The following is a 112120-nucleotide window of genomic DNA, read 5'->3' as shown; positions in this document are numbered from 1 at the left end:
GGGCTGCAATACCAAACGTATTGGATGCGATGATCTGCGAAGGGCCGGGCGTGCTTCCGGGCGGTAGCAGTTCGTCGCCGGTTGCAAGGATGGCGATCAGCGGGCGCCGCAGCACCTCGACATCAGGCCGGTTCATGCCGGCAGCGACCGTCAGCCGCGAGAAATCGAGCACGGTGCCGGCCGACAGCACCGCTTCGCCTTCGGCGAAATCCTGGCCGCGGGGCCGCACATGCTGGCCCTGCCGCACAGGGAAATTGGTTCTGATGCCGCCCTCGATCTTCTCCGCATCCTCCTGCAGCAGGACGCTGTCCGCACCTGGCGGAACAGGCGCACCGGTGAAGATGCGGACGGCCTCTCCCTGGCCGACGCTTCCCTCGAAGCCGTGGCCGGCGGAAGACGTGCCGATGACCTTCAGCTCGGCGCCCGGCTCCGGCGCGTCTTCGCGGCGTAGCGCATAGCCATCCATGGCGGAGGCATTGAAGGGCGGCTGGGTGAGGCCGGCGGTCAGATCGGCGGCCAGGACGCGGCCCTCAGCTTCGGCAAGCGGCAGCGTCTCGGACGCCGCGACAGGCCTTGCGCGAGAGAGCAAGCGGTTCAACGCTTCGGCGACCGGGAGAAGGTTCATCTTGCCTCCGGATGACGGAAATCGCCGGATTTTCCGCCTGACTTTTCAAGAAGCCGGATGCCGCCGATTTCCATTGCCTTATCGGCCGCCTTGGCCATGTCGTAGATCGTCAGACAAGCGACCGAGACGGCGGTCAACGCCTCCATCTCCACACCGGTCTTGCCGGTGAGCTTGGCGGTTGCCGTAACGCGCAGACCGGGCAGGGCGGCATCTTCCGCGATCTCGACCGTGACCTTCGTCAGCATCAGCGGATGGCAGAGCGGGATGAGATCGGCGGTGCGTTTTGCCGCCATGATGCCGGCAAGGCGCGCCGTGCCGATGACGTCACCTTTCTTGGCATTGCCTTGGCGGATGAGCGCGAGCGTTTCCGCCGCCATCTTCACATGGCCCTCGGCAATGGCGATGCGCACCGTCTCAGCCTTGTCGGAGACGTCGACCATATGCGCCTCGCCGGAGGCACCGATATGGGTCAGACCGGGCTTTGCGCCGCTCATATCATTCGGCCGCGATGGCGGCTTCGCCAAAGAGCAGAGCGCGGGTGGCGGCGGCGACGTCCTCCTTGCGCATCAGGCTTTCGCCGACAAGGAAGGTATTGATGTCGACGGCCTGCAGGCGCTTGCAATCCGCGTTGGTGAAGATGCCGCTTTCGCCGACCAGCAGCCGGTCGTCAGGCACCATGGGGGCAAGCGCCTCGCTGACGGTGAGGCTGACCTCGAAGGTGCGCAGATTGCGGTTGTTGATGCCGATGAGCGGCGAGGGGAGTTTTAGCGCCCGCTCCATCTCCTCGGCGTCGTGGACTTCGACCAGCACGTCCATGTCGAGGGCGAAGGCCTCGTCCTGCAGGCGTTCGGCCTCGTCGTCCGACAGCGAGGCCATGATCAGCAGGATGCAATCGGCGCCCCAGGCGCGGGCTTCGTGCACCTGATAGGTCTCGAACATGAAATCCTTGCGCAGCGCCGGCAGCGTGCAGGCACCGCGGGCGGCTGTCAGAAATTCCGGTGCGCCCTGGAAGCTCGGCCTGTCGGTCAGTACGGACAGGCAGGCGGCACCGCCGGCCTCATAGGCGCTCGCCAGTGACGGCGGATCGAAATCCGGGCGAATGAGGCCCTTCGAGGGGCTCGCCTTCTTGATCTCGGCGATCAGGCCGAAGCGGCCGGCATCATGCTTGGCAATAAGCGCCTTGTGGAAGCCGCGCGGCGCGGATTGGCCGGCCTGCATTGCCTTGAGATCGGCAAGCGACACTGCCGCCTTGGCAGCGGCGATCTCCTCGCGCTTGTAGAGTTCGATCTTCTTCAGGATATCGGTCATCGAACAATCCTAGTCGATATCGTTGGAAACGGCGATGAGTTTGTCGAGGGCGAGCGCGGTCGCACCGCTATCCAGCGACTGCGTGGCAAGCGCCATGCCGTCGCGGATCGTTTCGACCTTGCCGGCGATGACGAGCGAGGCGGCGGCATTGGCGAGCGAGACATCGCGATACGCATTCTTGGCGCCGCCGAGCACCTCGCGAAGCGCTGCGGCATTGGCAACGCCGTCACCGCCCTTGATGTCGGCGAGCACGCAAGGGCTGACGCTGAAATCGGCGGGCGAGAGCTCGAAGGTGCGGATCTTGCCGTCTTCGAGTGCCGCGACTTGTGTGATGCCGGTGGTGGTGATCTCATCGAGGCCGTCGCCATGGACGACCCAGACGCATTCGGAGCCGAGATCGCGCATGACTTCGGCAAGCGGCACCAGCCATTGCGGCGAGAAGACGCCGAGCAGCTGGCGGCGAACGCCGGCCGGATTGGAGAGCGGTCCGAGCAGGTTGAAGATCGTCCGCGTGCCGAGTTCGACCCTTGAGGGGCCGACATGGCGCATGGCGGAATGATGCATCTGCGCGAACATGAAGCCGACGCCGGCCTCGGCAATGCAGCGGGAGATGATCTCGGGACCGACGTCGAGCTTGACGCCGAGTGCGGCCAGATTGTCGGCTGCGCCCGATTTCGAACTCAGCGCCCGGTTGCCATGCTTGGCGACGGGCACACCGGCGCCGGCGACGATCAGCGCCGCCAGCGTCGAGATATTGTAGGTGCCGCTGGCATCGCCGCCGGTGCCGACGATGTCGATTGCATCGGCCGGCGCCTCGACAGTCAGCATCTTCGAGCGCATCGCGGTGACGGCGCCGACGATCTCGTCGACGGTTTCGCCGCGCACGCGCAGCGCCATCAGGAAGCCACCGATCTGCGAGGGCGTCGCCTGGCCCGACATCAGGATGTCGAAGGCGGCGCGGGCCTCGTCACGCGTCAGCGGCTCGCGGCTTGCGGCCTTGGCCAGGAACGGCTTCAGATCGGTCATAAAGCCTCCTAGCGGACCGTCGCCTGTTCAGCGAGCGTCTGGTTGATCTGAGCGCCGTACTGCGTCTGCAGCAGGTTGACCATCTGATCGAGAATATCGTCGCCGGCGGCATTGGCCATGGCGGTGATCTGGGCATCGCGATTGTTCAGCACTTCGCCGGTCGGCTGGGTGTTGACCTCGGTGACCTTCAGCAGGATCTGCGTCGAGGGATCGGCGCCGACAGCACTCGCGACCGTGTCGACCGGACCCGAGAAGGCGGCTGTGACGCCGGCGCGGCCGAGGACTGCATCATCGGTGGAGCGGGTGACACCGCTCTTGCTTTCGACGGCAATGCCGAGCGGCGTTGCGATATCGGCAAGGGCAGTGCCTTTCTTCGCCTCGGCCTTCAATGCTTCGGCCTTCTTGGCGAGCTCGGCCTTCTGCTGCTCCGCCGTCCAGTCCTCGACGGCCTTTTCGCGCACTTCGGCCACCGGGCGGTCGCGGTCCGGCGTGATTTCGCGGACGTTGAACCAGACATAGCCGTCGTTACCGATCGGCAGCGGCGGCGCATCGACGCCGACCTCGGTCTTGAAGGCTTCGCCGAGCAGCTGCTGCCTGGCTGGGATATCCTTGACCTCTTGGCCATCCTTGTCGGCGCCGGTCATATCGACGGCATCGACAGTCACGGCGGTGAGCTTCAGCTGGCCGGCAATATCCTCGAGCGTCGAACCGCCCGCGCGCAGATCCTCGATGCGATCATGAACGTTGATCACTTCCTGAGAGGCGTTGGAGAGCGCCAGCTGCTTGCGGATATCCTCCTTCACCTCGTCGAAATTCTTCGCCGTTTCCGGCTTGATGTTGGTGACGCGCAGGATGACGGGGCCGAAGGAGCCATCGACGACAGGCGTGGTGCCGCCATCGCGCGAAACCGTAAAGGCCGCATCGGCAACGGCCTGGTCGGGAACCTTGTCCTTGGTGAACTCGCCGAGCAGCACGTCGCTTGCCGTCTTGCCCTGGTCGGAAACCAGCTGGTCGAAGCTGGTGCCGCTCTTCAGCGCCGTTTCGGCAGCGGCGGCGAGATCCTTGCTGGCGAAGGTTAGCTGCTCGATGGTGCGGCTTTCCGGCGTGCGATAGGTATCCTTGCTCTTGTCGAAGGCTTCGTGGATCTGGTCGTCGGTGACGGTCGCGGCATCGGCGATATCGGCAGGCTGCAGCTTGAGATAGACGAGCTTGCGGTATTCGGGCGCCCGGTAGCGCTGCTTGACGCCTTCGAACCACGTCGCCAACACGTCGTCGGCCGGTGCCTTGATCGGCTCGATATTGGCATTGGTGAGCAGCAGGTATTCGATGCTGCGGCTTTCGTCACCATAGAGCTTCAGGGCGTCCACCAGTGTCTTCGGTGCGGTGAAGCCGTTGGAGATGGCATCGACCACCTGGCTGCGGACAGCGACCTTGCTGCGCTCCTTGATGTAATCGTCCTGACGGATGCCGGCATTTTGCAGGCGCGAAATGAAGAGCTCGCGGTCGAACCGGCCATTGACGGCCTTGAAAGCCGGATCGTCAGCGATCAGCTGGGCGAGGCGATCTTCCGAAAGGCCGAGGTTCATGTCTTCGGCGAGCTGGTCGAGCGAGGCGCCGGCGACGAGCTGGGCGAGCACCTGCTGCTCGACGCCGAAGGCGCGGGCCTGCTCGGGGGTGAGGCGCGTGCCGAACTGCTGGCTGAGGCTTGCCACCTGGCGCTGATAGGCGAGGTGGAATTCGTTGACGTCCACATGCTGATCGCCGACGGTCACGACCGTGGTGCTGTTGCCGCCTGACAGCAGCTCATGCGACACGCCCCAGACGCCGAAGGACGCGACGAGCAGAAGCAGGAGGAGCTTGGCAACCCAGGTCTGAGCAGCTCTTCTCAGGATATGGAACATAGAAACGCAAACCTCGCAGTATCATTAACCCGCGCGCGGGCGGACATTCGACGTTCCTTAAAACAAACCCGACAGGAAATGAAGGGTTTGTCGCGCGAAAAGCTGCACAAGGCGGCCGCTCGGCCGCGGCGGCTTTGCGGCGAACAAAAGATCGGTTGCGGCGGAACCTTTCGGGCCGCCATTTCGTTGAAGCGGCATCCCATGAAACAGGAGCAGACCATGGCAGAATTGAAAACCGCTTCCGCCGAATCCACCGCTGCGCGCGTCAAGGCTGATATTGCAGCAGACGATCTGTCGGCGCAGGTCGCAGCCCTTCGCAACGATCTCTCCCGACTGTCGGAAAGCGTGGTCGCGCTGGGGCAGGGGGCGAAGTCGGCGGTGACCGACGAGGCGTCGCTGATGACGGAACGGCTGCGCGACAAGGTGCGCGAAGAGCCGCTCGTGGCACTCGCCGTGACGGCAGGCATTGCCTACGTGTTCGGCCTGCTCAGCCGTCGCTGAACGGGAATTCGGGGTAAGGAAAAGCCGGACGCCATGAACGCCCGGCTTTTAATATTTCCGACCACCGGCAAGGCGCCCGAGGCCAGCTATCGCGACCGAGTCAGCGACGGATGACACGCCCGATCGCGATCAAGATGCAGGCACCGACGAACCCGGTGATCAGATAACCCAGCCAACCGGCGAGCGGCTGGATGTTCAACAGACCCAGGACCCAGTTGGCGACAATAGCGCCGATGATGCCGAGCAATATGTTCATGAGCAGGCTCATGCTGCTGCGCATGGCCTTTTCCGCCAGCCAACCGGCGACACCGCCGATAATGATGGCTGCAATCCAACCCACGCCTGCGTCTTCCATGGTTATCTCCCTCCTGGCAAAACGAGTCACAGAATGCACGAAATGAAAGGAAGTTCCACTCCCAGTTACTGAGATTGCTTGCGGGTTCAGCAACTTATGTGACTCACGGCTGCAGCAGGGTGACCGGAGAGTGCAGTGCGTGGGTGATAATCTGAAACAATAGGCCAGCAATGGCGAGCATGGCGAAGCCCAACGGCATAATCAGGCTCTTGCTAAACATCTTTCCTCTCCCCTTTTGCGTAAAAAGCATAAGCGGAAGCGGAGGGAGCGCAACAATATTGTTAACGGATAGTTAAGCTTGGCAATTAATTAAAATTAAGTACATCGAAGAGAGTAAAAATACTTGCGGATGTTGAATTTTTTGTTTTGCACTTTTCCCGTGTTGTTGACGGATCATCTGCGATCTAGACCCTTCAGACCTTCCATTTTCCGCCTTGCTGTCGAGGCGGAAACTGATGTTGCCATCTCTCCGGATCGCAAATGATGCCGCGGAACGCGGTCAGCACCGGTTTCAGTGATCGCGCGGCTTAGGGCCAATCCGTTTGGCGCGGGGGAATCAGGTCCGGTGGACGATCAGCATGAAGACGAGGAAGGACGCTGTTGCGACCGTCGCGGCGAAGGCAATCTGGTAGTCCATGTTGTTAACCCCGGTTAGATGGCTCCCGTAAACGCCTGTGTCGTCACCGAGTTCCATGTCGCGCGTTGCGCGCTCATCGCCTGCGGATTGATTTTGGCGAAGAATGCGTCATCTTCCCTTGATCACCTTTTCATTCGGGGACAACAATTGATGCCAAGTGCTGCAATCGCCATCGCCTGTATCTGCCTGCTGACACTTTCCGGCTGCGGCAATACCGCATACGGGTTGAAGAAGGATGGCCAGGAAGCGAGCCACGCCATGGACAATGCGACACATCGGGTGCTTTCGGCCGGCGCCAAGAAGTGATGCAGGCGATGGAATAAAAAAGCCCGCCTGGGGTGAGGCGGGCTTAGGACTAACAGGGAGAATGGACGGATAGACTCCGCCTCAACTAATACAGCATTTTCTTAAGCGCATGACTTTACGTCATTCGACGTAACGGCGACCGGCAACGACCGATGCGGCCATGATTCGGAATCGAATCGGAGATATACGGATCGAATCAGAAGTTGCCCCAGTTCTGAGCGCGGGCACGAGCGCGAATAATCCGGTATTCGCGACCGCCATAGAGCGAGCCGATTGTCAGCAGAAGCGTCAGAACGTCCCAGATGATATGCATGTTATCCTCTTAGGTTGGACGGCCCTGCCGTCGATCGGTGAAGATACAATAGCAATCTTTCGAACGTGCTTATATGACAAGAAATCGGGATGAGCGGGAAAGCCGGCAGGGCGCTTCCGCAGAGGAGAGGCGGCATTTCCGCCTTGGAGCAGAAAATTGAACAGATTCGACGGCGGCTTATGACGATTTTCTCCGTCCGCCACATCACGTCCTATCGTTACGTCAGGGACGTCGATTTCGGCGAGCATCGTTTGATGTTCCGGCCGCGCGACAGTTTCGACCAGCGGCTGATGGAGGCGTCGTTGACGATCTATCCTGAGGAAAGTCATGTGCGCTGGATCCATGATGTTTTCGGCAATTGCGTGGCGCTCGTCGATTTTTCGAGGCCGGCGTCTGAACTTCGTTTCGAAACCTGGATCACGCTCGATCATACGCCCCAGGTCGCCCTGGATCTCAAGGTCGACGACGCGGCTCTGACCTATCCATTCTCCTACGACAAGGACGAGATCGCCGATCTGACGCCGGCGATGCAGCGCCATTACCCCGACCCGAACGACGAGGTCGGACGCTGGGCGCGCCAGTTCGTCCGCCAGGGGCGTCCGACGGAGACCGGGCATCTTCTGATGACGCTCTGTTACGCCATCCGCGAAAGCTTCGTTTATGCGCGGCGCCATGAACATGGCACGCAGACGCCGGTGCAGACCCTGCAGCTTCGCTCCGGCACCTGCCGGGACTTTGCGCTTCTGATGATGGAGGCGGCACGCATCCTCGGCCTCGCGGCGCGGTTCGTCACGGGCTATGTCTATGTTCCCGACCGGGACGGTTCGACCGTGCTCGGCGGCGGTTCCACGCACGCATGGTGCCAGATCTATCTTCCAGGCGCCGGCTGGACGGAGTTCGATCCGACCAACGGCATCGTCGGCAACCGCGATCTCATTCGTGTCGCGGTTGCCCGCGATCCGCGCCAGGCAGTTCCGTTGAGCGGCAGCTATGACGGGGATGGGAAGGATTTCGACAGCATGACGGTGCAGGTCAACGTCACCACGAAGTAATCTTGGGTTTCTCGGGTAATCTTGATTACCCCGAACCGGCCGCGCAGTGACAGTCCCGCGGCCACGGAACCGGGTAGCGCGATCAACGTTCCATACTCACCTCCACTTTTGCGGAGACGCGATAAGGAAGCCACCATGAAGATACGCGCCGGGTTTCATCTGGGCTATGAATGCACGCAGCCGACGCCGATGCTGCTCGTCCTCAATATCCATCCCTCCCGTCGCGCCGATCTTCTCAGCGATCAGACCCTGACATTCGACCGGCCGATCGAGGCCTGGAGCTATACTGATGTATTCGGCAATGCCTGCAGCCGGATCGTCGCCCCGCCGGGGCTGACGACGATCTCCACGGAATTCGAGATCTACGACAGCGGCCAGCCCGACATCGTTCCCGACGATGCCGTCCAGCATGCGATCAATGACCTGCCGGACGATGTGTTGGTCTTCCTGCTCGGCAGCCGTTACTGCGACACCGACAGGCTTGCAGATTTCGCCTGGGCCAGGTTCTCGTCGACGCCGCTCGGCTGGCCGCGCGTCCAGGCGATCTGCGATTTCGTCCATGATCACATCACCTTCGACTACTTGAAGGCCGACGTCCTCAGGACTGCGCATGGCGGCTTCACCGACAAGGCGGGCGTCTGCCGCGACTTTGCTCATCTCGCCATCGCGCTTTGCCGATGCATGAATATCCCGGCACGATATTGCACCGGTTATCTCGGCGATATCGGCGTTCCGATCGATCCCAATCCGATGGATTTCAGCGCCTGGTTCGAGGTCTTTCTCGGCGGCCACTGGCATACGGTCGACGCCCGCCACAACACACCGCGCATCGGCCGGATCCTGATGGGAACCGGCCGCGACGCCACCGACGTCGCCATGTCGACAGCCTTCGGTCCGGCAACGCTCTCCCGCTTCGAGGTGATCACCGAGGAAGTGCCGCAGGAGGCGGTGAAAGCCGATTGATTGGGCAGGCCTTACGATGCATCGACAACCAGCATCGCGGGCGAGGCAGATCCTATGCCTTCTTCAAAAACTCGGTTTTCAGCACGAGGCCTTTGACCTGCTTGGTGCTGCACTCGATCTCGCCTGGATTGTCCGTCAGGCGAATGCCCTTGACCAGCGTTCCACGCTTCAGCGTCTCTGAGGTTCCCTTGACCTTGAGGTCCTTGATCAGCGTCACGGAATCGCCGTCGTGAAGCTGGCTTCCGTTGCTGTCCCTTACAATGATGTCGGTCATAATGTCCCCGCTTGGTGATCCCGGACGGGAAATCATGGCGACGCAGGATAGTCAATACGAACGGATCAATCGGCCTGACCTCAGATCCTACACAGCCCTTCAATCAGCTCGCGTGCAGGCGTCCCGAACGCAGCCGCGCAGCCAGCGATGCGCGGGATCGGCATCCATCCTGGGGTGCCAGAGCAATGACACCGTGATCTCAGGCGTCGGGACGGGGAGGGGAAAACTATGCATTCCCGCGCGCAAGGCTTCGGTGTGCCGTTCGGGCACGCTGGCGATCAGATCGGAGTTCCAGGCAAGTTGCAGCGCTGTGGAAAAACCGCTGACGATGGTGGCGATCTGTCGTTCCAGCCCGAGCGCGTTCAAGGCTTCATCGATCGGTCCCTTATCAAGCCCGCGCCGCGAGACGTAGATGTGCTGGCCGGCGGCATAAAGGGAGGGCGTCATCTCGCGCTCGCAAAGCGGATGCCCCAAGCGCACGACGCCGACGAAACGATCGCGGAACAAGGCCTGCGCCCGCACCTCCGGCCCGGTCGTCCCGCCGACGACGCCGGTTTCCAGATCGACGGTCCCATCGCGAAGCGGGGCGCTGTCCTTGTCCGGCTTCTGCATGAAGCGCAGCCGCACACCGGGCGCTTGCCGGCCGAGGCGGGCGATGAGATCAGGCCCGAAGCTCTCGGCAAAACCTTCGCTGGTGCGCAGCGTGAACGTCCGAACCAAGCGTTGAAGGTCAAGCGCCTCAGCAGGACGCAGGACCGCCTGCGCGTCCTCGACAATCCGGCCGACCCGCTCGCGCAGTTCGAGCGCGCGCGGCGTGGGGACGAGGCCGCGGCCGGCGCGCACCAGCAGCGGATCGCCCGTCGTTTCGCGCAATCGCGCTAAGGCCCGGCTCATTGCCGACGGGCTGAGCCGCAGCCTTTCCGCCGCACGCGCAACGCTGCCTTCGGCAAGCAGCACATTGAGGGTGACAAGAAGGTTGAGATCGGGCGTCGACATGCATCAAGTATAACACGCTTTCATCGTGATGTGGCGTCAGACGCATGAATTAAGTGCAAAGCATGCGCCTTCCGCCATATCAAGCAGAGGACTAGGTTTTCACCAGTTCCATTCGGGGAACTAAGAGAAAACGGAGTTCACGGGGTGAAATCGATCATTGCAGAGCGAAGCGAGGCCATCGCCGAACAGGCACCCTCCGTACGATGGGCGCTTGCCAGTCTTTCCCTCTCGATGTTGCTGCCGTCACTCGGCACCAGCATCGCAAATGTCGGCCTGCCGAGCCTGGCGCAGGCGTTCGATGCGGCCTTCCAGGACGTGCAGTGGATCGTTCTCGCCTATCTCCTTGCCATCACCACCCTGATCGTCAGCGTCGGACGGCTCGGCGACATCACCGGCCGCCGCCGGCTGCTGCTCATCGGCATCCTGCTCTTCACGCTGGCCTCGGTCCTCTGCAGCGTCGCGCCGACGTTATGGCTGATGATTGCCGCGCGCGCTGTGCAGGGCCTGGGTGCGGCCATCATGATGGCTCTGACCATGGCCTTTGTCGGTGAAACGGTGCCGAAGGAAAGAACCGGGAGCGCCATGGGGCTGCTCGGAACGATGTCAGCGATCGGCACCGCTCTTGGGCCCTCGCTCGGCGGCCTGCTGATCGCCGGGCCTGGCTGGCCGGCAATCTTTCTCGTCAACGTGCCGCTCGGCGTTCTGACCTTCTTTCTCGCCTATCGCCATCTGCCCGCCGATATCAGTAAGGGGAAGACGGATCGGAAGGGCTTCGACATGGCGGGCACACTGCTGTTTGCGCTGACGCTTTCGGCCTATGCGCTGGCGATGACGATCGGGCACGGTCGCTTTGGGCCGCTGAACATCGCTCTGCTCTCGGCCGCCGTCTTCGGCACCGGTTTGTTCGTCTTCGCCGAGGCGAGAGCGGCATCACCGCTGATCCAGTTGACGGTGTTCCGCAATCGCGTGCTCACCGCCAGCCTGGTGATGAACGCGCTGGTGTCGACTGTGATGATGGCGACGCTGGTGGTGGCGCCGTTCTACCTTTCCCATGCGCTCGGACTCAATCAAGCGCTCGTCGGTATCGTCATGTCGATCGGCCCCGTCATCTCCATCTTGAGCGGGGTCCCGGCCGGTCGCCTGGTCGACCGTCTGGACGCACCATTCGTCGTCGTCGCGGGGCTCCTCGCCATGGCGGCGGGCTCCGTCGCCATGGCCATGCTTCCCGGGATATCAGGCTACATCGCCGCCATTGCCATGCTGACACCCGGCTATCAGCTGTTTCAAGCGGCCAACAACACTGCCGTCATGGCGGACGTCCGACCGGACCAGCGGGGCGTCATCTCGGGCATGCTCAACCTGTCGCGCAATCTCGGGCTGATTACCGGCGCATCCGTGATGGGCGCCGTCTTCGCGTTCTCTTCGGGAACACCCGATATCACAGTGGCGCATCCCGAGGCCGTTGCCTCAGGCATGCGGACGACCTTCGCCGTCGCGGCAGCACTGGTTATCGCCGCGCTCGCCATCGCGGCCGGGTTTTATCGACGCCGAGCGCTCGGGGAGAGTTGAGTCCGGCACTGGTCGCCGCGCGAGCGAAGCTCAGACCAAGGTCCGATTCCATCTCGGACTTCGTGCCCATAGCAACTCTCGGTCAATGCGATAGGTTCTCGCGGCATGTGTGGAGATATTCGGAGTTTTACTGTGACTAAGATCATCGTTGCGGGGATGATACTGACGCCGGTTATCTTCTGGGGTTCTATTGGCGTCCTGATATACTTATACTTCTCGTGAGGGCTGCTCGGTGAATCCTCGACTTCGCCGAGTCCCTATTTCGAAACATTCTGCGCCTTGACGATGCCGGCCGATGGCGCCGAAGAGATTCCGAACTGCCGCCTGGCCGCCGACATATCGGGATCAGATCGCGTGGCCACGGAAGATCGCGACGGCCGCAGTGACCAGCGCGGCATTGTCGTTGGCAATCGTCCCATCCGGGAGGTGCTTGCCATCTTCCAGGCCGATACGGGTGGAGTAGCGCCGCTCGCGCGCCAACCTGACGAAGGGCCAGACGGTGTCGTCGAAACCGTGCAGAAGAATGGGCCGATTGACCCGGCTATCCCTGAGCACCTTGATAATGCCGTCCGCGATGCCGCATGCGCGCTGCAAATCCTGTTCGTCATCGAGCTCGATGAGCACGCGAAAGACCCGCTCATGATCATCGAGGCCGATGTAGCGCTCCGCATCGGCGACCGATGCCAGTCCGACTTCAATGCCGACACCCTTCTGCCGGAGCAGCTGCATGACACCGGGCGCATCGTCTTCCGACAGGTTCACCGAGGCATAATCCGGCAGAACGGACCAGCGGCGGATGGCCTCCCTCGTTTTCTCCCGATTGCCTTCGATCCAGGCGCCGGTGGATACGCCGATCAGCGTTCCCGGACAGACACGGCCGATCGCGCCGACAGTGTCGTCGACGGCGGCAAGGCTTTCCTTGCCATCGGCTCCGCGCGGATGGACGTGGAGCTCCGCAGCGCCGGCTGCGACCGAAGCCGTGGCATCACGCACCATGGCATCGATCGTCAGCGGAAGGAGGGGATGAAAATCGCTCGGCCGCGCGCCGTTGATGCAAGCTTGAACGATCATAAAACGAGCCTCGCGCTTGTTGAGCCGCTTAAGACGCCGGGCATACCAAATTGGAAACCTGAAGACTTAGGGGCGCTGCCGACAAAATCATTTCCCTTGTCGTTGGAGCCCCAATAATATCAAATCAGTCGAGATGGGCGACTGCTGCTCTCATGCAGGGTCAAGCTGCGCGGACGCCGACCAGAGGACGGCCACGTGATCTCGTGGCAGCGACGTGACGTCAATCTGCCGCCCGACCCCATTCTTAAGTTAATGGCAGTCGCGTCCTGTTGCTGCCTGTATATCATCTCATCGTCAACGCAAAGGAGGGGGCGTGAAACTCATCTATTGCCCTCAGGGAAGGCCAACCTTCTCGACGATTGCGATGACGGATGGATCTCGTGCAAATTTTCGGCATATGGCGGAAGAGGTGGGATTCGAACCCACGGTACGGTTTCCCGCACGCCGGTTTTCAAGACCGGTTCCTTAAACCACTCGGACACTCTTCCATCTGATTGAAAAGGTCGAGAAATCCACATTTTGTCGATTTCTGCGAACCGGTCGTTGCTACCGATTTGCGACCCAATCAGTCGATGGCTGGCGTTTTAGCAGCTTTGATAGCAGCGTCAACGTGCCCTGCAGCATTTGCCCGCCTCCTTGGCATGACGTAGAACAAATTCGAGCGTGAGCTGAGGAGGCCCGTTCCGCTCATTGGAAATGACTGGCGTTCTCCCCGGCTTGAGCGTTTACTGTGTTGTTCTGGCGGAGGAAACAAACCATGGCAATGTATCTCACGCGCTTCAGCTACACGCCCGAGACCTGGGCGCGGATGATCGAAAACCCCGAGGATCGCCGAGAGGCGGCACGCAGTTACATTGAATCTGTGGGCGGAAAGCTCCATGGCTTCTGGTACGCCTTCGGCGAGCATGATGGTTGGAATCTGTGGGAGGCGCCTGACAACGTATCGATGGCGGCTGTCGCACTTGCGATCGGCGCAGGAGGCGCGCTCAGCTCTATGGAGACCACCGTCCTCCTCAGCGTCGAGGATACGATCGCGGCCTTGGAAAAGGCGAAGTCGGTTCGGTACCGTCCACCGGCAGGGTAGGTGCGGCACACCACTTCCGATCATGTCGGAGATGAGCGCTTCGCGCGCATCTTTCCGTGAATTGCGGCGGAGGCAACCAGGTGTCCCTATTGGGGCAGCACAGCCGTTTGTAGCCGACGAAGCCGTCTATCTCCGATTTGAATCCCTCAGCCAGTGAAATCAGCGGCTCGCTGTTGCATTATGAGCGGACAATACATCGGAAGCCTAGATGGCAAGTTGCTGTATCGACGGGTTGCGCCATGCGTGCGGCCGGCCGGTAACGGCGGCAATAATTGGGCGCGCAAAGATGTGAGCCGCCCTTCATGACTTTGCGTGGAATGCTGATCTGCGGTTGGCGCGGATCATAGCTGTTGGAGAGTTCAGCGCCGACAGGATTCGAGATCGTGCAGCACGGGCTGTCGATCATGCCATGCTCTTGATACCAGTCGGTCGTCCATTCCCAGACATTGCCGGCCATATCGAACAAACCGTAGCCGTTGGCCGGAAAGCTCCCCACGGGAGATGTGCCCTCGAAACCGTCCTCCCGACTGTTTTGGACGGGAAACTCGCCCTGCCAGGTGTTGGCCATATGCCGACCGCCGGGCAACATTTCCTCTCCCCATACGTAGTCCGCCGCCTCAAGCCCCCCGCGTGCGGCAAACTCCCATTCTGCTTCGGTTGGCAGTTCCTTGCCGGCCCAGGCCGCATAGGCTTGTGCGTCGTCGAAGGTGACATGGACGACCGGGTGCTCCAATAAGCCCTTGATCGTGCTTGCCGGCCCTCGCGGATGCCGCCAGTTTGCTCCGCGCACATATTTCCACCAGTCGTAGTGGTTCGTCAGATCAACGGGCGATTTTGGCTTGATGAAAACGACTGATGATGGTGCCAGCATCTCCATGATGGCACCCGGATAGTCAGCCGGGTTGGCCGGCCGCTCCGCCGTGGTGACATAGCCGGTCGCCTCGACAAAGGCGGAAAAATCCCGGTTCGTCACCGGGCATGTGTCCACCCAGAACCCATCGACACGAACGCTGTGCGCCGGGGCTTCCTCCCGATAGTGGCGATCCGAGCCCATCAGGAAATCGCCGCCGGGGATCCATAACATACGACCGCTCGCACGCGCTTTCACAATCGGTGGTTCCAACATGGCTTCGCCTTGCATTCGACCTTCACTGGTCATTTATTCGCAAAGACCTTCACGCAATTGACCCCGGCTGGTTGCCGTCATCAACGTCTGGAAGAGAACTCGTCTTTGCCGGCCTTCGCCCGCAATTACTGCACCTCGCGATGTGCGAAAAACAGACTCCAAAGCCTTCCTTTGCCGAGTGCCACTCCCAATTCCCTCGATGCCAGGTAAGGGATCAAGATCAACAGCATGATTGCGCTCATGGCCAGGAGCTCGGGCAGCCGACTGGCTATATCGCCGATCACAACCGAGAGTGCCCGGCCATGAAGGAACCCAACGACGCACTCTTCAGCAAGCGACATGACGAGGATCAGCGACAGATAGAGTGCCGCCTTGTAGGCCACGACGCCGACGAGTCTCGAACTGCCGGACCGCTCTCCGAGGCCGATCGTATGACCGAGCAGGATGAACTTTCCGAGAATGAGAGCCTTGATCGCGGGTATGCCGAACACAAGAAATTCCACACCCTGACTACCGAGGACGGCCATTTTGTAGAGGAGGATTGCCGCGAAGCAGACATAGAGATAGGCGCAGAGGAAGGCGTACTCCTTTATCTCGTGCTTGGCTCGCTGGAGGATAGTCGTCGCTTGTCCGTTCTCATTCGCATTCATCGATCTTTTTCCGATCATAGTCGGGATGCCGCCGAACATTAACGGCGCCATCCTGGCCTTCGTCAACGTCTGATCACTGTCCGCCACCCCGCTGGAGTTTCTCAAGCACATGGTCCATCGAGAAGCTGCCCGGCGACTGGCGGGGCGGATATTTTACATAGGTTTGAAGATGTTTGGCCACGTATGCCTGGGCCGGAACCAGCGCGAAGGCATGTTCTACGCGCCATCTTGCATAGTCTCCCGCTGCATGCTGGGCAATTTCGAACGGATCGGCGCGCAGATCAATTAATTTCGGAAATCGCAGTGTGATCAGAGGATCCTGCCACACGTCCAACCCTTCTGCTCGTTGTTCCATGAACACCAGCTTCCAGCGGTCGTAGCGCAATCCTGCCAGGCTTCCGTCATCAGTCCAGTAAAAATACTCCTTGCGCGCGCCAGGCCCTGTGCCGTCAAGCAGTTTGCGTTGATTGTAGCCGTCAAGATGCACGTTGAATGTCTTGCCGGCCGCTTCATAGCCGGTCAGAAGCTTGGCTGCGATGTCAGGCTCGCCGGCTGCCGCAACCAAGGTCGGCAGCCAATCCTCGTGGGAAACAATCTCGTTGATCTCGGTTCCCGGTTTGACAACGCCCGGCCAGCGCACCATCCCAGGCACGCGGTAACCACCTTCCCAATTGGTATTCTTTTCGCCATGAAACGGCGTTGTGCCGCCATCAGGCCAGGAAAACACCTCCGCACCGTTATCGGTCGTCCAGACAACGATGGTGTTTTCGGCGATGCCAAGTTCGTCGAGCTGGTCGAGCAGCTGGCCAACCATACCGTCGAATTCAGCCATGCCGTCGGCAACGATCCCCAGGCCCGTTTTGCCTTTCGACTCCGCTTTAAGATGCGTATAGATATGCATCCGGGTCGAGTTGAACCAGCAAAAGAACGGCTTTTCGGCTTTGGCGCTGCGGTCGATGAAGTCCTTGGCAGCGCCGAGAAATTCCTCGTCAGCCGTTTCCATGCGTTTTCTGGTGAGCGGCCCCGTATCCTCAATCGTCTGCTTGCCTACTCTTCCGAAACGCGGATCCTCGGTCGGATCGTCTGTCTCGCTCGCTTTGCATTTCAACACGCCACGCGGTCCGAATTTTGCGAGAAACTGTGGATCCTTCGGGTAATCAGGGTTCTCCGGTTCTTCTTCGGCATTGAGGTGATAGAGGTTGCCGAAGAACTCATCGAAGCCGTGGACGGTCGGCAAAAATTCGTTGCGATCACCGAGATGATTCTTGCCGAATTGGCCGGTCACGTATCCTTGTGGCTTGAGCAATTCGGCGATCGTCGGATCCTTCTCAGACAGACCCTCCTTGGCTCCGGGAAGCCCGACTTTGAGCAGCCCCGTGCGAAAACAGCTCTGGCCAGTAATGAAGGCCGCTCGCCCCGCCGTGCAGGATTGCTGCGCGTAGAGATCGGTGAAGATCGCACCTTCGTCGGCGATACGGTCAATATTTGGCGTCTGGTATCCCATCTGCCCGCGATTGTAAGCGCTGGTGTTCCACCAGCCGATGTCATCGCCGAAGATCACAAGAATATTCGGCTTCTTTGCTCCTGCCTGGGCAAGCGCCGGAATGCTGGCGACCGGACAGAATGCCGCTAATGCGATTGCCGAGCCGCCGCCCAGCAGGATTTGGCGCCGGGTACTATTGAGTTCCGTCTTTCCCGTTTTATCGCTCATCTCATGCCTCCCTAACTGTCACAGAGATTTTGGCGTCAGAAAGCAACCTAACGCATTCGAATATCCGCGCTATTGCACTTAGGGGCAGTTGCCTTGGCCATGGATATCGTTCGAGGATAATCAGACGCCGGAGGCTGAGCTTGCTGCGCCTGCGTTATGAGCACGATGAAACTAAGTTCCTGGTCCAAAACGGAAGTTTAACGGGGAATTGTCCAACGCAGATCTGCCCCACGCGGCTGCTACTGGAATGCCACGCGCATCTCCCGCGCAGATTATGCGCATTTCGACCGGGGTCACCGCCGTAAGCAAAACCGCTGGCCTCTCAATGGTAGAAGCTCAGCTGGCACTGCAATGATGAGGTGGCCTACAACCGGAGACTTAAGAAACCTGGCTTCCGTCAGATCCAAGGCCCTTCGGGCCGTTGAGCTGGTTCATATCCTCGCCGAGGGATCGAACCGCCTCCATCGTCACGGCGAGGGCCGACATCAGGATTGCGATGTCGTTGTCTTTATCCGGCTGGGAAAGCGCGCGAGATCGAGCGTGCAACTGCTGGCTGATCGTATCGAGCCGCGACAGGGTTTCATGCTTCATGGTGATCCTCCAAAGGTCTAAACCTTCAAAGCCCGCGGCGGACAATTCGTTCCCATACTGAAGGAAGAGCCGCACCGCTGCGGCATATCAAATACGCGCCGGCCGTGTTTCGGTATGGCGCTTTGGGGGCGTCCGGAAGCGCCCGGATGTTCACCATATGCCCCGCATCGGCACGATGATTTCGGGCCTCATTGCGGCGGCGGAAGGGCAGGCGGAAAGGGTTTTCGTTAGTGATTTATAAACCATAATCATTAGAATTGTCGCTATCGCTGCGAAATCGTTCGTAAATTTGCCACGAACTTAGCAAGATTAAAGCCTCGTTAGGCGGGCGGGAATAAGGCGCTATTGCCCCAGGATGGGGCAGGGTTCCTTTAACCATAACGATCTTTGAGCGGCGTGGGGCATATGAAACTGGATTACGGGGCGGCGTCTTTCGCAACGACAGCACGGTGGCTGGCGATCTCGGCGATGTGTGCGACGGTTGCGGCTTGCGGCACGACGCAGGCGGTGCCGAAGAAAAAATCCCACGGCAAAGAATATTTCTCCGAATCCGAATATGGCGTGAAGGCGAGCCCGCGGGTCGCCACCGGCAACAATATCCCGAAGGGCGGCGGCCGCTACATCGTCGGCAACGCTTACGAGGTGAAGGGCAAGTGGTATTATCCGAAGGAAGATTTTGCTTATAACAAGGTCGGCGTCGCCTCCTGGTATGGCTCTGCCTTTCATGGGCGCCTGACGGCGAACGGCGAAGTCTACGACCAGATGCATCTTTCCGCCGCACATCCAACCTTCCCGCTGCCGAGCTATGCGCGCGTCACCAATCTCGAAAGTGGTTCTTCCGTCATCGTACGCGTCAATGATCGCGGTCCCTATCACGAAGGCCGCATCATCGATCTTTCCAACAAGACGGCCGATATGCTGGATCTGCAGCACAGTGGCACCGGCAAGGTGCGCGTGCAATATGTCGGCCGCGCCCGCATGGACGGCCACGACATGCCCTATCTGATGGCCTCCTACGCGCCGAAGGGCAGCCGCATTCCCGGCGTCAACCCAGAAGGCCAGATCGCAACCGGCGTGATGGTCGCCTCCAACAGCCGAAAGATCACCCGCGACCAGTTGCAGAGTTCGGAAGACTACGAGACGCCGGCCAACGTGCCGGTGCCGAGGTCGGCCACCTCTTATGCCGGCTCGACGCCGAGCGCCCACAACAATGCGGCAGGCGCCGCAGCAACCGCTCAGGCACCGGCTGCCCATGTTCTGGTCGCGCCAACAGCGCCGTCCTTCAACAATGGCGCTCAGGCGATGGACCAGATGGTCGTGCTGCCGGAGATCGGTCCGATGCCTTACGAGCGGCCCCAGAATTCGCTGGCGCTCGGCTACCAGAACGAAGAGGTGAAGACGGTGACCGTCGATCTCGCCTTCGACGCGGTGATGGTGCGCAATGACGGGCTGACCCAAGAGTCCATCCTTGCCTCGGCCAAGCGCCAGCAGGCAAAGTTCGCCGCGCGCTGAGCATGGCATTGCATCGGATTCCCCCTCGCTCTAACCTCCCGACATACGCCGCTCCATAAGTGGAAATTGCGATGCTGAAGCCCGCGCTTCGCCTGCTTGCATGCCTGATGCCGTTCGCCACCGGAGCCTTTGCAGCCGATGGCGGTGCCGCCGGTTTCGCCACCAAGGCGGCGCAGGCCTATATGATCGAGGCTACCACCGGCACGGTGCTTCTCGCCAAGAACGAGGATCAGGGCTTTTCGCCGGCTTCGCTCGCCAAGCTGATGACGATGGATCTCGTTTTCGACGCGGTGACCAAGGGCCAGATCACGCTCGACACCGAATATCCCGTTTCCGAATATGCCTGGCGGACAGGCGGCGCGCCGTCGCGGACGGCAACGATGTTTGCCAGCCTGAAATCACGCGTGCGCGTCGAGGACCTGATCAAGGGTGTCGCCATCCAGGGCGCCAATGACAGCTGCATCATCCTCGCCGAGGGCATGGCCGGAAGCGAGCAGCAATTTGCCGGGTCGATGACGCGGCGTGCCCGCGAGCTCGGCATGGAGAAGGCGGAGTTCGGCAATTCCACCGGCCTTCCCGACGGCAAGAGCAAGGTGACGGCACGCGAGATGGTGACGCTCGCCGCCGCCCTTCAGCAATCCTATCCGAACCTTTACCCCTATTTCGCGCAGCCGGATTTCGAGTGGAACAAGATTTTCCAGCGCAACCGCAACCCGCTGCTCGGGCTCGATCTCGGCGCCGATGGGCTTGCGACCGGCTTTACCGAGGGCGAGGGATATTCGATCGTCGCTTCGGTTCAACGCGACGGCAGGCGGCTGTTTCTGGCGCTTGCCGGCATCGCTTCCGACAAGGAGCGGACGGAGGAGGCCAAGCGCGTACTCGAATGGGGGCTGACGGCCTTCGAGAACCGGCAGATCTTCGGCGACAACGAAGTGATCGGCGCCGCCAGCGTCTATGGCGGCACGGCGCGCACCATCGATCTCGTCGCCAAGGCGCCGGTCAGCGTCTATATTCCGATCAGCAATCCCGACCGGCTGTCGGCGCGCATCATCTATCGCTGGCCGCTGACGGCGCCGGTCAAGCCGGATACCCAGGCGGGAACGCTCAGGATTTTCGCAGGCAGCCGGCTGCTCAGGGAGGTGCCGCTCTATACGGTGCAGGCAGTCGGCGAGGGCTCGCTCAGCAGCCGGGCGGTCGATGCCATGCTGGAACTCGGCGAATCGCTGTTCTTCTCCTGGCTCTGGGACAAGCCCGCGCCCGTCTGACGCCCAATTTCTGGTACAATTTGCCGGGAAAGGTGAATATGTCGCCGCGGCGAAAGGTTTTCCTCCCTGATATCTTCGGATAGATAGAAGGAGCGGGGCGCGTGCGGCGCCTGGAATGCGGGAAGTTGTCATTGTCATCCAGTACGGGATTGTTCGTTACGTTTGAAGGCGGGGAAGGCGCTGGGAAATCCACGCAGATCCGCCGCCTCGCCGAGGCGCTGAAGGGCGAAGGTCATGACGTGCTGATGACGCGCGAACCGGGCGGATCGCCGGGCGCCGAAGCCGTGCGCCACGTGCTGCTGTCGGGTGCTGCCGAAGCCTTCGGCACGCGGATGGAGGCGATCCTTTTTGCAGCGGCGCGCAACGACCATGTCGAAGAGGTGATCCGGCCGGCCTTGGCCGCAGGCAAGGTCGTGCTCTGCGACCGCTTCATGGATTCCTCCCGCGTCTATCAAGGCATCACCGGCAATCTCGAGCCCGACTTCATCGAGACGCTGCAGCGCATCGCCATCAACGGCGTCATGCCGGATTGCACCGTGATCCTCGACATCCCCGCCAAGGTCGGGCTGGAGCGGGCGCAGAAGAGGGCTGCTGCCGACGGTCCCGATCGCTTCGAGAAGGAGCGGCTGGAAACGCACGAGAAACGGCGCGAGGCCTTTCTCGATATCGCCGCCCGCGAGCCGGAGCGCTGCCACGTCGTCGACGCCATGCAGACGGAGGAGGCGATCGCCGCCGAGATCCTGGCGATCGTCAAACAGCTGCTGTCGCCGGCAGGCCGTGCCCGAATGCCGGAAGCCGCCCATCATGAATGAGGCCCGGTATGAGTGAAGATAGGCCCGGACTGCTCGACGGCGCCATCTGGCCAGGGGAAAACACCAGGCTGTTCGGACATGCGGAGGCTGAAGCCTTCCTTGCGCAGTCCTATCGGTCCGGCAAGGGCCACCACGCCATCCTGATCGAGGGGCCGGAGGGCATCGGCAAGGCGACGCTCGCCTTCCGCTTTGCCAATCACGTGCTCTCGCATTCCAATCCCGAGACAGCGCCGGAGACGATCGGCGATCCCGATCCAGCCTCTCCCGTCAGCCGGCAGATCGCGTCGGGCGCCTCGCATAATCTGCTGCACCTTGCCCGGCCGGTGGACGAAAAGACCGGCAAGGTGAAATCGGCGATCACAGTCGACGAGGTGCGTCGCGCCGGCAAGTTCTTCTCGCAGACATCTGGCACCGGCAACTGGCGGATCGTCATCATCGATCCGGCCGACGACATGAACCGCAATGCGGCCAACGCCATCCTGAAGATTCTGGAAGAGCCGCCGAAACGGGCGCTGTTCCTGGTGCTCTCGCATGCGCCGGGACGGCTGCTGCCGACGATCCGCTCGCGCTGCCTGCCGCTGAAACTGTCGCCGCTTGCCGATGATGAACTCGTCGCGGCTCTTGCTCATCTCGGCATATCGGGCGAGGGTGGAGCAGTGCTTTCGGCCGCCAAGGGCAGCGTCGGCGAGGCACTGAAACTCCTGAACTACGGCGGCGGCGAGATCATCGCCGCTTATGACGAGATGCTTTCCGCGGAGGGGCCGACGGCCCGCAAGGCGATGCATCGGCTGGCCGACGCGCTTTCGGGTCGGGAAAGCGACACGATCTTCGATTTCTTCGTCAGCCATGTCGGCGACGACATCATGAACCGGGCGCGCTCGGCGGCCGGCGAGGGGCAGATCGCCGCAGCGGATCGGCTGGCGCGGCTCTATTCCGAGATCACCGAGCGGCTCACCATTTCGGATGGCTACAACCTCGACCGCAAGCAGACGATCATCAGCATTCTCGCCGATATCAAGCAGCCGGGCCTTTAAAGCGCGTCACCGATGACACTTTTGGCACCCTGCTCTGATCAGCCGGTCAACAGCTTCAATGCGACGACAGCAAGCGTGACGGCGAGGACGATGCGGATGGTGCGTTCGTGCAGCTTCGGCGCCAGAAGGCTGCCGATGATGATACCGGGGATAGAGCCGATCAACAGGGCAAGCAGCATCGGCCAGTCGATCTCGCCGATCAGCCAATAGCCCGTGCCGCCGATCAAGGTCAGCGGTACCGCGTGGACGATATCGGAACCGACGATCTCGCGCACATCGAGCCTGGGATAGAGGACCAGCAGGATCGTCACCCCCAGCGCGCCGGCGCCGACCGAGGTCAAGGTGACGAGGACGCCGAGAACGAACCCGAGAATGACGGTGAGGGCGAGGATGGTCGTCGGCTTTGGCGGCGTTCGATCGCCGATGGCGCGCCGCGCTAGTTCGAGGATCGGGCCTCGGAAGACCAGCATGATCGCGGTCATGACGAGAAGCCAACCGAGTGCCGTGGTGATCGTGTTGGTCACGCCGATGCTTTTGCGATCGACCCCGGCCAGCAGCCAGAGCATCAGCAGGGCGGCCGGCAGGCTGCCGGCTGCGAGGCTGCCGACGATCTTCCAGTTGACGCGCCCATGCATGCCGTGAACGGCGGTGCCGGCCGTCTTGGTAATTGCCGCGTAGAGAAGATCGGTACCGACGGCAGTGGCGGGATGGACGCCGAAGAGCAGTACCAGCAGGGGCGTCATCAGCGAACCGCCGCCAACGCCAGTGATGCCGACGAGGGCGCCGACGAATAGGCCGGAAAGCGAATAGAGCGGCTCGAATGTCAAGCAAGCGCCCCTGACGACGCCCGGCCACGACCATTCCGGTAGATGAAAACTCGCACTTCGTTCTTGTCCTGCCCTCTTTCCCAAGACGGGTAGATTGGGCGAGAAGCTGAGTCAAGTTCAGGACGCTATCGTGCCGTAAATCATCGACAACTGGAAAGTTGAGGTTTCGCTTGACGGTGACATGCGCTAAGAGCGGCTGACCATTTTTATAGAGTTAGCCGGACATTGGCCGCCATGACAGACAAGACACCCTTCTACATCACTACCGCGATTTCCTACCCTAACGGCAAGCCGCATATCGGCCATGCCTATGAGCTGATCGCGACGGATGCGATGGCGCGCTACCAGCGCCTCGACGGCAAGGATGTGTTCTTCCTGACGGGCACCGACGAACATGGCCAGAAGATGCAGCAGACGGCGCGCGCCGAGGGCATCACCGCGCAGGCGCTCGCCGACCGCAACTCCGGCGAGTTCCAGGCGATGGCGACGCTGCTCAACGCTTCGAACGATGACTTCATCCGCACCACGCAGGAGCGCCATCACGAGACGTCGCGCAACATCTGGAAGCTGATGGCCGACAATGGCGACATCTACAAGGACAGCTATGCCGGCTGGTATTCGGTGCGCGACGAGGCCTATTACCAGGAAAACGAGACGGAGCTGCGCGCCGACGGCGTGCGCTACGGGCCGCAGGGCACACCTGTCGAGTGGGTGGAAGAGGCAAGCTATTTCTTCAAGCTCTCCGAATATCAGGAGAAGCTGCTTGCCCATTACGAGGAAAACCCTGATTTCATCGGCCCGGCCGAGCGCCGCAACGAGGTGATCTCCTTCGTCAAGTCGGGCCTCAAGGACCTCTCGGTCTCGCGCACGACCTTCGACTGGGGCATCAAGGTCCCGAACGATCCCGCCCACGTGATGTATGTCTGGGTCGACGCGCTGACCAACTACATCACCGCGACCGGCTACATCGAGGACAGGAACGGCCCGCTGGCGAAATACTGGCCGGCCGACGTGCACATCATCGGCAAGGACATCATCCGCTTCCACGCTGTCTACTGGCCGGCCTTCCTGATGTCGGCGAAGCTGCCGCTGCCGAAGCGGGTCTTTGCCCATGGCTTCCTGCTCAACAAGGGCGAGAAGATGTCGAAGTCGCTCGGCAACGTCGTCGATCCGGTCAATCTGGTGAACCATTTCGGCCTCGACCAGGTGCGCTACTTCTTCCTGCGCGAAGTCTCCTTCGGCCAGGACGGCAGCTATAGCGAAGAAGCGATCGGCACCCGCATCAACTCGGACCTGGCCAACGGTATCGGCAATCTCACCAGCCGCTCGCTGTCGATGATCGTCAAGAATTGCGACGGCAAGATCCCGGAATGCGGGGCGCTCAGCGACGAGGACAAGGCGATGCTGGCTGAGGTCGACGCGCTGCATGCCTCGACCCGCGAGGATATGGGCAAGCAGCAGATCCACCGGGCGCTCGCCTCGATCATTTCGGTCGTTTCCGAGACCGACCGTTATTTCGCCGGCCAGGCGCCGTGGGCGCTGAAGAAGACCGATCCGGAGCGCATGGGCACGGTGCTCTATGTCACCGCCGAAGTGGTGCGCCAGATCGCCATTCTGCTGCAGCCCTTCATGCCGGAATCATCGGCCAAGCTGCTCGATCTGGTCGCAGCACCTGCAGACAAGCGCGACTTCGCCGCTCTTGGGCAAGCCGGCCGTCTCGTTGCCGGAACGGCGCTCGAAGCGCCGACGCCGGTCTTCCCGCGCTACGTGGCTCCGGAGGCTTGAGGCCGTGCTGATCGATACGCATTGCCATCTTGATTTCGCCGACTTCGAGGCGGAGCGGGACGAGATCGTCGCGCGCGCACATCAGGCCGGTGTGGCGCAGATGGTGACGATCTCGACGCGGGTGCGCAAGCTCGAGACGCTGCTTGCCATCACCGAGAAATATCCTTCGGTGTTCTGCTCGGTCGGCACGCATCCGAACAATGCCGACGAAGAGCTGGATATCCAGACAGAAGAGCTGGTGCGTCTCGCCAATGCCCATGAGAAGGTGGTGGCGATCGGCGAGGCTGGTCTCGACTATTTCTACGACACGCAAAAGCCCGAGGACCAGCAGACAGGCTTCCGCCGCCATATCGCGGCGGCGCGCGAGACCCGGCTGCCGCTCGTAATCCACAGCCGCAGCGCCGACGAGGACATGGCCGACATACTGACGGAGGAAAGCGGGAAGGGGGCATTTCCCTTCATTCTCCACTGCTTCTCCGCAGGCCCGGAACTTGCCAAGACCGGCGTCGCACTCGGCGGCTATATCTCCTTCTCAGGCATCCTGACCTTCCCGAAGTCGGACGAGCTGCGCGAGATCGCCAAGACGATCCCGCTTGATCGGCTGCTTGTGGAAACAGACGCGCCCTATCTGGCGCCGAAGCGCTGGCGCGGCAAGCGCAACGAACCGTCCTACGTCGTCAACACGGCCGAGGTGCTCGCCGATACAATCGGGCTTGCCACCGAAGAGGTCGCGCGGATCACGACGGAGAACGCTTTCCGCCTGTTCTCGAAGATGCCGAGGATCTAGCGGCGTGCTCTACCGGCGGCGTTTCACCATTCTCGGCTGTTCGTCGTCACCGGGCGTGCCGCGCATCACCGGCGACTGGGGCGCCTGCAATCCCGACAATCCGAAGAACCGGCGCACACGCGCTGCCTTCATGGTGCAACAATTCGCACCCGATGGCGGCGTCACCACAGTCGTCATCGACACCGGGCCGGATTTTCGCGAGCAGATGATCAGGGCAGGGGCCGACCATGTCGATGCCGTGCTCTACAGCCATCCGCATGCGGATCATATTCATGGCATCGACGATCTGCGCGGCTATTTCCACAATACCCGCCGCCGGGTGCCGATCTTTGCCGACCAATTTACCATGGACAGGCTGCGGGAAGCCTTCGGCTATTGCCTGGAAACGCCGCCGGGCAGCAATTACCCGCCGATCGTGCTGCCGATCGTCATCGAAAACCTCGACACGCCCGTCGAAATTCATGGTCCAGGCGGGACGATCGCCTTCCATCCGCATATCCAGCAGCATGGGGATATCCACTCGCTCGGCTTCCGTATCGGTGATGTGGCTTATTGCAGTGATATCAGCGATTTCCCACCGCAGACCGTCGAGAAGCTGCAGAAACTCGACATGCTGATCATCGACGCGCTGCAATATACTTATCACCCGAGCCATCTGTCGCTGGAACAGTCGCTCGACTGGATCAGCCGGCTGAAGCCGAAACAGGCGATCCTCACCCACATGCACACGCCGCTCGACTACGACGTGGTGATGGCTGAGACGCCGGACCATGTGGTGCCGGCGTATGACCAGATGAGCTTCGAGACCGAGGTCAGGCTCTAAAGCTTGAACCCGCTCGCTTGCACGTAGGGCAGCAGTTCGACGCCGCCGCGATGGATCATGTCGAGCGAGACATAGAGGATGATCAGCAGGCCGACATAGGCGATCCAGCGATGGTTGGTGAGCAACCGGGCGATAAAGTTTGCGGCAATACCCATCAGCGCGATCGACAGGGCAAGACCGATGACCAGCACGCTCGGATGTTCGCGCGCAGCACCGGCAACGGCCAGCACGTTGTCGAGCGACATCGAGACGTCGGCAACGACGATCTGGGTCGCCGCCTGGAAGAAGGTCTTTCTCGGCGCGCCTTCGGCACCCACCGCCTCGTGGTTCCCGCCATGGCCGGCGCGAAGCTCGCGCCACATCTTCCAGCAGACCCAGAGCAGCAGCAGACCGCCGGCCAGCAGCAGGCCGACGATCGCCAGCAGGTAGACTGCGACGCTGGCAAAGAGAATGCGCAGAACGGTCGCGGCCACAATGCCGACGATGATCGCCTTGCGGCGCTGCGTCGCCTCGAGGCCGGCAGCAGCAAGACCGATAACCACGGCGTTGTCGCCGGCGAGAACGAGGTCGATAGCAATGACCTGCAGCAAAGCCGTCATACCGGCTGCCGTAAACATGTCCATATGAATTATCCCCAATGCGTCAAAGCCGTGCTAGCGTCTCGAAGGTTTGACGTCAACCGCTGAGCGATTTCGCAAGCGGCGTAATTTGCGAGTCAGCGCGCCGAAATGGCAGGCGGCAATGAAACAGCAGGCGATGCGGCGGAGCATCGCCATTCCCTTGGAACATTCAACTCAGCCGCCGGTTCTTCAAGTCAGGAAACCAGACTTCGGCCAAACTTCGGATTGGCGGCTGGATCCAGACATCGAGAGGAGAGTCCCATGGGCAGCATTTACAATGATACCAACCCGGCCTTTTCAGGCCCGACAGGCGGCAGCAGCCTTGCTGCATTCTTCGACAGCCGATCGGACGCAGAATCCGCCGTCTCGCGTCTTGAAGACGCGGGCGTGCCGGTTGCGAGAATAAGGCTGATGCCCGGATATGAGGCGGGCGCAAAAAATACCGGCGCCATGAGCGAAGACCGCAGCGGTTTCTTCGACGCGCTGGCAGACTTCTTCTTCCCCGACGAGGATCGCGCGGTCTACGCAGAAGGGCTGCGGCGAGGCGGCTTCCTCGTCCAGGTCAATGATATCGATGACGCGCTCTATGAGACCGTCCACGATATTCTGGACGACGAAGGCAGCATCGACATGGATGAGCGCGCGGATCTCTGGTCGTTGGAGGACAGACAGCAAGGCGCGTCCAATACCGGTTTTGCCGGATCGGCGCATGGTGGCAAAGCCTCGGACGATCTTGCCGTGTCCGAGAGCGCGTTCGACGATGCGCGCCCGGTGGCGATGCGGGACACCGCGCATGGAAGCGCCAAGGTGCGCGCCTATACCTTCCTCGACCCTGGCACCGACCCCGGCTCTAAACCATCAAACGATGCCAATCGGCAATCACAAACCCAATCGCAAGGCGGATCTCACCAGAGCCAGGGTTTTCGGCGCGACCACTAATATCAGGGGGCCCGGCCGCAGTGCCGGGCCTCATTACCTCTCGCTCACCTATTCGAGGACATGTCGATGCAATCATCCATCAACCGCCACGGCCTTCCGCCTGACCCTGACGAACTGATCGCGGAAGGTGATCCGCCCTTTGCCGATGCCGCTGAGCAGACCGCGCGTGAAAAGGCCGATGAGAGCCTGCACGCGCTGCAGCATGAAGTCAGGCTGCTGAATGCCCGCATAGGCGTGCTGCGCGAGGACGCCGAAGCGGCGCTGAAAGCCAAGGCCACATCGGTCGATGCAAGCGCCCATGTGCAGCTCGGCGACTATCCCTGGGTGAAACTTGCCGCAGCGATCGGCGCAACCTTCATTGCAGCCAGGCTGGTTCGGCGTCTTCCGCTCGGCGTGCTGCTTGCAGGATTTGCCGGTCATATCCACGAGGTAAGACGGCAGTGACGCTCGCTAATGGCGGCTGCCTGGCGCGGACGAATATCGTTCCAGGCACCGATTGAGTGGACAAGGTCATTGGAGCCGGTGATCGATATGCAAACAAGCGCTCATGTCAAAACCAAGCCGGCAATTCCGGCCAAGGTCGCGACACCGCCTGCGATCGCGAAACGAACCGCATAGGCGATGCTCCCCATACTTGCTGCAAGAACGGCTTTCGCAAGAAAATTGGCGAAAGCGGCGACCGCTATGGCGCGGGCGGCCGCATCCGCGGGCACCTGGATGGATGACAGTTTCGCAACGGCAAGCGTTATTGCATCGAGATCGCCCAGTCCTGTGATGAACGCAAGCGCGATCAGCGACTGAGTTCCAAAGACCACCAAGGTCATTCGCGTCAGGACTGTCACGACGGCGAGAACGAGCGCGAAGCGCAGCACGACCATCACCTCGAGCGGGTTTCGGGGTGAAAAATCGGTGCTGTCATCCGGACGCTGCAGCAATGCGGCGAAGCCGCCTGCTATGGCGAGGGTGGCAGCAGCCGGAGCCAGTAATGGAGCAAGATCCCTGAAAACAGCTGGTGCAATGACCCCACAAATCAAAAGCACGCGGGCGAGAGAAACGGCTCCCGCCAGCATTGCTCCCGCTGAGAGGAGTGGGGAGAGGGCAGGCATCTGCTTCGACTGACGGGCGAAGGAAAGCGTCAGCGCCGTCGAGGAAACGATGCCGCCGCTGGTCCCGGTCAGCAGTATTCCGGCGCGGGCGCCGCTCAGCTTGATGAGTATATAACCGGCAAAGGAAACGGCTCCTACCAGGATCGTCATCATCCAAAGCTCGAAAGGATTGATTGTCTGCCAAGGATCAATCGGTTCGTTGGGAAGGATCGGGAGGATGACGATGGTCATCGTCAGCAGGATCAGGGCGGCCCTGAGTTCAAGCCAGGTCAATCGGCGAAGAAATCCATGCAACGGCTCCCGCGCTGCAAGAAGGGCGGTTATTGCCACAGCGCTTGCGGCCGTTACCGTCATATCCGCCACAACCGCGCCAAAGCCCAGCGCAAAGACCGCCAAGGCCGCAATGGTGCCGGTGGCGCTGTAATCCTCTTCTCGTGCCGCCTGCATGCGGCTGAAGAGGAGAACCGTGATGCAAAAGAATATAAAGATAGCTGTCGGCAGAATCGGCCCTGTCACAGGCTGGAGGAAACCGCAGAAACCGCCGAGGAAACTTGACAAGCCATAGGTGCGGATACCGGCCACTCTTTTGCCTGGCGCAGCCTCACGATCCTGCCAGCCGCGCTCAATGCCGACAAGAATGCCGATTGCAAGCGCGAGGCTGAGGCGCTGGAATGCTTCTGTCGTCACCAATGATGTCATCATCCGACGGGTCCAGGCGCGCCAACCGATTCATCGAAGGCAGCTGCGCCGTATATGCCATTGCTGTTCACCCGCAAGCTGCTGCTCAGCGGCGTCCGGACGGGGTTGCTCCGCGAAGTGCGGATATTCAATCGCGCTTCGCATTTCATCGCTTAACATAGATCTTTGCCGCTTCGCCCAACGAATTCCGCTTGCTTCCTGATGAGGACGGTCAATATCACGCTCACACTTTCGCGGTGGGGCGACCTTGATTTTCGTCAAAGCGCGGGAGACACCTCTGCGCTATGATAACCTCCAACCATTCGGAGGACATCAGCCGTGAAAGCGCAATTCCATTTACCGCTGGCCACCTATCCAGACGCAAGCTCCTTCTCGCTCCTTCAGAACGCTGTCGCTGTTTCCCTTCACCAGAAGGCCGGTTTGACGGCAAGTATACCGCTGGTCAGGATCGAACCCTTTCAGCCGCGATTTCCATCACTCATTGACGTAGACAAAATGCGTGCGGAGGCGGAGCGCTTGAGTAAAGACAATGGAACCATTCTCGGGCAGACGCTCCATGATTATGCGAAGAAAGCTGAGGTCGAGGTCGAGATCCAGCCATTCGATGCGAGGGAGCCATTTGTCGCACAAACTCTTGCCGAGCTGTCACGCGTATACGATCTTTCCATTTTGGAAGCATCTGTGCTGATGAGGCCGCTGATCGAGAGCGTGCTGTTTGAAAGCGGGAGACCGCTCCTGCTTTTTCCTCCGGATAATTTCTGCGGCCGGATCGAGGCTGTTGCCGTCGCCTGGGATGGAGGAGCCACAGTCGCGCGGGCACTGACAGGCGCCAGATTGTTGCTGGAACAGGTCTCGCGTGTCGTCCTGATTTCCGTCACTGATGATAAGCAGATTGACGAGCGCGCCCGAGACCGCTTTGCGACCGCGCTCCGAAAGGCTGGTCTTGCCGTCGATATCGCAGCCGTGCAAGCGCAGGGAAACTCACCGGCCAGCGTCATTCAAGGTGCCGCCCTGGAACGCAAGGCAGATTTGCTCGTCGCCGGCGCATTCGGCCATTCGAGACTACGCGAATTCCTCTTGGGAGGGGTGACACGGTCGCTGTTGACCCACCTCGAAATGCCCACTCTCCTTTGTCACTAATTCAGAGTGCGCGCGGTGCGTCGCCGATAGCAGCAATATCGCCATCACCGAAAGTCTGATGCCATAACCAACGCTTTGGAAGGAATCAATGAACCTGCGCGACGTCTGAAGGCATCGGCTTGGCAAGCTCCTTGACGATCGCTTCAAGCGCATCAGCCGTCGTCCGCAGGCCGGATGACCGCGCAATTTTCAGTGCCGCATTGCAGTGAGCGGACAATTCGTCTTGCTCCCCGTGATCATTCGCCGGGAATACGATGCCCGCATATTGCGACGGGTTTCCGGCTTCATCCCTGAAGCAGCGGCCCAAGGCCGCGACGGCGACTATTTGCCCGCTTCGATCAAATACCCGATAGTCACAGCGATACGGATTTCCTGTGATCACCGATTCTGAAATTGCCTTGGCCACGGATGGCTTGTCGTCCGGATGAATCCGGTCGAGGTATCTTATGACCGGCAGCCCCGTGAGAGTCTCTTCGGGATCAAGCCCAAAGAGGTTTGCCAGCGCCGAATCCGCATAAACCTTGTCGGTCGCCAACTCCCAGGTGAAAATGCCAGGCTCTTCGGTAAAAGAAAATTCGGACGTTCCCAAAGCTCTGTTGACAAGACTCATTCCGCATCCCCGGTCTGCACGCCAATGCCGCCGGGGTGGTTAGGTCCCCGGTTCTTGAGAGAAAACGACGCGCTCGATCAATGACAGAGCGGTCGACCATTTCACCCCCGATCTTAGCCGCGTTTCCATCGGACGCAACTCCAAGGACAATCCACGGGGCTGCGACCACCACACATGCTCGTTGCGCGCAACCAGCGGCGTCGTTTTCTTGACGGGCACGGCGAAGATGTGCTCCACCTCGGCTTCGACGTTCTAGAATGCGACGAAGCTGACAAGGCCGGCGCGAAGGGTTGACGAAAATCATGACGAAAATCGATCTCAATTCTGATTTGGGGGAGGCGTTTGGACCCTGGCGCATGGGCGACGACAAAGCGATCCTTGACGTCGTCACCAGTGCGAACATCGCATGTGGCGGGCATGCCGGAGATCCAGCGACGATGGTCGAGACGCTCACGCTCGCAAGCGAACGGGGTGTCGTCGTCGGAGCCCATCCGGGCTTTGCAGATCGCGAGGGCTTCGGGCGACGTCTGATCCCCTTGAGCATCCGGGAAGTGGAGCAGCTTGTGGCGACGCAGACAGGCGCGCTGATGGGAGCTGCGGCTCTGGCGGGCGCCCGGGTCCGCTACGTCAAACCACACGGCGCACTCGCCAATTGGGCGGCCGACGAACGGCCGGTCGCCGACGCCATCATCCGCGCAACCCGAGCGGTCTCGCCGGAACTTGCCATACTGGCGATCTCCGGGACAGAGCTGGAGCATGCGGCCCGCGTTGCCGGGATGACCGTCTTCAGCGAAATTTTTGCCGATCGCGGCTATCTCTCCACGGGTCGGCTCGTTCCGCGTACCTTGCCGGGAGCGATGATCCATGACCCCGCGGAGGCGGCATCTAGATTGATCGGGTACCTATCCAGCGGCCTCATGCCGACGGTCGACGGCGTTCCGATCCCTCTCGATGCACACTCGATCTGCGTTCATGGGGACAGCCCGGGAGCGCTTGCCATGGCCGTCCACGTGCGCCGGGAACTGCAGAAGGCAGGCATCGAGGTGGGTCCATTCCTTCAACAGACAAAGGAAAACAGGTGATGGCCAAAGGCTATCTTATCGCCCAGGCTGCCGTCACCGATCCGGAAGCCTACGGGACCTGCGCGCGGGCTGCGGATGCGGACTTCATTCTGATCGAAGGCGCCGACTGACGTGTCAGAGGACCCGTCCGCATCGTCCGGCAGCGTTCCGACCTACCGCCCGGTGGGCGGGCACGCGGTGCTCGTCGAATTCGGCGCGACCATCGATAAACGGATCCACGATCAGGTCGTCAAGCTGGATGCCGCCTTGAAGGCGGCACCCTTTGAAGGATTCGTCGAAGCCGTTCCGGCCTATGCCAGCATTCTCATATGCTTCGACCCGCTCGTGGCCGATCATCGGACGACGGAGGCGGCCATTGCCGAGCGTCTGACGGCCGAGGTTCCACAGACGATCGGAGCGATGCGCGAAGTCGACGTCTGCTACGATCCTGATCTTGCGCCCGATCTTGCCGCCGTCGCCGAGGCGAGTGGATTATCGCCGGAAGACGTCATATCCACCCATCTCTCCGGCGACTACAGCGTCTTCATGTACGGCTTCGCTCCAGGATACGCTTACCTCGCAGGCGTGCCCAAAGCCATTCAGCAGCCGAGGAAGCCGGCGCCTATTCGTGGCATCGCCGCCGGAAGCGTGCTGATCGCCGGTCCGCAATGCCTGGTGAGCACGCTCACCATGCCGACCGGCTGGTGGATCATCGGCCGCTCGCCGACAAAGATCCTCGACGCCGCGTCCAACGACCGTCCGTTTCTTTTCGACGTCGGCGACGCGGTGCGTTTCCGCCGCATATCGAGGGCCGAATTCGACGCGAGGTGCCTCGCATGAGCGAAGCCGTTCTTGCAATCAACTTCGCGGGTCCCCACGTCGCGGTCCAGGACGGAGGACGTCACGGATTGATGCGTTACGGCGTTCCGGCCTCCGGTCCGATGGACAGGACCTCGTTTGCAGCCGCCAACGCCGCCATCGGCAACCCTGCCGGTCAGCCGACAATCGAAGTCTCCATGGGCGGCCTGGTTCTCGACTGCATCTCGGGGGAGGTTACGTTCGGCGTCGCGGGAGGAGGCTTCATCGTAGAGCATGCCGGCGACAAGCGCGGCGCATGGATGGTCGCCACCTTGAAGGCCGGGGAGCGGCTGGCAATCCGTCCGGGACACTGGGGAAGCTGGACGTATCTGGCCTTCGCCGGTCATATCGAGGCGAAGACCTGGCTGGGCAGCATGTCGACGCACAGTCTCTCCGGCCTCGGCGGCGGGCGCCTTGCAGCCGGACAGACGCTCACTATAGCCGATCCGGACGTGCGGGATGATCGACATGGTCCAATCACATGTCCGGTCATCGCAAGACCGCGATCCGAGCTGCGTGTGGTGGTCGGTCCACAGGATCGGTTCTTCTCGAAAGAAACCTTGTCGAATTTCCTTTCATCGCCTTTCCGCCTGAGCGACGCCTATGACCGCATGGGCGTACGCCTCCAAGGTCCGTCGCTTGCGCCAAGCGTCGCGCTGGACATGCCGTCGGAAGCGATCGTGCGGGGCTCGGTGCAGGTCGCCGGAGACGGTGTTCCCACCATTCTGCTGGCCGACCACCAGACGACCGGAGGATATCCCAAGATCGCCACGGTGGTGGATTCGGATCTGGACGCCTTCGTCCAGTTGCGCCCACGCGACCATATCGGCTTCCTGGCCGTGACACCGCAGCAGGCGATCGAACACATTCGGCTTCGGGCTTCGACGATGTCCCGTTACCTCGCGGCAGTCCGCGACGGACCATGACGCGCGAACATGGGCATGTCGATCTGAAGGGTAGGGCGGCGATAGGCGCTTGGAGCTGCGCTTAGCTCGAAGTACTGTTCAGAAAAAATCCACATTCGGTTCGGGGGCACCATGGATTTTCTGAACATCGCGGCGATCGTTTTCTTCCTTCTCGTCTGGGTGGCCGTCGAGCCTTTGATGGCAGCAGGGTGGCCGAGGAAGAACGACAGCCTTTCCGTTGACATGGTGCGCATTCGCGCCGCCTGGATGCGGGAGGTGCTGACGCGAGACAACAACTTCATCGGCGATGCCGCGATCCTCGGGCACACGATCAATTCGGCGTCCTTCTTCGGCTCCGCCAATCTTATCGTCATCGTCGGGCTCAGCGGCGCGCTGTTCATGGAGCCGAATTATGGATCGGGTGGTGGCCTGATCGCGATGTTTGCGGCCCAGGATCCGGCGTGGTTTTTCCAATGCAAGGTCCTCCTGATCATGGCGACGCTGCTGCGGGGCCTATCCGATTTCATCTGGGCGGTCCGGCAGATCAACTACTGCCTGGCGGCGATCGGGGCGAGCCCATCCCGCGATGAGGAGAGGGACATCGGCGGCTGGACGAATGCCCTGACCCTGGTTTTGAACCCGGCGCTTCGATCGTTCAGCGTCGGCGTCCGGTCTTATTACTTCACCTTCGCAGCCGCCTTCTGGTTCCTCGGGCCAATCCCCTTCGCTGTTGCGACCATCCTGAGCGTCGGCGTGTTGATCTGGCGTCAATCCTGGTCGGATGCCGCGAAAGGGATCATGGCCATACGCAAGCTGCTTGACTAAAGCCAAGTCTTAGGCTGGGCTTGAACAGAAGCGGCATCTTAATGGCGGTATCAGATGGATCGTCTCGAAGCGATGCGCATATTGCTGGCCGTCGTCGACGCCGGGAGCATCTCGGCCGGCAGCAGGAAGCTCAACGCGCCCTTGCCCAGCGTCAGCCGCAAGGTAGCCGAACTTGAGCGGCAGCTTGGGGCAAACCTCATCGTTCGCACCAGCCGCAATCTGCAGCTCACCGATGCCGGGCGCGACTATGTTGACGCCGCTCGAAAGATCATGGCGGATCTCGATGAGGCCGAACGAAGGGCGTCCGGGGAATACCAGACGCCCAGAGGCGTGCTGACGATCACGATGCCGATCGAATACGGGAGCCGCTACGTGCTGCCCATTGCGCTGAGTTTCATGGACAAATACCCGGAGGTGTCGCTGAACCTTCTGTGCAGGTGGATATCGCGATCCGTCTCGGCGACCTCGCCGACAGCGCCCTCCATGCCGCCACGGTCGGGGAATTCCGCCTGCTGACCTGCGCGAGCCCTGCCTATCTCAAGCGGCATGGCATGCCGGAGCGTCCCGGCGATCTCATCGATCGCGACGGGATCATCTTCAACAAGCGAACATTCTTCTACATTCGACGTCGACGGCACGCCGATAGAGGCGGCGCCTCGCAACCGGCTTGAGGTGAATACGGCGGCGAACTGTGTTGCGGCGGCGTCGGCGGGGCGGGGATCGCGCGGCTGTTCGACTATCAGGTTCCAGACGAGCTGGCGTCCGGCGCGCTCGTTCCGATCCTTCGCGATTTCGACGGCCCACCCCAGCCCATCCATATCGTCTACGCGCGACAAGGGCTTCTCGCGTTGAAGGTACGGGCTTTTCTCGACTGGGCACTGCCGCGGCTGCGCGCGCGTTCCATATGCGAAGATAATCCAATATTATCTGAATGATGCGATTATCTCTTCAACCGTTTGTTTCGGATTCTGAGGTGTGGAAAGTGGCCAATGCCTGGCAGGAGGTCGAGTTTCGCACCGATCTTGCCGGCGAAACTCGATGCCCATTTCCTTTGTGATATAAATGTCTTTCTCGCCCCAGATCACCTTCATAGGCGTCTTCAGCCGGTCGAGGTTGGCCTCGAGATACTGCTGGTCGCGCGTGAAACTTGCGTAGTAGTGCTCGAATGCATCCGCCGACGTGACGCCATCACGGCTCCATGACCGGATCATGTCTTGCTGGACGTCGATCCGCAGATCGAATTGTTCAGCGGGTGAGAGGCCGCGCCTGTGCACGTTCTGAAGGATCTCGTCGCTTGTCTTGTTCATGTAGGCACGGGTCGGCGAGGCGGTTGGCTCGGCTTTGAGATTCTGTAGGTTCTCCCACATGTGGTGCGGCCGGTCGAACGGCGCGAAGTCTCCGACGATGATCTGCCTGGCGATCGTCGGCTCGTCGAGAGCAAGCAGCAGGACGGGGAGGGCACCGATGTCAGTCGCGTAAATCACGAGCTTCGACCGGTCGATGCCTGCCCGCTCGATATAGGCCTTCAACACCTGGGCGTACGCCTTCGGCGCGTAGGAAAACCGCTCGAAAGCCGGGCGCGACGATTGCCCGTAGCCCGGCCAATCGAAGGCATGGACATAGTAGTCGTGAGCAAGCGTTGTCGCAATATCCTTCCACACCGTCAGGGTTTCCGGAAACCCATGCAGGAAAAGCACGGTGCCTTTTGGCGAGGAGGCGCGGACAACCATTCTCCACAGCGTAAGGACTTCGTCGATCTCGATGAAGTCGACGAAGTCATGCGCGGCTTCTCTGGACGCGGAAACGAAGGCTTCAGCCGTCTGGGAAGAGAGAGTTGCTGCGGCTGATGCAGCATTTACGGTTTTGTCCTTAGACATAGGATGTCCTTTCTGAACGGCGGTCAGTCAAAGCCCAAAAGCCGGCTGTCTCCACAAATAATTGAGTATGGCGTCAGCCCGCGGTAGCCGGAGAAAGTGAGAGGAACCCTCTCGACGGCGGCAGCGCTGCAACCCGGCTGCCCAAGGCTGACATCTGAACGAGAGGGTGCCTCTCACTTTCCCGAGGTGCCGGCCGGCCGTCGACCCGCCCAAATATCCACCAGCCGCCGATTTGAGACAGCTCGTTGGCGTTTGCTTACGGACGGCAGAGCGTCGGCCGCGACAATATAAGGAAGAACTGATATGACTGACATTACCCAAAGTAGACAGGTTGCGGCCACCCCCGACAAGGTCCGCGGCCTCCCGGGCCACGTCACTGTCGGCACGAACGATCTGGATGCCGCCTCGATATTCTACGACAAGCTTCTGGCCGTGTTCGGGATCGGACGAGTCCTCGTCCAGCCCAACCGAGCCATCTACTACGGTCATCGCACGCTCGAATTCGGCATCATCAAGCCGTTCGATGGCCGCCCTGCCACCGTCGGCAACGGTGGAATGATTGCTTTCGAAGCTCCGTCCCGTTCAAAGGTCGACGAAGCCCATGCAACTGCATTGGCGGCGGGTGGCTCGGACGAAGGGGCTCCTGGTCCGCGTGGCGAGAACGGCACGGGTCCTTACTGCGCATATTTTCGCGATCCCGAAGGCAACAAGCTTCTGATCTTTCGTTCCGGAGCGGACCAGGCCTGACATTTTCGGCATTGAAGCGGGCAGGGCATCTTTTCCTCTCCTCGATATCACGAAAGGACACGGCATCATGGCAATGCTGAACGTTTTGAAACACCGCGACGTATCGCGCCGCTCACTGCTGTCAGGCTTTGCCGCGGCCGGCATAACCGCCGTTCTCCTTCCGGGCACGTCCAACGCCGCTGATGTTGTCGGCGTCGCGTCCGAGGAGGTTCGACCGTTCAAGGTTGAGGTCTCCGAGGCGGCGCTCGCAGATCTCAGGCGGCGGCTTGCCGAGACCCGGTGGCCCGACGGCGAAACCGTCATGGACCGTTCGCAGGGCGTCCAGCCCGACAGGCTGAAGGAGCTGGTGCGCTACTGGAAGTCGTCCTACGACTGGCGGAAGGCGGAGAGCAGGCTGAATACATTTCCGCAGTTTCTCACCGCTGTCGATGGACTGGACATCCATTTCATCCATGTCCGCTCCCGTCATGAAAACGCGCTGCCGCTGATCATGACCCACGGCTGGCCAGGTTCGGTCTTCGAGCTGCTTGATGTCATCGGACCGCTCACCGATCCGACGGCGCATGGCGGCACGGCTGATGATGCCTTCCATCTGGTGATCCCTTCGATTCCAGGATTCGGCTTCTCCGGCAAACCTCCATCGGCGGGTTGGAACCCCCAGCGGATAGCGGCTGCCTGGGACGTGCTGATGAAGCGACTGCATTATGACCGCTATGTCTCGCAAGGCGGCGACTGGGGCGCGATCATCAGCGACGCCTTGGGTCGCCAGGCGCCCGAAGGGCTGCTCGCGATCCACGTCAACCGGGTCGAGCGTGCCACGACGTTTCCATCGGACGCAGCGCAGGCTCTTAAAAATGGAGGGCCGGCTCCGGATAGCTTGTCTGCCGATGAGAAGGTCGTCTTCGACGAGGCCCGGGACTTCCTCAACAACGGCTTCGGTTACGCAGCGATCATGAGCACGCGGCCGGAAACGATCGGTTACGGCATTGCGGATTCTCCGGTCGGCCTAGCCGCCTGGCTTTACGACAAGATCGCCGACTGGGTGTATACACGCGGCGACCCCGAACAAGCTCTTGGCAAGGATGCCGTCCTCGACAACATCACACTGTACTGGCTGACGAATACCGGCCCCTCGAGTGGCCGCATCTATTGGGAAAACGTCATGTCGGGCGCGAAGCTCACAGCCGTCCAAGTCCCGGTCGCCGTCACGGTGTTTCCCGGAGAGGTCTACAAGCCGCCAAGGGATTGGCTGTCGAAAGCCTATCCGAAGCTCATCTACTACAATCGCGCTTCCAAGGGCGGTCACTTCGCCGCCTGGGAGGAGCCAGAACTCTTCTGTCAGGAGATCAGGGAGGGCTTCAGAAGCTTGCGGTCTTAGCCGAGTCCGGTTCGTCGATTGACGTTGGTCGTGCAACGCTTCACAAAGTCCGAAGTTTCGACCAATCCAGCAAAAGTGACGACAACGTCTCGGGGACCACGGCTACATGCGCATCAACGACGACCGTCAACCCCGCCGCCGAGTGTGCGCATTCCTGACGCTGGTATTTTCAACGCTTCTACTCGCGAGCGCAAACCCTGGATCGGCGGCTGAGCCGACCAATTCCTCGGCGCCGATCCGGGTTATTATCGAATTGCCGAATGATGAGCCCGGACGAGCGCTGGTCAATCGGATCGTTCCAGGCAATCAGGAACCGGCGCAGCCGGTAGCAGTCACGCAAGAGGCGGCACCGACGTCGATTGCCACGTCACTACAGGAATTGCGCCAGAGGTTGCTCACACTCGTCGATGCCGTTCCGACGCTTCCCGGGCAGATCCAGTCGGCGATCCGGGTCTTCCAAACGGATGATCGTATCGAACCTGTCGGCCTGATCTTGGCGGTCATACTCTTCGTCGCAGGCGGGTTCGTTGCGCAGCGCCTTGCCTGGTGGTCAGGGCGAGGGCTGCTCCATTTTGTGCTGAACGCGCCCGCCGACACCGTCCGGCAGCGGATTAAACTCCACGCCGCCCGGCTTTCAATGGGTCTTCTCGCCTTGGTCGGTTATCTGATCGGAAGCCTCGGCGCGTTTATGCTCTTTCCGTGGCCTGCCGTGTTTCGCGATATTGCACTCATCCTGCTATCAGCCGCGCTCATGGTGCGCCTTGGCGTGCTCGTGGGCCGCATTGTCATCGCGCCGGGCGCCCGTTTGCCGCATATGCGGCTTCTGACACTTGTCACCTCGCTTGCCTGGTTCTGGTACTACTGGCTCCTCGGAATCGTCGCCATGCTGGCAGTTGGTTGGGCCACCATCGAAGTGATCGGGACGATCGGGGCTTCACCGATCTTGGTCGACCTCTTTACCGCAGCATGGCTTGGTGTCGTTTCAATCGCTTTGATCGTCATGATCTGGCTGCGGCACTTTCGTTCTGACGGGCCGGCCGTGAGCCGGCTGGTCTGTGTCGGCTTCAGCGCGAGCATCATAATATCGTGGCTGTTATGGGTGTCTGGGCTCCGCGGGGCATTCTGGACCGTGGTCGTCATCACGCTTCTGCCCCTTACCGTTTCGGTCACTCGTGATATCATTCGTCGCATTATTCGATCCGGGGAGGGGCAGGCGGTCGAAGATGCGACCATCGTCGGATGGTCTGTTGTGATCATGCAAACGCTGCGGAACGGACTGATTGTGGTCGCTGCGCTGCTCATTGCCCGCGCGTGGAATGTCAATCTCAGTGACCTTGCTGCAGCCGAAACCGTGACCACGCGTTTGATCCGCGCAGGAATCCGCATCGTCATCGTGCTGCTGGTGACCGATGTTATCTGGAAGCTCGCAAGCACGCTGATCGATAGTCAGATGGCGATGGCGTCGCGAAGCGAGCAGGGGGGACATCACGAAGGACCCGACGCGCGCCGGCGTCAGCGGTTGAATACCCTCCTTCCCATTCTTCGCAATGTGCTGTTCCTGGCGATCGGAGCTGTCGGCTTCCTGATGATCCTGGATGCCGTTGGCATCCAGATCGGACCACTGCTGGCGGGCGCTGGCGTCGTCGGCATAGCGGTCGGCTTCGGTGCGCAAACACTCGTCAAGGACATCATCTCCGGCGTCTTCTATCTGTTCGACGATGCCTTTCGCATCGGCGAATACATCCAGGCGGCAAAATATAAGGGAACGGTCGAAGGTTTCTCACTGCGATCGATCCGCTTGCGCCATCACCGTGGTCCGGTCACCATCGTTCCCTTCGGCGAACTGGGCGCGGTGCAAAACCTCAGCCGCGACTGGGTCATCGACATCATTACGCTCACCCTGAATTATGACAGTGACCTTGAAGAGGTCCGCAAGACCATCAAACGCATCGGCGTTGAGCTTCTGGAGGATGCCGAACTCGGGCCTAACATCATCGAGCCCTTGAAAATGCAGGGGATCGAGCAGATGGCGGATTATGGTGTGCAGATACGGCTGAAGTTCATGACGAAACCCGGCGAACAGTTCGGCGTTCGCCGAAAGGCGCTCGCCATGCTCAAGAAGACATTCGCGGAAAAAGGCATCCAATTTGCAACGCCGACCGTTCATGTTTCCGGCGGTCCCGCCGATGCCACGGCAACCGCTGCCGCCTCGGAGCTGCAAAGACCATCGAAAGTCATTCCGACACTTGAGGAATAGGAACGGCGAGCCCACGGCGGGGTTTCCGTCTTGCCTGAGTATCCTGATGTTGAGTCGCTAACTATCCGGCTGCGACAGCGCGTGACTGGCGGCGCATATTCGTCAAAAATTCCTTCGTAACAGAAAATCTTTGACGACCGCCGACACCACACGTGGCTGTTCGAAAGGCAGGAGATGCCCGGCGTCCTCGATAACCACGGTCTCGCAATCTCGTAGAAGTTCTGCGATGGTTTCTTGGACGATCGGTGTCGACAGGTGATCCTCCGCGCCGGTCATCAATAGGACCGGAAAATCGAAGGCCGACAGATACGCGGTCGCATCGGGCCTCGCAACTAAAGATCGGTTCTGTCGCTCGTGAACATCCGGCGGACAATCTTCAACCATCTGCCGGATATCGCCAACAAGACGAGGGTCCTGGGCACTTTTCGCAGAGATCACTTTTGTCACCCAACGCCGCGCGTAAACAACCACATCTGCCTTTGCCTCAGCGATACGGTTCTCGCGGCTGGCCGCTTCATCCTGGGCCGGGCCTTCGGCATTTGCGTTCGAAAGAACCATTGCACGGATCCGACCCGGCGATTGGCGGCCCATCTCCATGGCCACGCGGGCCCCCATCGAATGGGCAAGGACAATCAACGCGCCATCCGTTTCGGAAAGCGTGCGTGAAGCCATGTCCTCTATCGTCGCATCGCGACGTCTATTGGCCTCGAAGACTTTGGTTTTATCAGACTTAAGATCACCGGCAATGGAACGCCAAGTACGGGCGTCGGACATAATGCCTGGTATGGTTACGATTGTCGTCATCGCGCTTTCACTCTCAGAGATCACCGTTGTAAAAGGGCTTGTGGGGGATGGTTGATGCATCAGTCTCTTGCGTGGTGCCCGTACGCTAACATAGACATCGGGCCACCGCGATGGCGTGGGACACTGTAGTATACAAGTTCCATAATCTATCTTATGCGATACAGGTATGTAGTGGGGGTGGGTTCAAGGATGAAGTGCGACTTGCAATAGATAACAACGGTTTATCCTTGCAAGGAACGAGACATGAAACGCACCTACTCCCAGATCGATATGGATGAACGCCGCAAGATTGCCCGCTGGCGCACGGCTGGGATCAGCGTTGACGTGATCGCCGAGAAACTGCACCGACATCGCTCGACCATTTTCCGTGAGCTGCGCCGCAATAGGTTCGAGGATCGTGAGATGCCGGACCTCAACGGTTACTACTGCGTGATGGCCAATGACATGGCGCGCGAACGGCGTGCCAAGCTGCGCAAACTTTCCCGGTTCTCGCATCTGCGCCAATCGGTGATCGAGCGCATCATGCATGGCTGGTCGCCGCAACAGATCGCTGGCCGACTGCAGCTTGAGCGCCATCCGATCTCTGTCAGCCATGAGACGATCTACAAGTTCGCCTATTCCTCGGACGGCCACGCAATCAAGCTGTGGCGACATCTTCCGGAGCACCGCGCCAGGCGTCGGCCACGGCACGCCAGACGCCGCCATGGTCGGCGGTTCACCCCCGACGTCAACATTCTCTACCGGCCCGACGCAGTTGCCGAGCGCAAGCAGTTCGGGCACTGGGAGTGCGATCTCATCCAGTTTCGCAAGAAGTTCGGCAAGGCCAACGTGACGTCACTGGTCGAGCGGGTCAGTCGCTTTGCCATTTTCCTGCGCAACAACGACCGACAATCCAGACCGGTGATGGACGGCCTGATCCAGGTGCTGCAATCCCTGCCCCACCTCGCTCGTCGTTCGATCACCTTCGACCGTGGTACTGAGTTCACCGACTGGCCCTACCTGCAGGCAAGCATCGGAGCGCAGACCTGGTTCTGCGATCCACAATCTCCCTGGCAGAAAGGCACCGTCGAAAACACCAACAGACGGGCGAGGAAATGGCTTTCGAGAGAGGTCAATCCACTGTCTCTCAGCGACCGCGATCTCACCGACATCTGCAATCATCTGAACGCAACGCCGCGCAAATGCCTCGGCTACAAAACACCAGCGGAAGTCTTCCGCCAGAAACTCCTCGCGCAAGTCCGGCGCACCGGTTAGCTTCTCAAAGCCCGCAGGTCGCGGTTCGCCATGAACTCACATGGCTATTTAGTAATGCGACAGTTGGGCCAGTTAGAGATGCGACAGTCTCGCCTCTCGACGCGCTGGTCAATGTCAACGTTGGGAGCAAGGATGACGACCTCCAGTCTGGTCGAGACCATGAGCGGTCGGAGTCGTCATGTCCTTTATGATCACCATGTCGCACAAAGAGTTACATCGCCTCGAAGTTATTCAGAAGATCCGTGATCAACGCCTGAGCGTCGTCCAGGCCGCCGAGCTGCTTGGGCTCAGCCGAAGTCAGATGCACAGGCTGCTGCAGGCCTATGACCATTCCGGTGCGACCGGCCTGGTTTCGAAGAAGCGATCGAGACCAAGCAATCGGCGCCACAGCGCGGAGTTTCGCAATGCGGCGCTGGATCTCATCCGCGAACGCTATCTGGATTTCGGTCCGACGCTGGCTCGCGAGAAGCTGATCGAACTGCATCATATTTCGGTCGCCAAGGAGACGCTGCGTCAAAGGATGACAGAGGCCGGCATCTGGATGTCGCGACGCGAGCGCAAGAAGCGAGTTTTCCAGCCGCGCGGCCGGCGCGATTGTTTCGGGGAACTGGTTCAGATCGATGGATCGCATCACTGGTGGTTTGAGAACCGCGGTCCTAAATGCGCCCTGCTCGTCTACATCGACGATGCGACCGGCAAGCTGCTGCATCTGCGGTTCGCCGGATCAGAGAACACGTTCGACTATCTGCATGCGACGAAGGCGTATCTGCAGCAATGGGGTAAACCTCTAGCCTTCTACAGCGACAAGCATGGTGTCTTTCGTTCGACCCATGTGTCGGAGAAAGACCGGACGAGCGGCCTGACGCAGTTTGGTCGTGCGCTTTATGAGCTGAACATCGACATTATCTGCGCCAAAACTCCGCAGGCAAAAGGCCGCGTAGAACGCGCCAATCAGACGCTGCAAGATCGCCTCGTAAAGGAATTGCGGCTTCGTGGCATCGATTCGATCGAGGCGGCCAACGCCTATGCATTAGAATTCATTGCGGATTTCAATTCCCGTTTTGGCAAACCGCCACGCAATCCGAAGGACATGCACCGGCCGCTTGCCGCGCATGAGGACCTCGATGGCGCCATGCGCCGGAAGGAAGTCCGCACGCTGTCGCAGTCGCTGACGCTGCGTTACGACAAGGTCTTGTTCATTCTCGATCCGACGGAGCGGGCCAAAGGGCTGGCGGGAAAGAAGGTCGTTGTCTGCGACTACCCGGATGGCCGCCTCGAGATCATGCACGAGAGCTTCACCCTCCCCTACAGAACCTTCGACAAGTTGCGATCGGTGCATCGAGCCGAGGTCGTTGAGAACAAGCGTTTGGACGACGTGCTGTCGATCGTCGCCGAGCTGCAGGCCGGGCGGGAACAGCAGCGTAGCAAGAGCGGCCCTCGCCGCACTGGCCAGACGGATCATATGTTCGGTATTCCCGATGGCAGCCAGGGCAATGGTTATCAGAAGCGTGGCCGCAAGCCTGGCCGGCGGACGGACTTCATGAATGATCCAGAGGTCATCGCAAAAAGGCAGAAGGCGCTGGCACGAATGGAGGCGGCAGAATAAATGGGGCACTCATAATCTCAAAGCTAAAGCCGAAGTGCTGCTCCTCACCCGCCCCCGCTCCTCCTTGCAACCCGGCCCAGCCGGCGGATCGGCGGCTAATCCGAAGCGCAAGTGGCGCGTTTCTAACTGGCTGACAACGTCGCGCATCTAACCAGCTTTGACAAGGTCTGTAGCCGCAAAGTTGAAGTGTCCTGTTTCTGCAAAGTTGGAATGTCACACCCCCCGGGTTTGATGACGGTGGAGATTGCGGATGGGACTGATAGCGATGAGCGAGCGTGATCTGCAGCGGATCGAGATTCTATCGAAAGTGATCGCCGGCCGCATGACGATGGTGTCGGCGGCGCATCTGCTTGATCTGAGCACGCGCCAGGTGCGTCGTCTGTTGGATCGGATACGCTGCAGGATCGGCTGGTCAAGGAATTACGGCTGGCGGATATCGGCGATATGGAGACGGGCAACGCGTTTTTGCCGGGCTTCCTGGAGGATTCAATTTCTTCGACAACGGCCGTAACCTCGCGAAGGAACGGCAGATTTCTCGACATCCGGTGAAGGTCGTCCTGCGCCGACGACAGTCTTCGTCCGCGTCGAAGTACTCCTGACCGACGAACTGGAAGACCCGCGCGGCGGCGAGGCCGTTCCGGTAGGCGACGTGCCGGAGGTCGTCGAGGATTCGGTCGGCGGCCGCCCGGTCGAAGCGAGTTCGCCCGCGCGTCCGGTACAGGGCTGTCTTCACCCGTTCGAAATGGAGGGTGTCGCTCAGTCCCTTCCAGCCGCTGACCTTCGGCTGTTCGGCGGTCGTCATGGATCCGATAGTCACGACTGGAGGGATCTCGTCCGTTTGGGACTGTCCGGCCTCATCGATGATGGACGCAGGGCGAGGCCTGCCCGCTGACGGGGCTTAGAGAAGCGTATGGCCTGCGGCGGCGAGCAGTTCGTCGGCGCGGGCCTTGTCTGAGGTCTTGATCAGCAGGTTGTCGGTATCGAAGGTCGACACGGCGAAGATGCCGATATTGTTTTCCGACAGCGGCCGGATGACCGAGAGCAGTATGCCCGTCTCGTTGAAGGCAAACGGCCCCTGGAATTTGTAGCACGACCAGCCGCCGTCATGCTTGATGTCGGCCGGCACGCGTTCTGCGCGGCAGACGATCGACAGTTCTTCGTCGCTGCGGCCGATGCTTACAAAACCTTCCCCATCTGCCCAGGCGGGAATGGCCGCGTCAGGCGCGAGCCGGGCAATGGCATAGGAGCCTTCGAGTTCCCTGATCGTGATGCGTGGTGCCATGCTCGTCTCCCTCATCTATCCGGAGGTTACCAGATAAAACGAAGGCGACAAGGCTGACGCCCCATCAACGACAGCATCAGCCCGAAGGCCGCGGCGATAAGCACGGAAACCACCCGGCCCCTTTTCTCTCCATTATCCGTGAAGCCGCTGTCTGATCTTCCGGCGCGTCTTCGGCGTCGGCAGGTCCGTTTTTTTGTCAGCTCGCAGGCCGTCGGCGATCTCCTGACCGGTTAGATGCCCGCGCCCGATCAGCTCGAGCCACAGGCCTTCGAGCGAGGTCCGATGGGATTCGATGATGTTCCTCGCGCGAGCGAGCTGCAGCCACCCTGCCACCGACTCTGGGATGTCCGCCGGGGCGTCCTATGCCGACCAACCGATCGCGCCCCTTAACCCATTAGAGAACGGTATCGGCGCAATGCCACCGATCGTTATGAGCGTCTTCCGAGACGCTTGAGACACACCATGAAACACCACGCAGTGCTGAGTATTGTTCTGGAGTGGTAGCGATTTTGGCGCGCCAGACGAGATTCGAACCTACTGTCTGGTTCGAATGTAAACTCATGTCTGCTTTACTGGCCCGCTCCCGAGACGAACCTTCGCCCTCGCGGCAACGGCCGCCTCCCACCCCACCCAGTCCTTCGACGCTCATTTCGGCTGTTCTGCGGCCCATGTGCCTGAACCAGCGGGACGCGCCATAAGGCGACCTTCATGGCGCTCTCTCAAAGCTGCCCTTCGCGCAACGGCTCGGGTCGGACCTATAGCTGACCTTTGGCGAGCGGTTTGGAGACGTTGTCATTGCCAGCCGCCTACGCCTCGTCCGCGATCCATTCGAGCGAGGCGCCATGCGGGTCGGTCCAAGCGACAGGGGAGCCGTTCACAGATAGGAGGAAGCGGCCTGGCGGCCGGCTTTTTCCGGCGCACGTGGCAATGCGCGGGAATACGCGAGGGAACTCGTTCGATATCCAATACGGAGAGACGCATCACCTGCTCAGCGAAAGCCTCTCTGTCTGCGGGGTCGGAAACATAGTCGAGGACGGCTGTGTGAAAGACGACGAGGGTGGCATCCTTTGGAGCTTCGCTGCAGAGCCGCACTAAGTCGCTCCCGCGCAGGTCGCCCTTCAGCACTCAGGGCTTGACCGTGGCAGCGATCTTTACGGCCGCCCGCAGATTGGCGAGCCGCGCCGTCTGCTCTGGCCAGACCAGCGTCTCAAGCCATGCGACTTGCGAGGGGTTCGAAGCATCGATCGGGCTAAGGTCCAGTCCTGCCCGCCAGACTACCTGCGGTGCGGCCGGAGGCATCGGCGTTGTCTCCCTGGCGGAACATCGGAAGACAGGCGGCTCCGCGGGTGCGCGGATCGCCTTACGCCCGTAATCGTAGCGGTAGAGGTCGGGCATGAGGCAGAGGCCTGCGGAAGTCGCGACCTCCAGGAGGGCCAGCGGCTTCGGCAAGCGCGCCAATACGGGGAGTAATGTGGCGCACCTTCCCGGCTCGTTGGTTTGCGTCGAGCGCTTGAGCATTAGCGAGCGGATAGCGTCGGGATTAGCCTGAAGCGCCTGGCGAAACTCGTTCCATCCTGTCGGCGTGCCGAACAGGTGACGCACCGCGGCGAGCAGAAGGTTCGGTTGCCGCTTCACGTCCGGGAGGGTCGACAGGAAGCCGAGTGTTTCCCGGTCCCCAGTGACCGCACGAGCCAACTCCTCGTATAGCGGCGACCGACCGTGAGCCTCCGTATCGGCGAAGCGAATATATCGGGCTGAGATTTCGGCCAATCCCTCCTCGCCCATATCCGCTGATCTCCAATCCCGACGACCGTCGAACAACCGGATCAGCGATGGTGTTCGGGATTACGCCGTGACGCTGGTTGGCGAACGCTATGCAGACTTCGGGCCGACATTGGCGGCCGAGAAGCTTGCCGAGCGCGATGGATTGCGGATGTCGCGCGAGACGTTGCGCAGCTGGATGGTGGATGCGGGCCTTTGGCTGTCGCGCAAGGAGCGGCGGACGTTTCATCAGCCGCGCTTGCGGCGCGAAGCCTATGGCGAGCTGGTACAGATCGATGGCTTGGTGCCCCCTCACCCGCCCCGATCTAATTCTTGCAACGGGCAAGGTCACGACACGCATGGCCCCCCATCAATTGACCTAGTCCTGATTGGCAACCACTGGCAAACTGCCTTCGTTCGAAAGACGAGTTTCGGTCTGCCGGGCGGCCGAGACAATGCGGCGCTTTGCGCGGATCGCGTGCCATTGTTGGTCGATCAGGACGCCGATGAGGATCACGCCACCCATGACAGCGAAATTCAACGACGAAGGGATACCAAGGAGATTGACGAGATTCTGCAACTCCTGGAGCAGGACCGTGCCCAGCACCACGCCGACGATCGATCCCTCGCCGCCGCGGAGCGAAAAACCGCCAAGTACGGCAGCGGCAATCGCGTAGAGTTCGTAGAACTGACCATGGCTCGCCGGCGAGATCGAGCGCGTGTACATGGCGAAATAAATCGCCGAAAGCGCCGTCAGCAGCCCGCAGATGACATAGGCCGACATGACCATGCGGCCGGTACGGATACCGGAATAGCGGGCCGCCTCCTCGTTCTTCCCGATTGCGTAAAGATAACGCCCGAAGACAGAGCGATGCAGCATGATCCACATGACCACGGTAATGATGACGAGCGCGATGAAGGTGTTGGGAACACCGTAAAACCGTCCGGCGGTCAGGAATTCGAGGTCGGGGAAATTCTGGCCGAAGGCAAAACCCGCTGTTCCGTCGGCCGTATAGAAGCGCGCTGCCCCACGATAAATCAGGAGGCCGCAGAGGGTGACGACGAAGGGCTGGAGGTTGAGTCGGGTGATCAGCCAGCCGTGGACGGCGCCTATGACCGCGCCGAGCGCGAGAATGAGCGGCAGCGCCAGCATCCAGGACATATCCTGGACCGCGATGAAATCGACGAAGAGCACGCCGAGAAGCGCGACGAGCGAGCCCACGGAAAGCTCGATACCGCCTGTGATAATGACAAAGGCCTGGCCGATCGACAGGATGCCGAATAGGCCGATCAGGTTGGCGGTGTTGGCCAGATTGATCGGCAGCAGGAAGCGCGGATTGATGATGGCGACGACGATGCCGACGACGACGATCAAAAGCAGCAGTCCGAGATCTTTTTTGATCATTCGAGATCCATCCCCCGATACTTATTTATATTGGCCGCAGCCGCTATTTTACCCTTTTGCCGACGGCAAGCAAAAGGACGCTTTCCTGGCTGATTTCGTCCTCTTCCAATATGCCGGCGATCTGGCCCTCGTGCATGACGGCGATGCGGTCAGAAACGCCAATCACCTCTTCCATGTCGCTGGAGATCATCAGGATCGCCACTCCGGCATCGGCAAGCGCTCGCATCAGGCCGTAGATCTCGTTCTTCGCGCCGATATCGATGCCGCGTGTCGGCTCGTCGAAGATCATCACCTTCGGGCTCATCGACAACCATTTGGCAAGCACCACCTTCTGCTGGTTGCCGCCAGACAGAGTGCCGGTTCGCGTCGAAACGGAGGGCGCCTTGATACCGAGGCGAACGCGCTGCTTTTCGGCCGCCGTCCTCTCCCGCTCGGCAGAAAGCATGAAGCGGCTGGAGAGCTTGGGGAGATCGGCAAGAGTTATGTTCTGGGCAATCGGGAAATCAAGAAGAATGCCGTTGCGCTTGCGATCCTCCGGGACCAGGAAAATGCCACGAGCGACGGCGTCCCGGGCAGACTTGGTCGTAATTTGCCGCCCGTCCTGCAGAATGGCTCCGCCGTAGCTCCGGTCGATGCCAAAGAGTACTTTTGCAAGCTCGGTGCGGCCCGACCCAACGAGCCCTGCAAGCCCCATGATTTCTCCATACCGGATTTCCAGATCAACGGGACGGGCGGGATAGGCCTCGGTGCGCACGCCGCTTGCCTTCAGCGCAACCGAGCCGGGCGAGCGCTGCGGTTTTGCGGTCCGGGCCGCAAGCACCCGGCCGATCATCAGCTTGACCATCTGGTCGTGGCCGATGTCTTTCTTGGCGAGCGTGCCCACAAGCGTGCCGTCGCGCAGGACTACGACCCGGTCTGCGACGCGCTCAACCTCGTGGAGGCGATGCGAAATGAAAATTACACTGATGCCATCGGCTTTCAGCGATTTGATAATGCTTAGGAGCCGCTCGGTTTCGGCCAGCGGCAGGCTGGACGTGGGTTCGTCGAAGATGACGAGCCTGGCGTTGATGGACAGGGCCTTGGCGATTTCCACCATCTGCTGCTCGGCAAGGGAAAGCGATGCCACAGGTGTGTCTGCGGAAAAATGAGCCCCTACCCGCTTCAAGAGCGGCGTCACCATGTCTCTCAGCCGATTGCGATCGACGAGCTTGAAAGGTCCGGCCTTCAGCGGTTCGCGGCCCAGGAAGATATTGGCAGCAACGTCAAGATTCTCAAAGAGATTGAGTTCTTGGTGCACGAAGGCGATGCCGGATGCGATGCTCGTTTCCACAGTGAGGAAACGAAGCTCTGCGCCGTCGAGCAGAATCGTGCCTCGGTCGGGTGCGATCACGCCGCCGAGAATCTTCATCAAGGTCGATTTTCCAGCTCCGTTCTCGCCGACGAGGCCGATGACCTCGCCCGGTATGATGTCGATCGACAGGCCCTCAAGCGCAACGACGCCCGGATAGGTCTTGCCAACACCGGATAGCGAAAGGAACGGCGTTGCAAGCGCGTCCGGTAACGGGATGTCGGAGCTGTGGTTCATCGCCTGTCCATAGCTGCTAATGCTGTCGGCATGAGACGCCCTTCGCGGCAGCGGCGAGTGCCGCCGCCGCGACGGAGAGTTATTTTCCAGCCATGGCCTTTAGGCTGGCGGCATATTTGTCAACGTCATCCTTACCGACGATCACCGTCGGGATGATGATCAAGCCGTTGCTGGGAACGCCTGATTTGTCGCCCTTGAGATAGGCCGCCATCAGCTTCATGCCCTGATAGGCCCATTCGAACGGCTGTTGCACGACGGTCGCTGCGACCGTGCCTTCCTTGACGCCGCCGAGCGTGATCGGATCGTCATCAAAGCCGACGACGGTGATCTGGCCGAGTTTGCCGGCGTCGCGCAGCGCCTCATAGATGCGCGGCGTATTGTAGGAGTAGAAACCGACCATGCAGGTGACGTCGGGGCTGGCCACCAGCGCGTCCTCGACGTTCTTCTTTGCACGCGTCTGGTCGATATCGTCGCCGCGTACATCTGTCAGCTCGATCTTCGTGCCCTTCAGGCCGTCCTTCATGCCCTGGATGCGTTCTTTGGCATTGTCGGCGCCGAGCAGGCCAACGAAGCCGATGCATTTGCCGCCGTCCGGCATTGCTTTCTTGGCGATTTCGGCCGCCTGCATGCCGGCGTCGATGTTAGACGAGCCGATATAGGCAACGCGGTTGGTCTGCGGCGCGTCACTATCGGTCGTGAAGAGAGCAGTCTGCGAGCCGATCTTGTTCAAGCCGTCCGTCTGGGTCTTGGGATCGACTGCGGAAACCATGATCCCCTTGACGCCGGCACTGACCAAGTCTTCCATAAGCCGTTGCTGCACGGCGACCGATGCCTGCTCTGGGTACTTCAGCTCCATCTGGTAGTCTGGCATCTCGCCCTGCGCCTTCTTCACGCCCGCCTCTGCGGCTTTCCAGAAGTCGGATGCGCCGTTGACGACAAATGCGAGTGTCGGTTTGTCGGCAGCATGCGATACGGCAATCGGCGCCGCGCTCAGCATCAACCCGGCGAAGAACAAGGCTGTATTGCGTTTCAGCTGTTTCATAATACACCTCCCGAGGGGCCGCAGTTGCACGGGCCCGTTTCCGATTTACGGCCGGCCGGATGCGCGCCCCCTCCTAGGGCCGTCGCAAAGCGACGAGTGGCATAGGTTCCGATCGCTCCCTGACGGTATACAAGAAATTTAATTAGTAAATAGTATTATCAATGCAGACCAAAACATTTCATCGTGCAATGGCTACGATGGCGATTTTGTACTGACACTTGCCAATAACTGATAGTGTTGCAACAATTCCTGCAATTGCCAGCGCTTTCAGATAGATGATAATATTAATTACCAAAACCGACGATGAATCACCCTGACCCATTATCAAGCAGAGACAGTTTCCACGAATGCGAAAACCCAAGACCCCAAATAAGCCTGTGCGCGTGACGATGATGGACATCGCCGCGGCGGCTGGCTGCTCGCAGGCGGCCGTCTCCTTCGTCCTCAACGACACACCCGGCACCCGCATCTCACAGCAGACGCGCGATCGTGTATTGGAGGCGGCGCGCGCGCTCGGTTACATGGAGAAGACCTATACGACGAAGACCTCCTATTCGGGACTGGACAACGTCATCGGTTTCGCCGTCGATCAACTCGCCACCAGCCCGGAAGCGATCGTTGCGATCGAAGGCGCGCGGCAAGCCTCCTGGAACGCCGGCAATGTCCTTCTGGTAACCCAGACGCTCAGTGACCCTGTCATGGAGCCGAAAGCAATCGAGGCGTTGACGAACGGAGGCATATCGGCGCTCATATACATGACGATCTATACCCGCCAGGTGGAGCTTCCATCCTATGTCAGCAAGCTCAACATCCCGACGGTCCTGCTGAACTGTTATACGGCGGACCATGCCTTTCCCGCCGTGGTGCCGAGCGAGATCGCGGGAGGGCAGAGCTCCACCCGGCATCTGATCACGCACGGACACCATCGTATCGCGACGATCACCGGCGAAATCTGGATGCAGGCGGCGCAGGACCGGCTGACGGGATATCGCCGCGCGTTGGCGACCGCCGATATACCCTTCGATCCGGAATTGGTCATTGAAGGCGACTGGTCGGCCGGTGCCGGCTATGCCGCCACGATGAAACTGCTTGCTCTGAAAGAGCCGCCCACCGCGATCTTCTGCCAGAACGACCGCACTGCCATCGGGTGCTACGAGGCGCTCAAGGATGCAGGGCTTCGCATTCCCCAGGACATGTCGGTGGTGGGATATGACGACGAAGAAATTTCACGACATCTCGTTCCCCCGCTGACGACTTCGGTCCTTCCACATCTTGCCATGGGGCAATGGGCGATCGAACATCTCAACCCGGAAAGTACACCCGGCAAGCGCTATCCCATTGCGAAGCTCGAATGCTCGCTCGTCAAGCGCCATTCTGTCGCCACGCCGCGGGCCGAGGCGCGGCAGATCCTCGATGGCGCACATACGTCTTCATAGAACTTGGGTTCGCGCCGGGACCGACGCCGGCGGCTAGCTCGGAAACCCTGATCGGGGCGCACTGGAAGACGTGGTCGAAATCGCTTAGTGGCGATCGTGCGGGCAGAGTTTGCCTTGTCGATAGGTTGCGAACGGGTTGCCCCCTGCCCTTGCCTCGTCACTGGCTACCCAACCGGTCTCAAATATTCTCAACCACAGATACAATCTACGCAGAGGCAACGTTGACGACGTGTAGATTTGGAGCTAGCTCTATCGGCCATGAAAATCGCAATGGTTCTCGTAGTGGTGATATCGCGCATGGGCAGGACGATCTGATCGTCCGGCAATAGCCACCCATGCGCCGAAAACAGGTCCCTGACGGGGCCTTTTTTTATGCCTCGTCGCACCCATCACCTCACTCACGACGGAACCCAGATATGACCGGCGAGACAGCCAACTTTTCCCTCAACAACCCCTCTGATCGTCGCATGAACGGCGGCGAGATCGTTCTGCAAGCGCTGCGCGACAACGGTGTCGAACACATTTTCGGTTACCCCGGCGCAGCGGTGCTGCCGATCTATGACGAAATCTTCCAACAGGAGGACATCAAACATTTCCTGGTGCGCCATGAGCAAGGCGCCGGACACGCAGCCGAAGGCTATGCCCGCTCGACCGGAAGAGTTGGCGTCATGTTGGTGACATCAGGACCAGGCGTTACAAATGCGGTTACGGCGCTGCAGGATGCCCTTATGGACTCCGTTCCGCTCGTCTGCCTCGCCGGCCAGGTGCCGACAAGTCTGATCGGCACGGACGCTTTTCAGGAATGCGATACGGTCGGCATCACCCGCCCCTGCACAAAGCACAATTTCCTCGTCAAACACGTCGACGATCTGGCCAAGACGATCCATCTGGCTTTCCGGATCGCGGCAGCCGGTCGGCCCGGCCCTGTTCTCGTCGACATGCCGAAGGACGTGCTCTTCGCCAGCGGGACCTACGTCTCACCTGACAAGGTAGCTCTGCTGCCGAGCTACCAGCCGGCAATGCAAGGCGATCAAAACGCGATCCGAGCGGCGGTCGCATTGATGGCCGAAGCCCGGCGCCCCATCATCTATACCGGCGGCGGCATCATCAATTCGGGACCTGAGGCGTCGAGATTGTTGCGCGAGTTCGTCGACCTCACCGGCTTTCCCGTATCGTCCACCATTATGGGGCTTGGAGCCTACCCCGCCACCGGGCCGAACTGGCTGCGGATCGCCGGACAGGACGGATCGCATGAAGCCAATATGGCCATCGGCGAGTGCGATCTGATGGTCGCCATCGGCGCGCGATTTGACGATCTTGCGATCTCGCGCGTCCATGAGTTTTCGCCTCACTCGAAGAAAATCCAGATCGATATCGATGCCTCGTCGATCAACAAACGCGTTCCCGTCGATATCGGCATTCAAGGCGACGCCGCGCATGTGCTGGCGGATATGATCCATGCCTGGCGGTCGCTCTCCACTATGCCCGACCAAAAGCGGTTGCGAGCGTGGTGGATGGAGATCGATCACTGGCGAACCCACCATTCGTTTTCCTACCAGCGGCTGGACCATGCAATCATGCCGCAACATGCCCTGGAGCGCCTGCATGCGCTGACAAAGCTGCACGACCCGATCATCGCCACGGAGATCGGTCAGCAGATGTGGGTGGCGCAGTTCTTCGGTTTCGACAGGCCCAATCGCTGGATTACCTCTGGTGGATTGGGGACGATGGGTTTCGGTCTTCCTGCTGCGCTGGGGGCGCAGCTCGCAAATCCCGGCCGCCTTGTCATCGACATTGCCGGCGACGCGTCGGTGCAAACGACGATGAAAGAGCTGTCGACAGCGATACAGCATCAAGCGCCGATCAAGATTTTCATCTTGAGCAACGAGTATCCGGGGATGGCGCATGACTGGGAAGAAATATCGGATGGTGGCGGTCAATCGCATTCTTATTCGGCTTCGCTGCCCGATTTTGCCAAGCTCGCTGAAGCCTATGGCGCTGTCGGCCTTCGTTGCGAGAGCCCGAGCGAACTCGACGCCAGGATCGAGGAGATGATCGACGCGGACAGGCCGGTGCTCGTTCACTGCCGGGTCGCGAGGCTCGCCGAAACCGATCAGCAGTAACGGCCGATGATCGAACACGCCAAAAGCAAGCCGTGCGGTCCCGTGAACCGCAATTCCCGTCTACGCTAGCTGAGGACCTCATGGTCGAGACTGGCGTCTCGATCATGTATTTATGCCGTAAGTGTCAGCGACGTTTGTTGCGGCGGATTACGTCTTCAGCGGAAACGACGACAAACTCGCTGTCGTCGGCACGCATTGCGGGTGCAAGCTCCTTTTGCAGGCCATCCCATGCCTCGTCGCGCGTTTGCAAATCGCGTCGAATCAGGGCGCGAATGTACTCGCTTGCATTCTCATAGAGGCCGTCGTCACCGATCTGCTGCTGAATGTGATCTTGCAGCACGCCGCTGACCTTCACATGAATGCTGCCCGATGCCATGGGCCTACCCTTTCGTTCTTCCTCTATCGTGGTGCAGCGTAGCATATATTGTCAATATTCATCACAAAGAATTCAATCGTGACATGGTTTCTCGAACCTCCCTCGGCGACTCGGCTGGCTTAAAGATGTTCCGAACAGGATCATCATCGTCGGTTCGCCGTTTGTTTAGTGCTTGCGGGCCCGGGGCAGCAGGTTCATGCTTGTTTCCTATTCTGAGGCCTGCTGGTTGCGGCTTAGCCGTACATCGGGGTTTCGTGAGATGCGTCCGATGGAGTGCAGCGGCTGCGGGTTCGATATTCAGAGCGGTTTTGCTTTCTGTCCGCGATGCGGCGCAAGGCAACCTATCACTTGCGCCGCCTGCGGCTATGCTTGTCAGCCCGATTTTGCCTTCTGCCCCAGCTGTGGCGCGTCGGTTTCGGGCAAAGTCCAACCCGCGTCGAAGCCAAACATCGAGGCGGTGCAGCCTAAATCTGACGGCGATGCCGACCGGCGGCCGGTGACCGTGCTCTTTGCTGATCTCTGCGGCTTCACGACACTGAGCGAGCAGATCGACCCCGAAGTCATGCGGGTGCTGCAGAACGAATTGTTCGAAGAGATGACCCAGGCGGTCGAGGCTTATGGCGGCTTCGTCGACAAGTTCGTCGGCGATGCGCTGCTCGCGCTGTTCGGCGCACCGGTCGCTCATGAGGACGATCCGGTCCGGGCGCTTGGTGCCGCACTCGATATGATCGGTCGGGCCACGCAGGTCGGCGAGCGCTGGCACTCCCGCGCCGGCGTGCCGCTGCGTCTGCATATCGGCATCAATAGCGGCCCCGTCGTCACCGGCGGCTTCGGCGCGGTCAGTGCAAAATCCTATTCAGTGACCGGCGACACGGTGAACACCGCCCAACGCCTGCAATCCATGGCCGGCGAAAACGATATCCTTGTCGGGCCGCTGACCTATCGCCTCACCCGCCATGCCTTTGCCTTCGACAGTCTCGGCGCGCAGGCGTTGCGCGGCAAAAGCGGAAACGTTCTGGTCCATCGCCTGACGGGTCTGTTGGAGGCTCCGCATACGGCGCGCGGGCTCGAGAGTTTCGGCCTTCAGGCGCCGATGATCGGACGGGATACGGAAATGTCGCGGTTGCTGACATGCCTCGATCTTGCCTGCGGTGGTGCTGCGCAGCTTGTCCGCCTGATCGGCGAAGCGGGCATCGGCAAATCGCGGCTGGTCAACGAATTCGTCGCGATAGCCGGCAATGCCGCCCGTTTCCAGGGCCTCGCCATCCGCAAAGCGACCTGCTCTCCCCTCGGCGAACAATCCTATGGCACGCTCGGCGCGGTCGTGCGCAGCGCCTACGGCATCGGCGAGCGGGACGATCTCGACAGGGCGCGGCAATTGCTGGCAACGGGCTTCCGTGCGCTCGATCTGACGCAGGAGGAGGTCGAGGGACTTTTGCCGCTCTTTCTGCATGTCCTCGGCCTCGGCGATCCCGATGGCGCGTTGCGGTACATCGAGCCGGAGCAGCTGCGGCGGCAGATCTTCTATGCCGTCCGCACCGTCTTCGAGCGGCGGCTGGCGCAAGGTCCCCTGCTGCTTGTCATCGAGGATCTGCACTGGGCGGACGCCGCCTCGCTGGAAGTGCTTCGCTTCATGATGGACCGGCTGGAACGCAGCCGGTTGATGCTGCTGGCGATCTACCGGCCGACATCGCAAACCGACCCACTGGACTCCAATCGTGTCAGCGTCACCGTGCAGCGTCTTGCCCCACTCTTTGCGGCCGACGGGCAGAAGCTGCTTGCTGCGTTTTTTGGCGTGGATCATGCCAAGTTGCCGGTGACGATGCGCAAGCGCATCCTCGACCGCGCCGGCGGCAATCCGCTTTTCATCGAAGAAATCCTTCGGGTGCTGATCGACATGGGCACGTTGCACAATGACGGCCAGCACTGGCATGTCGCAGCGGAAGACACGGATGTCGATATACCGGTGAACCTGCAAGCCCTGTTGCTTGCCCGCGTCGATCATCTGCCACAGGAGATCAGACGGCTGGCGCAAGAGGCTGCGGTGGTCGGCCCGAAATTCGATACCGCCCTGCTCCGCACCATCGCCACCGACCCAGCCGCCATCGATGCTGCATTGGATCATCTCTGCGATGCCAATATCATCGAGGAATTGCGTGGGCCCGATGCCGGCGGGTCACCGGGCTATCGCTTCAGCCAGACGCTGATGCACGATGTCATCTATCACAATCTCCTGCTGCAACGGCGCATGGAGCTTCATCAACGGGTTGGCCGGGTTCTGGAACGTCAATATGGCGCAGCGCCCGACCGGCCCGAGCACCTGGCGCAGCTCGGCCATCACTTCAGCCTGACCACCGAAAAGGCCAAGGGCGCCACCTATCTGATGGCGGCGGGCGATCTGGCGCGAAAGGCCTATGCCAATGACGATGCAATGCGCCTCTACCGTCAGGCCCTTGCGGCCTTCGCAAACGAAGCGGAGGTGACGCCGGAGCAACAGGCGCTCTTGGAGCGTCTTGCCGATCTCTGCGGCCCAGCGGGCCTGCGCGACGCCGCCTTGAACCATTATCAGCGAGCGCTGGCGATCCACCGCACCAAAGACGATCCTATCGCTGCGGCGAGGATATTGCGCAAGATCGGCCGTTTGCATCTTGATGCAGGACGCCGCGATCAAGCGGAGACATATTTGGCCGAAGCCGAAGCGATGATCGCAACGATCGATGCGCCGGTCGAACGTGCGCATGTCCTGCAGGAGCGCGGCCATCTGGCCTTCCGCATGGGGGATCAGTCCGCTGCCGCAGAGTGGGCGACGCAGGCGCTGCAATGCCTGCAAACGCTGCCGATCGACGGGACGACCGAGGCCGGACGGGAGACGGCGCGAGCGATGGCGGAGGCGCTGAATACCAAGGGTGCGGCCTTTGCGCGGCTCGGACGTCGCCGCGAGGCCGTACAGGAAGTGGAGCGCAGCCTCTCCGTTGCCGAAAAGGCCGATCTGCAAAGTGCCGCCTGTCGCGCCTATTCCAATCTCGGCGTTCTCTACACGATTGTCGATCCTGCCAACGCCATCAGAATCTGCCGGCGCGGTCTGGAGGTTGCGACCCGTATAGGCGATCTCGGCTTCCAGGCGCGCCTTCTCGCCAACCTCGCAGTCGCATGCTGTACCTTCACCGATCGCTGCGCCGCCGAGGGTGTACCAGCGGCGGAGAAGGCCGTCGAAATCGACCGGGCGCTCGATCAGCGCGACCATCTTTCCGTGCCGCTGATCGTGCTGGGCCAGATTCATCAGTGCCACGGGCAACCGAAGCTAGCTCGTAAGTATTACGAAGAAGCCCTTGAGGTTGCGAAGGAAATTGATGAACCGCAACTGCTGTTTCCGTGCTATGATGGCTTGGCGACACTCAGCCTTGAGCATGACGACATGGACGAGGCGGAACGGTATTTCACGCTGGCACAGGATGTCTGCATCCGCCACAACCTCGATCCCGGCACGCTCGTCGTCCTGCCGTTTCTCGACTGACCTGTCCTCGTTGCAGTGATCGCCGGAGATCGATTAGGAAAATCGATTCAAGAAGATAAAGGGAGAAACGAAACATGCAGGAGAACCACGCCGCAAGACCATTGCAGCCCGGAGATCGCGCGCCGAACGTGGTGCTGGATGCGATCACTCGCCAGGGCAAGGTCGCCATCGACGATTTTCGCGGCCAGAAGCCGGTGCTCGTCGGGTTGTTCCGCGGATTGCATTGCCCCTTCTGTCGCCGGCAGATCGCCGCCATGGCCGAACTCACCGGCGCATTGCAGGAGAAGGGCATCGACAGCCTGACCGTCGTCAACACGCCGATCGACCGCGCCCGCCTCTATTTCCGCTACCATCCGCTTCCCAATCTGTTGGCGGCCTCGGACCCGGAACGGGTATCGCACAGGGCCTTTGGCCTGCCGAATCTGCAGTTCACCGAAGATGAGAATGAGTGGCCGCGCAAAGTCAGCATGAACACGGTGATGTCGATGCGCATCGACATGCCGGGCGAGCTTCCGGCGCCCATGGACCCGATGGCGGCGTCGGAATTCCTCGACAAGGCGGACGGCTATGAAATCACCGAGGATGACAAGCAGATGATGGCCACCGGCCACGGCCAGCTCGTCGGCGAATTCCTGCTCGATCGGGATGGCGTCGTGCGCTGGTGTTTCACGGAAGTCGAGGAGGATGGCCGCCATATGTTCGGCGGTCCGGCCCCTCGGGAAGTGATGTCGGCAGCGTCGAACATGGCTGTTTGAAGCGAATGAGGCCGTACTTGAAAGGTCGGACGCCTGAACAAGGCGAGTAATTCGCGGTCCCGCGTGATCGCCCTTATTCCATCCTGAACTTGGCGTGGCAGGTCGTACAGGTCTCAAGCATGAGGTGGAACGCGTGTTCCGCCGGCATTGCCAGCAGTTCCTGCTCGTTGCGGACGTGAGTGCCAAGCGGGCCGCCACCCATGGCTTCCCCAGGCTTCATGCGCATGCTGGCGGACATCTGTCCTGGGCTGTTCTGCGCGGCGGCCTCCAGCGCGACGGCGTAGTCGCGCAGATCGTTGGCGATGCGGTCGAACCGGTCGCGCTCCTTAAGGATGTTCGGCCCGGCCTTCGATTGCCGACCGTCGGCCTCGGACGCGAAATGTGCGGAGAGAACGCTCCCGGACTTGTCACGGATGGTGTCGGCAGCCCATTTGAACTCGCTGGCCTTGTAAGCCGCCGGATCCTTGAACATGCCGGAGATCGTCTTCGCCGCGGCGGCCATGGCCTTCATGTCCGCCTGTCGACGGGAGACGAGGTCCTCCGCGGCTGGCGACGGAACCCCCGCCATCAGGATTGCTCCCACGATGGAGAGCAGTCCAACCTTCTTCATGTTAGCGGTCTGTTTCATAGACGCTGCGTTCCCAACCGGGCCATGCCACGTGCTCCGGATATCCGTCGCTTCACCGGATATCCGTTCTCATATGGGCAGGAAGAGGGCGGACGGAGACCGCCCCTCCCCGATCACGCCGCCATCTTGCGGCAGCTATCGGCGCAACGACGGCAGGCGTCGACGCAGCTTTGCATATCGCCCACCCGCTCGCAGTCTTCGGCGCACTGGCCGCAGATTTCCGCGCATTCCCGGCAGACGTGCTTGTGGTGCTCCGAGCCGATCAGCATGAAGTGCGCTGAGGTCCGGCAAGTCTCCGCGCATGCCATCATCAGCTTGAAGTGCGGAGGCTTGGTGTGCTCCCCGCCCAGTTCCAGGCAATGTCCCATGGCCATCGACAGGCATTCGCTGTAGCAGGCGAGGCAATTGTCGATGCAGGCTTTCATTTCAGTCGACATGTGGTGCATGGCGCAATCTCCTATTTGACTTCCTTGTCCACCCACTTGGACATCTCTTCGATCTCCTTTTTCTGGGCTTCGATGACCTTCTGTGCCATCTGCTTGGCCTCTTCATTGTCGCCGTACTTGAGTTCGACCTCCGACATGCTGATCGCGCCCATGTGGTGGGCAATCATGCCGCAGACGAAGGAGACGTCGGCGTCCTTCTTCATCATCCCCTGCATCATGTTCATGTGCATGCCCTTCATGCCGTCCATCGACGCCTTCTGGTAGTCCGTCATGTCGCCCATCGGCATGCCGTCCGAAGGCATGTCCGCCTTCGACATGTCCATGTCTTCGGACTTGCATTTTTCCGGATAGGCCATCGTCGACTGGGCGGAAACCGCCGACGGCAGGATTGCAAAGCCGGCAGCGACTGCCGTGCACAAGGCAAGCTTGGTGAACGTCTTCATGTTCGATCTCCAAAATCTGGTTAATTGTTTTGGTCCGTTTCAGCCCGCCTGAAATCGGGGCGGCGGATCGATCGAACGGATCAGCAGGAGCGGCCTGTCGACGGGCTCCGTCCGTTCATGCCTCCCCGGTTCGAAGCGCGGAGCCGCGACCTTGGCAACTTCCGCAAGGATCGGACAGCAGTGCATCGCCGAACAGCACCCGGCCTGCATGGCGTAGGCATGCCCCACATGGTGATCACGCTCCCCCACGACGGCACAGTGCTGGCTTTGAAGGGTGCTCGGCGCCGCGGCCATGCCGAAAGGATTCGCCGCCACCAGGAGAGCGACGACCAAAAGCCGAGCGTAGCGGAAGATGCTTCCAAGTCTCATTCGGCTGGGTTCCCTTCCGGCGCCGAACTGTGCGGCAGCCGCAATGTTCCACAGTACCAGTGATCTGTGGCGGCCTTGCGTTTTGACAACGGCCGATGAGGAAGCATTAACCGTCGCCGGCTAGTCTGAGACTCTCACTCGGAACAATTCGATGAAACCTGGCTATTCGCTAGCCCAGATAGGACTTCACTGGCTGATCGCCCTCCTGGTGCCGGTCCAGTATCTGACGGGCGGCAGCATCGAGAGAACCCACCACGCCGTCCACATGGGCATGACTCCGGCGTATTGGGACGTCGTCCAGCACCATCTCCACAACTACGCGGGAATGGCGATCGGCCTGCTGATGGGCCTGCGGCTGGTTCTTCGTCTTCTTCAGCCCTCCGAAACCAGCGCACCCAGCTCATGGAGTGAGCGAGCAGCCGCGGCGCTTCACCACGCCTTCTACGCCGCGATTATTGGGCAGGCCTGCATGGGCGTCGTCGCTAGCTACTTCTGGTTCGGGATTGCGCCGTACCACGTCGTCGGATCGAGGATAATCCTGGCGATGGTGACGCTGCATCTCGCGGCGGCGATTTGGCACACGGTCGTCGCCCGTGACGAGATGGTCGACCGGATGGTGTTCCCGCGCCGGAAGCGGTCAGCCGAGGATCTGTAACGTCGCGAACATCAGCACGACGTAGCGGCCGGTCTTGGCTGAGAATCCAGGATCTGAACGGTAAGCGGTTCCGTGCCACATAAAGGACGCGAACATCGACGACAGATGAGTCGCAATTGAAATCGAGCTGCTTTTCATGTAGTTCGAGGAGCATGGGCAAGATGTACCGAATCGCAATGAGCAGGTTGCTCGTGATGATGCGGCTGGTGATCATCGTATCACTGGCGGGGTACTCGCTGTCGAACGCCAGCGCCGCCATGCATGGCTCCTCCTTCCCCGAGGCGGCAGCGATACTGTCCGAGGCGGATGCAATGCAGCATCATGATGGCCATGACATGACGAAGATGGCTGTCCATGACCATTCCCGGGGCGACGTCAGTGATGACGCAGATGGCGTATCGAAGCCTGTCAAGCCAGAATGCTGCAAGGATTTCTGTGGCGGGCTCGGCATCATGTGTGAAGGCCAGGATGTCGGCCGACCCGTCTTAACCTCGATCCGGCAGTTCATCGACGACCGGACGACCCTTGGCGAGCTGCCGCCCCTCCACCGTCCCCCGAATATCTGAATAGAGACCTACCCGTTTGATCGGGTCTAGTCGGACGCTTGCCTGCTTCCGGGCGAGCGCCTTGTAGGCTATCTCCTATTCGGAAATTTCATAATGAAACCCTCGCTTTTCGTGGTGGGGCTGCCGCTTATCGTCGGCGGCTGCGCATCCACACTTCCTCCCGACGTGGTGGCGTTGCCCACCGCGGTCGACCAGCCGTCCGCACCTCCGGCGGCATACAGGTCGCCGATCGCAGGCTACGTCGTCCGGCAGCCGGTCGATCCCAAGCCCTGGCGCAGACAGAACGATCTGCAGTCTCCCATGAATGGAGACGACTCATGATCTGCACCAGAAAACTGATCTTGGCGCTGGCATTTCCGCTCGCCTTGAGCGGCTGCGTTACAGGCGCCGAGTATTCCCGCAAAGAGGCGGGCTTCACCTCCGTTGCCAACAAGACCGCCACCGTCACGGCGAAAGAGACCGTCTGGATCCAGAACCAGAACCAGGCTCGATCGGCCACCGCACAAGTCACAAGCCTGCTCTCTCGAACAAAGACCCTCGATGCCGAGACGGCCGTCCAGATCGCGCTGCTCAACAACAAGGGCCTGCAGGCCGCCTATGCCGATCTCGGCGATAGCGCCGCCGACGCCTGGCAGTCGACGATGTTCCTCAACCCGACCGTCTCCATCGGCACTGCCGGCATGGGCGCGCCGGGCCTGGAGGCGTTCAAGACCATCGAAGGAATGATTGCGACGAACATCCTGGCGCTCGCCACGAAGAACAGGGACATGGCGATCGCCGACACCCGCTTCCGGCAGGCGCAATTGACCGCGGCGGTGAAGACACTTCAGGTCGCCGCCGACACCCGGCGCGCCTGGATCGGCGCGGTGGCGTCATGGGAGACCGTCGGGCAGCTCCAGCGTGCCCAGGCGACCGCCGACGCAGCCTCGGAACTCGCGGAGAAGCTTGGCGAGACTGGCGCTATGACCAAGGGCGCTCAAGCCCGTGAGCATGTCTTCGTCGCCGAACTCGCCGGAGAAACGGCGAAGGCCCGCCTGTCCGCCCGTCTTGCCAAGGAGGAACTGACGCGACTGATGGGCCTCTGGGGCTCCGATCTGGACTATCAGGTCCCGAACAGCCTGCCGCCGCTCCCCAAGTCCGTCGTCAGGCGTGATACCATCGAGGCCGAGGCTCTCAGGAACCGCATCGATCTGCAGATCGCGAAGCTCGACCTTGAGGCCACGGCCAAGTCCTACGGCCTCACCGAGGCGACACGCTATGTGACCGACCTCGAAATCCTGACCGGTTTCGAAACGGAACGCGAAATCGAGGACGACGAGAAGAAAAAGAGAACCACCGCACAAGTCGAGCTTGAGTTCGCCATTCCGATCTTCGACACCGGCAAGGCCCGGATGCGCAAGTCCGAGCTGGCCTATATGCGGGCGGCGAACCTCTTGGCGGAGAAAGCCGTCAACGTTCGCTCGGAAGCACGCTCAGCCTACGAGGCTTACCGCTCGAACTACGATATCGCGCGGCACTACCGCAACAGCGTCGTGCCGCTGCGCACCAAGGTCGAGGAGGAATCCCTGCTGACCTACAACGGCATGATCTCGAACACCTTCGAGCTGCTGACAGACACCCGCGACAAGATCAACTCCATCCTGCTCTCCGTCAACGCGAAGCGAGATTTCTGGCTGGCCGAAGCCGATCTGGCGCCTGCGATCTACGGCGGCGGCACGACGAAGGCGTCGGCAGAGACCGAGGTCGCCGCTGCTTCCGAAAGCAGCGCTGGCGGCGGTCATTGAGAAAGGACACACCATGTTCAACAGACGACAACTTTTTGGAGCCAGCGCCGCTCTGCTCAGCACAGCCGCTTGGACGAAGACGTCGGCGATGGGCCTGCCCGACGCACCGAAAATGGAATCGGCGGACATGCAGCCGCCGCTTCACCCTGCCTCAGGTCCGGACTATCAGCCCGTGGTCACCCTCAACGGCTGGACCCTGCCGCACAGGATGAACAATGGCGTTAAGGAGTTCCATCTGGTCGCCGAACCAGTTGAGCGCGAGATGGCGGACGGCATGACCGCCTATCTGTGGGGCTACAACGGACAGTCACCGGGACCGACGATCGAGGCTGTCGAGGGCGATCGCGTCCGCATCTTCGTCACCAACAAGCTGCCGGAGCACACGACGATCCACTGGCACGGCATGATCCTGCCGTCGGGCATGGACGGCGTCGGCGGCCTGACGCAGCCGCATATTCCGGTCGGCAAGACCTACGTCTACGAGTTCGACCTCGTGAAATCCGGCACCTTCATGTACCACCCGCATTCCGACGAGATGGTGCAGATGGCCATGGGCATGATGGGTTTCTTCGTGATCCATCCGAAAGATCCCAAGTTCATGCGCGTCGACCGAGACTTCGTCTTCCTGCTCAACGCCTACGACATCGACCCCGGCTCCTACGTGCCGCGGATCATGGAGATGACCGACTTCAACATGTGGTGCTGGAACAGCCGCGTGTTCCCGGACATCAGTCCTCTCGTCGTGTCGAAGAACGACAGGGTGCGCGTCCGCGTCGGCAACCTGACAATGACCAACCATCCGATCCACATGCATGGCTACGATTTCGAGGTGACCTGTACCGACGGCGGCTGGGTGCGGCCGGAAGCGCGGTGGCCGGAGGTGAGCATCGACATCCCCGTCGGCGCGATGCGTGCCTACGAGTTCGACGCCAAGCATCTCGGCGACTGGGCGATCCATTGCCACAAATCGCACCACACGATGAACGCCATGGGTCACGACATTCCAACCTTCATCGGTGTGGACAAATCGAAAGTCGCCGAAAAGATCAGGAAGCTGCAGCCGGAATACATGCCCATGGGCACCAAAGGCATGGCCGACATGGGCGAAATGGAAATGCCCATCCCCGAGAACACCGTTCCGATGATGACCGGCTGGGGGCCGCATGGTCCGATCGAAATGGGCGGCATGTTCTCGGTCGTAAAGGTCCGCGAGGGGATCTCGGCGGACGATTACTCAGATCCTGGCTGGTACGAAAACCCGCCCGGAACGCAGGCCTTCGAGTGGACCGGAGACCTTCCGGACGCGACCAAGGCCAAAGACGCAAAAACGCAAATCACGCCGAAGCCGACAAACGGCTGAGGTCCGATCTCAACATCGAAAAGGAATTAGGGATGAAGAATTATCTCATGGCATTGGCCCTCGCAGCACTCGCGTCGCCAGCACTTGCCTCCGGCAATCATGCCGGTGGCCACGGCGAGAAGATGGCTATCGGAGAACCCGGCGACAAGGCCAAGGCGACACAGACCATCCGCGTCACGATGAAGGAAACCGACGACGGAAAGATGCTGTTTACTCCCGCAGCCTTCAACGTTCGCAAGGGGCAGACGGTCAAGATCGCGATCAAGAATGCCGGAACGATCGACCACGAATTCGTGCTCGATCAGGAAGACAAGATTATGGAGCACAAGAAGGTCATGGAGAAGTTTCCGGAGATGGAACATGCCGACCCCAATTCCATCCGCCTTCCGGCGGGTCAATCCGGCGAGATTGTCTGGAAATTCACCACCGACGGCGAGTTCAAGTTCGCCTGCCTGATCCCCGGTCACTATGAAGCCGGCATGCACGGCGACGTCACCGTCGCTGGGAAGTAATCGCAAAAAGGAGCTACGAACATGAAAACTGCCATGATCAAAATCAGCGTGGCCGCCCTGCTCTCTGCCAGCGTGGCCTTCGGTGCGTTCGCCCAAGAATTCACCAAGGGTGTTGTCAACAAGGTCGATGCCAAAGCGAACAAGGTCACCATCAAACATGAGGACCTGAAGAGCCTCGACATGCCTGCGATGACGATGGTTTTCCGGGTCGAAGACCCGGCTCTGCTCGAAAGGCTGAAGGAAGGTTCGCAGATCGAGTTCGTCGCCGAACGCGTGAATGGCAAGCTGACCGTCACCGAAGTAAAATAGTGGGCTCCTGCCGCCCGGTCTCGATCCGGGCGGCAGGACATCAAGGAGTGGAGACGATGCACAGGAGAAGCTTTATTACAATGGCGGCATCCGCCCTGGCGTTCCTTGGCGGAGGGACACGTGCCGCCACGCCGGCGAAGATGACGGTCTACAAGGATCCAAACTGCGGCTGCTGTCATGAATGGTCGCAGGCGATGGCGGCAGCAGGATTTTCCCTCGACGCTCGCGACACCGACGACCTTTCAGCGATCAAGGCGCAGTTGGGCGTGCCGGCTCACCTGCAGGGATGCCACACCGCCGTCGTCGAGGAATACTACATCGAGGGACACGTGCCGCTCGAGGCCGTCGAGCGCCTTTTGCAGGAGCGGCCGCCGGTCCGAGGGCTGGCCGTGCCGGGCATGCCGTCCGGCTCGTTGGGAATGGGCGACGACCCGCAGGCGTCCTATGACGTGTATGCGATCCCGTCAGGGACCGAAGCGCCCTACGTGTTCAAGGAGGTCCGTCCCCGAAAGGGCTGACGTTGCGATCGATCTGGCCAGAGCCGGGCGGCCGACCGGAAAACCGGAGCGGGACCGCCCTGCGCCAGACTGGGACTGATCGATCGGTTATCGAATTGGATTCATGCGAAGAGCTTCCGTGAGACGAGCTACAAGTTCGGCGTCCGCACCGAGTCCGCTTACCTCAAGGAACAAATCTCGCATGGCGATGTTGTCACTACGATAAGCATAGGACCATGGGAGGAACTCATGCGGAAATCTCTTCAGTTCGTACTGGTCGGCCTGGCTGCGATAAGCGGCTTGACGATCTCGCCGACGATCGCAGCAGCGCAAGACTTGGAGCTGCGGCTCGGCCCCGGTGGCGTCGGCGTTTACGACCGCAATCGCGATCGTGACCGATATGACGGATATGATCGGCGCCGACCGCGCGGATGCGACCCGGATGATGCTCTCGATATCGCACGCAGCGAAGGACTTCGCAGGGCGCAGATCGTACGCATGTCTCCCCGCAGTATTGTTGTGCAGGGGATGACGCGCCGTGGACCGGAACGAATGACCTTCGCAAACCGGCGAGGCTGCCCGGAAATCTGACCGCGGCGTGAGCAAATGAGGTGGACGGCCGGGCCTTCGAGATCGTCGAGGGAATGCGGCGGGGAGGCCTTGTTTTCAAACCGGCGGAACCTTTGGCCACCCTGGACATTGCTGCCCATGCAGCGCTCTGCTTTGGGTCGCGTGCACCCTTTGAGCACCATAGGAGGATTCATCATGATGAGCGGTCAATTGAAGGCGCTTCTCGCCGTCCTTGCCGTTGCCGGCTACCAAAACAGAGACAAGATCGGAGAGGTCCTCCGGGGCATTCAGAACCCTCAGCAGGCCGGCGCGGGCAACCAGCAACCCGGGGGCCTAGGCGGCCTTCTTGGCGGACTGACGGGTTCGGGTGGTCTCGGCGGCCTTCTCGGCGGGCTGACGTCCGGCGGCATCGTCAGCGGCGGTCTCGGCGATCTGCTGAAGACGTTTCAGCAAAATGGTCACGGTGACAAGGCGGAGTCCTGGGTAAAGCCCGGTCCGAATGCGGACATCGATGACGGCCAGCTCGCGGAAGCACTGGGACCGGACGTCCTCAACGAGATCGCGGCCAGTACCGGCCTTTCGCATGAAGAGATTCTGGGACGCCTAAAGCGCGATCTTCCCAAAGCGGTGGACGACCTGACACCCGAGGGAAAAGTACCCACCGCCGAAGAGAGCTTCTTGTCCTCTGCAAGTCAATCGACCACCAGCGGACGACCCGGCACCTTCTAATTTCATCGCACCAGCGCATCACTCGGGGAGACCGGACTTGCGGTAGCCGTCGATGAAATGTGCAAGCGTCCGAGCGTCACGGAACGGTTCGGCCGCCGCCCAGTGGCGGGTCGAAAAATGCGGGTTGGCGACGAGGAACAATTCGACCTCGGCACGAGCCTCTTCAAGCCGGCCGAGTTGGGCAAGGCTTGCCGCCAGGAAGCGGCGTGAGCTTGTACGATAGGTCTCGTCCCGGCGCAGCGTCTCGACGGCGGCTTCGTATTGGCCGGCGGCATATTGCGCCTGGCCGAGCGCCAGATAGTACCAGCTTGCCGGGAATGGGTTCAGCCGGAAGGCCTTGGCGATATGCTCAAGCCCCTCCCCGACCCGCCCGGCGAGCACCGTGATGTCGGATAGGGCCGCAAAGGTGTCGGCCTCGTTCGGGTCGAGCTCGATCGCCTTGGCGAATTCCGCATCGGCCTCGGCGAAACTGCGCTCGTAGGCAAGCAGGTAGGCGAGGATCCAGCGGCAGCCGGCATCGTTGGGATCGATCGCCACCGCCTTGCGCGCCAGTTTCAGAGCAGTCTTACGCGTAGGCTCCGTCGGTCCGCCGGAATGCACCTCTCCCATCCAGTGGTTTATGGCGAGCCAACGATAGGGCTCGGCATAGTCGGGGTCGAGCGAAATCGCGCGCGTCAGCATCAGATGTGCTTCCCGCGCCGTCTGCGGTGCGTCGTCCATCAGCTTGCGCGCCCGCACGCAGAGATCGTAGGCTTCGAGATTTTTGGGCCGGTTGCGCGGCGGCGGTGCGCGCAGCCGGCCAAGCAGCGCTTCCACTATCTTGGCCGTCACCTCGTCCTGAACGGCAAAGATATCGTCCAGGCTGCGGTCGAAGCGTTCCGCCCATAGATGATCGCCACTCACCGCGTCGATCAGCTGGGCGTTGATGCGCACCTGCCCTGCTGCCCGGCGTGCGGTCCCTTGCAGCAGGTAGCGCACGCCGAGCTCCTCGGCGATTGCGCGTACATCCATCGCCCTTCCCTTGTAGGCGAAGGCCGAGCTGCGGGCGATGATGAACAGGCCCGGCATCCTGGACAGGTCGGTGATCAGGTCTTCGGTCAGGCCATCGGCGAAGGATTCCTGCTCCGGATCATTGCTGATATTGACAAAGGGCAGCACTGCTATCGATGGTTTATCGGGCAGCGGCAGAGGCTTTCGCTTGACGCCGGCGCGCTGATCGATGGCGCCAGTGAAGCGGTAGCCGACGCGCGGCACCGTGGAGATCCATTCACCGCCGTCGGCGGCCGGACCGAGCAGCTTGCGCAGCTGCGCGATCTGGACGGTGAGGTTGCCTTCCTCGACGGCCAAGCCCGGCCAGGCCGCATCCATCAACTCGCCCTTCCCCAGGATTTCTCCGGGTCGTTCGACGAGCGCTGAAAGCAGCTTGACACCCCGGTGGCCAATGGCAACGGGATCATCGTTCCGAAGGAGGGTTCCAGCCACCGGATCAAGCACAAACGGACCAAAGGCAAAGCGCGATCCCTGCATCGAGCGCATCCTAGAGACTTTCAGCCTTCGTTGGAACTGTTCAGCAGGGGACAATTCGGTCCAGTTCAAGGCTCTAGCCCCATCAGAACACCCTCTCGCTCGTCGATGAAACCTTGTCCGGCTACCATGCCGCGAGCCGGATCTCAAACCTGCCGGGCGATGGCGCCGACTACATTGACGAGAAGGCGCGCGGCGGTCAGCGCCGACAGGCGGTCGATGTCGGCGGGAGGATAGAGCTCGACAAGATCGAATCCTGCGATCCTGGCCCGCCTGCCAAGGCCGGCGATCAGGTCGATTACCTCGGTATAGGCGAGGCCGCCGGGCGTCCGCGCCGCCACACCCGGCATGATGCTGGGATCGAGGCTGTCGCAGTCGAGCGTGACGACGACCCGCGCTCCTTGCGGAATATGCCGGAGAGCGGCTTCGGCGCCCTCAGCATGAATTTCGCGGGCAGTGACGAAGCGGCTGCCGTAACCCCGCGCCGCTTCGATGTCGGCGAGGCGTGCGCTGCCGACACTACGGAGGCCGACCTGCACCATGCCGGCGACATGCCGCATTTCGCTCGCCCGACGCATCGGGCTCGAATAGCCGAAGCGCTCGCCATGCACCTCGTCACGCCAGTCGATATGGGCGTCGATCTGCAGGATCCAGACCGGTTCGTGATCGGCAAAGCCGGCGAGGAAAGGAATGGTCACAGAACAGTCGCCGCCGAGCAGGATCGGCACGGCGGGCACTGACAGGATCTCGCGCGTCTTCACCTCGATCCAGGCGCGGTTGCCGGCATTGTCATGCATGGTGGTTTCGACGTCACCGGCGTCGATGCAGCACACCGGTTTGCCATCGAACAACGGTCCGCCGAGATCGAAGTCCCAGTGCTCTACGAGCGCGGCATCGTCCTGGCTCACAGCGCGGATGGCATCGGCGGCCAGGACATAGCCGCTGCTGTCCTTGCCGGGATAGGTGCTGCCGTGACCGGCCGCGAAGATCACCGCACGGGGCAAACGGCCATCGGCGAGGCGATTTGGAAGGCCAAGAAAGGAAGGCGAGGCTGTCATTTCCTGATGGTCCTGATGATGTCCGGCGGAAGTTGCTGTGGTGAGGACTTTTGGTCGGGGCAAAATTCTATGCAGACCTGTTTAGTCCCTTTGGAAGTTTTTGAGAACTTTTTGGACGCGCTTAATTACGGCGCTCGCCGTATCCCGCAGAATTCATCCTCTTTTGAGCTTGAAGGTTCCCGCACCTTCAAACCCCATGGAGGTTGCCATGAACGATACTTCCACCCCTGCATTGGCGCCGCATCACGCGGCGCGGGCGGGAACGTCTGTGGAGCCGTCGGACGTGTCGGATCGGCACTTGCACGGCACGACATCGCCGCGAGATGATCGGATCCCATGGGCCGCGATGGCGGGCATCATCGCGACCGTCACGGTATTTGCCGTGGCGCAGGGGCTGACCTATCCGCTGCTCAGCTTCATCCTGGAGCGGCAGGGGACGCCATCAGGCCTGATCGGATTGTCGGCGGCTATGACGCCGCTCGGTTTCATTCTATCGGCGCCCATCATTCCGGCGCTTTCTCGGCGCGTGGGTGGGGCGCGGTTGGCGATCCTGTGTTCGATCCTGGCCGCGCTCACCCTAATGACGATTGCCTGGGCGCAGGACGTCTGGGCCTGGATGCCGCTGCGCTTCCTGCTCGGCGTCTTCGCCAATCCGCTTTACGTGATCAGCGAAACCTGGCTGATCTCGATCACGCCGGCGCCGCGCCGAGGCCGGATCATGGGTCTCTATTCATCGATCGTTTCGGGCGGCTTCGCCATCGGCCCGCTGTCGCTCTGGCTCACCGGCACTGCGGGTTGGCCGCCCTTCGTGATCGGCATTACGGCCTTCCTCCTCTGCGGCCTGATCGTGCTTGCGGTCGTCCCACACCTGCCCGATATGCCTGGTGAAGGCAAGGCAACAACGGTGGGTCGCTTCTTCGCTCTGGCACCGCTGCTGTTGTTTGCGGTTTTCACAGCCGCCGCCTTCGAGCAGATTCTGCTCTCTCTGTTCGCGGTCTATGGCGCAGCACTCGGCAGCGCCGAAGGGCGCATCGCATCACTCATTACCTGTTTCATCGCCGGCAATGCCGTGCTGCAGATTTTGCTCGGGCGCTTGGCCGAACGGTTCGGCTCGACGCGGATGATGCTCTTCTGTGTCCTCGCTTGCCTCGCCAGCTGCCTGCTGCTGCCGTCGGCCTTCAATTCGTGGCTTATCTGGCCGCTCGTCTTCGTCTGGGGCGGGGTCTCGTTCGGGATCTACACCCTGTCGCTGATCCAGCTCGGCGAGCGTTTCACCGGCCAGGCCCTGATCGCCGGAAACGCCGCCTTCGCCTTGGTATGGGGCATCGGCGGCATCGTCGGCTCGCCCGCCACCGGACTGGCGATGCAACAGATCGGACATCAGGGTCTGCCATTGTCCCTTGGCCTGCTCAGCTGTGTGCTGGCGGTGTTGCTGATGGCCAGGAGATGGCCGGGCTGATCGAGGCACGCTCGTGCCGCCCTGCCCCGACTTGCCCTGCTGGCCCTTTGCGCAGAAGAATTGCCATTTAATGTATAACATGTTATATAACTTCCCATACAAATGGAGATTGGCATGGTCGAGGATGTGGTCCGGACGCTCGGGTTTCTGTGCATGGGCAGCCGGCTGCGGCGCATCGGAGAAAGGCTGCAGGCCGATACCCAGCAGGTCATCGACGAAGCAGGCCTTGGCATTCAAGCCGGCCAATATCCATTCCTTGCAGCGATCGACCGGTCTGGGCCGCTGACGATCGGCGAGCTCGCGCAGGCGGTGGGCATCACCCAGCCCGGCGCAACCCGCACCATCGGCCAGCTTCTCGAACTTGGTTACGTCGACATGCAGCCGGCCCCGGACGATCAGCGTCGCAGACTGGTCTCGCTGACCGACAAGGGACAGGACCTCGTCGACCATTCGAAAAAGGTGATCTGGCCGCGCATCGCCGCCGCCGTTGCAGATCTCTGCGGCGATCTCGACGGGCCGATCCTCGAACAGCTCGCGGCCATCGAGGACGGGCTTGCGGCGGTGCCGCTTGCGCGCCGCAACGCCGCCAAGGAGGAAAGATAATGCCGCATATCCTCGACCGCCCGATCTGGAGCGCGCTGGAAACCGCGCATGCCGATCTTGCCGAAGGCGGCAAGTCCGCGCGGCGATACCCACCCTCCATCGTTCCTTTCGCGGCGTCCGCCGACGACACGCCGGAGAGCCTCGACGCCCTGGAGAACCTGCCTTCGCAGGAGGAGAGCATGATTCTCGTCGAATCCGGGCCGATCGCCATTCCATCGGGTCTTGCCGTCGCAACGGAAGCATCGGTGGTCCAGATGATCGCCGAGCGGCCTCATGAGCGAATTTCCGATTCTCGCATCCAGCCGCTGACCGAGGCCGATGCCGCCGACATGCTTGATTTGGCGACACTGACCAAGCCCGGGCCGTTTACGTTGCGAGCCCAGAGCCTCGGCAGCTTCTGGGGGATCAAGAGCGAAGGCCGCCTGGTGGCGATGGCCGGGCAACGGATGCGGCAGACAGGCTTCATCGAGCTCAGCGGGCTTTGCACCCATCCCGATTTCCAGGGACGCGGCCTCGGCACCCTGCTCTTCCGCTTCGTTGCCGGAGAGATCGCATCGAGCGGGGACACAGCCTATCTGCACGCCTATGCCGCAAACACATCGGCCATTTCGCTCTACAAGACACATGGCTTTGCGCTTCGCGCGGAGATGAATATGCGCGTGGTCAAACGTCGCTCCTGAGCAAAGCCCCCGAGCTATCGCACCGCCGGCGGCAGCACTTCGAATTTCCAGAATTTTTCCGGGCTGAAATAGGTCGTGGCAAACGCGCGAATATCTGCCGCGGCGACCTTGTCATAGCCGCTGAGATTGTCGCGTATCCGGTCTAAACCACGCGAATCCGTCTGAGCGCCGCGCAGATATTCAATCCAATATTCGTTACCCTGCTGCTGATGCTTCAGCGTCTCGATAATCGGTTCCCGGGCGCGTGTGAGTTCGTCCGGGGAGACATCACGCGACCGCAGATCCTTGGCGATGTCGTCGACGAGTGCGTAGAAACGCGCGACCTTTGCCGGGTCTGTCTCGACGTAGAAATATGCGTAACCGTAGCCAGGGACTTCACTTGACAGGTCAGCGTCGCCCTCCATCACATAGCTTGATCCCTCTGCGATACGAAACTTGTCGATCAACCTGTTTTGGAAAATCTGGGTGGCGAGATTGGCGGTGAAGGACCGCGGCAGGTCGGAAAGCAAATCGCCAATCGGAACCCCTACCGCGGCGGCGGCGCTATCCGCCCTGCCCTTATGGGCCTCCACAACGGGCTTCTCGGTCGTCGCCGGAAAGCGCACGTCGTTGCGATCGTCGCTCGACGTCGTCTCCGGGCGCGATGGCAAGGCGCCAAAGGTTTCAGCTGTCAGCCGGATCGCGTCGTCCACCGTCACGTCGCCGACGATGGTGATATCGATTGGGCCGTTGGAGATCATAGGTTGGAACAGCGCCTCGAAATCCTCCGGATGAGCGGCCGACAACTGCGCGCGATCGGGGAAGGTCCAGCGCGGGTCGCCCGAATGCACGAGACCTGGGAAATCGCGGCTGACAATGCCGCCGGGCGTCGCCTCATACTGATCGAGACCGCTCAAATAGGCTTGCTGCACACGTTTGAACGCCTCGGGGCGATAGGCGGGATCGGAGGTGTATGCGGTCATGAGCTGCAGTTGCGTCGCAAGATCTTCAGTCCTTGTACGACCATCGAACCTGAAGGAGCTGTCGCCTACGGAGAAATCGATGCTGACGATGTTGGCCGTCAGCGCTTTCTGGATATCCTGGTAATCCATGGCCTTGACGCCGGACAGCACGACGGCCGGAGATGCCCAGATCGGGGCGGAAGGGTCGTGCGGCAGATCCAGCCGACCGCCGCCGATAGCTTCACGCACCAGCACTTCGTTGGCACGCAGCTTGGTTGGCTTGACGGTCAGCCGCACGCCGTTGGAAAAGCGCACCAAGGTCAGGCCGAGATCGTCGACGGCGCGGCGTTCGACCACAGCGCCCGGCGCGCCGAAATGGGCGTAGGGCCAGGCGACGTCAGCTGCACTGGATCCTACCGAGACGGCAACGGCATTTGACGCATCGTAGACTTGCCGAACCGCGTCAGCTCCGCCCTCAGGTGATTGGGCCGTCTGTAGCACGACCTGCGGACCGTTGCCGGAGAAAGCACGCTGCAGGGCCTGATTGACTTCGACCGCCGTGACGCCGTTCGTCATCGTCTCGAACAGCGACAGGTCTTCGGCAGGCGAGGTGAAGACTTGATCGTCATCGACGCTGCTCACCAGCATGGAAGCGACGTCGGTGGTCATGCGTGTCGCGGCTCCGGCCGCAGCGGCCTGCAGGGCCGAGCGATAGTCGAGGATTTCGCGATCGATCTCCGCCTGCGTTGCGCCGAACTCCTGGATACGACGCTGTTCCTGATCGATGGCCGTGAGCGCCGCCTGCCATTTGTCCGGCTCGGAGTTCGCCGCGATCAGGACGACATGAGCGGAATCGAGGAGATCCTGAGAGCCGACGCCCGCACTGATGAATGGGGCATCCGCCTTGCCGGCGATGGTACTCACCCGGCGATTGAGCACCATGAGACCGAGATTTTCAACAAGCTCAGCGCGGCGCTTGGCGAAGGTGTCAGGCGTCGCGTCAAAGAGACGTGTCCAGGCGACCTGTACGCTCGTCATGCCGCCGGGAACGACGATGAGCTCGGCGCTTTCGCCTTTCGTCACCAGCGCGCCGAGATCCGGTTTTGCCGGCGCCGGGTCGACGGCCTTCCAATCGCCGAAGCGCTGCCGGATTTCCGTTTCCATGGCGGCGGGGTCGATATCGCCCACCACCATCAGCGTTGCCCGATCGGGTCGGTAATTGGCCCGGTAATAATCACGGACGAGGGCCACAGGCGCATTGCTGATGATGTCGGCTTTACCGATCGGCGCCCGCATGGTCGCGCGCTTGCCGGCGAGCAGCGAATTCATAATTTCGAGAGCCGCGCGATACTGCGGCGTGTCGCGCAACCGCTCTTCCGACAGGATGACGCCGCGTTCGCGATCGAAGGCACCGGCGTCGAGGGTGAGCTCGCTCGCCGTTTCTCGCATCAGCATCAGGCCCGTCGAAAGCGTGTCCGCATCGACCTCGGGCAGATCGAGTGCATAGACAGTCTCGTCGTAAGAGGTATGGGCGTTGGTGTCCGGCCCGAAGGCCAAACCCTTGCGCTGCAAGATACGGATCATCTCCCCTTCGGCGACATGTGTCGAACCCTTGAAGGCCATGTGCTCGAGAACATGCGCCAGACCCTGCTGGTTGTCGTTTTCGTCGAGCGAACCGGAGCCAATGCGAAAGCGGATCGCTGCCTGTCCGGGCGGAGTGACATTGCGCATGATCGCAAATCGCATGCCGTTGGCGAGCATGCCGAAACGCACATGGGGGTCGGCTTGGATGTCGCTTTGCGTTTGTGGCCAGGGCACGGACGGGCTGTCCGCATAGGCTGGCGACGTGAAGTTTGCGACGAGGGAGACCGTCGCGAGAAACCACCACACCGTGGGGCATTCCATTTTTTTTTGAGACATTCTTGTCCAGGTGATGAGAATGAAGGGGGTAGATGGCGTCAACCTGACTATTCCACAGGTTGCATTCCCCATCAACTTCCATGTTCGTAATGAATAAGAAGTAGATAACTCTGCCTGAGAACAGGATGATTTTAGGCCCGATTGGCCGAAAATCTGAATCCTGTTCTCAATTAATGAGTTAGAGCATGATGTCGTCTGAAAACCGCTCAGACTTTTCGGCATCATGCTCTGGCTGTCAGACCATTGTCATCGAACCCGCCTAAGCGATTGCGCCTCGATGCTGTCACCAGGAGGCGTTTTCGATGGCGACATTAGAGCAGGTCGCGTTCCGGGCAGGATGCTCGCTGGCGACCGCGAGCAGGGTTCTCAACCGCAACGGACCGGCCAGCGACCTGATGGTGCGCAAGGTGCGCCGTGCGGCCGCCGAACTCGGCTATCGCCCGGCTGGCTCGTCCGCCGGCAGGCTCGGACGCAGGCCCGTGGTCGGCGTGCTGATCCCGAGCATCACCAATCCGGTCTTTGCCTCGTCACTGTCGAGCATCCAGAACCGCATGCTGGTGGCCGGCCATGGCGTCTTGATCGCCCAGTCGAATTACGATCCGGCGCGCGAGGCCGATGCCGTCGCAGCACTTTTGAACGACCGGCCGACCGGGCTGATCCTCACCGTCTGCGATCCATCGACCAGCAAGGCGCTGCTTGCGAAGCTCCCGCCGACGGTGCTGCTCAACAACCTGCCGACGGCGCAGTTTCCGGCGGCGGTCACTGCCGACAATCGCGGCGCCGGCCGCGAGATCGCGACATTCCTGATCGGCATGGGCCATCGCCGCATTCTGTTTCTCTCTGGGAATTTTGCCGCCTCCGACCGCGCCCACCTTCGCTACCGCGGTTATCTCGACGCTATGGCCGAGAACGGGCTGACACCCCTCGATGCGGTGCAGATCCCGTTCGTCAGCGGCTATGACCAGCTCGATCTTGGTGTCGCGATGACTTCGCTTGCGCCGACGGCGATCATCGCCTCCAACGATCTGCTGGCGCTCGGCGTCATCGGCGCGCTGAAGCGCGAGGGGCTTTCCGTGCCTGGGGATGTTTCGGTCGCCGGCTTCGACGGCATTGCCATCGGCCGGCTGATCGATCCACCGCTGACGACCATCGAAATGCCGGATGCCAGCATGGGGGCAACGGCCGCCTCGCTGCTTCTCGACATGGCGGAGAATGCTGCCCCTGCCCGCCATCTCGATGTCGCCTATACACTTCGCCGCGGCGGCACCGTGCGCGCCATCTGACGCTTGCGAAACCAGAGGGCCGCCACGCGCTCGGCGTGGCGGCCCTGCCCTGTTCCCGATCGGGAAGCCGATCAGCTGCGCGGCAGCATGCCCTCGACATCGGCGGCTGCGTCGTCGAGTGCTTCCTTCGGCTCGGCCGACTGGTCGACGATGCGCGAGAGGTTGTCGACGATTGTCTGCGTGACCTTGACGCCGTTCGAGCCTGGGAAGGCATACCAGGGGATCATCACCGGCATCTGGCTGAGGCCTGCCTGGAACAGCGGGTTCTGCTTGTAGAAATCGCCGAGATAATCGGCCGACTTCGCGGCAAGCTCGTTGTTCGGGACATAACCGGTGCCGGGCACGACGACGGAAGCGCCATAAGGGCCGGCGGCGAATTTGGCGAACTTCCAGGCGGCATCCTGCTTGGCGGCGTCATGCGTCAGGATGACGACGGCGTTGCCGCCGGTCGGCAGACGGCCATTCACCGGATCGATCAACGGGATCCTGGCGGTGCGCAGATCGAACTTGTTGCCGACATTCTTGATCGTGTTGCGCAGCGCGCCTGTGGTCTGGAATTCGAAACCGACCTTGCCGGCTGCGAAAGCCTGTTCACCGGCGGCCTTGGTGAACACAGGCATGCCGCCTTCGGTCACCAGACGATGCAGGACCTCGACGGCCTTCTGACCTTCCGGGCCGTTGAAGGCGACCTTGCTTTCGTCGTCGCTCAGCATCTTGCCGCCGGCGCCGAAGAGCAGTGCCGAAAACATCCAGTCGTCGCCCTGCCAGCGGTAATCGATGCCATCGGCGCCATTGCCGAGCGCCTTGATCTTGCCGCCGAGCGCGATGACCTCATCCCAGGTCTTCGGCGGATTTTCAGGATCACCGCCGGCCGCCTTCACGAGATCGGCGTTGTAATACATGATCGGGTTGGAGGTCGCAAAAGCCAGGCCCACCTGCTTGCCCTTGACCTGGGCAAGCTTGAGGATCGTGTCGGAGAAGCCCTGCTCGGCCATGTTGCCGTCCTTCTGGACGAGCGGGCCGAGATCGACGGCGACGTCGCGTTCGTCGAGCATGCGCAGACGGTTGAGGCCGATGAAGGTGATATCGGGCATTTCGCTGGTGCCGACCTGGCGAAGGATCGTCTGGATGCCTTCTTCATAGGTCGCCGACGGGCTGGCGAACTGAATCTTGATATCTGGGTTTTCTTCCATGAACTTCTTCGAGATCGTGTCCATCACGTCCTTGAAGAAGCCCGGCATCGGGTAGTGAACCGTCAGCGTCGTCTCGGCATGCGCGGGAAGCGCGATTGCCATCGATACGGTCGCTGCGGCGAGAAGCTGGGTGATATGTTTCATCGCTCGTTCTCCTGGGTTGAAACCGGTCAGCCTTTGAGACCGGTCATGGTGATGCCCTCGACGAAGCGCTTCTGCGCAAGCAGGAAGGCGATGACGAGGGGAAGGGTAATGATGAGGGTCGCCGCCATCAGCGCGCCGTAGTCGTCGCCGGCCTCGGCGGCGCGAAAATACATCAGGCCGAGCGGCGGCGTGGCATAGTCCTGCTTGCTGATGACGATCAGCGGCCAGTAGAGATCATTCCAATGGGCGACGACCGAGAAGATGGCGAAGGCGGTGACCGCCGGCCAGGCGTTCGGCACGATGACGCGGGCGACGATGCCGAGTTCCGACATGCCATCGAGACGCGCGGCATGGATGAGATCGTCGGGCATGGCGCGGAAGAACTGCAGGAACATGAAGATCGCGAAGACCGAAATGGTGAAGGGCGCGACAAGGGCGGCATAGCTGTTGAGCAGCGCGGCGCGGTCGAATACGACATAGAGCGGCAGCGCGGTCGCATGGATCGGCACCAGCAGGCCGAGCATGACAAGCACCATCATGGCGCGGGCGGCGCCGAAGCGCAGCTTTGCCATGGCGTAGGCGCAGGGGATTGCCACCAGCACCTGGAAAAAGAAGATCAGCCCGCAGACGACGACGCCGTTCCACAACAGCTGCGCCATCGGCACTCGGCTCAAGGCCTTGGCAAAATTCTCGGCATAGGTGAAGTGCGCCGGGATCAACGACAGCGACGAGGTGAAGATGTCGCTTTGGGCCTTGCCGGCCGTCGAGATCATGAAGACATAGGGCGACAGGAAGATGATTGCGCCGAGCGAAAGCAGCGTCAGGCGGATGATCCTGCCGAGGGAAAAAGCGTTCGTCATCATGTGTAATGCACCCGGCGATCGAGAACGCGGTACTGCAGGAACATCAGCACCACCAGGATCAGCAGAAAAACCACCGTCATCGCCGAAGCATAACCGACGCGCAGGTAGACGAAGCCCTCCTGGTAGATCGTGAAGAGCAGCACCTCCGACGCCTTGTTCGGGCCGCCCTCGGTCAGCGTCTTCACCGTTTCGAAGACCTTGACTGAATTGGTGATGCTGATGGTGATGACGAAGAGCGTCGTCGGCCCGAGCATCGGCCAGGTCACCAGCAGGAAACGGTCGAGGGAGGATCTGGCGCCGTCGACCTCGGCGGCCGCGTAAAGCTCGCGCGGGATCGCCGTCAGCCCGGCGAGGAACAGCACCATGTTGAAGCCGGCCGATTGCCAGACGCCGATGATCGAGAGGCTGTAGAGCACCGTGCCGGAGCTGCCCAGCCAGTTCGGGCCGGGAAGCCCGACGAGGGCGAGCAGTGCGTTGAGCGGGCCGATTGTGGGGTGGAACATATACTGCCAGACGGTCGCCATGGCGACGATCAGCGAGGCGACCGGCAGGAAATAAGCGGTGCGGAAGAAGCTGCGCGCCTTGGTCTCGCTCTCGATCAGCATGGCGATGCCGAGGCCGAGAAGGATCGAGACGGGTGCGACGATCGCCGTGTACACCGTCGTATTCCACAGCGACTTGCGAAACGTCCGGTCGGTGATCAGGTGCGCGTAATTCTCGAAGCCGACGAAACGGAACTTGCCGTAGCCGAGTTCGAAATCGGTAAAGCCGAGCACGATGACGGATACAACCGGCAAAAGCACGAAGAGGAACAGCAGGATGATCGCCGGCATCACCAGCATCCAGGCGATGCGGGCCTCGCTACGCCGATGCGCAACGGCGGCATCCTCCGGCACGGCCATGGTAACGATGCTAGCCATGCGCCCTCTCCCGCTGGGCATCGCTATTAGCGAGCCCGGCATCGCTTGTAGCGAGCCCGGCATCGGCGGCGGCGAGCCCGGCATCACCCGTTGCAACGCCGCCGGCCAGCCGACTGCCGTCCTCGGCAAAGATCAGCGTGCGGCCGGGCGAAAGCCTCAGCCCGACCGGATCGCCTGCCACAAGGCCCGAGGCTTCGGAGGGTTGAACCTTGGCGACGATAGTCTCACCGATCGCCTCGAGCCGGCAATGGAGGATGACTTCGGAGCCCAGGAATTCGACGCGTTCGATCCGGGCGGCAAGGCCGTCATGCCGGCTCTTGGAAAGAAAGACGAATTCCGGGCGAATGGCGAGCGTGACTGGCATCTTGCCGCCGGGTGCATTCTCAAGCGTCAGGCGCAGGCCGCCGCAGAGAATGATGCCGCCTTCGGCAAATGCCGGCAGCAGATTGATGCGCGGCTGGCCGATGAAGCGGGCGACCTCGATATGGGCGGGATCGTCGTAGATGACCTCGGGGCTGGCGATCTGCAGCAGTTTTCCGCCCATCATAACGGCGACACGGTCGGCCATGGACAGCGCTTCCGCCTGGTCGTGGGTGACATAGAGCGTCGGTACGCCGGCGCGGCGATGCAGGTCGACGATCTCGCCGCGGGCGTGAACGCGCAGATTGGCATCGAGATTGGAGAGCGGTTCGTCCATCAGGAAGATGCTCGGCTGGCGCACCATGGCGCGGGCAAGCGCCACGCGCTGGCGCTGGCCGCCCGACATCTGGCCGGGCTTGCGGTCGAGCAGGTGGTCGATCTTCAGCGATGTCGCCATATCCCTGACGTCGCGGGCGATCGCCCTGCGGGTGGCGCGCTGGCCCGGCATCAACGACCCGATGAAGGGCAGCCGCTGCATCCTCGACAGCCGGCGCATCGCCAAGGGCACGGCGATATTCTCAGAGGCCGTCAAATGCGGATAAAGCGCGTAGGACTGAAAGACCATGGCGATGTTGCGGTCGGCGGCCGCAACGCCGGACATATCCAGCCCGCCGATCAGGATCTCGCCCTGGTCGGCGTGGTCGAGGCCGGCAAGGACGCGCAGCAGCGTGCTCTTACCGCAGCCGGAAGGGCCGACCAACGCGATGAATTCGCCGGCGGCGACATCCAGGCTGACGCCATCAAGGATCTGGTTGCCGCCGAACGCCTTGGTGATGCCGCGAAGCGAGAGCGCGCTCATTCGGCGGGCTCCCGCGGCTTGACCGCCTGGGGGTAGACTTCGTGCACGACATCGTCGAGTACATGCGCGGTCATGCCGGGAACGGCGACGATCGTGCTTTCGACCGAAGCCTCGAACTCGTGGACGACGGCGCCGATCAGGCGCTCACCCGGCATCTCGCGCTCCATCTTGTCGATGATGAAAGCAGCCGACGGACCCCATATCAGTTGGGTATTGTCGAAGCGTCCCCGCCAGGCCCAGTGGAGATGCCCGCTCGCAAACAGCGCCACGTCATGCGCGGCGATCAGATCATAGAGCCGCCGACGCTGAGCCGGGCGAACGCTCCAATATCCGGTATCGCCTTCGTCGGGTGCATCGACGAAGAGCGGCTTGTGCGCGAATAGCGCCACGCGCCGCCCTGCCCTGTCGGAGAGCACCTGGTCGAGCCATTCGAACTGCGCCTCCTCCTCGTCATCCTCATGACCGAGAAGCAGCGAGTTCAATCCGATGAAGCGCCAGGCACCCGCATCTTCCAGCCAGCGGTCGTCGCCGGCAAGGCTGCGCCAGCGGGACAACCGCTCGGCATTAACGGGCTGATCCGATCCCTTGAGGTGGCCGACATCGTGATTGCCGGGGACGATCAGCATCGGGATCGACACCTGACGCATCAGGTCCATCGAGAAGGTGATATCCGCGTCCTTGTCGGCGCCATCGACGGTGAGATCGCCGGTATGGACGATCAGGTCCGCGCCGGTCTCTTCGATCCAGCTCAAAAGCGGCGCCCAGTTGCCGTTGAAATGCGGCTTGTCGGGACTGAAATGGGTGTCGGTGATCTGAATGATTTTCATGGGCGCGCGTCTCCGAGACCTCGGCAGCGCGTCACGTGCGCTCCCTTCTCGTGCCCTCTCTAGAAGGCTCCCATGTCAATCACACAGCTGAGGTTTTCAGCTGTTTCTCAGTTTTGACATCAATCTGTCATCCTGGCGCAGACCGCCCGCCGGAACGGGGGCAGCCTTGACCTGTATTTGAATCAAGAACACGCGGGCGCTTGCAACATTGCGTTGCAATCAGTGCCGTGGCGCGTTGGCGGGAATGGACGACACCGTTGCCGAGACAGGGTCGCTTGCAGGAAAGCTGTCTTCGAGGCCTTCATCGAGTTCCTCTTCCAGCGTTTGCCTGTCGCCGGCCGAACGCGCACTCGGCTGGCCGATCAAGCCCTTGCTGCCTTCGTCGAAATTGCCGTTGCTCAAGGCATCGTAGCGGTTGATGCTGCCGTCTGCTTCCCCGCCGGCAAAGGCGGTCAACTGAACCATCATGACCTTGGCGTGGTCGACCGCCGTCGTATCGTCGAGTTCGCCGTGGGAGTTGTCGATTTTGACGGAAATCGATTCTCCTCCCTCGCCCAGGAATTCGACAGTGAAGAGGTCGCCGGCCTGTGTCACCCGAGTCTCAATTAGTTGCATGAAAACCTCCTGTGTTCATGCACCTCAACGGCCATCCAAGTCCGGAGTTCCACGGCAACGCCATTTCCGCGTAGGGCGACAGGCCCTGGGCTATGCGAGTTCATTGGCAGTTCAATAGGTCGCATCCATGCGGAAATTGCCGCTATCGCCTTTCGAGAAATTCTCGTTCTCCAATATTCCCGCAGACCAGAAACTCGCTTTGATATCGAGCTATTCGGAGGTGCTGCGTAAGTTCGCCAGATTTAACCGAGGCGGTCGGACGCGCAGATATGCTGCCGAAACTGATCCAGGTGGCGGACGGACTGGACGGTATGGCAACCGCGACTGCCGAGACGGAGGCCGGAGCCGAGGTGATGGCGCACGCAGCGCGGCTAATCCGGGCGACCGAGGGGATGCTGGCGTCGATGTCTTCGTCTTCAATCGTCCACTAATGTCTCCTTGCGAGTGTGACGGGATAGATGCGGCGACACCCTTGCCCTTAAGCCTTATGGTTAATTTATTAATAATTCGGGGTTTATAAACGGAACCAGACGGCCTTTCCGAGTGTTGATGGTGCGCCGTGGAGGAACCCTGATGATCCTGAAAATCCTTGCCCCCAAGATCGACGCAGATTGCCATGACACCGGAACCTGGCCCGATGGGATCTTCGCCGAAAACCGCATCGATCTTTCCGCTCGCCGCGATGGCCGTCGTCGTTCGCCGCATGAGCGCGACTACGGCAATGACAGGAAAGTGGAAAATCTGCCGCTCGGCTTTGTCTGACCGTTCCGCGCGTGGCTCACAGCCTGCGAAAGACCAGAACGCCTGATGCCGGCAACACTGCATTCAGCACGATGTTGCGGGAGCGAATCGCATCCTGATGGATGCTGAGCGCGATCAGATCGCGATAACAGCGAATCATCCCTGCCCCGCTGCCATCAGTTTCGCCGAGGATATTCTCCCGGTCCTTGAGGAAATCATTGTAGCGATAGGGTTTCTGGGCGCCGATTTCCTCGCCCATGAAAAACATCAGCGTCTCGGCCGATAGCAGCGTCATCGCCGCCGCAAACCTGGAGCTCGCCTTCGCCCGCGCCCTGGTCTCGCCGACAACAGTGCAAAATTGACCGCGATAACAGCGGTTCGCGCCGATACTTCGCGATTGCCGCAATCATCATGCGACTGGTTGTCGCGCGCTCGTTTGGAATGCGCCGGCAACAGACGACATGGTCAGCGCTCGCTTGTCCCCGAAGCCGGCATTCCTCAACAGTTGCGCCTGTGCGCCGCCGTGATATTCGACGAGGTTGTGATGAAAATCGCCGTACCAGGTTGCATCGAAGCCGAGCCCGTCGCCGGTCAGGCTTGGCTCGGTCATCGCCGACCAGTCCGAATAGTCCTCTTCCGTCAGGAAAAGCTGCGGCTTGATCAGCCGCATCGTGCGGGTCCACTGTTAAGAATTTAGCGCCGAAGGCGGCGGCGCGATCGGCGCGCCGGCCATCGGAACGGGCCACATTCACGACAATATATCATGGTTAACGGGCAACACTGCGTCGGCCCTTGTCGTGTATTAAATCGAATCATCGACAGCAATTGGGGATATATTCCCATCGCCAATTCCCTCATGAACTGGGAGAAAAACCTATGGCTCAAGCCGTCAGAATAAACGATATTATTCGTTCCTTTGGAATTGATACGCATATCGACTACACCGACGGAAAATATTCCAATGTCGGAGAAGTTGTTAAGGCTCTCGACTATCTTGGCCTTGATACGGTTCGCGATCACGCCCCCAACACCGCTTCCGACCCCAACGGACAAACGCATCTCGGCGATGCGGCCGAGGCCGGCGTGCAGTTCGTCTTCAGCGCCCAGCGGGAAGTCGACCCCGCCACCGTCGCCCAGCGACTGCATGACTTCGTGCAGGCCCATCCCGGATCGGTCGTCGGCATCGAAGGTCCGAACGAAGTCAACAACTGGCCGGTCAGCTATCACGGCTTGAGCGGTCAGGCCGCAGCGGTCGCCTATCAGAAAGACCTGTCTGCCGCCGTCAACGCCGATCCCTTGCTGAAAAATATCCCCGTTCTCGGCTTTACCGGATATACGGTCGCTTCCGCCTCCGACTACACGACGATCCACACCTATGCGAAGGATGGCGACCAGCCATATTCATGGCTTTCCCGCGAAGCCGGCGTTCAGCGCGCTGCCGATCCGGGCAAGCCGCTAGCGATCACCGAGACCGGTTACCACACCTCGCTCACCGCCGACAGCAATGGCGGCTGGGAAGGCGTCAGTGAAGCGACGCAGGCAAAGCTCCTGCTCAATACGCTGATGGACGGCGCGGCCCTCGGCTCGAAAAACACGTTCATCTACGAGCTGCTGGACGCCTATTCCGATCCGCAGGGCGCCAATCAGGAAAAGCATTTCGGCCTTTTTCATCTCGACTATTCGACCAAGCCGGCTGCGACGGCGATCCATAACCTGACCGAAATTCTTGAGGACGACGGCGCAACAAAAGCGAGCTTCAGCGCGGGAACCGTCAACTATTCGATCGATGGCATGCCGTCCTCGGCCCGTAGCCTGCTCACGGAAAAATCGGACGGAAGCTACCAGATCATCATCTGGAACGAGCCCGATATCTGGAACCAGTCCTCCGACACGGCCATTCAGGCGGCGGCAACAGCCGTCAAGGTCAATCTCGGTGCTTCGTTCGGCTCCGTGAAAGTCTTCGACCCGCTGACCGGGACGACGGCGATCAAAAGCCTCAGCAACGTCTCGTCGCTGACGCTCGATGTCGTCGACCATCCCTTGATCATCGAGATAGCAGGCAGCGGCGCCAGCACGCCGCCGGCCACCAATCATCTCTATGGCGGCACCGGCAACGACACCTTCACCGTGACCAATGCCAACCAAATCGTCGATGAAAGCCGGGGCGGCGGAACGGATACCATCAAGGCGTCGATCTCCTTCAGCCTGGCCGATCAGAAGCATACGGTCGGAACGATCGAAAACCTCACCTTGACCGGGACGGCCAATCTGAACGCGACGGGCAACAATACAGCCAACATTCTCACCGGCAACGACGGAAACAATTCTCTCAACGGCGGCAAAGGTGCCGATCGATTGGTCGGCGGGCTCGGAAACGACAAGCTGATCGGCAAGGCCGGTGCTGACGTTCTCACCGGCGGGGGCGGAGGCGATTCCTTCGTCTTCGATGTGAAGCCCGACAACACCAGCGTCGACAAGATCCGGGATTTTTCCTCCGCGGCGGGCGACAAGCTGATGCTCGATCATTCAATTTTCGCGGCGCTCAGCCTATCCAGATTTTCGGATGAGAATTTCGTTCTGGGAACGAAAGCGCTCGAGGCGGATGACAAGCTGATCTACGATCAGGCGAGCGGCATTCTATCCTATGACGCAGATGGAAGCGCAGCGGGCGCGGCCATCCACGTTGCGGATCTCGATAATTCCGCCGCACTTCACTTCAAAGATTTCTTGCTTGCCTGACCCGGTCGGCCCGCCTCCTTCCGGGGCGGGCCTACAACCTCACGGGCAGTCATCTCTCCTCCTCTTGTCGGAGCCGGAATCCCGGCCACATTCTCCGTTGACGCCACCCATGCACGTCAGGAGAAGCCTTTGCCTTGGATCGCCTATATCGTCCATTTCATCGCCGCAGCCTTTCTGACCAACGGCATTCCGCATTTCGTCAACGGCGTCAGCGGCAGGCCGTTCCGCATCCCATTCGCGCAAGGGGCAAAGCTCGGCTCACCGACAGCGAATGTCGTCTGGGGCTGGGCGAATTTCCTCATCGCCTTCCTGCTGTTTGCCACTGCATAATTCCTTAAATCGGAATCGATTTAAGGATAAAATTATGCAGCAATTCAAAGTGTTACAGCGTCCTTTGCGCGTCTTAAAAGACGCGCGGCGCTGTAATGTCGGGCCGCTCTATATCGGCACGCCGGGCGACACGATCTTCGTGGCAGCGGGCATGCTCGTCACCGGCATCCTGCTCGCCCGTATTTTCGAAGGCGACGTTTGATATACTAACTTGCATGATGATAGTCATTGCTCTAGTGACTATCATCATGCAGCGGACGAGCTTCAGCGACTTCAAATGCCCGGCGGCGCGCGCGCTCGACAGCGTCGGCGACTGGTGGAGCATCCTGATCCTGCGCGATGCCTTTCAGGGGCTTTCGCGCTTCGACGAATTCCAGAAAAGCCTCGGCGTGGCGCCGAACATCCTGACGCGGCGGCTGAAACATCTGGCGGAAAAGGGGCTGTTCGAACGGCGTCTCTATAATCAGCGCCCCGCCCGCTACGAATATCTGCTGACGGACAAGGGGCGTGACTTCTTTCCTGTTCTGATGGCGCTGTTTTCCTGGGGAAGCCGGCACATCCCGGAAGAGGACCTCGCCTTTCTCTTGGGCGATGCCGCTTCCGGCAGAGAGCGCCAGACGGTGCTGGTCGATGCGCGAACCGGCGAAGAAGTGACACCAGAAAACACCAGCCTGCTTGCAGGTCCCGCCGCCGACGACGAGGTGCACGAGCGGATCGCCCGCATGCGCGCCTGGTATCTCGGCATCGATGCATAGAAAGGACAAAAGAATGGATCGTATCGTTGTTACCGGCATGGGACTTGTCTCGCCGCTGGGCACCGGCGTCGAGCCTTCCTGGAAGCGCCTTCTCGACGGCTGTTCGGGGTTGAGGGTGTTGACGGAGGATATCGTCGGCGACCTCCCGGCCAAGGTCGGCGGCATCGTTCCCGGCATCGCCGAAGATGCTGAGGCCGGCTTCGATCCCGACCGCTACATCACGCCGAAGGATCAGAAGAAGATGGACCGCTTCATCCATTTTGCCATGGCGGCGACGGAGGAAGCCGTGAAGCAGGCGGGCTGGATGCCGACCGACGAAGGCGAGCGAGAGCGCACCGCGACGATCATCGCGTCGGGCGTCGGCGGCTTCCCCGCGATCGCCGAAGCGGTGCGGATCGGCGAAACGCGCGGCGTGCGGCGGCTGTCGCCCTTCACCGTGCCGTCCTTCCTCGTCAATCTCGCCGCCGGCCAGGTCAGTATCCGTTACGGCTTCAAGGGGCCGCTCGGGGCTCCCGTGACGGCCTGTGCGGCCAGCGTCCAGGCAATCGGCGATGCGGCGCGGCTGATCCGCTCCGGCGAAGCGGATGTGGCGATCTGCGGCGGTGCCGAGGCCTGCATCGACAAGGTGAGCCTCGGCGGCTTTGCCGCTGCGCGTGCCCTTTCAACCGGTTTCAACGAGACGCCGAAGCTGGCGTCTCGCCCCTTCGACACGGCGCGCGATGGTTTCGTCATGGGCGAAGGTGCAGGCGTCCTGGTGATCGAGACGCTGGAGCATGCGCTTATCCGTGGCGCCACGCCGCTCGCCGAACTCGTCGGCTATGGCACGGCGGCGGACGCCTACCACATGACCTCAGGCCCCGAAGACGGCGACGGCGCGCGCCGGGCAATGGAGGCGGCACTCCGGCAGGCAAAGATCCCCGCTTCGGAGGTCAGGCATCTCAACGCGCATGCGACCTCGACACCGGTCGGTGACAGAGGCGAGATCGCGGCGATCGGCACGGTCTTCGGCCGCAATGGCGGTATCGCCGTCAGCGCGACGAAATCGGCGACCGGCCACCTGCTCGGCGCCGCCGGCGGGCTCGAGGCGATCTTCACTATCCTTGCGCTACGCGACCAGATCGCGCCACCGACCCGCAACCTGGAGCATGCGGATCCGGCCGCCGACGGCATCGATATCGTCGGCAAGGCGGCGCGGCCGCTGGTGATGGACTATGCAATTACCAACGGTTTCGGCTTCGGCGGGGTGAATGCCAGCGCCCTGTTCCGCCGCTGGTCGTAAAGCCCACTTTCCTTGCGCTGAAAATCGCCTACACTTCTGCTCTATCGGCGATCCTTTCCCCGATAGAGCCGGAGATACCCCATGCGCGCCTTCTTCGCAGTTCTTATCCTGTGTGCAGCGTCCTTCCTCTCCCCTGTCTCGGCCCGCGCCGAAGATCCGATCGACACGACGCGGACGATGATCGAGGACCAGATCAAGGCCTTCCTCAAGGATGATGCCGAGACCGCCTATTCCTTCGCCGCGCCTGGTATCAGGGCGATGTATCCCGACAAGAACCTCTTCTTCGCCATGGTGAAGAAGAGCTACGAGCCGGTCTATCACCCAGGCAATTACGCCTTCGGGCGCAGCCGCTCGATCGACAACGGCGCGCTGATCTATCACGAGGTGCTGATTTCAGGCCGCGACGGCAAGGACTGGACGGCGATCTACCAGATCATGCGCCAGCCGGACGGCAGCTACAGGATCAACGGCGTGCAGATCATGCCGGACGCGGACAGCAAGGGCATTTGATCCCGATCTGATCAAACTTCGTCTGATTGGATCAAACGGGTTCGAGATCGCCCCTCGCCCATTCCTCCTGCGTTTCCGCCATGAAATCGGCGAAGCGGCCTTCGGCGATCGCCTTGCGGATGCCCTGCATCAGTTCCTGGTAATAGGCGAGATTGTGCCAGGAGAGCAGCATGCCGCCGAGCGCCTCGTTGGCGCGGACGAGATGGTGCAGGTAGGCGCGGGAATAGTCGCGCGAGGCCGGGCAGTTCGACTGTTCGTCGAGCGGGCGCATATCCTCGGCATGGCGGGCATTGCGGATATTGACCTTGCCGCGGCGGGTAAAAGCCAGGCCATGGCGGCCCGAACGGGTCGGCATGACGCAGTCGAACATGTCGATGCCGCGGGCGACGGATTTCAGGATATCATCAGGCGTGCCGACGCCCATGAGGTAACGCGGCTTTTCGCTGGGAAGCACCGGCAACGTCGTTTCCAGCATCTGCAGCATCACGTCCTGCGGCTCGCCGACGGCAAGGCCGCCGATTGCATAGCCCTTGAGGTCGAGCTGGCTCAGCGCCTCGGCCGAGCGGATGCGCAGTACCGGAATGTCGCCGCCCTGGACGATGCCGAACATCGCCTTGCCGGGCTGCTCGCCGAAGGCGACCCTGCAACGCTCTGCCCAGCGCAGCGACATTTCCATGGCGCGCTCGATCTCCTTCGGCTCGGCCGGCAGCGCCACGCATTCGTCGAGCTGCATCTGAATGTCGGAGCCCAGCAGCCCCTGGATTTCGATGGAGCGTTCCGGAGACATATGGTGCAGGCTGCCGTCGACATGCGACTTGAAGGTGACGCCCTGCTCGTCGAGCTTGCGCAGGCCGGACAGCGACATGACCTGGAAGCCGCCGGAATCGGTCAGGATCGGATGCTCCCAGCGAATGAGCTTATGCAGGCCGCCGAGGCGGGCGACGCGCTCGGCCGTCGGGCGCAGCATCAGGTGATAGGTATTGCCGAGGATGATGTCGGCGCCGGTCTCGCGCACCTGGTCGAGATACATGGCCTTGACGGTGCCGACGGTGCCGACCGGCATGAAGGCCGGCGTGCGGATCTCGCCGCGCGGCATGGAGATCTGGCCGAGGCGTGCGCCCCCATCGGTCTTCTTTAGCGTGAATTGGAAGGTGTCGGTCATCTAGTCTTTCCGGAAGAGAAGGCTGGCATCGCCATAGGAATAGAAGCGGTAGCCCGTCTGGATGGCGTGGTCATAGGCGGCGCGCATGGTATCGAGGCCTGAAAAGGCCGAGACCAGCATGAACAGCGTCGAGCGCGGCAGGTGGAAATTGGTCATCAGCATGTCGACCGCCTTGAAGCGGTAACCAGGCGTGATGAAGATGCCGGTAGCGCCGGCCCAGGGCATGATCTCTCCGCTTTCCTCGGCTGCACTCTCGATGAGCCGCAACGAGGTCGTGCCGACACAGACGATGCGCCCGCCTCTTTCCCGCACGGCATTCAGCCGGGCGGCGATCTCGGCGCTGACATAGCCGCTTTCGAGATGCATCTTGTGATCGGCGGTATCGTCGGCCTTGACCGGCAGGAAGGTGCCGGCACCGACATGCAGGGTGACGAAATGGCGTTCAATGCCGGCCTTGTCGAGCGCTTCGAACAGCGCGGGCGTGAAGTGCAGGCCGGCTGTCGGCGCGGCAACGGCGCCCTCCTCGCGCGCATAGATCGTTTGGTAATCGGCGCGGTCGCGCTCGTCCTCGGGGCGCTTTGCGGCGATATAGGGCGGCAGCGGGATATGGCCGACGGCGGCGATCGCCTCGTCGAGCGCAGGGCCTGAGAGATCAAACAGCAGCGTCACCTCGCCGGCCTCGCCCTTTTCCTCGACGGTGGCATCGAGCGAGCCGAGAAGGCAGCTTTCGCCGGAATGGCCGAAGGAGATGCGGTCGCCCTCCTTGATACGCTTGCCCGGCTTGGCGAAGGCCTTCCAGCGGTTGGGGCCGGTGCGCATGTGCAGCGTTGCCGACACCTGCTGGCCGCCGGCGCCGTCGCGATGGCGGATGCCTTCGAGCTGGGCGGGAATGACCTTGGTATCGTTGAAGACCAGCGCGTCGCCAGCCCGCAGGAAGGAGGTGAGATCGCCGACGCGATGGTCTGACAGACTGTTTTCCGCATTCGGATCGATGACGAGCAGGCGCGCGCTGTCGCGCGGCTCAGCGGGCCTCAACGCTATGCGTTCGTCGGGCAGATCGAAATCGAAAAGGTCTACGCGCATCAGGGCACTTTCAGGCAAAGCGAAACCCGCCCCGCGCAGCTATGCGCAAGGGCGGGTTTCAGCAGAAATCACAATCAGACGTCGGCGGCAACCCGCATGGAGACGATCGAGTCCGGATCGGAAACCGGCTCGCCGCGCTTGATCTTGTCGACGTTGTCCATGCCTTCGATGACCTGGCCCCAGACGGAATACTGCTTGTTCAGCCAAGGCGCGTCGGTGAAGCAGATGAAGAACTGCGAATTGGCCGAGTTCGGGTTCTGCGAACGAGCCATCGAGCAGGTGCCGCGCGTATGCGTGGTCGCGGAGAATTCGGCCTTCAGATCCGGCTTCGAAGAGCCGCCCATGCCGGCACGGCTGGGATTGAAGGTTTCCGAGCCCTTCTTGCCGAATTCGACATCGCCCGTCTGGGCCATGAAATCCTGGATGACGCGGTGGAAAACGACGCCGTCATAGGCCTTCTCGCGAGCGAGTTCCTTGATGCGGGCGACATGCTCCGGGGCGACCTGCGGCAAAAGCTGAATGACAACCTTGCCCTTGGTGGTTTCCAGAATGACGGTGTTTTCGGGATCCTTGATCTCGGCCATTGTCTTCTCCTCTAGTTTTCTTTCGTAACTTACTTGTTGCCCAGGGTGACCTTGATCATCCGGTCTGGGCTTTTGACTTCGCCGTTCTGGCCTTCGCCCTTCTTGATCTTGTCGACATTCTCCATGCCGGAGACGACCTTGCCGACGACGGTATACTGGCCGTTCAGGAAGGAACCGTCGGCGAACATGATGAAGAACTGCGAATTGGCGGAATTCGGATCCTGCGAGCGAGCCATGCCGACCGTGCCGCGCACGAAGGGGGACTTGGAGAATTCAGCCGGGATGTCAGCCATGTCAGAGGAGCCGGTGCCGGCGAGGTTAGCATCGAAACCCTTTTCCATGTTGCCGTATTTGACGTCGCCAGTCTGGGCCATGAAGCCATCGATGACGCGGTGGAAGGCGACATTGTCATATTCGCCCTTCTTGGCCAGCGCCTCGATCTGGGCGACATGCTTTGGCGCCACCTCAGGCATGAGCTGGATGACGACGGGGCCGTTCTTCAGCTGGATAGTGAGATAATGATCGGCCGACTGGGCGAAGGCATCCCCCGCGAAGGAGGCGAGATACAACACGCCGGCAAATGCGAGATAAAAGAGTTTCATATGAGCTCCATTGCGGCGGGTTCCGCCTAGTCTTTGCGCTTGCTAGTTTGCTAGTTTGGGCGCTTGGATGTGAGGGCTTGCAAGACGGCGGCCGGCACAAAAGCGCTGACATCGCCGCCCATGGCGGCGATCTGGCGGACCAATGTGGCGGTAATGGGCCGCGATGCCGTGCCCGCCGGCAAAAAGATGGTCTGGATATCGGGCGACATCGTCCGGTTCATGCCGGCCATCTGCATTTCGTAATCGAGGTCGGTTCCGTCGCGCAGACCGCGGATCAACAGCGTGGCGCCATGGATGCGGGCGGCATCGACGACCAGATTGTCGAAGGAGACGACGGTGATGTCGCCGGTCTTGCCAGGCAGCGCTTCAGCCAGAGACCGGCGGATCAGCTCAGCTCTCTCCTCGAAGGAAAAGAGCGGCGCCTTGCCGGGATGGATGCCGATCGCGACGATCACCTTTTCGGCGACGTTGAGCGCCTGGACCAGAACATCCACATGCCCATTGGTGATCGGGTCGAAGGACCCCGGATAGAAAGCTGTCGTCATGTGGCCCGACCGTTGGTTTGACGCCTTTTGTCACGGATGACGCCTTCTCGCAAGTGATTTGGCCAGTCGTTCCGGGCGGCTGAATGGCGGATGAATGTGCCGTTCAAGGCGGTTTCAGACAGGATCTGCTTAACTCCGATCATCAAAGCAGCCGATGCCATTCCGGCATCCGGCGCTCCCCGAAAGACCAGGTCCATGCTGATCGTGCTCGTTGCACTTGCCGTCGTTTCCTCCCTCGCCGCCGAGATGGCTTATGGCTATTTCGCCGATCGATACGAGATGAGCTGGGTGCGGCCGGAGCTTGCCGAGCATGCGGCGATCGTGCGCGCCCAGGGCCGGCTGCGCGAAAAATGAGCTTCGAATCTGAATGCCAGATGAACGAGACATTCAAGGTCGCTTCAGATCGGCATTGGTAAACACCCGATCAACATCCGGCGGAACCATTTACAGACGGATGCGTTCATTCAACCGATACATAGAGCGGCGCGGAAGGATTAAAAATGCCCGGCAAGATTACAATGATTAACGTGCTCTGGATGGTAATGGTCACGGGCATGCTGACCGCAACTGTCGCTCTCTATGATCAGAAGGTCGATACGTCCAAGGTTTATGGTCCCTATGCTTCGGCCCGTACGGCCGTGCTGGGCCAGTACTGAGGGGCGAGAACGCAACTCCCCAGGAAAGGAATGCCTATGTTCACGATCTTGACAGTGCTCACCGCCCTTATCAGCGTCATGTTCATCGTGTCTGTGGCCTCGACGATTTCAGCGCTCCGGCGCGAAGGCGAAGAGGTGAAGGCTCTGAACGAAAAACATAGAGCATTCTGACGTTCCTTTCTCTCCTCTTCCCACCCTTGAGCGGCACCCTTCCGTCGCCAGGGCCATTCAAAGCCGGATGCACCCAGCGTCCGGCTTTTTCTTTGGGTGTCGTCCTAAACCATTGAAAAGAAAAGGGCGGCTCGAAGCCGCCCCGTTCATTTGGTCATTCCTCGGCAGGCCCGGCCGGATCGTCATCGGCAATCGGCGCCTCGTCGCCGGCACCTTTGCCGGCAGCACCCTCGTCGGTAGCGGGGGCGCCTTCGGCGACCTCGACAGCCTCTTCCGTCTCATCCTCCTCCGGCTCGCTGATGCGCTCCACCGAGACGACCTTCTCGTCCTTGGCCGTCGAGAAGATGGTGACGCCCTTGGTGGCGCGGCTGGCAATTCGGATGCCGCCTACCGGCACGCGGATCAACTGACCGCCATCGGAGACCAGCATGATCTGGTCGCCGTCATCGACAGGGAAGGCCGCGACCAGCTCGCCGATCTCGCCGGTCTTCGACGTGTCGGTGGCGCGGATGCCCTTGCCGCCGCGGCCGGAGATACGGAAGTCGTAGGAGGACGAACGCTTGCCGAAGCCCTTTTCGGAGACGGTGAGCACGAATTGTTCGCGTGCTCTCAACTCGTCATAGCGCTCGTCGGAGAGCTGTCCCTCCTCGGTGACTTCTTCACCGACCAGCGCAATATCCTCTTCATCCACGCCCGTCGCCCGACGTTCGGTGGCGGAACGCTTGAGATAGGCAGAACGCTCCCACGGCTCGGCATCGACATGACCAACGATCGTCATGGAGATGATGCGGTCGCTATCGCCGAGATTGATGCCGCGCACGCCGATCGAGTTGCGGCCGGCAAAGACCCGGACGTCATCGACGGAGAAGCGGATGCACTGGCCGAGCGCCGTCGTCAAGAGCACGTCGTCATCTTCCGTGCAGGTCTCGACGGAGAGGATTTCGTCGCCCTCCTCCTCGAGCTTCATGGCGATCTTGCCGTTGCGATTGACCTGGACGAAGTCCGACAGCTTATTGCGGCGAACCGTGCCGCGCGTCGTCGAGAACATGACGTCGAGATTGTCCCAGCTCGTCTCGTCCTCGGGCAATGGCAGGATCGTGGTGATGCGCTCGCCGGGTGCGAGTGGCAGCATGTTGATCAGCGCCTTGCCACGCGAGGTTGGAGTGCCGATCGGCAGGCGCCAGACCTTCTCCTTGTAGACGATGCCGCGCGAGGAGAAGAACAGCACAGGCGTATGGGTATTGACGACAAATAGCCGGCTAACAAAATCCTCATCGCGGGTGGTCATGCCGGAGCGACCCTTGCCGCCGCGCCGCTGGGCGCGGTAGGTGGTCAGCGGCACACGCTTGATATAACCGAGATGCGAGACGGTAACGACCATGTCTTCGCGGGCGATCAGATCCTCGTCGTCCATTTCGAGGCCGCCATCGACGATCTCGGTGCGGCGCGGCGTGCCGAACTCGTCGCGGACGGCGATGAGCTCATCCTTGACGATGGTTTGGATGCGAACGCGCGAGGAGAGAATATCGAGATAGTCCTTGATTTCCTCGCCGATCTTGTTGAGTTCATCGCCGATTTCGTCGCGGCCAAGGGCCGTCAAGCGGGCAAGGCGCAGTTCGAGGATCGCGCGGGCCTGCTCTTCCGAGAGGTTGTAGGTGAGATCCTCGTTGATGCGATGGCGCGGATCGTCGATCAGACGGATCAGGCTTTCGACATCTTCCGCCGGCCAGCGGCGGGTCATCAGCTCTTCGCGGGCCGACTGCGGATCGGGCGCCTGGCGGATGACGCGAATGACTTCGTCGATATTGGCGACGGCAATGGCGAGACCGACCAATACATGGGCGCGGTCACGCGCCTTACGCAGCAGGAATTTCGTTCTCCGGCTAACAACTTCCTCGCGGAAGGAGACGAAAGCGCGCAGCATGTCGAGCAGCGTCAGCTGTTCGGGCTTGCCGCCGTTCAGCGCCACCATGTTGCAGCCGAAGGAGGTCTGCAGCGGCGTATAACGATAAAGCTGGTTGAGGATGACCTCGGCATTGGCATCGCGCTTCAGCTCGACGACGACGCGATAACCCTGGCGGTCGGATTCGTCGCGCAGGTCGGAGATGCCTTCGATGCGCTTGTCGCGCACCAGCTCGGCCATCTTCTCGATCATCGTCGCCTTGTTCACCTGGTAGGGAATCTCGGTGATGATGATCTGCTCGCGGTCACCGCGCATCGGCTCGATGGCAGCGACGCCGCGCATGATGACGGAGCCGCGGCCGGTCTCATAGGCAGAGCGGATGCCGGCACGGCCGAGGATCTTTGCACCCGTCGGGAAGTCGGGGCCGGGAATGATCTGCATCAGTTCCGGCAGCTCGATGGCCGGGTCGTCGATCAGCGCGACGCAGCCGTCGATGACTTCGGAGAGATTGTGCGGCGGGATGTTGGTCGCCATGCCGACAGCGATGCCGCCGGCGCCGTTGACCAGCAGGTTCGGGAACTTGGCGGGCACCACGACCGGCTCGGAGAGCGTGCCGTCGTAGTTGTCGCGGAAATCGACGGTTTCCTTGTCGAGATCGTCGAGCAGCGAGTGGGCAGCCTTTTCGAGGCGGCATTCGGTATAACGTTCAGCCGCCGGCGGATCACCATCGACCGAGCCGAAATTGCCCTGACCGTCGATCAGCGGCAGCCGCAGCGACCAAGGCTGCGCCATGCGGGCGAGCGCATCATAGATCGCGGAATTGCCGTGCGGATGGAATTTACCCATCACGTCACCGGTGACGCGGGCGCATTTGACGTATTTCTTGTTCCAGTCGATGCCGAGTTCGGACATGCCGTAGAGGATGCGCCGGTGCACGGGCTTCAGGCCGTCGCGCACGTCGGGCAGCGCGCGGCTGACGATGACGCTCATGGCGTAATCGAGATACGACCGCTGCATTTCCTCCATGATGGAGATGGGCTCGATGCCTGGCGGGAGCTTCCCGCCGCCGGGGGGTGTTTGCTCAGTCAAAACAGATCACGATCTCTTCTAGAATCACTTGAAGATTTATAGCGGAAAGCCTGTTGCCGCGCCAATTTCACAGCGCGTTTTGAACAGGCTTTTGCGGCTTAAAGAGGGTAAAACATGCAAGTTGCGCGGCCGGACCGGACAAATCCGCCGCGGGCCGGCGCGGGATATTTGCCAAATCGGAATCCCCACTTCACAATCATCAAAACCACGCACCCATATGGGGTTTCGGAGAGCCGATGGCAAGCGCCGACCAATTGATCCACGCCTTCACGACGCTTCTCGTCACCATCGATCCACCGGGGCTTGCGCCGATCTTTCTGGGCCTGACGACAGGCATGAGCCGAACCGAGCGCAAGCAGGTGGCGCTGCGCGGCTCGGTCATCGCCTTCATCATCCTTGCCGTCTTCGCGCTGTTTGGCGCCGGCGTGCTCGGCGTGCTCGGAATTTCGATCGGCGCCTTCCGGATCGCAGGCGGGCTGCTGCTCTTCTGGATCGCCTTCGAGATGGTGTTCGAGAGGCGGCAGGAACGCAAGGAGAAGGCGACCGAGGCGGCGATCACCAAGGATCATATCGAGAATATCGCCGTCTTCCCCCTGGCCTTGCCGCTGATTGCCGGCCCGGGTGCGATTTCGGCGACGATCCTGCTTGCCGGCACGCTCGCCACCTCGATCGGAAAAGCGCAGCTGATCGGCGTCATTGCCGCCAATCTGCTGCTGACCTTCGTCATGCTGCTCATCGCCGAAAGGCTGGATCGTTTCCTCGGCGTCACCGGCCGGGCCATCCTGACCCGGCTCCTCGGCGTCATCCTCGCCGCCCTTGCCGCACAATTCGTCGTCGATGGGGCGAAGTCGGCGTTTAACCTCATCAGCGCGACACCGCACTGACATGGCGGCATCTGCCGCGAGATCAACGAAAAAGAGCATGACGCCATCCAAGGCATCATGCTCTCTCACGTCTCTCACCAAGCCAGGAAAGGCCATTGATCAGAACGGGATATCGTCGTCGAGATCCCGCGAGAAGTTGCCGCCGCCGCTGCCACCGCCGCGGCTCGGCGATGAAGCGGGCGCCGGGGCGCCGTAATCGTCGCCATAATCGTTGCCGCCGGCGCCACTGCCACGGCCGCCGCTCGCGCCGCCGCCTTCACCGCGGCCGTCGAGCATCGTCAGCGTCGAACCGAAACCCTGCAGCACCACTTCCGTGCTGTAGCGATCCTGGCCCTGCTGGTCCTGCCATTTGCGGGTCTGCAGCTGGCCTTCGATATAGAGCTTGGCGCCCTTCTTCACATATTGCTCGACGACCTTGCAAAGGCCTTCGTTGAAGACGACGACGGTGTGCCATTCGGTCTTTTCACGGCGCTCGCCGGAATTGCGGTCGCGCCAGGTCTCCGAGGTCGCGATACGAAGATTGGCGATCGGCCGGCCATCCTGTGTGCGGCGGATTTCCGGGTCCGCACCGACGTTTCCAATCAGAATTACCTTATTCACGCTACCAGCCATGCTTCTCACCCTGCCTGCCGCCCTGCCCGGCGGCGTTTAATCGATCGGCGCACCTTAAACCATCACGGACCGCCGATGCGCATGGGCGGCAATTAATCCACATGTTTATCCCATCAGAAAGCCGCATGCATTCATCAGGAATTTTGTTCTTTATTTGTTCTAGTTTATCCGTATGATCCTGTCAACAGAATCGAAAACCTTGAGCCCTTGCGGATATTCAGCCTCGACTCGCCCGTCGGCATCACTAAATAAGGGCTGTCATCCAGAAAACCAAAGCAGAGACGATGAGCGAACTGAAGACGATCTCCATCCGCGGCGCGCGCGAGCATAATCTCAAGAGCATCGATCTCGATCTGCCGCGTAACAAGCTGATCGTCATGACCGGGCTTTCGGGTTCCGGCAAATCCTCGCTTGCCTTCGACACGATCTATGCCGAGGGCCAGCGGCGCTATGTCGAGAGCCTGTCAGCCTATGCCCGGCAATTCCTCGAAATGATGCAGAAGCCCGACGTCGACCAGATCGACGGGCTGTCGCCGGCGATCTCGATCGAGCAGAAGACCACCTCGCGCAACCCGCGCTCGACGGTCGGCACCGTCACCGAGATCTACGACTATATGCGCCTGCTTTTTGCCCGCGTCGGCGTTCCCTATTCGCCGGCGACCGGCCTGCCGATCGAGAGCCAGACCGTCAGCCAGATGGTCGACCGCATCCTGGATTTCGGCGAGGGCACCCGTCTTTATATTCTTGCGCCGCTCGTGCGCGGGCGCAAGGGCGAATACAAGAAGGAACTGGCGGAGCTGATGAAGAAGGGCTTCCAGCGCGTCAAGGTCGACGGGCAGTTCTACGAGATCGCCGAGGCACCGGTGCTCGACAAGAAATACAAGCACGACATCGACGTGGTCGTCGACCGCATCGTCGTGCGCTCCGATGTGTCGGCGCGCCTGGCGGACAGCCTGGAAACCTGCCTGAAGCTCGCCGACGGGCTGGCGGTTGCCGAATTCGCCGACAAGCCGCTGCCGCCGGAAGAGACGTCGGCCGGCGGCTCGGCCAACAAGTCGCTGAACGAGACGCATGAACGCGTGCTGTTTTCGGAGAAATTCGCCTGCCCGGTCTCCGGCTTCACCATTCCGGAGATCGAACCTAGGCTGTTCTCCTTCAACAATCCCTTCGGCGCCTGCCCGACCTGCGACGGCCTCGGCGCCCAGCAGAAGATCGATCCGGATCTGATCGTGCCCGAGCCGGAACGGACGCTGCGCGACGGGGCGATCGCGCCCTGGGCCAAGTCGACCTCGCCCTACTACAATCAGACGCTGGAAGCGCTCGGCAAACATTACGGCTTCAAGCTCGGCACCCGCTGGAACGATCTTTCCGAGGAGGCCAAGGACGTCATCCTTAACGGCACCAACGACAAGATCGAATTCCACTATGCCGACGGCGCCCGCTCCTACACGACGCAGAAGAATTTCGAAGGCATCATCACCAATCTCGAGCGCCGCTGGAAGGAGACCGATTCCGCCTGGGCGCGCGAGGATATCGAGCGCTTCATGTCGGCGGCCCCCTGCCCTTCCTGCAACGGCTTCCGCCTGAAGCCGGAGGCCTTAGCGGTGAAGATCGACACGCTGCATATCGGCGAAGTAACCGCGATGTCGATCCGTGTCGCCCGCGACTGGTTCGAGACACTGCCGGCAAGCTTCAATGCCAAGCAGAACGAGATTGCCGTGCGCATCCTCAAGGAAATCCGCGACCGGCTGCGCTTCCTCAACGATGTCGGCCTGGAATATCTCAGCCTGTCGCGCAATTCCGGCACGCTGTCGGGCGGCGAAAGCCAGCGCATCCGGCTTGCCTCGCAGATCGGCTCGGGGCTGACCGGCGTGCTCTACGTGCTCGACGAACCGTCGATCGGCCTGCATCAGCGCGACAATGCCCGGCTGCTCGACACGCTGAAGCACCTGCGCGACATCGGCAACACTGTCATCGTCGTCGAACATGACGAGGATGCGATCCTCTCGGCCGACGACGTGGTCGATATCGGCCCGGCGGCCGGCATTCACGGCGGCCAGGTCATCGCCCATGGCACGCCGCAGGATATCATGGCCAATCCGAAATCGCTGACCGGCAAATATCTCTCCGGCGAACTCGGCGTTCCCGTTCCCGACGAGCGGCGCAAGCCGAAGAAGGGCCGCGAGATCAAGGTGGTCGGCGCACGCGGCAACAATCTGAAGAATGTCACGGCATCCATCCCGCTCGGGGTGTTCACGGCGGTGACCGGCGTTTCCGGCGGCGGTAAATCCACCTTCCTGATCGAGACGCTTTATAAATCGGCGGCACGCCGCGTCATGGGCGCGCGTGAAAACCCGGCCGATCACGACCGCATCGACGGCTTCGAACATATCGACAAGGTGATCGACATCGACCAATCGCCGATCGGCCGCACGCCGCGCTCGAACCCGGCGACCTATACCGGCGCCTTCACCCCGATCCGCGACTGGTTTGCCGGCCTGCCGGAGGCAAAGGCGCGCGGCTACCAGCCGGGCCGTTTCTCCTTCAACGTCAAGGGCGGGCGCTGCGAGGCCTGCCAGGGCGACGGCGTCATCAAGATCGAGATGCACTTCCTGCCGGATGTCTACGTCACCTGCGACGTCTGCCACGGCAAGCGCTACAATCGCGAGACACTCGACGTCACCTTCAAACACAGGTCGATCGCCGACGTGCTCGACATGACCGTGGAGGAAGGCGTCGATTTCTTCGCGGCGGTGCCTGCGGTGCGCGACAAGCTGCAAGCGCTAAAGGATGTCGGTCTAGGTTATATCAAGGTCGGCCAGCAGGCGAATACGCTCTCGGGCGGCGAGGCGCAGCGTGTCAAGCTTGCCAAGGAGCTGTCGAAACGCTCGACGGGACGCACGCTCTACATTCTCGACGAACCGACGACCGGCCTGCATTTCCACGACGTCGCCAAGCTGCTCGAAATGCTGCACGAACTGGTCAACCAGGGTAATTCGGTGGTGGTGATCGAACACAATCTCGAAGTTATCAAGACGGCCGATTGGGTGCTCGATTTCGGCCCCGAAGGTGGCGACGGCGGCGGCGAGATCGTCGCGACCGGCACGCCGGAAGCGATCGTCAAGGAAAAGCGGTCCTATACCGGACAGTTCCTGAAGGAATTGCTGGAACGGCGGCCGGCGAAGAAGGCGGTTGCGGCGGAATGACGATGAGGCCAGCGTCGCCCGATGATCTGGAAACGATCGCGACGCTGACGTCAGCCGCTTATCAGCCCTATAGCGAACTTTTCGGCGCTCCGCCGATGCCGGTGACGGAGGATTACACGCCGCGGATCGAACGCGGTGAAGTCTGGCTCTGCGAGATCGGCGGGCAAACGGCGGGCCTTATGGTCGTCGAGCAGCATTCCGATCACCTCATGCTGTTCAGCATCGCGGTCTCGCCGGGTTTTCAGGGTGCCGGGCATGGGCTGGCGATGCTGCGTTGGCTGGAAGGCAAGGCGCGGGAATGGGCCGTGCCGGAGATCCGGCTGTACACAAATGCGCGGATGGAGCGGAATATCGCGCTCTACAGCGCCTTCGGGTTTCAGGAAACGGGTCGCCGACCGCACCCTTATCGGCCAGGATGGACGCTCGTCGACATGACGAAAGAGATCAATGCGGCCTGACCGGCTGCGAATGGGGAGGACGACATGACGAAATCCGGCACTATCCGCACCGGCATCGGCGGCTGGACCTTCGAGCCCTGGCGCGGGCATTTCTTTCCCGATGACCTGAAACAAAAGGACGAGCTGAATTATGCCAGCCGCCAGCTGAAGGTCATCGAGGTCAACGGCACCTACTACAGCACGCAAAAGCCTGCGGTCTTTGCCAAATGGGCGGCTGATGTGCCCGACGGTTTCATCTTCTCGCTGAAGGCGACCCGTTTCGTCACCAATCGGCGGGTGCTTGCCGAAGCCGGTGAATCGATGGAGCGGTTCCTGTCATCGGGCATCAGCGAACTCGGCGATCATCTCGGGCCGCTGCTGTGGCAGTTCGCACCGACGAAGAGGTTCGATCCGGATGATTTCGAAGCCTTCCTGAAGCTGCTGCCGGCAAAACAGGATGGGCTGGCGCTCCGCCACGTGGTCGAAGTACGGCACGATTCCTTCAAGGTGCCGGAGTTCGTGACGCTGCTTTCGAAATACGGCGTGGCGCCTGTTTGCGCGGAGCATTTCGAATATCCGATGATTGCCGACGTGACGGCTGATTTCGTCTATGCGCGGCTACAGAAGGGCTCGGACGATATTCCGACCTGCTACTCGGAAAAGGACCTGAAGGCCTGGGCAGACCGGTTGGAGACCTGGGCAGAGGGCAAGATTCCTGATGACCTGCCGCTAATCGATGGAGATCGCAAGGTGAAGGTCGAGCCGCGCGACGTCTTTGCCTTCATGATTCATGAAGGCAAGGTCAATGCGCCGCATGGGGCGATCGCCCTGCAGCAGGCGTTGGCGAAATAGGTGGGGCTGGATAGTCACAAAAGGATCGTGACCTTGTGGGTATCACATCGTCAGACACGCATTGCATGAGGGCATCATGAGCGTGGTAACCCGGGAGCCCGCATGAGCGTTGCCGCATCCTATCTCTATCGCGACGGACGCCGGGTCGAGGCTGTCCCTTTCGAGGCTGCCTCCATTCCGGCGATGGATAACGAATTCATCTGGATCGGCCTGCACAAGCCCAGCCGGGACGAACTCCTACTGCTGCAAAGCCGTTTTGGCCTTCACGAACTCTCGATCGCCGATGCGCTCAGTTCCCTGCAGATGCCAAAGCTCAGCGTTTATGACAACCAGCTGTTCGTCATCGCAAAGACGGCGCAGCTCGAGGGAGACCATATCACCTACGGGGAAACCGCAATTTTCGTCGGCAAGCGCTATATCATCACCGTGCGGAATGGTTCCGAGCGCGGGCACGGAGAGCTGCGCGGCCGGCTGGAGACTTCGCCGAAGACGCTGTGCCACGGCACCGATTATATTCTGCATGCCATTCTCGATTTCATCATCGACGGCTATCTTCCCATCGTGCGCACGATCGAGGATTCCGTTTTCGACATGGAACGAAAAATGCTCGACGCGTTTCTCGACCGCAGCCAGATCGCCCGCATTTTCAAGTTGCGCCGGGAAGTCATTCTGTTTCAGCGGGTGCTGGACGCGATGCTCGACCTTTGCGGCAAGCTCTACCATCTCGACCTGCCGTCGCTTGACAGGGAAGCGAAGCCCTATTTCCGCGATGCGCTTCAGCACATGCACCGTGTCGAGACGATGGTTGCAAGCTTGCGCGACGTGATCACATCGGTTTTCGAAGCGAGCAATCTGCTTGAACAGCAAAGACAGGGCACGATCACCCGGCAGCTGGCGGCCTGGGCTGCCATTCTCGCCGTTCCAACGGCAATCGCCGGCATCTACGGCATGAATTTCGACAATATGCCCGAGCTGAAAACCAGCTACGGTTATTTTATCGTCCTGGCAGTCATCGCCGTCATGTGCATCGCGCTTTTCATCCGTTTCAGGCGCGCCCGCTGGATATGACGCCTTGCTCGCCGATACCGGCAGGCTTTATTTTTCCCCGTCCGCCAGCGCCTCTTTCCGGCGGCGCGGCAGGAGCGATTTGAGGTACCGCCAGACCGGCGAGACGATGTAGCCGGCGACCGGAATAGCGATCAAGCCGGCGACGATACCGACGATGCCCGCTCCTGCGGCCTCGACGATCCAACTGAGCACGGATGCCAGAGCGGGAATGGCATGCGCGGTCGCCTCCCCGGCATCATGGATCAGATGTGCAAGGCCGCCGAGGCCATAGGATTCGAGGCCGTGAACGATGATGCCGCCGCCGACCCAGATCATGGCGGCCGTGCCGACGATGCCGAGCAGCTTCAGAAAATAAGGCATGCCTGTGACAAGCCCCTTTCCGATCGAACGCAAGAAGGCGCCGATCGGAGAGGCCGTGCGCACACGCGCCAGCATCAGACCCAGATCATCGGCCTTGACGATAAGCGCCACTCCGCCATAGACCAAGACCGTGATGCCCAGTCCCACGACGGCGAGGATGAGGGCCTGGGTGAACATGCCGCCTGACGGCACCGCGGCGAGCGTAATCGCCATGATTTCCGCCGACAGGATAAAATCCGTCTTGATTGCGCCGGCAACCTTCTCGTCTTCTATCGATTTGGCATCGAGGCTCGTCGCCTCGAGTGCCGATTCATGGGCGTGGGCCGCATGCGGCAGCACCAGCCCGTAGACTTTTTCGACGCCTTCGTAGCAGAGGTAAAGCCCGCCGATCATCAGCAGCGGCGTGATCGCCTGCGGGGCGACAAGACTCAGGATAAGCGCTGCGGGAAGCAGGATCAGCAGCTTGTTCTTCAGCGAGCCGAGCGCGATCCTGCCGATGATCGGCAGTTCGCGCGCTGCCGAAAATCCGGTGACGTAACGCGGCGTGACCGCCGCATCGTCAATGACGACACCAGCCGCTTTCGCGCCTGCCTTGGCCGCCTGGCCGGCAATGTCGTCGAGCGACGCCGCAGCCACCTTGGCCAATGCCGCGATATCATCAAGAAGGGCGATCAGGCCAACACTCATTCGAGCCTCCGTCGGGAAGACAGACTTACACAGCAAAACGGAAAGCCCGTATCCAACGAGACGTGGCATCCTCCGCCGGGAAGATGCCACGCACAGATCGTAACGACAATGGCCGTTATTCAGCCGGCATCGGGCTCAACCCACCCTCGTCCAGCGGAGGACGGACCTGCCGTTCCCGTTTCTGAGAGGCCCGCGACAGAACGCTCTGCCGGTTCACGGATTTGCGCTCCTCGTCGATGCGGCGGATCAGAATCTCCGCGCGCTCGACGGAGCCGAGAAGCGCCAGGATCGTGCCGCGTTCAGCCGCGCCGGCATTCGGGCCAAGCGCCAGTGTCTGAGCCCGAAGTTCGGTGACGGTGGGAAGGCTGACATGGCCGGCCGGCATGGAGGGACGAACCACGCCGTAGTCGGGCATGATTTCCTGCAAAGAGGCATCGAGCTTGCTCAATGCCTGGTTGACGATCGCCAACGCGGGCTCGCTGAATTTTTCACGCTTCACGCGCCGGGCAACCTGATGCATCGATTCCGTCAACGCAGCGGTGAAATCCGCCTCCTCGATCAGGCTGGCGACAAGATCGAGTTGCTCGTAAGGCAGATCCTCCTTCATCAGCGATGCGGTATAATCGCGAATGTCACGGCTGAGGATATCGGTGGCGAGATAGTGTTCGCCCGGATCTGATGGAGCCGACTTGGCGGACCGGGCAATATCCAGGAACATCGCGCCGGCCTGCAGATGACGCGCGGTCTCCTGCTGGACGGCCGGAACGGCCCGCGCGAAATCGCTGGTGAGCCTGCGGTCGAGGAATTTCGGCGTCGAGTAATCTTCAACATCCTCCGCATCGGTGCGGCCAATACGCGACAAGACACGTTCGAAGACGCTGACGAAAGGAAACAGCAGCGCTGTGTTGAAGACGTTGAAGAAGGTCGAATAGAGACCGACAGCGACTGGAACCAGCGGAAATGTTTCCTTGCCCTCGACTATGACCGGAATACCGGGATCGCCGCCGAACCACTGCATCGCCCATGCCAGAACGTCGATCGAGACGAAGAACAAGGGCACCGTGATGCAGACGCCGATAATGTTGAAGGACATATGGGCGTAGGCAGCGCGTTTGGCGTTCTTCGACAGATTGAGCGAGGCAATCCAGGAGGTGATCGTGGTTCCGAGGTCCGCACCCAGCGAGAAGGCAACCGCCGTCGTCCAATCAAGGACACCGGCCGCACCGAGCCCCATGACGATACCGATCGTCGCGGAAGAGGAGTGGATCATCGCGGTGACGCCGGCAGCGATCAGCACGCATTTGATCAGGTTATAGTAGGAGTCGGCGGTCAGCGTGGACAGAACGTCCATGACCTCCGGTATGTTGCGCAGCGGCCGAAGGCCGCCGGTCATCAGATTGAGACCGTAGAAAATCAGCGCGAAGCCCATGCAGGCAAGCGCGACGTTGCGGATCCGCTCGCTCTTGGCAAAGCAGTAAACCAGCGAAAAAACGCCCGCAAAGATCAGGCCAAGGGGACCGAGCGGCAAGGCGATCAGGCCGTTTCCGAGCGTCGTTCCTACGTTGGCGCCCATGATGACGCTGATCGCCGGACGCAAGCCGACAACGCCGGCATTGACGAGGCCGACGACCATGACCGTCATTGCCGTCGATGACTGGATGACACCGGTGATGAGCGTTCCCGCGATGACGCCCTTGATCGGCGTGCCTGCGGCTCTCGCGAGAAATGCGCGCATCTTGTTGACGGAGAGTGCCTGGATGCCGTTCGACATGAACTCCAGACCGAGCATGAATATCCCCAGCCCGCCGATAACAGGCACAAGAATATCCTTGAAAATGTCGATGTTCACTAGCCTTACCCCCTTGGCGCCCAAAATGGCGCGCTTCAACGACGCCCCCGCGTCTCACATGCCCGATTTCATGCGGTCGGGGATGCCCCGGCCGCGTATCATGCGCGTCCGAACGAATTACTGGCTCGCGGATGCATCCTGCTTCAGCCAGTATTTGACGATCTGACTGACGAGCTGCGGCGGCAAAGGCACATAGCCAAGCGCCTCCGCGTCCTTACTGCCTATCTCGAACGCCAGACGGAAAAAATCATGCACACGGCGATAGCGATTGGGCGCCTGTCCCTTCATTGGAACGACCGCAAATGTCGCCCCGCTGATCGGATAGGCCGCCTCTCCCGGTTGATCCGTGAGCGACACCGAAAAATCTTTCGCTTCATCCCATGAGGCGGTGATGGCCGCAGCACGCACACCATCCGGTCCCGGTTTTACGAACTGGCCGGATTTGTTCTGAACAGCGGCATAGGGCAGGTTTGCACGCTCGACCTGGCCAAAATCGGCATAGGCGATCGCCCCCTTGGTTGCCTGCACCGCGCGAATGAGATCCCCGGTTCCCTCGACACTCGTCCCAACAGGCCAGGCGATCAGCGTATCCGCTCCATGTGCCGCCTTCCATTCCGGGCTTGCCGAGGAGAGGAATTCGGTGAACATGAAGGTGGTGCCTGATCCGTCCTTGCGGGTAACCGGGCTGATTTTCTGATCCGGAAGGCTGATCTCCGGGTTGATCGCCTTGATGGCAGGATCGGCCCACGACTGGATCTTGCCGAGATAGATATTCGCAAGCAGCGGGCCAGTCAGGTTGATACGGCCCTTGTCGATACCGTCAAGATTGACGGCAATCGCCACGCTGCCGAGCACGATCGGAAACTGCTGGCGGCCATGCTTCAAAAGTTCGTCGTGAGAGACAGGCACATCGGTCGCAGCGAAATCCAGCTCCGGCTGATCAAGGCGCATCAGACCTGCCAGCGAACCGACGAGCTCGTAGTCTACCGTCCAATCGGGTGAGCTGAAGTCGCCGTCATCCATCCGCGCCTTCTCGTAGATCTCCGCCCACTTCGCGATGATGGGTGCCGCGAATGTGGAGCCGGCGCCGCGAATGGGCTCGGCCATGGCTGCAGGAGCGATGAAGAGTGAACCGACAATTGCCGCAAGTCCGGCAAAGCCGGAGGCGGCGGTCGTTACTCTGTGGACTTGCCGAAAAAAACGTTCCATCGGCGCTTCCCCTCGTAACCGTTGACTGCGCACTTCGATCTGAATTCAAACCAGATCAGCTCAGGACCCACTGTGCGAACTCGTGTTCCAGCCGACAGGAATTCCTGACACGACTAAGTATTTCCATTCATTAACATTTTAATGACAGTTTAGTTTTGCGGGTTGCTGATTCTCGGCGCAGGACATTCTTTGGCTGATCGATGTCGCTCTAAAAATTCGAAATAAAACCGTCACTCAATTGACACATCGGCCGCATTTACAATGGTAAAACAACGCAGCCCGCGCCACGGCCAGACATGTCCGGGACGGTGCGGATTGCATCTGCGTTCGAGGTGCAGAGGATGCGGCGGCGTTAAATCGGCAATACCTCGGCTGCAAGCTCTTCCGCCGTCAGCCCCTTGCCGGCGCGTTGCCCGGCCTCGCCGTGCAGCCAGACGCCGGCGGCGGCGGCCTCGAAGGCCGGTAGGCCCTGGGCGAGCAAGCCGCCGATGATGCCGGCAAGCACGTCGCCGGAACCGGCGGTGGCAAGCCAGACGGGAGCGTTGGTATTGATGAGCGCACGTCCGTCGGGTGCTGCGATGACGGTATCGGCGCCTTTGTAAATGATCGCGGCATTGGCGCGGCGGGCGGCGGCCACAGCCTTTTCCACCTTGCCGAGCCCATCGTCGCCGCCGATATCGGGAAAGAGCCGCGCGAATTCGCCCTCGTGCGGCGTCAGCACCAGACGCGGCTCACCCCGGAAAAGATCAAACAGCTGTTGCGGATCGTCCTTGAACGAGGAGATGCCGTCGGCATCGAGCACCAGGTGACAATCGGCAAGGGCCGAGACGAAGCCGCGCGCCCTGGCGCCGATGCCGAAACCGGGGCCGAGGACGAAGGTCTGCAGCCGCTTGTCGGAGAGCCAGTCGCCGAGGTCGGCCTCGTCGTCGATGGCATGCAGCATGACGGCTGTCAGATGCGCGGCATTGGCGGCCATCGCCACGCGGGGGGCGGCGATCGTCACCAGGCCGGCGCCGGCCTTCAGGCCCGAGGTCGCCGACATGCGCGCCGCACCCGTCTTGTCGGCCTCACCTGAGAAGACGACCAGATGACCGCGCTTGTATTTGTGGGTTTCCAGTTGCTCGGCCGGCAGCGCACTCTTCCAGGCATCCGGCGTGTTCTCGGCGATGACGCCGCTTGCCTCAGCCCTGACGATGCGGGCCGGGATACCGATGTCGAAGACCTCCAATTCACCGCAAAGCTCCCTGCCCGGCATCAGCAGATGGCCGGGCTTGCGGGTCATGAAGGTGATGGTGTTGCAGGCCCGGAAGGCGGCACCCAGCACCTTGCCGGTACGGCCATCGAGGCCGGAGGGCAGATCGATGGCGAGCACGGGAATACCGGCCTCGGTGACGCGCTCGATCAGCGCGTGCACATCGGCCGATACCGCGCGGCCAAGCCCCGCCCCGAACAAGCCATCGATGACAACGTCGCCGGGTTCCGGCCGATAGAGGTCAAGTTCCTGTCCCTCAAGCGCGCAGCCTGTGCGGGCACGCGCGGCATCGCCCTTCAGCCTCACGGGATCGCCGAGGTGGAAGAGCGCCACCCTCGCCCCGCTTTCCTGCAGATGGCGGGCTGCGATATAGGCGTCGCCACCATTGTTGCCGGGTCCGCAGAGTATGACGAAACGCAACGCTCCGGGATGCAGGCGCAGAGCAGCAGCTGCGACCGCGGCACCTGCCCTCTCCATCAAGCCGAAGGAGTCGATGCCGGATGCGGCAGCGGCCACATCGACGGCAGCCATTTCGGCAGGCGTGAGAAGAAGGTCGGACAGATGTTTGC

109 protein-coding genes, 1 tRNA gene and 6 pseudogenes (2 of these 116 cut by a window edge) are annotated in these 112120 nt (G+C 61.1%); 63 read left to right on the top strand and 53 right to left on the bottom strand.

Translation table 11 applies throughout. From position 1 onward, the window contains the following. The 5 genes in view from RlegSU303_RS11235 to RlegSU303_RS11215 are tightly spaced (at most 9 nt apart) and all read right to left on the bottom strand, a layout consistent with a single transcriptional unit that may run on beyond the window. Nucleotides 1-625, bottom strand: the 5' portion of a protein-coding gene (locus RlegSU303_RS11235) for a molybdopterin molybdotransferase MoeA (RefSeq protein WP_131718511.1). 599 nt of this gene lie to the left of the window's left edge; 625 of the gene's 1224 nt are visible here — the first part of the coding sequence; it begins with the start codon at nt 623-625; its stop codon lies beyond the left edge, outside the window. After that, nucleotides 622-1119, bottom strand: coding sequence for a cyclic pyranopterin monophosphate synthase MoaC (moaC, locus tag RlegSU303_RS11230; RefSeq protein ID WP_131718510.1), 498 nt, complete (start codon nt 1117-1119; stop codon nt 622-624). The genes RlegSU303_RS11235 and moaC overlap by 4 nt, the downstream gene beginning before the upstream one ends. A 1-nt stretch (nt 1120) precedes the next feature. Beyond that, nucleotides 1121-1933 carry an indole-3-glycerol phosphate synthase TrpC gene (trpC, locus tag RlegSU303_RS11225; RefSeq protein ID WP_131718509.1) on the bottom strand — a complete coding sequence of 271 codons (813 nt, stop codon included), beginning with the start codon at nt 1931-1933 and terminating at the stop codon, nt 1121-1123. 9 nt (nt 1934-1942) lie between these two features. Further along, nucleotides 1943-2959, bottom strand: coding sequence for an anthranilate phosphoribosyltransferase (trpD, locus tag RlegSU303_RS11220; RefSeq protein ID WP_094085928.1), 1017 nt, complete (start codon nt 2957-2959; stop codon nt 1943-1945). A gap of 8 nt (nt 2960-2967) precedes the next feature. Next, nucleotides 2968-4860, bottom strand: a complete 1893-nt coding sequence (locus RlegSU303_RS11215) for a peptidylprolyl isomerase (RefSeq protein WP_131718508.1) — start codon at nt 4858-4860, stop codon at nt 2968-2970. A gap of 219 nt (nt 4861-5079) precedes the next feature. Between RlegSU303_RS11215 and RlegSU303_RS11210 the strand changes: the two genes are divergently transcribed. Continuing rightward, nucleotides 5080-5361, top strand: a complete 282-nt coding sequence (locus tag RlegSU303_RS11210) for a hypothetical protein (protein ID WP_026158696.1) — start codon at nt 5080-5082, stop codon at nt 5359-5361. A 100-nt stretch (nt 5362-5461) separates the two neighbouring features. Here the strand turns inward: RlegSU303_RS11210 and RlegSU303_RS11205 are convergent, their stop codons facing one another. Both RlegSU303_RS11205 and RlegSU303_RS11200 read right to left on the bottom strand, forming a co-directional pair. Beyond that, nucleotides 5462-5716 (bottom strand): GlsB/YeaQ/YmgE family stress response membrane protein, encoded by a 255-nt coding sequence (locus tag RlegSU303_RS11205; RefSeq protein WP_017960528.1) that lies wholly within the window; start codon nt 5714-5716, stop codon nt 5462-5464. 556 nt (nt 5717-6272) lie between these two features. Further along, nucleotides 6273-6410, bottom strand: a complete 138-nt coding sequence (locus tag RlegSU303_RS11200) for a hypothetical protein (protein WP_017960526.1) — start codon at nt 6408-6410, stop codon at nt 6273-6275. A 93-nt stretch (nt 6411-6503) separates the two neighbouring features. On the opposite strand from RlegSU303_RS11200, the gene RlegSU303_RS11195 reads away from it, so the two are divergent. The 3 genes from RlegSU303_RS11195 (at nt 6504) to RlegSU303_RS11185 (ending at nt 8987) form a co-directional block, all read left to right on the top strand. Further along, nucleotides 6504-6659, top strand: coding sequence for an entericidin (locus RlegSU303_RS11195; protein WP_131629926.1), 156 nt, complete (start codon nt 6504-6506; stop codon nt 6657-6659). Between the two features lie 492 nt (nt 6660-7151). Then, complete coding sequence (locus RlegSU303_RS11190; protein WP_131718507.1) at nt 7152-8024, top strand: transglutaminase family protein; 873 nt, start codon at nt 7152-7154, stop codon at nt 8022-8024. A 135-nt stretch (nt 8025-8159) separates the two neighbouring features. After that, nucleotides 8160-8987, top strand: a complete 828-nt coding sequence (locus RlegSU303_RS11185) for a transglutaminase-like domain-containing protein (RefSeq protein ID WP_017960523.1) — start codon at nt 8160-8162, stop codon at nt 8985-8987. A 52-nt stretch (nt 8988-9039) separates the two neighbouring features. On the opposite strand, the gene RlegSU303_RS11180 is transcribed toward RlegSU303_RS11185, so the two are convergent. Next, complete coding sequence (locus RlegSU303_RS11180) at nt 9040-9261, bottom strand: alkylphosphonate utilization protein (protein ID WP_017960522.1); 222 nt, start codon at nt 9259-9261, stop codon at nt 9040-9042. Between the two features lie 99 nt (nt 9262-9360). After that, a complete protein-coding gene (locus RlegSU303_RS11175; RefSeq protein WP_131718506.1) occupies nt 9361-10257 on the bottom strand; it encodes a LysR family transcriptional regulator in 897 nt (298 codons plus the stop codon). A gap of 144 nt (nt 10258-10401) precedes the next feature. On the opposite strand from RlegSU303_RS11175, the gene RlegSU303_RS11170 reads away from it, so the two are divergent. Next, entirely contained in the window at nt 10402-11826 is a 1425-nt protein-coding gene (locus RlegSU303_RS11170; protein WP_017960520.1) for an MFS transporter, read from the top strand. Nucleotides 11827-12171: 345 nt separating this feature from the next. On the opposite strand, the gene RlegSU303_RS11165 is transcribed toward RlegSU303_RS11170, so the two are convergent. Both RlegSU303_RS11165 and RlegSU303_RS11160 read right to left on the bottom strand, forming a co-directional pair. Continuing rightward, the gene (locus tag RlegSU303_RS11165; RefSeq protein ID WP_131718505.1) at nt 12172-12897 is read right to left on the bottom strand and encodes a 3-keto-5-aminohexanoate cleavage protein; all 726 of its coding nucleotides are present in this window, start codon (nt 12895-12897) and stop codon (nt 12172-12174) included. Nucleotides 12898-13295: 398 nt separating this feature from the next. Further along, nucleotides 13296-13385, bottom strand: a tRNA-Ser gene (locus RlegSU303_RS11160). A gap of 269 nt (nt 13386-13654) precedes the next feature. Between RlegSU303_RS11160 and RlegSU303_RS11155 the strand changes: the two genes are divergently transcribed. Continuing rightward, complete coding sequence (locus RlegSU303_RS11155) at nt 13655-13981, top strand: GYD domain-containing protein (protein WP_017960518.1); 327 nt, start codon at nt 13655-13657, stop codon at nt 13979-13981. Between the two features lie 178 nt (nt 13982-14159). On the opposite strand, the gene RlegSU303_RS11150 is transcribed toward RlegSU303_RS11155, so the two are convergent. The 4 genes from RlegSU303_RS11150 to RlegSU303_RS11135 all read right to left on the bottom strand — a co-directional run bounded on the left by RlegSU303_RS11150 (nt 14160) and on the right by RlegSU303_RS11135 (nt 18059). After that, nucleotides 14160-15122, bottom strand: coding sequence for a formylglycine-generating enzyme family protein (locus tag RlegSU303_RS11150; protein ID WP_131718504.1), 963 nt, complete (start codon nt 15120-15122; stop codon nt 14160-14162). A 110-nt stretch (nt 15123-15232) separates the two neighbouring features. Beyond that, nucleotides 15233-15757: a hypothetical protein gene (locus tag RlegSU303_RS11145; protein ID WP_017960516.1), complete on the bottom strand. Its 525-nt coding sequence runs from the start codon at nt 15755-15757 to the stop codon at nt 15233-15235. Between the two features lie 73 nt (nt 15758-15830). Next, nucleotides 15831-17468 carry an arylsulfatase gene (locus tag RlegSU303_RS11140; RefSeq protein ID WP_094085932.1) on the bottom strand — a complete coding sequence of 546 codons (1638 nt, stop codon included), beginning with the start codon at nt 17466-17468 and terminating at the stop codon, nt 15831-15833. 378 nt (nt 17469-17846) lie between these two features. Beyond that, entirely contained in the window at nt 17847-18059 is a 213-nt protein-coding gene (locus RlegSU303_RS11135) for a hypothetical protein (protein ID WP_131718503.1), read from the bottom strand. Nucleotides 18060-18464: 405 nt separating this feature from the next. On the opposite strand from RlegSU303_RS11135, the gene RlegSU303_RS11130 reads away from it, so the two are divergent. The 4 genes from RlegSU303_RS11130 to RlegSU303_RS11115 all read left to right on the top strand — a co-directional run bounded on the left by RlegSU303_RS11130 (nt 18465) and on the right by RlegSU303_RS11115 (nt 22682). Continuing rightward, on the top strand, nt 18465-19571 hold the full coding sequence (locus tag RlegSU303_RS11130; protein ID WP_131718502.1) for a septal ring lytic transglycosylase RlpA family protein: 1107 nt from the start codon (nt 18465-18467) through the stop codon (nt 19569-19571). Nucleotides 19572-19642: 71 nt separating this feature from the next. Further along, nucleotides 19643-20836, top strand: a complete 1194-nt coding sequence (locus RlegSU303_RS11125) for a D-alanyl-D-alanine carboxypeptidase family protein (RefSeq protein ID WP_131718501.1) — start codon at nt 19643-19645, stop codon at nt 20834-20836. Between the two features lie 131 nt (nt 20837-20967). After that, nucleotides 20968-21648, top strand: coding sequence for a dTMP kinase (gene tmk, locus RlegSU303_RS11120; RefSeq protein WP_094085935.1), 681 nt, complete (start codon nt 20968-20970; stop codon nt 21646-21648). Between the two features lie 8 nt (nt 21649-21656). Next, the gene (locus RlegSU303_RS11115) at nt 21657-22682 is read left to right on the top strand and encodes a DNA polymerase III subunit delta' (RefSeq protein ID WP_094085936.1); all 1026 of its coding nucleotides are present in this window, start codon (nt 21657-21659) and stop codon (nt 22680-22682) included. A 38-nt stretch (nt 22683-22720) separates the two neighbouring features. On the opposite strand, the gene RlegSU303_RS11110 is transcribed toward RlegSU303_RS11115, so the two are convergent. Then, entirely contained in the window at nt 22721-23509 is a 789-nt protein-coding gene (locus RlegSU303_RS11110) for a sulfite exporter TauE/SafE family protein (protein ID WP_017960508.1), read from the bottom strand. 234 nt (nt 23510-23743) lie between these two features. Here RlegSU303_RS11110 and metG point away from each other — a divergent pair, with 234 nt between their 5' ends. The 3 genes from metG to RlegSU303_RS11095 are packed head-to-tail and all read left to right on the top strand — an operon-like array spanning nt 23744 to nt 26904. Then, nucleotides 23744-25294: a methionine--tRNA ligase gene (gene metG / locus RlegSU303_RS11105; RefSeq protein ID WP_131718500.1), complete on the top strand. Its 1551-nt coding sequence runs from the start codon at nt 23744-23746 to the stop codon at nt 25292-25294. 4 nt (nt 25295-25298) lie between these two features. After that, entirely contained in the window at nt 25299-26081 is a 783-nt protein-coding gene (locus RlegSU303_RS11100) for a TatD family hydrolase (RefSeq protein ID WP_017960506.1), read from the top strand. A 4-nt stretch (nt 26082-26085) separates the two neighbouring features. Beyond that, complete coding sequence (locus tag RlegSU303_RS11095) at nt 26086-26904, top strand: MBL fold metallo-hydrolase (RefSeq protein WP_131718499.1); 819 nt, start codon at nt 26086-26088, stop codon at nt 26902-26904. On the opposite strand, the gene RlegSU303_RS11090 is transcribed toward RlegSU303_RS11095, so the two are convergent. Further along, nucleotides 26901-27527 (bottom strand): TerC family protein, encoded by a 627-nt coding sequence (locus RlegSU303_RS11090; protein ID WP_131619889.1) that lies wholly within the window; start codon nt 27525-27527, stop codon nt 26901-26903. The genes RlegSU303_RS11095 and RlegSU303_RS11090 overlap by 4 nt on opposite strands. Nucleotides 27528-27785: 258 nt before the next feature. Between RlegSU303_RS11090 and RlegSU303_RS11085 the strand changes: the two genes are divergently transcribed. Further along, nucleotides 27786-28463 carry a hypothetical protein gene (locus tag RlegSU303_RS11085; RefSeq protein WP_094085940.1) on the top strand — a complete coding sequence of 226 codons (678 nt, stop codon included), beginning with the start codon at nt 27786-27788 and terminating at the stop codon, nt 28461-28463. Between the two features lie 66 nt (nt 28464-28529). After that, nucleotides 28530-28907 (top strand): hypothetical protein, encoded by a 378-nt coding sequence (locus RlegSU303_RS11080; RefSeq protein WP_131718498.1) that lies wholly within the window; start codon nt 28530-28532, stop codon nt 28905-28907. A 101-nt stretch (nt 28908-29008) separates the two neighbouring features. Here the strand turns inward: RlegSU303_RS11080 and RlegSU303_RS11075 are convergent, their stop codons facing one another. Then, entirely contained in the window at nt 29009-30271 is a 1263-nt protein-coding gene (locus tag RlegSU303_RS11075) for an MgtC/SapB family protein (protein WP_131718497.1), read from the bottom strand. A 315-nt stretch (nt 30272-30586) separates the two neighbouring features. On the opposite strand from RlegSU303_RS11075, the gene RlegSU303_RS11070 reads away from it, so the two are divergent. Beyond that, complete coding sequence (locus RlegSU303_RS11070) at nt 30587-31408, top strand: universal stress protein (protein ID WP_131718496.1); 822 nt, start codon at nt 30587-30589, stop codon at nt 31406-31408. A gap of 85 nt (nt 31409-31493) precedes the next feature. Here the strand turns inward: RlegSU303_RS11070 and RlegSU303_RS11065 are convergent, their stop codons facing one another. After that, entirely contained in the window at nt 31494-32018 is a 525-nt protein-coding gene (locus RlegSU303_RS11065) for a PAS domain-containing protein (RefSeq protein ID WP_131718495.1), read from the bottom strand. Nucleotides 32019-32320: 302 nt separating this feature from the next. Between RlegSU303_RS11065 and RlegSU303_RS11060 the strand changes: the two genes are divergently transcribed. The 6 genes and pseudogenes from RlegSU303_RS11060 to RlegSU303_RS34545 all read left to right on the top strand — a co-directional run bounded on the left by RlegSU303_RS11060 (nt 32321) and on the right by RlegSU303_RS34545 (nt 36602). Continuing rightward, entirely contained in the window at nt 32321-33100 is a 780-nt protein-coding gene (locus tag RlegSU303_RS11060) for a LamB/YcsF family protein (protein ID WP_131718494.1), read from the top strand. A 111-nt stretch (nt 33101-33211) separates the two neighbouring features. Next, complete coding sequence (locus RlegSU303_RS11055) at nt 33212-33919, top strand: 5-oxoprolinase subunit B family protein (protein WP_170268500.1); 708 nt, start codon at nt 33212-33214, stop codon at nt 33917-33919. Then, nucleotides 33907-34863, top strand: coding sequence for a 5-oxoprolinase subunit C family protein (locus RlegSU303_RS11050; protein WP_077978163.1), 957 nt, complete (start codon nt 33907-33909; stop codon nt 34861-34863). The genes RlegSU303_RS11055 and RlegSU303_RS11050 overlap by 13 nt, the downstream gene beginning before the upstream one ends. A 111-nt stretch (nt 34864-34974) precedes the next feature. After that, complete coding sequence (locus tag RlegSU303_RS11045; protein WP_017960494.1) at nt 34975-35667, top strand: DUF599 domain-containing protein; 693 nt, start codon at nt 34975-34977, stop codon at nt 35665-35667. A gap of 54 nt (nt 35668-35721) precedes the next feature. Then, entirely contained in the window at nt 35722-36183 is a 462-nt protein-coding gene (locus tag RlegSU303_RS34550) for a LysR family transcriptional regulator (RefSeq protein WP_432431804.1), read from the top strand. Beyond that, nucleotides 36099-36602, top strand: a pseudogene (locus RlegSU303_RS34545) (LysR substrate-binding domain-containing protein). Before RlegSU303_RS34550 ends, RlegSU303_RS34545 begins: the two are co-directional and overlap by 85 nt. On the opposite strand, the gene RlegSU303_RS11035 reads toward RlegSU303_RS34545, so the two are convergent. Continuing rightward, a complete protein-coding gene (locus RlegSU303_RS11035) occupies nt 36591-37544 on the bottom strand; it encodes an alpha/beta fold hydrolase (protein ID WP_231283809.1) in 954 nt (317 codons plus the stop codon). The pseudogene RlegSU303_RS34545 and the gene RlegSU303_RS11035 sit on opposite strands and share 12 nt — an antisense overlap. 303 nt (nt 37545-37847) lie before the next feature. On the opposite strand from RlegSU303_RS11035, the gene RlegSU303_RS11030 reads away from it, so the two are divergent. The 3 genes from RlegSU303_RS11030 (at nt 37848) to RlegSU303_RS11020 (ending at nt 41926) form a co-directional block, all read left to right on the top strand. Further along, entirely contained in the window at nt 37848-38291 is a 444-nt protein-coding gene (locus RlegSU303_RS11030) for a VOC family protein (protein ID WP_094085948.1), read from the top strand. A 67-nt stretch (nt 38292-38358) separates the two neighbouring features. Beyond that, nucleotides 38359-39669, top strand: a complete 1311-nt coding sequence (locus tag RlegSU303_RS11025) for an epoxide hydrolase family protein (RefSeq protein ID WP_131718493.1) — start codon at nt 38359-38361, stop codon at nt 39667-39669. 106 nt (nt 39670-39775) lie between these two features. Next, complete coding sequence (locus RlegSU303_RS11020) at nt 39776-41926, top strand: mechanosensitive ion channel family protein (RefSeq protein WP_131718492.1); 2151 nt, start codon at nt 39776-39778, stop codon at nt 41924-41926. Nucleotides 41927-42028: 102 nt separating this feature from the next. Here RlegSU303_RS11020 and RlegSU303_RS11015 read toward each other — a convergent pair whose 3' ends face one another. Further along, on the bottom strand, nt 42029-42730 hold the full coding sequence (locus RlegSU303_RS11015; RefSeq protein WP_165507509.1) for an alpha/beta fold hydrolase: 702 nt from the start codon (nt 42728-42730) through the stop codon (nt 42029-42031). A 243-nt stretch (nt 42731-42973) separates the two neighbouring features. On the opposite strand from RlegSU303_RS11015, the gene RlegSU303_RS11010 reads away from it, so the two are divergent. From RlegSU303_RS11010 to RlegSU303_RS11000, 3 genes and pseudogenes are all read left to right on the top strand, one after another. Then, complete coding sequence (locus RlegSU303_RS11010; RefSeq protein ID WP_131710434.1) at nt 42974-43984, top strand: IS30 family transposase; 1011 nt, start codon at nt 42974-42976, stop codon at nt 43982-43984. Between the two features lie 178 nt (nt 43985-44162). Next, complete coding sequence (locus tag RlegSU303_RS11005; protein WP_168280260.1) at nt 44163-45590, top strand: ISNCY family transposase; 1428 nt, start codon at nt 44163-44165, stop codon at nt 45588-45590. Nucleotides 45591-45840: 250 nt separating this feature from the next. Next, nucleotides 45841-45987, top strand: a pseudogene (locus RlegSU303_RS11000) (ISNCY family transposase); the annotation flags it as partial. A gap of 15 nt (nt 45988-46002) precedes the next feature. Here the strand turns inward: RlegSU303_RS11000 and RlegSU303_RS10995 are convergent. From RlegSU303_RS10995 to RlegSU303_RS10985, 3 genes are all read right to left on the bottom strand, one after another. Next, complete coding sequence (locus RlegSU303_RS10995; protein ID WP_168280245.1) at nt 46003-46392, bottom strand: hypothetical protein; 390 nt, start codon at nt 46390-46392, stop codon at nt 46003-46005. A 96-nt stretch (nt 46393-46488) separates the two neighbouring features. Continuing rightward, nucleotides 46489-46872 (bottom strand): ACT domain-containing protein, encoded by a 384-nt coding sequence (locus RlegSU303_RS10990; RefSeq protein WP_130773408.1) that lies wholly within the window; start codon nt 46870-46872, stop codon nt 46489-46491. A gap of 1125 nt (nt 46873-47997) precedes the next feature. After that, on the bottom strand, nt 47998-48642 hold the full coding sequence (locus RlegSU303_RS10985; RefSeq protein ID WP_231283808.1) for a DUF2332 domain-containing protein: 645 nt from the start codon (nt 48640-48642) through the stop codon (nt 47998-48000). A gap of 37 nt (nt 48643-48679) precedes the next feature. Between RlegSU303_RS10985 and RlegSU303_RS10980 the strand changes: the two are divergent. Beyond that, nucleotides 48680-49063 (top strand): annotated as a pseudogene (locus RlegSU303_RS10980) (ISNCY family transposase); the annotation flags it as partial. Here RlegSU303_RS10980 and RlegSU303_RS10975 read toward each other — a convergent pair. The 3 genes from RlegSU303_RS10975 to RlegSU303_RS10965 form a co-directional block, all read right to left on the bottom strand. After that, nucleotides 49013-50038 carry an ABC transporter permease gene (locus RlegSU303_RS10975; protein WP_131629910.1) on the bottom strand — a complete coding sequence of 342 codons (1026 nt, stop codon included), beginning with the start codon at nt 50036-50038 and terminating at the stop codon, nt 49013-49015. The pseudogene RlegSU303_RS10980 and the gene RlegSU303_RS10975 overlap by 51 nt on opposite strands. 43 nt (nt 50039-50081) lie before the next feature. After that, nucleotides 50082-51623, bottom strand: a complete 1542-nt coding sequence (locus RlegSU303_RS10970) for a sugar ABC transporter ATP-binding protein (RefSeq protein ID WP_168280259.1) — start codon at nt 51621-51623, stop codon at nt 50082-50084. Nucleotides 51624-51702: 79 nt separating this feature from the next. Next, complete coding sequence (locus RlegSU303_RS10965) at nt 51703-52665, bottom strand: sugar-binding protein (protein WP_168280258.1); 963 nt, start codon at nt 52663-52665, stop codon at nt 51703-51705. 347 nt (nt 52666-53012) lie between these two features. Here RlegSU303_RS10965 and RlegSU303_RS10960 point away from each other — a divergent pair, with 347 nt between their 5' ends. Continuing rightward, the gene (locus RlegSU303_RS10960) at nt 53013-54101 is read left to right on the top strand and encodes a LacI family DNA-binding transcriptional regulator (protein ID WP_168280257.1); all 1089 of its coding nucleotides are present in this window, start codon (nt 53013-53015) and stop codon (nt 54099-54101) included. A gap of 416 nt (nt 54102-54517) precedes the next feature. Next, the gene (gene ilvB / locus RlegSU303_RS10955; protein WP_131629907.1) at nt 54518-56224 is read left to right on the top strand and encodes a biosynthetic-type acetolactate synthase large subunit; all 1707 of its coding nucleotides are present in this window, start codon (nt 54518-54520) and stop codon (nt 56222-56224) included. Between the two features lie 124 nt (nt 56225-56348). On the opposite strand, the gene RlegSU303_RS10950 is transcribed toward ilvB, so the two are convergent. After that, the gene (locus RlegSU303_RS10950; RefSeq protein ID WP_027665810.1) at nt 56349-56600 is read right to left on the bottom strand and encodes a ribbon-helix-helix domain-containing protein; all 252 of its coding nucleotides are present in this window, start codon (nt 56598-56600) and stop codon (nt 56349-56351) included. 268 nt (nt 56601-56868) lie between these two features. Here RlegSU303_RS10950 and RlegSU303_RS10945 point away from each other — a divergent pair, with 268 nt between their 5' ends. Together RlegSU303_RS10945 and RlegSU303_RS10940 are read left to right on the top strand one after the other, a co-directional pair. Next, on the top strand, nt 56869-60114 hold the full coding sequence (locus RlegSU303_RS10945; RefSeq protein ID WP_131622787.1) for an adenylate/guanylate cyclase domain-containing protein: 3246 nt from the start codon (nt 56869-56871) through the stop codon (nt 60112-60114). A 74-nt stretch (nt 60115-60188) separates the two neighbouring features. Continuing rightward, nucleotides 60189-60869 (top strand): peroxiredoxin-like family protein, encoded by a 681-nt coding sequence (locus RlegSU303_RS10940; RefSeq protein WP_094085957.1) that lies wholly within the window; start codon nt 60189-60191, stop codon nt 60867-60869. A gap of 73 nt (nt 60870-60942) precedes the next feature. On the opposite strand, the gene RlegSU303_RS10935 is transcribed toward RlegSU303_RS10940, so the two are convergent. The 4 genes from RlegSU303_RS10935 to RlegSU303_RS10920 form a co-directional block, all read right to left on the bottom strand. Beyond that, on the bottom strand, nt 60943-61497 hold the full coding sequence (locus tag RlegSU303_RS10935) for a cytochrome c (protein WP_151517367.1): 555 nt from the start codon (nt 61495-61497) through the stop codon (nt 60943-60945). 113 nt (nt 61498-61610) lie between these two features. Next, on the bottom strand, nt 61611-61943 hold the full coding sequence (locus RlegSU303_RS10930) for a four-helix bundle copper-binding protein (protein WP_151517366.1): 333 nt from the start codon (nt 61941-61943) through the stop codon (nt 61611-61613). Nucleotides 61944-61954: 11 nt separating this feature from the next. Further along, the gene (gene copM, locus RlegSU303_RS10925) at nt 61955-62386 is read right to left on the bottom strand and encodes a CopM family metallochaperone (protein ID WP_027665814.1); all 432 of its coding nucleotides are present in this window, start codon (nt 62384-62386) and stop codon (nt 61955-61957) included. Between the two features lie 39 nt (nt 62387-62425). Then, nucleotides 62426-62755 carry a hypothetical protein gene (locus RlegSU303_RS10920; RefSeq protein WP_131645895.1) on the bottom strand — a complete coding sequence of 110 codons (330 nt, stop codon included), beginning with the start codon at nt 62753-62755 and terminating at the stop codon, nt 62426-62428. A gap of 151 nt (nt 62756-62906) precedes the next feature. Here RlegSU303_RS10920 and RlegSU303_RS10915 point away from each other — a divergent pair, with 151 nt between their 5' ends. From RlegSU303_RS10915 to RlegSU303_RS10870, 10 genes are all read left to right on the top strand, one after another. Then, on the top strand, nt 62907-63410 hold the full coding sequence (locus tag RlegSU303_RS10915) for a cytochrome b (RefSeq protein WP_131645896.1): 504 nt from the start codon (nt 62907-62909) through the stop codon (nt 63408-63410). A 152-nt stretch (nt 63411-63562) separates the two neighbouring features. Then, on the top strand, nt 63563-63976 hold the full coding sequence (locus RlegSU303_RS10910; RefSeq protein WP_181018216.1) for a hypothetical protein: 414 nt from the start codon (nt 63563-63565) through the stop codon (nt 63974-63976). Nucleotides 63977-64069: 93 nt separating this feature from the next. Beyond that, complete coding sequence (locus RlegSU303_RS10905) at nt 64070-64297, top strand: hypothetical protein (RefSeq protein ID WP_131645897.1); 228 nt, start codon at nt 64070-64072, stop codon at nt 64295-64297. Continuing rightward, entirely contained in the window at nt 64294-65760 is a 1467-nt protein-coding gene (locus RlegSU303_RS10900) for a TolC family protein (RefSeq protein WP_131645898.1), read from the top strand. The genes RlegSU303_RS10905 and RlegSU303_RS10900 overlap by 4 nt, the downstream gene beginning before the upstream one ends. Nucleotides 65761-65773: 13 nt before the next feature. Then, entirely contained in the window at nt 65774-67120 is a 1347-nt protein-coding gene (locus tag RlegSU303_RS10895; protein ID WP_131645899.1) for a multicopper oxidase family protein, read from the top strand. 32 nt (nt 67121-67152) lie between these two features. Continuing rightward, on the top strand, nt 67153-67632 hold the full coding sequence (locus tag RlegSU303_RS10890; RefSeq protein ID WP_131645900.1) for a cupredoxin domain-containing protein: 480 nt from the start codon (nt 67153-67155) through the stop codon (nt 67630-67632). A 21-nt stretch (nt 67633-67653) separates the two neighbouring features. Next, nucleotides 67654-67941, top strand: coding sequence for a copper-binding protein (locus tag RlegSU303_RS10885; RefSeq protein WP_131645901.1), 288 nt, complete (start codon nt 67654-67656; stop codon nt 67939-67941). 56 nt (nt 67942-67997) lie between these two features. Next, nucleotides 67998-68459, top strand: coding sequence for a DUF411 domain-containing protein (locus tag RlegSU303_RS10880; protein WP_131645902.1), 462 nt, complete (start codon nt 67998-68000; stop codon nt 68457-68459). 228 nt (nt 68460-68687) lie between these two features. Further along, on the top strand, nt 68688-69029 hold the full coding sequence (locus RlegSU303_RS10875; protein WP_017960468.1) for a hypothetical protein: 342 nt from the start codon (nt 68688-68690) through the stop codon (nt 69027-69029). Between the two features lie 174 nt (nt 69030-69203). Continuing rightward, the gene (locus RlegSU303_RS10870) at nt 69204-69737 is read left to right on the top strand and encodes a YidB family protein (RefSeq protein WP_094085966.1); all 534 of its coding nucleotides are present in this window, start codon (nt 69204-69206) and stop codon (nt 69735-69737) included. Between the two features lie 18 nt (nt 69738-69755). On the opposite strand, the gene RlegSU303_RS10865 is transcribed toward RlegSU303_RS10870, so the two are convergent. Both RlegSU303_RS10865 and RlegSU303_RS10860 read right to left on the bottom strand, forming a co-directional pair. Next, nucleotides 69756-71264 (bottom strand): winged helix-turn-helix domain-containing tetratricopeptide repeat protein, encoded by a 1509-nt coding sequence (locus RlegSU303_RS10865; RefSeq protein ID WP_151518625.1) that lies wholly within the window; start codon nt 71262-71264, stop codon nt 69756-69758. Between the two features lie 143 nt (nt 71265-71407). After that, on the bottom strand, nt 71408-72319 hold the full coding sequence (locus RlegSU303_RS10860) for an agmatinase (RefSeq protein WP_151518626.1): 912 nt from the start codon (nt 72317-72319) through the stop codon (nt 71408-71410). Between the two features lie 346 nt (nt 72320-72665). Between RlegSU303_RS10860 and RlegSU303_RS10855 the strand changes: the two genes are divergently transcribed. The 3 genes from RlegSU303_RS10855 to RlegSU303_RS10845 all read left to right on the top strand — a co-directional run bounded on the left by RlegSU303_RS10855 (nt 72666) and on the right by RlegSU303_RS10845 (nt 75061). After that, nucleotides 72666-73778 carry an MFS transporter gene (locus RlegSU303_RS10855; RefSeq protein WP_181018217.1) on the top strand — a complete coding sequence of 371 codons (1113 nt, stop codon included), beginning with the start codon at nt 72666-72668 and terminating at the stop codon, nt 73776-73778. A gap of 114 nt (nt 73779-73892) precedes the next feature. Further along, on the top strand, nt 73893-74381 hold the full coding sequence (locus RlegSU303_RS10850) for a MarR family winged helix-turn-helix transcriptional regulator (RefSeq protein ID WP_094085967.1): 489 nt from the start codon (nt 73893-73895) through the stop codon (nt 74379-74381). Further along, nucleotides 74381-75061 carry a GNAT family N-acetyltransferase gene (locus RlegSU303_RS10845; RefSeq protein ID WP_017960462.1) on the top strand — a complete coding sequence of 227 codons (681 nt, stop codon included), beginning with the start codon at nt 74381-74383 and terminating at the stop codon, nt 75059-75061. Before RlegSU303_RS10850 ends, RlegSU303_RS10845 begins: the two co-directional genes overlap by 1 nt. A 14-nt stretch (nt 75062-75075) precedes the next feature. On the opposite strand, the gene RlegSU303_RS10840 is transcribed toward RlegSU303_RS10845, so the two are convergent. Further along, the gene (locus RlegSU303_RS10840; RefSeq protein ID WP_131720113.1) at nt 75076-77994 is read right to left on the bottom strand and encodes a M16 family metallopeptidase; all 2919 of its coding nucleotides are present in this window, start codon (nt 77992-77994) and stop codon (nt 75076-75078) included. 230 nt (nt 77995-78224) lie between these two features. Between RlegSU303_RS10840 and RlegSU303_RS10835 the strand changes: the two genes are divergently transcribed. Further along, nucleotides 78225-79205 (top strand): substrate-binding domain-containing protein, encoded by a 981-nt coding sequence (locus RlegSU303_RS10835; protein WP_131645689.1) that lies wholly within the window; start codon nt 78225-78227, stop codon nt 79203-79205. 71 nt (nt 79206-79276) lie between these two features. Here RlegSU303_RS10835 and RlegSU303_RS10830 read toward each other — a convergent pair whose 3' ends face one another. The 6 genes from RlegSU303_RS10830 to RlegSU303_RS10805 form a co-directional block, all read right to left on the bottom strand. After that, nucleotides 79277-80542: an ABC transporter substrate-binding protein gene (locus tag RlegSU303_RS10830; protein ID WP_131645688.1), complete on the bottom strand. Its 1266-nt coding sequence runs from the start codon at nt 80540-80542 to the stop codon at nt 79277-79279. Between the two features lie 26 nt (nt 80543-80568). Continuing rightward, entirely contained in the window at nt 80569-81405 is an 837-nt protein-coding gene (locus tag RlegSU303_RS10825) for a carbohydrate ABC transporter permease (RefSeq protein ID WP_151518627.1), read from the bottom strand. Continuing rightward, a complete protein-coding gene (locus RlegSU303_RS10820) occupies nt 81402-82325 on the bottom strand; it encodes a carbohydrate ABC transporter permease (protein WP_094085972.1) in 924 nt (307 codons plus the stop codon). Before RlegSU303_RS10820 ends, RlegSU303_RS10825 begins: the two co-directional genes overlap by 4 nt. After that, nucleotides 82318-83544 (bottom strand): ABC transporter ATP-binding protein, encoded by a 1227-nt coding sequence (locus RlegSU303_RS10815; RefSeq protein WP_151518629.1) that lies wholly within the window; start codon nt 83542-83544, stop codon nt 82318-82320. Before RlegSU303_RS10815 ends, RlegSU303_RS10820 begins: the two co-directional genes overlap by 8 nt. Continuing rightward, on the bottom strand, nt 83541-84371 hold the full coding sequence (locus RlegSU303_RS10810; RefSeq protein ID WP_094085974.1) for a metallophosphoesterase family protein: 831 nt from the start codon (nt 84369-84371) through the stop codon (nt 83541-83543). Before RlegSU303_RS10810 ends, RlegSU303_RS10815 begins: the two co-directional genes overlap by 4 nt. 219 nt (nt 84372-84590) lie before the next feature. Next, nucleotides 84591-84986, bottom strand: a complete 396-nt coding sequence (locus tag RlegSU303_RS10805) for a hypothetical protein (RefSeq protein WP_131645684.1) — start codon at nt 84984-84986, stop codon at nt 84591-84593. An 11-nt stretch (nt 84987-84997) separates the two neighbouring features. Here RlegSU303_RS10805 and RlegSU303_RS34350 point away from each other — a divergent pair. Next, a pseudogene (locus RlegSU303_RS34350) lies at nt 84998-85417 on the top strand (hypothetical protein). Nucleotides 85418-85559: 142 nt separating this feature from the next. Then, entirely contained in the window at nt 85560-85748 is a 189-nt protein-coding gene (locus RlegSU303_RS10795) for a hypothetical protein (protein ID WP_029875172.1), read from the top strand. Between the two features lie 22 nt (nt 85749-85770). Here the strand turns inward: RlegSU303_RS10795 and RlegSU303_RS34345 are convergent. Beyond that, nucleotides 85771-86473: pseudogene (locus RlegSU303_RS34345) on the bottom strand (alpha-amylase family glycosyl hydrolase); the annotation flags it as partial. 130 nt (nt 86474-86603) lie between these two features. On the opposite strand from RlegSU303_RS34345, the gene RlegSU303_RS10780 reads away from it, so the two are divergent. The 6 genes and pseudogenes from RlegSU303_RS10780 (at nt 86604) to RlegSU303_RS10755 (ending at nt 91340) form a co-directional block, all read left to right on the top strand. Continuing rightward, nucleotides 86604-88466 (top strand): calcium-binding protein, encoded by a 1863-nt coding sequence (locus RlegSU303_RS10780; RefSeq protein ID WP_168280253.1) that lies wholly within the window; start codon nt 86604-86606, stop codon nt 88464-88466. Between the two features lie 129 nt (nt 88467-88595). Further along, nucleotides 88596-88787 (top strand): annotated as a pseudogene (locus RlegSU303_RS10775) (hypothetical protein); the annotation flags it as partial. A 43-nt stretch (nt 88788-88830) separates the two neighbouring features. Beyond that, a complete protein-coding gene (locus RlegSU303_RS10770) occupies nt 88831-88998 on the top strand; it encodes a hypothetical protein (protein ID WP_165504159.1) in 168 nt (55 codons plus the stop codon). A 46-nt stretch (nt 88999-89044) separates the two neighbouring features. Next, nucleotides 89045-89551, top strand: a complete 507-nt coding sequence (locus tag RlegSU303_RS10765; RefSeq protein ID WP_131622782.1) for a winged helix-turn-helix transcriptional regulator — start codon at nt 89045-89047, stop codon at nt 89549-89551. A gap of 13 nt (nt 89552-89564) precedes the next feature. Continuing rightward, nucleotides 89565-90830 (top strand): beta-ketoacyl-ACP synthase II, encoded by a 1266-nt coding sequence (gene fabF, locus RlegSU303_RS10760; protein WP_131622723.1) that lies wholly within the window; start codon nt 89565-89567, stop codon nt 90828-90830. 81 nt (nt 90831-90911) lie between these two features. Continuing rightward, nucleotides 90912-91340 carry a DUF4864 domain-containing protein gene (locus RlegSU303_RS10755; protein WP_131622721.1) on the top strand — a complete coding sequence of 143 codons (429 nt, stop codon included), beginning with the start codon at nt 90912-90914 and terminating at the stop codon, nt 91338-91340. Between the two features lie 31 nt (nt 91341-91371). Here RlegSU303_RS10755 and tgt read toward each other — a convergent pair whose 3' ends face one another. The 5 genes from tgt to coaD form a co-directional block, all read right to left on the bottom strand. Further along, nucleotides 91372-92502, bottom strand: a complete 1131-nt coding sequence (tgt, locus tag RlegSU303_RS10750; protein ID WP_131622719.1) for a tRNA guanosine(34) transglycosylase Tgt — start codon at nt 92500-92502, stop codon at nt 91372-91374. Beyond that, nucleotides 92503-93585, bottom strand: coding sequence for a tRNA preQ1(34) S-adenosylmethionine ribosyltransferase-isomerase QueA (queA, locus tag RlegSU303_RS10745; protein ID WP_131720116.1), 1083 nt, complete (start codon nt 93583-93585; stop codon nt 92503-92505). A gap of 74 nt (nt 93586-93659) precedes the next feature. Beyond that, nucleotides 93660-94169 carry a peptidylprolyl isomerase gene (locus tag RlegSU303_RS10740; RefSeq protein WP_003539661.1) on the bottom strand — a complete coding sequence of 170 codons (510 nt, stop codon included), beginning with the start codon at nt 94167-94169 and terminating at the stop codon, nt 93660-93662. Nucleotides 94170-94198: 29 nt separating this feature from the next. Continuing rightward, entirely contained in the window at nt 94199-94771 is a 573-nt protein-coding gene (locus tag RlegSU303_RS10735; RefSeq protein WP_131720117.1) for a peptidylprolyl isomerase, read from the bottom strand. A 50-nt stretch (nt 94772-94821) separates the two neighbouring features. Next, a complete protein-coding gene (coaD, locus tag RlegSU303_RS10730; protein WP_131720118.1) occupies nt 94822-95316 on the bottom strand; it encodes a pantetheine-phosphate adenylyltransferase in 495 nt (164 codons plus the stop codon). A gap of 90 nt (nt 95317-95406) precedes the next feature. On the opposite strand from coaD, the gene RlegSU303_RS10725 reads away from it, so the two are divergent. The 3 genes from RlegSU303_RS10725 to RlegSU303_RS34235 all read left to right on the top strand — a co-directional run bounded on the left by RlegSU303_RS10725 (nt 95407) and on the right by RlegSU303_RS34235 (nt 96143). Beyond that, nucleotides 95407-95670: a hypothetical protein gene (locus tag RlegSU303_RS10725; protein ID WP_131720119.1), complete on the top strand. Its 264-nt coding sequence runs from the start codon at nt 95407-95409 to the stop codon at nt 95668-95670. A gap of 164 nt (nt 95671-95834) precedes the next feature. Further along, the gene (locus tag RlegSU303_RS10720; RefSeq protein ID WP_165507539.1) at nt 95835-95972 is read left to right on the top strand and encodes a hypothetical protein; all 138 of its coding nucleotides are present in this window, start codon (nt 95835-95837) and stop codon (nt 95970-95972) included. A gap of 36 nt (nt 95973-96008) precedes the next feature. Next, nucleotides 96009-96143: a hypothetical protein gene (locus RlegSU303_RS34235; RefSeq protein ID WP_018445350.1), complete on the top strand. Its 135-nt coding sequence runs from the start codon at nt 96009-96011 to the stop codon at nt 96141-96143. A gap of 154 nt (nt 96144-96297) precedes the next feature. Here RlegSU303_RS34235 and gyrA read toward each other — a convergent pair whose 3' ends face one another. Then, a complete protein-coding gene (gene gyrA, locus RlegSU303_RS10715; protein WP_131720120.1) occupies nt 96298-99135 on the bottom strand; it encodes a DNA gyrase subunit A in 2838 nt (945 codons plus the stop codon). Nucleotides 99136-99371: 236 nt separating this feature from the next. On the opposite strand from gyrA, the gene RlegSU303_RS10710 reads away from it, so the two are divergent. Beyond that, the gene (locus RlegSU303_RS10710) at nt 99372-100019 is read left to right on the top strand and encodes a MarC family protein (protein WP_231283803.1); all 648 of its coding nucleotides are present in this window, start codon (nt 99372-99374) and stop codon (nt 100017-100019) included. Between the two features lie 99 nt (nt 100020-100118). Here RlegSU303_RS10710 and RlegSU303_RS10705 read toward each other — a convergent pair whose 3' ends face one another. Then, a complete protein-coding gene (locus RlegSU303_RS10705) occupies nt 100119-100631 on the bottom strand; it encodes a single-stranded DNA-binding protein (RefSeq protein WP_094085982.1) in 513 nt (170 codons plus the stop codon). 284 nt (nt 100632-100915) lie between these two features. On the opposite strand from RlegSU303_RS10705, the gene uvrA reads away from it, so the two are divergent. The 4 genes from uvrA to RlegSU303_RS10685 all read left to right on the top strand — a co-directional run bounded on the left by uvrA (nt 100916) and on the right by RlegSU303_RS10685 (nt 106194). Then, entirely contained in the window at nt 100916-103837 is a 2922-nt protein-coding gene (uvrA, locus tag RlegSU303_RS10700; RefSeq protein WP_094085983.1) for an excinuclease ABC subunit UvrA, read from the top strand. Continuing rightward, nucleotides 103834-104295, top strand: coding sequence for a GNAT family N-acetyltransferase (locus RlegSU303_RS10695; RefSeq protein ID WP_094085984.1), 462 nt, complete (start codon nt 103834-103836; stop codon nt 104293-104295). Before uvrA ends, RlegSU303_RS10695 begins: the two co-directional genes overlap by 4 nt. Nucleotides 104296-104319: 24 nt before the next feature. After that, nucleotides 104320-105126 carry a DUF72 domain-containing protein gene (locus RlegSU303_RS10690; protein WP_094085985.1) on the top strand — a complete coding sequence of 269 codons (807 nt, stop codon included), beginning with the start codon at nt 104320-104322 and terminating at the stop codon, nt 105124-105126. 102 nt (nt 105127-105228) lie between these two features. Next, nucleotides 105229-106194, top strand: coding sequence for a magnesium and cobalt transport protein CorA (locus RlegSU303_RS10685; protein ID WP_094085986.1), 966 nt, complete (start codon nt 105229-105231; stop codon nt 106192-106194). Between the two features lie 27 nt (nt 106195-106221). Here RlegSU303_RS10685 and RlegSU303_RS10680 read toward each other — a convergent pair whose 3' ends face one another. The 4 genes from RlegSU303_RS10680 to RlegSU303_RS10665 all read right to left on the bottom strand — a co-directional run. Next, nucleotides 106222-107241: a DUF808 domain-containing protein gene (locus tag RlegSU303_RS10680; protein WP_094085987.1), complete on the bottom strand. Its 1020-nt coding sequence runs from the start codon at nt 107239-107241 to the stop codon at nt 106222-106224. Between the two features lie 115 nt (nt 107242-107356). Beyond that, nucleotides 107357-109090 carry a Na/Pi cotransporter family protein gene (locus tag RlegSU303_RS10675; RefSeq protein WP_094085988.1) on the bottom strand — a complete coding sequence of 578 codons (1734 nt, stop codon included), beginning with the start codon at nt 109088-109090 and terminating at the stop codon, nt 107357-107359. A gap of 117 nt (nt 109091-109207) precedes the next feature. Continuing rightward, nucleotides 109208-110299 carry a phosphate ABC transporter substrate-binding protein PstS gene (gene pstS / locus RlegSU303_RS10670; protein WP_094085989.1) on the bottom strand — a complete coding sequence of 364 codons (1092 nt, stop codon included), beginning with the start codon at nt 110297-110299 and terminating at the stop codon, nt 109208-109210. Nucleotides 110300-110651: 352 nt separating this feature from the next. Beyond that, nucleotides 110652-112120: the 3' portion of an NAD(P)H-hydrate dehydratase gene (locus RlegSU303_RS10665; protein WP_094085990.1), read on the bottom strand. It continues 4 nt past the right edge of the window; the window shows 1469 of its 1473 coding nt (coding positions 5-1473); its start codon lies off the right edge, out of view; the stop codon is at nt 110652-110654.

It is taken from the genome of Rhizobium sp. SU303 (assembly GCF_021052345.1).
Lineage (GTDB): Bacteria > Pseudomonadota > Alphaproteobacteria > Rhizobiales > Rhizobiaceae > Rhizobium > Rhizobium laguerreae.
The sequence above is the reverse complement of the archived record's forward strand: the minus strand, read 5'-3'. Positions and strand labels throughout refer to the sequence as shown.

Bases quoted from the DNA above. Each gene is read 5' to 3' on its own strand.
- moaC (WP_131718510.1), bottom strand. From the start codon at position 1,119: ATGAGCGGCGCAAAGCCCGGTCTGACCCATATCGGTGCCTCCGGCGAG.
- trpC (WP_131718509.1), bottom strand. From the start codon at position 1,933: ATGACCGATATCCTGAAGAAGATCGAACTCTACAAGCGCGAGGAGATC.
- trpD (WP_094085928.1), bottom strand. From the start codon at position 2,959: ATGACCGATCTGAAGCCGTTCCTGGCCAAGGCCGCAAGCCGCGAGCCG.
- RlegSU303_RS11215 (WP_131718508.1), bottom strand. From the start codon at position 4,860: ATGTTCCATATCCTGAGAAGAGCTGCTCAGACCTGGGTTGCCAAGCTC.
- RlegSU303_RS11210 (WP_026158696.1), top strand. From the start codon at position 5,080: ATGGCAGAATTGAAAACCGCTTCCGCCGAATCCACCGCTGCGCGCGTC.
- RlegSU303_RS11205 (WP_017960528.1), bottom strand. From the start codon at position 5,716: ATGGAAGACGCAGGCGTGGGTTGGATTGCAGCCATCATTATCGGCGGT.
- RlegSU303_RS11200 (WP_017960526.1), bottom strand. From the start codon at position 6,410: ATGGAACTCGGTGACGACACAGGCGTTTACGGGAGCCATCTAACCGGG.
- RlegSU303_RS11195 (WP_131629926.1), top strand. From the start codon at position 6,504: ATGCCAAGTGCTGCAATCGCCATCGCCTGTATCTGCCTGCTGACACTT.
- RlegSU303_RS11190 (WP_131718507.1), top strand. From the start codon at position 7,152: ATGACGATTTTCTCCGTCCGCCACATCACGTCCTATCGTTACGTCAGG.
- RlegSU303_RS11185 (WP_017960523.1), top strand. From the start codon at position 8,160: ATGAAGATACGCGCCGGGTTTCATCTGGGCTATGAATGCACGCAGCCG.
- RlegSU303_RS11180 (WP_017960522.1), bottom strand. From the start codon at position 9,261: ATGACCGACATCATTGTAAGGGACAGCAACGGAAGCCAGCTTCACGAC.
- RlegSU303_RS11175 (WP_131718506.1), bottom strand. From the start codon at position 10,257: ATGTCGACGCCCGATCTCAACCTTCTTGTCACCCTCAATGTGCTGCTT.
- RlegSU303_RS11165 (WP_131718505.1), bottom strand. From the start codon at position 12,897: ATGATCGTTCAAGCTTGCATCAACGGCGCGCGGCCGAGCGATTTTCAT.
- RlegSU303_RS11155 (WP_017960518.1), top strand. From the start codon at position 13,655: ATGGCAATGTATCTCACGCGCTTCAGCTACACGCCCGAGACCTGGGCG.
- RlegSU303_RS11150 (WP_131718504.1), bottom strand. From the start codon at position 15,122: ATGCAAGGCGAAGCCATGTTGGAACCACCGATTGTGAAAGCGCGTGCG.
- RlegSU303_RS11145 (WP_017960516.1), bottom strand. From the start codon at position 15,757: ATGAATGCGAATGAGAACGGACAAGCGACGACTATCCTCCAGCGAGCC.
- RlegSU303_RS11140 (WP_094085932.1), bottom strand. From the start codon at position 17,468: ATGAGCGATAAAACGGGAAAGACGGAACTCAATAGTACCCGGCGCCAA.
- RlegSU303_RS11135 (WP_131718503.1), bottom strand. From the start codon at position 18,059: ATGAAGCATGAAACCCTGTCGCGGCTCGATACGATCAGCCAGCAGTTG.
- RlegSU303_RS11130 (WP_131718502.1), top strand. From the start codon at position 18,465: ATGAAACTGGATTACGGGGCGGCGTCTTTCGCAACGACAGCACGGTGG.
- RlegSU303_RS11125 (WP_131718501.1), top strand. From the start codon at position 19,643: ATGCTGAAGCCCGCGCTTCGCCTGCTTGCATGCCTGATGCCGTTCGCC.
- RlegSU303_RS11115 (WP_094085936.1), top strand. From the start codon at position 21,657: ATGAGTGAAGATAGGCCCGGACTGCTCGACGGCGCCATCTGGCCAGGG.
- metG (WP_131718500.1), top strand. From the start codon at position 23,744: ATGACAGACAAGACACCCTTCTACATCACTACCGCGATTTCCTACCCT.
- RlegSU303_RS11090 (WP_131619889.1), bottom strand. From the start codon at position 27,527: ATGGACATGTTTACGGCAGCCGGTATGACGGCTTTGCTGCAGGTCATT.
- RlegSU303_RS11085 (WP_094085940.1), top strand. From the start codon at position 27,786: ATGGGCAGCATTTACAATGATACCAACCCGGCCTTTTCAGGCCCGACA.
- RlegSU303_RS11080 (WP_131718498.1), top strand. From the start codon at position 28,530: ATGCAATCATCCATCAACCGCCACGGCCTTCCGCCTGACCCTGACGAA.
- RlegSU303_RS11075 (WP_131718497.1), bottom strand. From the start codon at position 30,271: ATGATGACATCATTGGTGACGACAGAAGCATTCCAGCGCCTCAGCCTC.
- RlegSU303_RS11065 (WP_131718495.1), bottom strand. From the start codon at position 32,018: ATGAGTCTTGTCAACAGAGCTTTGGGAACGTCCGAATTTTCTTTTACC.
- RlegSU303_RS11060 (WP_131718494.1), top strand. From the start codon at position 32,321: ATGACGAAAATCGATCTCAATTCTGATTTGGGGGAGGCGTTTGGACCC.
- RlegSU303_RS11045 (WP_017960494.1), top strand. From the start codon at position 34,975: ATGGATTTTCTGAACATCGCGGCGATCGTTTTCTTCCTTCTCGTCTGG.
- RlegSU303_RS34550 (WP_432431804.1), top strand. From the start codon at position 35,722: ATGGATCGTCTCGAAGCGATGCGCATATTGCTGGCCGTCGTCGACGCC.
- RlegSU303_RS11035 (WP_231283809.1), bottom strand. From the start codon at position 37,544: ATGTCTAAGGACAAAACCGTAAATGCTGCATCAGCCGCAGCAACTCTC.
- RlegSU303_RS11030 (WP_094085948.1), top strand. From the start codon at position 37,848: ATGACTGACATTACCCAAAGTAGACAGGTTGCGGCCACCCCCGACAAG.
- RlegSU303_RS11025 (WP_131718493.1), top strand. From the start codon at position 38,359: ATGGCAATGCTGAACGTTTTGAAACACCGCGACGTATCGCGCCGCTCA.
- RlegSU303_RS11020 (WP_131718492.1), top strand. From the start codon at position 39,776: ATGCGCATCAACGACGACCGTCAACCCCGCCGCCGAGTGTGCGCATTC.
- RlegSU303_RS11015 (WP_165507509.1), bottom strand. From the start codon at position 42,730: ATGACGACAATCGTAACCATACCAGGCATTATGTCCGACGCCCGTACT.
- RlegSU303_RS11010 (WP_131710434.1), top strand. From the start codon at position 42,974: ATGAAACGCACCTACTCCCAGATCGATATGGATGAACGCCGCAAGATT.
- RlegSU303_RS11005 (WP_168280260.1), top strand. From the start codon at position 44,163: ATGTCCTTTATGATCACCATGTCGCACAAAGAGTTACATCGCCTCGAA.
- RlegSU303_RS10995 (WP_168280245.1), bottom strand. From the start codon at position 46,392: ATGACGACCGCCGAACAGCCGAAGGTCAGCGGCTGGAAGGGACTGAGC.
- RlegSU303_RS10990 (WP_130773408.1), bottom strand. From the start codon at position 46,872: ATGGCACCACGCATCACGATCAGGGAACTCGAAGGCTCCTATGCCATT.
- RlegSU303_RS10975 (WP_131629910.1), bottom strand. From the start codon at position 50,038: ATGATCAAAAAAGATCTCGGACTGCTGCTTTTGATCGTCGTCGTCGGC.
- RlegSU303_RS10970 (WP_168280259.1), bottom strand. From the start codon at position 51,623: ATGAACCACAGCTCCGACATCCCGTTACCGGACGCGCTTGCAACGCCG.
- RlegSU303_RS10965 (WP_168280258.1), bottom strand. From the start codon at position 52,665: ATGAAACAGCTGAAACGCAATACAGCCTTGTTCTTCGCCGGGTTGATG.
- RlegSU303_RS10960 (WP_168280257.1), top strand. From the start codon at position 53,013: ATGCGAAAACCCAAGACCCCAAATAAGCCTGTGCGCGTGACGATGATG.
- ilvB (WP_131629907.1), top strand. From the start codon at position 54,518: ATGACCGGCGAGACAGCCAACTTTTCCCTCAACAACCCCTCTGATCGT.
- RlegSU303_RS10950 (WP_027665810.1), bottom strand. From the start codon at position 56,600: ATGGCATCGGGCAGCATTCATGTGAAGGTCAGCGGCGTGCTGCAAGAT.
- RlegSU303_RS10945 (WP_131622787.1), top strand. From the start codon at position 56,869: ATGGAGTGCAGCGGCTGCGGGTTCGATATTCAGAGCGGTTTTGCTTTC.
- RlegSU303_RS10940 (WP_094085957.1), top strand. From the start codon at position 60,189: ATGCAGGAGAACCACGCCGCAAGACCATTGCAGCCCGGAGATCGCGCG.
- RlegSU303_RS10935 (WP_151517367.1), bottom strand. From the start codon at position 61,497: ATGAAACAGACCGCTAACATGAAGAAGGTTGGACTGCTCTCCATCGTG.
- RlegSU303_RS10930 (WP_151517366.1), bottom strand. From the start codon at position 61,943: ATGCACCACATGTCGACTGAAATGAAAGCCTGCATCGACAATTGCCTC.
- copM (WP_027665814.1), bottom strand. From the start codon at position 62,386: ATGAAGACGTTCACCAAGCTTGCCTTGTGCACGGCAGTCGCTGCCGGC.
- RlegSU303_RS10920 (WP_131645895.1), bottom strand. From the start codon at position 62,755: ATGAGACTTGGAAGCATCTTCCGCTACGCTCGGCTTTTGGTCGTCGCT.
- RlegSU303_RS10915 (WP_131645896.1), top strand. From the start codon at position 62,907: ATGAAACCTGGCTATTCGCTAGCCCAGATAGGACTTCACTGGCTGATC.
- RlegSU303_RS10910 (WP_181018216.1), top strand. From the start codon at position 63,563: ATGGGCAAGATGTACCGAATCGCAATGAGCAGGTTGCTCGTGATGATG.
- RlegSU303_RS10905 (WP_131645897.1), top strand. From the start codon at position 64,070: ATGAAACCCTCGCTTTTCGTGGTGGGGCTGCCGCTTATCGTCGGCGGC.
- RlegSU303_RS10900 (WP_131645898.1), top strand. From the start codon at position 64,294: ATGATCTGCACCAGAAAACTGATCTTGGCGCTGGCATTTCCGCTCGCC.
- RlegSU303_RS10895 (WP_131645899.1), top strand. From the start codon at position 65,774: ATGTTCAACAGACGACAACTTTTTGGAGCCAGCGCCGCTCTGCTCAGC.
- RlegSU303_RS10890 (WP_131645900.1), top strand. From the start codon at position 67,153: ATGAAGAATTATCTCATGGCATTGGCCCTCGCAGCACTCGCGTCGCCA.
- RlegSU303_RS10885 (WP_131645901.1), top strand. From the start codon at position 67,654: ATGAAAACTGCCATGATCAAAATCAGCGTGGCCGCCCTGCTCTCTGCC.
- RlegSU303_RS10880 (WP_131645902.1), top strand. From the start codon at position 67,998: ATGCACAGGAGAAGCTTTATTACAATGGCGGCATCCGCCCTGGCGTTC.
- RlegSU303_RS10875 (WP_017960468.1), top strand. From the start codon at position 68,688: ATGCGGAAATCTCTTCAGTTCGTACTGGTCGGCCTGGCTGCGATAAGC.
- RlegSU303_RS10870 (WP_094085966.1), top strand. From the start codon at position 69,204: ATGATGAGCGGTCAATTGAAGGCGCTTCTCGCCGTCCTTGCCGTTGCC.
- RlegSU303_RS10865 (WP_151518625.1), bottom strand. From the start codon at position 71,264: ATGCAGGGATCGCGCTTTGCCTTTGGTCCGTTTGTGCTTGATCCGGTG.
- RlegSU303_RS10860 (WP_151518626.1), bottom strand. From the start codon at position 72,319: ATGACAGCCTCGCCTTCCTTTCTTGGCCTTCCAAATCGCCTCGCCGAT.
- RlegSU303_RS10855 (WP_181018217.1), top strand. From the start codon at position 72,666: ATGGCGGGCATCATCGCGACCGTCACGGTATTTGCCGTGGCGCAGGGG.
- RlegSU303_RS10850 (WP_094085967.1), top strand. From the start codon at position 73,893: ATGGTCGAGGATGTGGTCCGGACGCTCGGGTTTCTGTGCATGGGCAGC.
- RlegSU303_RS10845 (WP_017960462.1), top strand. From the start codon at position 74,381: ATGCCGCATATCCTCGACCGCCCGATCTGGAGCGCGCTGGAAACCGCG.
- RlegSU303_RS10840 (WP_131720113.1), bottom strand. From the start codon at position 77,994: ATGGGGAATGCAACCTGTGGAATAGTCAGGTTGACGCCATCTACCCCC.
- RlegSU303_RS10835 (WP_131645689.1), top strand. From the start codon at position 78,225: ATGGCGACATTAGAGCAGGTCGCGTTCCGGGCAGGATGCTCGCTGGCG.
- RlegSU303_RS10830 (WP_131645688.1), bottom strand. From the start codon at position 80,542: ATGAAACATATCACCCAGCTTCTCGCCGCAGCGACCGTATCGATGGCA.
- RlegSU303_RS10825 (WP_151518627.1), bottom strand. From the start codon at position 81,405: ATGATGACGAACGCTTTTTCCCTCGGCAGGATCATCCGCCTGACGCTG.
- RlegSU303_RS10820 (WP_094085972.1), bottom strand. From the start codon at position 82,325: ATGGCTAGCATCGTTACCATGGCCGTGCCGGAGGATGCCGCCGTTGCG.
- RlegSU303_RS10815 (WP_151518629.1), bottom strand. From the start codon at position 83,544: ATGAGCGCGCTCTCGCTTCGCGGCATCACCAAGGCGTTCGGCGGCAAC.
- RlegSU303_RS10810 (WP_094085974.1), bottom strand. From the start codon at position 84,371: ATGAAAATCATTCAGATCACCGACACCCATTTCAGTCCCGACAAGCCG.
- RlegSU303_RS10805 (WP_131645684.1), bottom strand. From the start codon at position 84,986: ATGCAACTAATTGAGACTCGGGTGACACAGGCCGGCGACCTCTTCACT.
- RlegSU303_RS10795 (WP_029875172.1), top strand. From the start codon at position 85,560: ATGATCCTGAAAATCCTTGCCCCCAAGATCGACGCAGATTGCCATGAC.
- RlegSU303_RS10780 (WP_168280253.1), top strand. From the start codon at position 86,604: ATGGCTCAAGCCGTCAGAATAAACGATATTATTCGTTCCTTTGGAATT.
- RlegSU303_RS10770 (WP_165504159.1), top strand. From the start codon at position 88,831: ATGCAGCAATTCAAAGTGTTACAGCGTCCTTTGCGCGTCTTAAAAGAC.
- RlegSU303_RS10765 (WP_131622782.1), top strand. From the start codon at position 89,045: ATGCAGCGGACGAGCTTCAGCGACTTCAAATGCCCGGCGGCGCGCGCG.
- fabF (WP_131622723.1), top strand. From the start codon at position 89,565: ATGGATCGTATCGTTGTTACCGGCATGGGACTTGTCTCGCCGCTGGGC.
- RlegSU303_RS10755 (WP_131622721.1), top strand. From the start codon at position 90,912: ATGCGCGCCTTCTTCGCAGTTCTTATCCTGTGTGCAGCGTCCTTCCTC.
- tgt (WP_131622719.1), bottom strand. From the start codon at position 92,502: ATGACCGACACCTTCCAATTCACGCTAAAGAAGACCGATGGGGGCGCA.
- queA (WP_131720116.1), bottom strand. From the start codon at position 93,585: ATGCGCGTAGACCTTTTCGATTTCGATCTGCCCGACGAACGCATAGCG.
- RlegSU303_RS10740 (WP_003539661.1), bottom strand. From the start codon at position 94,169: ATGGCCGAGATCAAGGATCCCGAAAACACCGTCATTCTGGAAACCACC.
- RlegSU303_RS10735 (WP_131720117.1), bottom strand. From the start codon at position 94,771: ATGAAACTCTTTTATCTCGCATTTGCCGGCGTGTTGTATCTCGCCTCC.
- coaD (WP_131720118.1), bottom strand. From the start codon at position 95,316: ATGACGACAGCTTTCTATCCGGGGTCCTTCGACCCGATCACCAATGGG.
- RlegSU303_RS10725 (WP_131720119.1), top strand. From the start codon at position 95,407: ATGAATGTGCCGTTCAAGGCGGTTTCAGACAGGATCTGCTTAACTCCG.
- RlegSU303_RS10720 (WP_165507539.1), top strand. From the start codon at position 95,835: ATGATTAACGTGCTCTGGATGGTAATGGTCACGGGCATGCTGACCGCA.
- RlegSU303_RS34235 (WP_018445350.1), top strand. From the start codon at position 96,009: ATGTTCACGATCTTGACAGTGCTCACCGCCCTTATCAGCGTCATGTTC.
- RlegSU303_RS10710 (WP_231283803.1), top strand. From the start codon at position 99,372: ATGGCAAGCGCCGACCAATTGATCCACGCCTTCACGACGCTTCTCGTC.
- RlegSU303_RS10705 (WP_094085982.1), bottom strand. From the start codon at position 100,631: ATGGCTGGTAGCGTGAATAAGGTAATTCTGATTGGAAACGTCGGTGCG.
- uvrA (WP_094085983.1), top strand. From the start codon at position 100,916: ATGAGCGAACTGAAGACGATCTCCATCCGCGGCGCGCGCGAGCATAAT.
- RlegSU303_RS10695 (WP_094085984.1), top strand. From the start codon at position 103,834: ATGACGATGAGGCCAGCGTCGCCCGATGATCTGGAAACGATCGCGACG.
- RlegSU303_RS10690 (WP_094085985.1), top strand. From the start codon at position 104,320: ATGACGAAATCCGGCACTATCCGCACCGGCATCGGCGGCTGGACCTTC.
- RlegSU303_RS10685 (WP_094085986.1), top strand. From the start codon at position 105,229: ATGAGCGTTGCCGCATCCTATCTCTATCGCGACGGACGCCGGGTCGAG.
- RlegSU303_RS10680 (WP_094085987.1), bottom strand. From the start codon at position 107,241: ATGAGTGTTGGCCTGATCGCCCTTCTTGATGATATCGCGGCATTGGCC.
- pstS (WP_094085989.1), bottom strand. From the start codon at position 110,299: ATGGAACGTTTTTTTCGGCAAGTCCACAGAGTAACGACCGCCGCCTCC.